Below are 113,607 nucleotides of genomic sequence, written 5' to 3'. Positions count from 1 at the left end.
GCGAGCAGCAGCAAGACCGCGACGGAGGCGATCACGAGACGGACCGAACCATGCTCCTGTTGCGTGTCCTGCATGTTCGCCGCGCCCTGAGGCTCAGATGGGGTGTGCGATTGGGGCATTGGAAACTCCTTTGGCCCCAAGGCTCAGTTGCTCGCGGGTGAGCAACAGGCGGGGCGTCGTTGCAAGAGGAGGTAGCGCTATCGATTATATGTGTCAATAGCACATACTTGTTGCTGTCATAAAGTTGACATTCACACATGGCTATGCGACCTCCATCTCATGAGCACCGATGACATCTCTTTCAAATCCTCCACCGACCCGCGCGTGACAGCGGGGGTGCCGGATTTTCTGTTGGGCGAAGGCTTCTCGGACGAGGCCATCGAAGCGCTTCTGGCGCTGGACCTCTCGCTATTCCAATGGCGGCGCATGGCGGAGAAGGGGGAGTTCAAAGGCAAGGTGCTTGCGGGCATGACCGAAAAGCTCGACCCGGCGATTCTTCAGGGCCTTCTGTCCATCGCGCAAATCTCCGCGGGTCTCGGGCGCGAGGCTGCTGAGGCCCCGACCGTTGGCATGGTTGCCGAAGTGATGGCGGTCGATCCTTCGCGCGCCTCGCGCATCGTCTCCGAACTTGTATCGCGCGGCTATGTGGAGCGGCGTGCCGTCCAAGAAGATGCTCGCAAATCCGTTTTGGTCATGACGCCGAAGGCCAGAGGCTTCCTTGCAGCATTCACCTTGTCGAAATGGCGGCTCCTCTCGCAGGCGTTCCAAGGATGGAGCGGTGAGGAGATCGAGACCTTTTCGACCCTGTTCGCGCGCTATGTCTCCGGTCTGTTGACATCCGTCAGCACGCCGGGCGATGTCGCGCCGGATCATGAGAACAATTAAAGAACGCGCTTTTCCTCGTCGCGTCAGTTCTGTATCCTGTCCGGCATGAGCAGTTTCGATGAAGACGACGCCTTCGAGGCGGCGATGCAACCTCAACGTCCCTCCCTGTCCCAACTCGCGATGCAAGGCGCACGCGAGGCGGCCTTCGGTGCGCCGGACACGTCCTATCTCGAGACGCTGAACCCGGCGCAGCGGGAAGCGGTGGAAACGCTGGACGGTCCCGTTCTAATGCTGGCGGGCGCGGGGACCGGTAAAACCAAGGCTTTGACCGCCCGGATTGCACATCTGCTGAACACGGGCCGCGCCCAACCGCGCGAAATCCTTGCCGTGACCTTCACCAACAAGGCCGCGCGCGAGATGAAACAGCGCGTTGCTGGTCTGATGGGGATGGAACTTGAGGGCATGCCGTGGCTCGGCACGTTTCACTCTGTCTGCGTCAAACTTCTTCGCCGTCATGCGGAGCTGGTGGGTCTCAAGTCGAATTTCACCATTCTCGACACGGACGACTCGATCCGTCTGCTCAAACAGTTGATCACAGCGGCGGGCATCGACGAGAAACGCTGGCCCGCGCGCCAGCTGGCCGGGATGATCGACAGCTGGAAAAACCGGGCGCTGTCGCCTTCCGCCGTTTCAGGCGGGGAAGGCAATGAGTTCAACGGTTTCGGCGTGAAACTCTACGCGCAATATCAGGAGCGTTTGAAAACGCTCAACGCTGTCGATTTCGGCGATCTGCTGCTGCATATGGTGGTGATTTTCCAGAAACACCCGGATCTGTTGGAGCAGTATCAGCGCTGGTTCAAATACATCCTCGTGGACGAATACCAAGATACCAACGTCGCGCAATACCTTTGGCTGCGCCTTCTCGCCGGTGGGCATAAGAACATCTGTTGCGTCGGCGATGACGATCAGTCGATCTACGGCTGGCGCGGTGCTGAGGTGGGCAATATCCTGCGGTTTGAAAAGGATTTTCCGGGCGCGAAGGTTGTGCGTCTGGAACAGAACTACCGTTCTACTGAACATATCCTTAAATCCGCTGGGGCGGTGATCGCCAACAATAGAGATCGTTTGGGGAAGGAGCTAACAGCTGTTGCCGATCAGCAAGGCTATAAAGTCAAACTGACTGGTTTTTGGGACGGTGAAGAGGAGGCTCGTGAGATTGGTGAGAAGATCGAAAGTCACAACGAAGGTCGATCACATGAGTCGAAAAACAGATACAATCCTCGCTTAACCGATTTTCAACAAGAGCTTGATCGTCGCGCAAAGGCGGGTTTGGGGCCGATTGATGAGCAAAGTTATATCCGTGAAGTTTTTGAAACTGGTAAGGTCTACAACGACCTGAAAACGCGAAACCTTGTTAAGGAGCTACTGAAGGGCGACCCAAGTGCTGCAAATATGTTTGGGGCAGTTAGCGCGTTTGCTGACAATAAATTTTCCCTCGATGAAATCGCCATCCTCGTCCGCGCCTCGCACCAGATGCGGGCGTTTGAGGATCGTTTTCTCTCTATCGGTCTCCCTTACCGCGTGATCGGCGGGCCGCGATTCTATGAGCGCATGGAGATTCGCGACGCCATGGGCTATTTCCGCATCGTCACCCAGCCGGAGGACGATCTTGCCTTCGAGCGGATCATCAACACGCCGAAACGCGGTGTGGGCGACAAGGCGTTGCAAGAGATTCAGATGTGTGCCCGCCGCAATGCTGTGCCGCTTTTGGAGGGCGCGCGGATCGCGGTGGAAGAGGGGCTGCTGAAAGGCAAGGCAAAATCCGGTGTGGCGCAGCTTGTTGCGGATATCGACCGTTGGACCTCTTTGAACGTGCAGCAGATTCGCTATGGCGTCGAAGATGAGGACGCGCTGGTCGAAGACGTGTCCTATGAGCCCGCCGAGATCGGTCATATCGAACTGGCTGAAAAAATCCTCGACGAGAGCGGCTACACGGCGATGTGGCAGAATGACAAAAGCCCTGAGGCGCCGGGGCGGCTCGAGAACCTCAAGGAACTCGTCAAAGCTCTGGAACAATTCGACAATTTGGCAGGGTTCCTCGAACACGTCTCGTTGATTATGGACAATGACAGCGGCGAGGATGGCGAGAAGGTCACGATCATGACGCTGCACGGCGCCAAAGGGCTTGAGTTTCCGGTGGTGTTCTTGCCCGGCTGGGAAGAGGGGCTTTTCCCCTCGCAGCGCTCGATGGATGAGAACGGCACCAAGGGGCTCGAAGAAGAGCGTCGTCTGGCCTATGTCGGCATTACCCGTGCCGAAGAGCTGTGCACAATCTCCTTCGCGGCGAACCGGCGGGTCTACGGGCAATGGCAATCGCAGCTTGCCTCGCGCTTCATCGACGAGTTGCCGCATGAGCATGTGGATGTCGAAACCCCTTCGGGTCTCTACGGCGGGCAGCGCAGCTATGCGGCAGAGCCGACATCCTATGAAAGCCGCGCCGCCACGATGTTCGAACAACGTGCTGCCAAGGCCGATGTCTACAATTCGCCGGGCTGGAAGCGCATGCAAAACCGGGCGCAGCGGGCCGGGACGCCGCGGTCTCCCGTGACCATTGACGCCAAAGCAAGTGCTGCTTTTACGATTGGGGATCGGGTGTTCCACAAGAAATTCGGCTATGGCGAAGTGATGGAGATCGACGGTGACAAGCTCGCCATCGAGTTCGATCATGCCGGAACGAAGAAACTTGTGGCGGGATTCGTGCTTCCTGCGGATCAAGCCGGAGACGTGCCGTTTTAAGCCGCGATACAATCGTGCAACGCGCTGATCGGTGCTTTCTGCATTTCAGATGAATAGAGACCCCGCCATTTTGGTGCTCGCCTTTCGTTCAGTGAGGCGAGTTTTCGACATTTGAGGGGCTGAAAAACAAGACACCCGCGCCCAGGGAGGAGGAGGGGCGCGGGTGTCTCTTGGTATCGGGCCCCAAGGGAGGAGGAGAGGACCCAAATTCTATAAAAGAAATGCGGCGGTGCCAGGGAGGAGGAAGGCACCGCCGCCTTCAGTCACGGCCCCTCAGGGAGGAGGAGAGAGAGACCGATCTCAAGGGCTTTCGCCCGGTATAGGTGCGACGATGCAGGGAGGAGGAAGCATCGTCGCTCTGGTCTTCAGGGCCGAGGGAGGAGGAGTGGCCCCGAATTCCGGTATCTGTTGCGGCAGCTCCAGGGAGGAGGAGAGGAGCTGCCGCAGGTATCAGGGCCCAGGGAGGAGGAGAGGGCCGTGATGTCTATTTCAGTTGCCGTAAGCTGCCTCGTAGGCGACGGCGCGAAGGGTTGCGCGGGACATTCCGAGATCAGCGAGATCGCGATCCTCGAGAGAGGAGAGCTCAAGCATGGTCTCGCGGTAGACCCGATAGCGTGCGAAGCGCTCAGCAACGGCTTTGAACAGGCCGCCGAAGGACGCGGTAGATGCCGTTGCGGCGCTGTTGATATCGTTCGTATAAGCCATGTGACTTTTAAACCTTGATGTGCGTGCGGGCTTGCCCGCTGTCTGCGACCGCAGCTTGTTTCCCGTTGCCTCTGTTTGATGGGCAAACCGCTTTGGGGCGGTCGAGGGTTGCAAGCCTTGGCTGCTTTTGTTGATCTCAATATCGGTGAAATGCTGCGAATGCACAATCCGCCGCTTCGGCATTGCCGCTATGCAGAGAATGCATGACCAATGCTGACCTATTTTTCAGCGCTTCTGCCTTGTCTGGGGCAGTTTGCGATAACGCGCAGTGGAAAAAGGTCAGCAAAGGGCCTATTTCGAAACAAACGCAAGGGGCGGAAAGGAAAAGATATGTCCGCAGATCAAGACAGGATTATGACGGCGCTCAAGGATGTGCGGTTGCCGGATGGGACATTGCTTATTGAACGCGATCTTGTGCGGGCGCTTTCGGTCCGCGATGGGGTCGTGAGCTTTGTGATTGAGGCACCGGACGCAGCGGCGGCTCAAACTATGGGCGGTGTCGAAGCGGTTGTGCGCGCAAAACTCGAAGCGATTCCCGGCGTGACCAAGGTGTCCATCGTGACGACCGCGCATGGTCCTTCCGCAAAGCCCGCGCCTGCGGCCTCCGGTCAGGAGCCGCCGAGTTTTAAAATCGGACGGCATCCGACCCCGCAACAGGGCAAGCAAGGCGTGCCGGGCGTTAAACATATTATTGCCATCGCCTCCGGGAAGGGCGGGGTGGGCAAATCCACAGTGTCCGCCAACCTCGCCGTCGCTTTGGCGCGACAGGGGCGCAAGGTCGGGCTTTTGGATGCTGACATCTACGGGCCCTCTCAACCGCGTATGATGGGCGTCAACAAACGCCCGGCGTCGCCGGATGGCAAAACCATTGAGCCGCTTCACGCGCACGGGGTCACCTTGATGTCGATCGGGTTGATGATTCCCGATGGCGAAGCCGTGGTCTGGCGTGGGCCGATGCTGATGGGCGCCATGCAGCAGATGCTGGGGCAGGTGGCTTGGGGGGAGCTGGATGTTCTCTTGATCGACATGCCGCCGGGAACCGGCGATGTTCAATTGACGCTCGGGCAAAAGACAGAGCTGACCGGGGCGCTTGTGGTGTCCACGCCGCAGGACGTGGCGCTGATCGATGCGCGGCGCGGGATTTCCATGTTCGAAAAGTTGAACGTGCCTGTGCTTGGCCTGATCGAGAACATGTCAACGTATGTCTGTCCGAACTGTGGCCATGAGGCGCATATCTTCGGTCATGGCGGTGTGGCGGACGAGGCGGCGAAACTCGATGTGCCGCTTTTGGCGGAGCTGCCGCTGGCGCTTGAGGCGCGGGTTGCCGGAGATAAAGGCGTGCCGATTGCTGCGACCGACAGCCCGCTGGCCGAACCTTATATGCAACTGGCGGATCGGCTGGTGCAGATTGGTGTCGCCTGAGGCGTCTCTACCGCGCCTGAAAGGACATATCGGATGTTTGGAAACGCGCGCTCTGAAAGGGGCGCGCGTTTTGCGTGAAGCGCCACCTGTTTGCAAAAATGCGCTTATCTCGTTATCGTGAACATGCTGAAAGGCATTTTGCCACTGCGTTTCATTTGGCGCGCATCGCTTTTGCGTTGCGCTTTCTCGAAAGGGTCACGACGGGCCGGCAAGCCTGCACAAAACTCCCTGAAAGGACAGTATGTTTACAAAAATTGTGGTCCCTGTGGACCTCGCGCATGCGGACAAGTTGGCCGCAGCCCTTGAGACGGCGGCAGATTTGGCTCTGCTTTACAAAGCCTCCGTCGTCTATGTTGGCGTCACGGCCTCGCCCCCTGGCTCATTGGGGCACAATCCAACGGAATACGCGGAACGTCTGGTGCAGTTTGCACAAGATCAGGGCGAACATTACGGTTTCGATGTCGAAACGCGCGCTGTCGTCAGTCACGACCCCGCCACGGATCTCGACAAATCTCTCGCCAAGGCGGTGAAAGATACTGGCGGCGATCTGGTTGTCATGGCGACCCATGTTCCCAATGTCGCAGATCATTTCTGGCCGTCCCATGGCGGCAAACTGGCCACCCATACAGACGCATCTGTGTTTCTTGTTCGCGGCTGAGCTGTCTTGACCTGTGTCCTTCGCCCAGTCGGAAAAACTGGGGCGGCGCAGGCGACCCGAGAAGTCATTCAATTCTGAGGAGTACTCCTATGAGCGACGACGGCATTCCCGCCCCGGAGGGCGAAGCCGATTTGATCGAGACCGATTACGAGATCGGTCAGGATAATATCACAACAACCGTTGGTCCTTTCGGGCTCGACATTCACAACCCGGTGTTTCTCGTGTCGGGCCTCTCCATCGTGGTCTTCGTCCTTGTGACGCTGGCCTTTCAGGAGCAGGCCGGGGCTGTGTTCACCGATCTGCGCAACTGGCTGACGGCGACCTTTGATTGGTTCTTCCTGCTGTCTGCCAATATCTTCGTCATCTTCTGCTTGTTTCTGATCGTATCGCCCTACGGCAAGGTCCGATTGGGCGGCATGGATGCGACGCCGGACTATTCATATAGCGGCTGGTTCGCGATGCTCTTCGCGGCAGGCATGGGGATTGGCCTCATGTTCTATGGTGTGTCGGAGCCGATCTCGCATTTCTCCTCGTCCTTTGCGGACAATGCCGGGACGCCGGAAAGCTGGGCACCGCTTGCGGGGGCGCCGGGGGATGCAGAAGCTGCGCGACGTCTTGGTATGGCGGCCACCATCTATCACTGGGCTTTGCACCCTTGGGCGATCTACGCGGTGGTGGCGCTGTCTCTGGCGCTGTTCTCATTTAATAAAGGGCTTCCCTTGACGGTGCGCTCGGTGTTCTATCCGATTTTCGGCGAACGCATTTGGGGATGGCCGGGCCATGTCATCGACATTCTTGCGGTGTTTGCGACGCTCTTCGGTCTCGCGACGTCTCTCGGTTTCGGTGCTGAGCAGGCCAATGCCGGGCTCAACCACCTCTTTGGTATTCCCGTCAATGACGTATCCAAAGTGATCCTGATCGCGATCATCACCTGTTTTGCGCTGCTGTCCGTGGTTGCTGGGCTCGATGCCGGGGTCAAGCGCCTCTCCGAGATCAACATGGGGCTGGCCTTGTTGCTTCTGCTCTTTGTGATCGTGGTCGGTCCGACGCTTGCGATTCTGACGGGGTTCTTTGCCAATCTGAAAGCCTATGTGATGGAGCTGCCCGCACTGGCCAATCCTTTTGGGCGTTCGGATGACAACTTCCGTCAGGGCTGGACCGCTTTCTACTGGGCTTGGTGGATTTCCTGGTCTCCGTTCGTCGGTATGTTCATCGCGCGGGTGTCGCGGGGCCGGACTGTGCGCGAATTCCTGATCGCCGTGCTGATCGTGCCGATGCTGGTGTCTGTCCTTTGGATGACGGCCTTTGGTGGCACCGCGATCAGTCAGATCGTCAACGACAATTACACGGCTGTGAAAGATGCGGCGCTTGAGTTGAAACTCTTCGCGATGCTCGAAGCACTGCCATTGCAGTCCATCACCTCGCTGATCGCGATTGTTCTTGTGATCGTGTTCTTTGTCACCTCGTCGGACTCCGGCTCTCTGGTGATCGACACGATCACGGCGGGCGGAAAGGTCGACGCGCCGGTGCCGCAGCGCGTGTTTTGGGCCAGCTTCGAAGGCCTCGTTGCGATTGCCCTGTTGCTGGGCGGCGGTCTTGGCGCGTTGCAGGCGATGGCGGTGTCTACAGGGTTCCCGTTCACCATCGTGCTGTTGATGGCCTGTTATGCCACATGGCGCGGGCTTCGGTCCGAGCCGCGATAAGGTCGATCTGTGGCCCTTCTGCATCAGCAAAGGGTCTGGTGGACGGATCAAACAAGAGACCCCGCCGTCGCATGACGGCGGGGTCTTTTTTATAGTTTACTGTTTTTCTTTGCTATTTTTCGACGCGCTGATCGTAAGGTGTCAGTTGCTGCGATATTTGAAAAAAATTCTTGAAACACAATGTGGTAAATTCCTGACAAAAATACTTGAGATTCTCTCTGCGATCGCGTAGCTGCACAAAAAATGCACAAAAAATGCACAAAATGTACTGAGAGAGGGATATTTATGAAAATGTCGCGTGTCGTGGCGTTGTGTGGCGTGTCTTACGTCGCCTTCGCATCTGCTGGTGTTGCCCAAGAGGTCCATGTCCTTGATACGATTGTCGTGTCGCTGGTCGAGGAGGGGCAGGAGAACATCGAGGCCACCGGCGGTGCCGTGATTTCTGAAGAGGACATTCAGGCGCTCAGCCCGAAAAACGTCAGCGAATTGTTCGCACGTGAATCCGCGGTCACGGTCGCGGGCGGAGCCGGTCCGGCCCGCCGTATTCACGTCTTTGGCATGGAGCAATCCAACCTCGCCGTCACCATCGACGGTACGCCGCAGGCGGCCACAAGCTGGCACCACACCGGCTCGTCGGTCTTTGATCCGGCCTTCCTGAAATCCGTCGAGGTCGAAGCAGGTGCGGCCGCCGCAGACAGCGGTTTCGCCGCCGCCGCTGGCGCTGTGCGCTATGAGACTGTGTCGGCCTACGATCTTTTGGAGCCGGGTGATGTCATCGGCGGGCGCGCAAGCCTGAGCTATGGCGACAACGGTCAGGGCGTGTCTGGCAGCCTCGCGGGCTTTGGGGCCTATAAAGGCTTCGACTGGCTTTTGATGGTCAGCAAGCAGGACGGCGACGATTACGAGACCGGCGATGGCGAAGAGGTCCTTGGCTCTGCGCCGGGCGCGGGCGGCGTTCTCGCAAAACTCGGTTATGAATTCGCGGAACATCGCATTGAGCTGAACTACGCTCATGACGAAGACAAAGAGGACCGCACCGTCAAGATGAACCTCTATCAGAGCACCGATGCGCTCTACCCGATGGAGGTGACCCGCGACACGATTTCTTTGAAATACACCACGACCGCGCCGACGGATCAGTGGGACCCCGAAGTGTCCCTCTATTTCTCGGAAAACGATTACTGGCGTCCGAACTATGACCATGACGGTCGCTTGACCAATGGCGATATGGCGCTCGAAGAGGATCAATTCGGCGGCAAGGTCCAGAACGTCTTCACTTTGGACAGCGGCACGGTCACGGCAGGTGTCGATTTCAATCAGCACGATTTCTCCGTCGATGCCTATGGCGACAACGGGGCCGGGGTGCGCAATTTCTCGACCACGCAGATCGGGCTTTTCACGCAAGCACGGCTTGAGTTCGGGCGGTTCGATCTCTCGACCGGCGCACGCTATGATTTCCATCGTTTCGATGACTGGAATGGCGAGCGGTTCTCCGACAGCGGCGCAAGCGCCAATGCCACCCTGTCCTATGAGGTGATCGATGGGGTTGAAGTCTTCGCCGGGGCGTCCGAGACCTGGCTCGGCTATGTGATTGGCGATTACGCTTATCTGCATGCGCGTTCGGAGCCCTACACCACCGATCCTGATTTCGCAGCGGGCAAATCGCAAAACGTCAAAGTCGGTTTCAACGCCAACTTCGGGGCGTTTCAGGGTGGTCTGACCTATTTCAAGACCACGGTCGAAGGGCGCCCTTCCTATGGCTCTTCCGTTTTGACCAACGATGCTGACTACGAGAGCGAAGGTTACACGGTCAATGCGGCCTATAGCTGGGGCACGGGGCGTGTTGGTGTGAATTACACCAATGTCGATACGTCCTATGATGGCGAGGAGGCTGCGCCCGATGGCAGCACCTTTATGCCGGTGGGGGATACGGCGGCGCTCTATGTCGATCAAGAGTTTGCCGACTACAATCTTAAGGTCGGCGGGGCCGTCGAATGGGCTGGCTCCATCGATTACGCCGGAACTTTCGATCCGCAGGACTCCTATACGGTCGTGAACGCCTATGCCGAATGGCAACCGCAAGCCCTTCAGGGGACGACCCTGCGTCTCGGTGTCGATAACCTCTTCGATGAGACCTATTTCGAGCGCTCCAGCTATGCCAACGGCACGCGTGCCACGGCGATCTATGCGCCGGGCCGCACGGTCAGCCTGACGGCGACGCTCGACTTCTGAACCAAGTTCCAACTCGTGGACGAAAAGGGGCCTTCGGGCCCCTTTTTGCGTTTTTGGTGGGGTGGTTCTCACGCGTCTGGGATTTCACGGGACGCGCTGAGCTTTGGTCTGTGGGACTTCATGGGAATTCTGGGAATTCATGGTCTTTATGCCAAATCCAGCCCTGTGGGCGAATCACTTTTGCGTACAAGCCTGTGGATAACTCCGTGGATTTCTGTGTGTTTGGGGGTGTGTATAAATTTTTTCTGGGAAAATGCCTCCATCGGAGGGCGGGTTTTTATAACTAAATGTGGTTATTTTTTACGCTTTATAGGCTATATATGTCATCTCTTTCGTGGGTTCGCACTGCAAGGCCTTGAGCGGGCTGTCCTTGTGGAGCGATATGTTGAGACTGTGGAGAATAAAGCCATTGATTACCATGAATTCCCATAGCATAGTGGGTTCATGCGATGAGAGGGGAATGGGCGGCGCATTCAAGACCGCAAACAAAGACCCATAGTCAGGTTCATACAGGCACCCGGCTCATCAAAGAAAGAGATCCGGCGCGCGAGCGAGCAGACATCCCCCCAAGATGGCACGCGCAGCCCGGACACCCGTAATTCGGGACGAGGGCGGCGGATTGAGCAGTGGCAGCAGCTCATCCGCCGTTTCGCTTAAAAGCCCCGCGACGCAACGACGTGGGGCAGGGACAGGTAAAGGAGCGACCCTTTGGTCGGCATGTTCATAGGCGAACACACCTTTAAGGTGGACGGAAAGGGACGCGTGTCGATCCCTGCCGATTTTCGTCGTGAACTCGAACTGGGTGATCCTCTGGCCGCCGAGACCGGCCGTCCCCGTATGGTGATCGTGTACGGTCACGACAAACAGAAACAACTGATCGTCCATACTTACGAAGGCTACCGCACGCTGGCTGCCGATATCGCGCGCCTGCCGCGTGGCTCGGAAAAACGTAAGATCATGGAACGTATGATCCTCAATCGTGCCCGCCCGACCGAAGTCGACAATGACGGTCGTCTGGTTTTGCCGCAGCCCTTGCGCGACAAAATCGGGCTTGATGGCACGGCCTATTTCGCCGGTATGGGTGAGACCTTCGAAATCTGGAAGCCCGAGACCCACGAGGCGGTCGATGCCGCCATTTCCGAGAAATGGCTCGAAGCACAGGGTGAGGATTTCGATCCGCTCAGCCTTCTTGACGATCTGGAGGTCTGAGATGACCTCGGGTGATGATAAAAAGCCCCACATCCCGGTTCTCCTGCGCCCGCTTCTGCGCGAATGCGCGCCGATCCGGGGGCGTTGGTTGGATGGGACCTTCGGTGCCGGTGGCTATACCAAGGGTTTGATCGCGGAAGGGGCGGAACATGTGACCGGCGTGGACCGTGACCCGCTCGCGCATCAGATGGCCGCCGAATGGATCAATGAACCGCCCTATGCCGGGAAAATCGATCTCGTCCTCGGTACGTTTGGCGAAATGGATGACTACGCCTCCGGTCTCGATGGTGTGGTCCTCGATCTCGGCGTGTCGTCTATGCAGCTCGATCAGGCGGAGCGCGGATTTTCCTTCATGAAAGATGGCCCTCTCGATATGCGCATGAGCCAGGATGGGCCGTCGGCGGCGGATTTCGTCAATACGGCGGATGAACGCGAGATTGCTGAGGTGCTGTTCCACTACGGCGAGGAAAAGCAGTCGCGCAAAATCGCCCGTGCCATCGTCAAAGACCGTGTGGAGAAAGAGTCCTTTACCACGACGCTGCAACTCGCGAACCTGATCGAGCGCCTGCTGCCACGTAAAAAGCCGGGGCAGAGCCATCCGGCCACCCGGACGTTCCAAGCGATCCGTATCGCTGTGAATGATGAATTCGGCCAGTTGATCGAAGGTCTTGAGGCCGCCGAGCGCGCACTGGCACCGGGCGGTCAGCTTGCCGTGGTGAGTTTCCATTCGCTGGAAGACCGCGTGGTGAAACGCTTCTTTCAGGAAAGAGCCTCGACAGGTGGCGGCGGCTCGCGCTATGCGCCTGAACAAGAGGTGAAGACACCCGGTTTTGAGCAGCTTTCCAAAGCCATCGGTCCTGATGAGGACGAACTTGAAATGAACCCGCGCGCGCGGTCTGCACGTTTGCGGGTCGGGCGGCGGACCACGGCCCCGGCCAAGCCTGTGGACCGTGCGGCGATGGGATTGCCGAAACCTGTTTTGAAGTCGGTATCGTGAGGCAAGGGTAAAGAGATGCGTGGGGTTTATCTGATCTTGGCGGGGCTGGTGGTCATGGCGCTTGGCGTCTGGGCCTACCGGGAAAACTACGCGACCCAGCATGTGCTGCGCGAGGTGAGTCAGATCCAGCGCGATATCGGACATCAGCGCGAGGAACTTGCTGTTCTCAAGGCAGAATGGGCCTACCTCAACCGCCCCGCACGCCTGCGCGATCTGGCGGCGATCAACTTTGACCGTCTGGGGCTTCTGCCGTTTCAGCCGGAACAATTCGGCCGCGTCGATCAGGTGCCTTACCCGCAAAAAGAAGACCTCATTTCGGAGCTTTCCGAGTCTGTGAATGTGGTTGGCTCTCTGGAGGGTATTGAGCCATGAGTATTCGCACCCCGCTCCGCCCGCTCGCCAAGGTTCTGGAAGCCCGCTCCAGAGGGGAGAACCCCGACGCCATTGAACGTGAGAATCTGCGTCTGCGTCATGAGGAAATGCGCGACCGCTCCCGGCTCCGGGCCGAGGGGCGTCTTTTGGTTTTGGGCCTGTGCTTTGTGTCCGCCTTTGTCGTCGTCGGTGTGCGTATGGGGCAGGTGGCTGCCACCATGCCCGAAGAGCCGCGCGCCGAAGCGTCCGGAACACCGATTCTGGCGCAGCGCGCCGATATCGTGGATCGCAACGGGCGCATCCTTGCGACCAACCGCGTGACCAATTCGCTCTACGCCCAGCCGCAGGAGATGATCGACCCGATCCACGCAGCGGATGAGTTGATGCGTATCTTCCCCGATCTCGACAAGGACCGCTTGCTGCGTGACTTTACCGGCACGCGCAAGTTCCTGTGGATCAAGCAGAAAATCTCTCCGGAGCAGCAGCAGGCCGTGCATGACATCGGCGAGCCGGGACTGTTGTTCGGGCCGCGTGAAGAGCGCCTGTATCCGAATGGCAAGCTGGCCGCGCATGTGCTGGGCGGGACGAAATTTGGCCGCGAAGGCGTGATGAGCGCCGAGATTGTCGGCCAGTCGGGCATCGAGAAAAAGATGGACGACTACCTGCGCGATCCGGCGAACGGCGATAAACCGCTCCAGCTGTCGATTGACATGACCGTGCAGACCACGGTGCGTGAAGTGCTCGATGGCGGCATGCGGATGCTGAACGCCAAAGGCGCGGCAGCGGTGATGATGGACATTCACACCGGCGAGATCATTTCGTTGGTCTCTCTGCCGGATTTCGATCCGAACTCCCGTCCCGAGTTTTTTGATGGTAAGGACCCGAGCGCCAACCCGCGTTTCAACCGGACGGTGCAAGGTGTGTATGAGCTTGGTTCGACCTTCAAAATCTTCGCGGCAGCGCAGGCGATGGAACTTGGGATCGCGACACCGGAGACGGAAATCCCCGCCACCCCGCCGTTCCGTTGGGGCAAATATTCCATTGGTGAATTCGAGGGGCACAATTACGGGCCGTACCTGTCGCTTCGCGGGATGATCGTCAAATCCTCCAACGTCGCCACCGCGCATATCGCTCAGGAGATCGGCGTTGAGCGTCAGCAGTCTTTCCTGAAATCACTCGGTTTCTTTGAGCCGACACCGGTCGAACTCGCCGAGGCCCCCTCTGGCAAACCGCTTCTGCCGAAACATTGGTCCGAACTTTCGACGCTGACCATCGGTTACGGTCACGGGTTGTCGGCTTCGCCGCTCCACCTCGCGACGGCTTATTCCTCGCTTCTCAATGGCGGCACACGCGTGACCCCGACGCTTTTGCGGCGTACGGGCTATGTTCCCAAAGGGAACCGGATCGTGCGCGAGGACGTATCTGCTGCTGCGCGCAGCATGCTGCGGGACGTGGTTGCAGACCCCAAGGGGACCGCTTCCTTCGCCGAAGTGCCGGGCTATCGCATCGGGGGCAAGACCGGGACGGCAGACAAGCCGAAACCCACAGGCGGCTATTATGACCATAAGACGATCAGCACTTTCGCTTCGGTCTATCCGGCGGACGATCCGCAATATGTACTCATCGTGACGCTGGATGAGGCGGTTGAAACCTCGGGCCCGATCGCGCGCCGCACCGCGGGTTGGACCGCTGTGCCGGTGGCGGGCGAGGTGATCCGACGCACCGCGCCGCTCATGGGATTGCGTCCTGAGATTGAAACCCCCTCCCAAGCTGCGGTAACACTGACCGCGACGCACTGAAGAGGAAGGCGCGGGCATGATGAAATCTCTTTCTGAGCTGGGATTGACCGCGCAAGGCGGGCGCGAAGCACAGGTGACGGGCTTGTCCGTGGACAGTCGTCAGGTGCAGGAAGGCCACCTGTTTGCGGCGCTGCCCGGCGCACGGGCGCATGGGGCGGAGTTCCTGCCGATGGCGCTTTCAATGGGCGCGCGGGCGGTTCTGACCGATCGGGAAGGCGCGCGCATGGCCGCTGCGGCTATCAGTGAATATGACCCGGCGCTGGTCGTAGTCGAAGACCCGCGTCAAGCGCTGTCCTATGCCGCTGCACTTTATTTTGGCGCACAGCCGGACGTGATGGTCGCGGTGACCGGCACCAATGGCAAAACCTCCGTGGCGACCTTTACACGGCAAATCTGGCAATTGCTCGGTGTCACTGCCGTCAATATCGGAACCACCGGGGTCGAGGGCGATTGGCAAGCCCCGAGCCCGCACACCACACCAGAGCCGATTACGTTGCACCGGATGCTCTCCGAGGCCGCGAAAGCAGGTGTGACCCATGGCGCGATGGAAGCCAGCTCCCACGGTTTGGCGCAGCGCCGCCTCGACGGCGTGCGTCTCACCGCCGCCGCGTTTACCAATTTTACCCAAGACCATCTCGACTATCACGCCACCTTTGAGGCCTATTTCGCCGCCAAGGCCGGTCTGTTCACCCGTGTTCTGCCCGAGGACGGTGTGGCAATCGTGAATATCGACGATGCAAAGGGGATGGAGGTCGAAAGCCTCTGTGCCGAACGCGGCATTGATGTGATGCGCGTCGGGCGCTCCGATGCTGCCGATCTTCGCATTCTCGGACAGCGTTTTGATGCCACGGGGCAGGATCTGCGGATCGACTTTGTCGGCAATATCTACCAGATTCGTCTGGAGCTGATCGGTGGGTTCCAAGCGGAAAACGTCATGTCTGCGGCCGGGCTGGTGATGGGCTGCGGGGCCGATCCGGAGGAGGTTTTCTCCTGTCTGCCCGAGCTTGTCGGCGTGCGCGGTCGGATGCAGCATGCCGCGACTCGCGACAATGGCGCGGCGGTCTTCGTCGATTACGCCCATACGCCCGATGCCGTGTCCACAGCGATCAAGGCGCTGCGCCCGCATGTCATGGGCCGCATCATTGCCATCGTTGGCGCGGGCGGGGATCGCGACAAGACTAAACGTCCGCTCATGGGGAAAGCCGCCGCCGAGAGCGCTGATCTGGTGATCATCACGGATGACAACCCGCGCTCAGAAGATCCGGCGTCGATCCGGGCGGAAGTGCTCGCCGGCGCACCGGAGGCCATCGAGGTGGGGGATCGCGCCGAAGCGATCCTGCGCGGTGTTGATGCATTGCAGCCGGGCGATGCCCTTTTGATTTGCGGCAAGGGGCATGAGAGCGGTCAGGTGATCGGCGATGATGTGTTCCCCTTCGATGATGTCGAGCAGGCCTCTTTGGCTGTGTCCGCTTTGGACGGAGCGCTGTGATGGCGCTTTGGACCTCGGCGGAGGCAGAGACGGCGACGGGTGGGCGCGCGACACAAGAGTTTGAGATCACGGGTATTTCAATCGATACCCGCACCATTCAACCCGGCGATCTGTTCGTTGCGCTCAAAGATGTGCGCGATGGCCACGATTTCGTTGCGCAGGCGCTGGAAAAAGGCGCTGCGGCGGCTTTGGTGTCTCGCATTCCCGAGGTCGTGTCTGCGGACGCACCTCTGCTGATTGTCGATGATGTGCTTCCCGCGCTTGGCCGTCTAGGTGCAGCGGCCCGCGCGCGGATCAAAGGCAAGGTGATCGGGGTCACGGGCTCCGTTGGAAAGACCTCGACCAAGGAGATGCTGCGCGCGATCCTGAGCCAGCAGGGCAAGACCCACGCGGCGGAGGCCAGCTATAACAACCATTGGGGCGTGCCTCTGACGCTGGCGCGCATGCCCGCCGATACGGATTTCGCCGTGATCGAGATCGGGATGAGCAATCCGGGCGAAATCAGACCTTTGGCGGAGCTTGCCAAACCCGATGTGGCGATGATCACCACGGTCGCGCCTGCGCATATGGCGGCGTTCGAAAGCCTTGAAGGCATTGCGCGTGAGAAGTCCGATATCTTCAAGGGATTGCCCGAGGGCGGCATTGCCGTGTTCAACGGCGATCTCGATGTCAGCGATATTCTGGCCCGCGCTTGGGAGGGGGAGAAAATCCGGTTTGGCGAAGACGAGGCCTGCAGCGCGCGCCTGCGTTCCGTCGAACTCTCTGACGGCGCAACGCAGGGCGAGGCGGTGATCGACACGGATCATGTGAGCTTCCGCCTTTCCACGGCAGGCCGACATTTCGCGGCCAATGCGGTGGGATGCCTTGCCGTGATCTATGCCTTGGGGCTGGATGTTGCGAAAGCGGCTGCCGATCTGACGCTTTGGGCACCGCCCGAGGGGCGCGGGGCCCGCGAACAACTGCAACTCCCTGTTGGTGCGCCCGTCGAATTGATCGATGATGCGTTCAACGCCAATCCGACCTCGATGTCCGCCGCGCTTGAAGTGCTGGCGAAAGCCGAGCCTCAGAACGGTGGTCGCCGTATCGCCATTCTGGGCGATATGCTTGAGCTTGGCGAAAAGGAAGTCGCCATCCACGAAGGGCTGGCCGCTCTGCCTTGGTTCGCTACGGTCGATGCGGTGCATTGCGTCGGGCCTTTGATGCGGGCGCTTTACGATGTTCTGCCCGCCGAGCGGCGCGGAACATGGTTTGAAACCTCGAAAGAGGCGATCCCGGCGGTGCAAAGCCTGATCGGACCCGGCGATGTCGTGCTTGTGAAAGGCTCCAAGGGATCGAAAGTCAGCCTTTTGGTTGACGCGATGCGCAAATTGGGACAAGCGCAGCCAAACGAGACGAAAGGGTGAGTTGAGCAGATGTTGTATTGGATTTCGGGATTGTCGGACGGGGGCGATCTGTTCAACCTGTTTCGCTACATCACCATGCGGTCCGGCGGGGCGTTCTTCACCGCGCTGATCTTCGCGATGGTCTTTGGTCGTCCGCTGATTGACTTGCTGCGCCGCCGTCAGGGCAAAGGGCAACCGATCCGCGATGACGGCCCCGAGACGCATTTCGCCAAGGCGGGGACGCCGACCATGGGCGGCTTGTTGATCCTGACGGCCTTGCTCGTCTCCACGCTCCTCTGGGCGCGGCTCGACAATCCCTACGTTTGGATCGTGATGTTCGTGACCTTTGGCTACGGTTTGATCGGGTTTGCCGACGACTTTGCCAAGGTGTCAAAAGCCAATACCAAAGGTGTATCCGGGCGGGTGCGTCTGGGGCTTGGCTTCCTGATCGCCTTTATTGCGTCTGTCTGGTCCTCCATGGTCCATCCCGACGATCTGGCCTATCGGCTCGCGCTTCCGGTGTTCAAGGATGTGCTGTTCAACATGTCCTTCTTCTTCATTCCTTTCGCGATGATCGTCATCGTTGGCGCGGCCAATGCGGTGAACCTTACCGACGGTCTCGATGGTCTGGCGATCATGCCGGTGATGATCGCGGCTGGCACATTGGGTGCGATTGCCTATGTCGTGGGCCGTGTCGACTTCACCGACTACCTTGGTCTGCATTACGTGCCGGGCACGGGGGAAATCCTTGTCTTCACTGCCGCTTTGATTGGCGGCGGGCTTGGGTTCCTTTGGTACAACGCCCCGCCTGCGGCTGTGTTCATGGGCGACACCGGCTCGCTGGCTTTGGGCGGCGCGCTGGGTGCCATCGCCGTGGCGACCAAACACGAGATCGTTCTCGCCATCGTCGGTGGCCTCTTCGTGGTTGAAGCCCTCTCCGTGATCATTCAGGTGGCCTATTTCAAACGCACCGGCAAACGCGTGTTCCTGATGGCACCGATCCATCACCACTACGAGAAGAAGGGCTGGTCCGAGCCGACCATCGTGATCCGGTTCTGGATCATCTCTCTGGTGCTCGCGCTCATCGGTCTGGCGACGCTGAAACTGCGGTAAGATGAGAGGGGGCCGAGGCCCCCTTTTTTTGAGTATTGAGACAACAAAGGAGCGGGCACGCGATGATCCCTGTTCTCGGATACGAAGGTAAGAAAGTGGCCGTTCTGGGCCTTGGGCGTTCTGGCCTGGCGACGGCAAAAGCGCTTGAGGCCGGTGGGGCCGAGGCGCTTTGCTGGGATGACAGTGTCGAGGCGCGTGAGCGGGCCGAATCGGACGGCTTTGTCATTCACGACCTGCACAAGGGCAATGCCTTTGAGGGTGTGTCCTGTCTCGTCGTCTCCCCCGGTATTCCGCATCTTTACCCGGAACCGAACAAGCTTATCGCCCGCGCTTGGGAGGAGGGCGTGCCGGTCGATAATGACATCGGACTGTTCTTCCGTTCCTTGGGGCAGGGCGAGTGGATGGAGCACGACACGCCGCCGCGTGTGATCGCGGTGACGGGCTCGAATGGCAAGTCTACGACCTCCGCACTGATCCATCACATCTTTGAGGAAAACGGCACGCCCTGCCAGCTTGCTGGCAACATCGGGCGCGGTGTGCTTGATATCGAGCCGCCGCTCGACGGTGAAGTCATCGTGTTGGAGCTGTCTTCCTATCAGACCGATCTGGCGCGGGCTCTGACGCCAGATGTGGCGGTGTTCACCAATCTCTCTCCCGACCATCTCGACCGTCACGGCGGTATGGGCGGCTATTTTGCGGCCAAGCGCCGCTTGTTTGCCGAGGGAGGACCGGATCGCGCGGTGATCGGTGTGGATGAGAAAGAGGGCCGCTATCTGGCGAACCAACTGGTCGAAAGCCCGGAAGATATGCGTTTGATCCGGGTGTCTTCCGGACAAAAGCTTGGTGGCCCCGGCTGGAACATCTTTGCCCGCAAAGGTTTCCTCTCGGAATATCGCAAAGGCAAGCAAACGGCGTCGATCGATCTGCGCGAGATGGACGGGTTGCCGGGGGCGCACAACCATCAGAACGCCTGTGCTGCCTATGCCGCAGCGCGTGCGCTGAACCTTGCCCCGCGCGGGATCGAGGCCGCTTTGCGCAGCTTCAAAGGTCTGCCGCACCGCTCGCAGCTTGTGCGTGAGATCAACGGTGTCCGTTTCGTGAATGACAGCAAGGCCACCAATGTCGATGCCGCCGCCAAGGCGCTTCAGGCCTTCCCGCGTATCCGCTGGATTGCTGGCGGTCTGGGCAAAGAGGGTGGGATTGAAGCGTTGCAGCCCTATCTTGGGGCGGTGTCCAAGGCCTATCTCATCGGCTTCTCGGCACGCGATTTTGCGCTGCAGATTGGCGATACGCCTTATGAGATCTGCGAGACGATGGATGTGGCGGTCGCGAAAGCCGCAGCTGAGGCAGAAGAGGGCGAGACTGTCCTGCTCGCCCCTGCTGCTGCCTCGTTCGACCAGTTCCCGAATTTCGAGAAACGTGGTGATGCTTTCGCCGCCGAGGTCGAAAAGCTCTGAGTTTTCAAGGCTGGATCAGATCCAGCCCAAAGCCACCCACCAGAGATAGTCGAGCGGGATGAAGACCAGAAAGGTCAGGGCCGCCAGAGACAGCGTCATCTTCATCAGGTGACGCGTGCTTTCCCCTGCCAGCCCCATGGCGACGATCAGTGGGCCGACCTGATAGGGGAAGATGACGGTGGAGAACCCGATGACCTGTGTCATCAGAACGGTTTCGAGGGAGAAACCTGTGGCTTGCGACAATTCCTCGGCCAGAGGTGTCAAAACAGCAGGCACGCCCGGCATGGTTGTGAAAATCGAGGTCAACGCTCCCAGTGTGGAAAGCGAGTAGAAGTTAAGGAAATCACGCCCCTCAGAGAGCGGCAACATGCCCACGACCTGATGCGCGACGATTGCGCCGAGCCCCGAGCTGTTCACCACAGCGCCCAAAGCCAGCGCACCCGCGACAAACATCAACATGCCGAAATCGACCGCGCCTTTGAACACCGGCGGCGGGACAAGGCCGAGGCGCGGGATCAGCAGGACCAAAGTGGTGGCCAGCCCGATCCATGCGGCGTTGATATGGTGCAGCTGATCCGTGGCCCAAAAACCGATGGTCGCCAGAAGAATGACCATCAAAACCGCCTGTTTGCGCGATGAGTTTGCGGCACCTTTCGACAGCTCAACGGGTTTCGGTGCGACTTTGGCCGGGAAGAAATAGAGCGTCAGAAGCACCAAGGTGACGGATTTGAGAATGCCCAGCACCGGATAGTGCAGCAGCAGATAATCGGAATAGGAGAACTCCATCCCGAACAGCTTGTCCGCCATGCCGGAGAGCACGATGTTCGGAATGTTGGAGGGAAGGATCGCAAAGCTCGGCATGTTGGTGCCGAAAGCGATGATGACCGCCACGCCAATCCGTCCCTTTGAGCCCTTTTCAAGGCCCAGCATATCCGAGAGCGCCATGCCGACGGGCACCAGAACGGCGGAGCGGCCGAGCGAAGAGGGCATGACGAACCCGAGCAGCATACCGATCACCATCAGCCCGCCGATCAGCATCGGATAGCTTTTCGACAGATGCGGACGGGCCACTTCGCCGATCTTGGCGCCGAGACCGGAATGGGTGATCGCCGCGCCGATGACGAAGCCCGCGATGATCAGCCACATCGCGGTTGAGGTGAAGCCGGAGAAGACCACGTCCGGCGCGGCAAGCCCGGGCAAAAGGAGCGCCGTGAAAAAGAACAGCGAGGCCAGATAGCCCGGCACAAGCCCCGTGGCCCAGAGGCCGAGGGTGACCAGAACGATGGCGAAGATCAGCGCTTGGTTGGCGGCGAATATGCCGGGGACGGTGATGGCGATCGCCAGTGCGATCAGGGTAATGACCGAGATGACGGCCTCTCTGAAATAGGTCATGTGCAGTCCTGAGAAATCTATGCGGGAGTGAGCGCTGGCTCGTCTGGCTGCGCCGTTTGTCAAAGGTGTAGAAAAAATACCGGAAAGACGGTAGAACGACATTATGCCAAATCATGTCGATTATCTGCCAAATCCGGATGCGCCGCCCACAGGGATCGGATCTGATCTGACGCCGGGACGTCCGGTTGTCGCGCGGCGGGAGCAATTCACAGGCGGGTATACCGTCGAGCCGCACCGCCATCCGCGCGCGCAATTGGCCATGTGTTTCAACGGTATCCTACGGATGCAGGCGGGGGAGGACGTCTGGATCATTCCGCACAAACACGCGATCTGGATTCCGTCTGATGTCGAACATCAACTGAGCACACAGGGGCCGGTTCTCACCCATCACCTCTATGTCGCGCCGTCCTATGTGGGCCGCGCAGGTTTGCCAAAGGAGGTGACCGTGATGCGCACGACGCCGCTGTTGCGGGGCGTGGTGGATCGGATGGTAGACGGGGAGCTGACACGTGCGGAAACGCGGCGGCTGGCTTGGGTGGCTTTGGACGAAATCGGACGGTTGAGGCCGGCCGCGATGCACTTGCCCGGGGGGCGTGACCCGCGTCTGGTGGCGGCGATGGGTATTTTCCTGCGCCACCCGGAAGAGCGCCGGGGGCTGGCCGAGATTGCCCATGAGGTCGGCACGTCAGAGCGGACCCTTGCGCGCTTGTTCGTGGCGGAAACCGGCAAAACCTTCCGCGACTGGCGCGCGCGGCGGCGGATTTTATTTGCGCTTGAGAGGCTGGAGCAGGGCGAAAGCAGTACGGAACTGGCAGCACATCTGGGCTACTCCAGCCCGTCCGCGTTTATTGCGGCGTTCAAGCGGGATCTGGGAGCGCCGCCTTCGGCGTTTCGGTGAGGCTGGGGTGTATATTTTAAATTGAGAGCACAGCGCAAAGGATCGAGGGGGATTTTATAGATGGGGGCTGCACTGGATGAGTTTTTTCATGGGGTAATCGAACCATATATTCGAGATTTCGAAAAGAACCGCAAAAGTTTGAAGTGTGCATATGGTGCTGTTTGGGCATTGGATAGTTATGCATCCCATATTTTTTATCACTTTAGGGACAGTAGGAATCTGCCTTTCACTGGTGATATTGACTATAAAAATAAATTTCTAGCTGTGGAGTGTGACGAGTTCAGTATCATTATGGACATTTCTGCGGCGACGAAACACGCTTTGCGCAGCACAAAACGAACTTCAGTGGCTTCCAGTTCAGAATTGCAATCCGTCAATTTAGAAGGATGGGCCGCATATTTTGCGGGAGCGGATGCTGATGATTGGGGGGAGCAGGTTATTATAAATAACGCTCATCACCTTTTTTCACCTTTATTGCCTAAGGTGCTGCGCGTGGAGACCTTCTTGCAAACGATTAAAGAAGGGTTGGAGCAAGGGTAGTACTTTTTTACATTTATCCCCTCAATACTCCAAAGCATCCAGCGTCTTTTTCAAGAGCTTGGCGGAAGCCCCCAGCGCCTCGTGTTCTGCGTCGTCCAGTTCCGGGAACAGGTCCGACACCACGCCCTGCGCGCCGACGATGCGGGGGATCGAGAGCGCGACGTCCTGCACCCCTTCGACCTTTGGCGTCACAATGGACACGGACAATACCGTTTGCTCATCGCGCGCAATCGCCCGCACCAATCGCTCAAGCCCTGCGCCGATGCCGTACCACGTCGCGCCCTTACCGTTGATGATCGTGTAAGCGGCGTTGCGCACGCCATCGTCGATCCGGGCTTTAACCCCTTCGGTCAGGGGAACGCGCATCTGGGCGGCGAAGTCCTTGACGGACAGAGCGCCCGCACGGGCCGAGGACCAGCACAGGATTTCGCTGTCGCCATGCTCGCCCAGCACATAGGCGTGAACGGAGCGGGGGGCGACGCCAAGGTGCTCGCCGATCAGGTGGCGGAAGCGTGCGGTGTCGAGGATCGTGCCGGAGCCGATCACCCGGTGCGGCGGAAGGCCGGAAAGGCGTGTGGCGATCTGGGTCATGATATCGACGGGGTTGGTCGCCACGAGAAGGATCGCATCGGGGGCGGCGTCCAGCACCTTGCTAATGATCTGGCGGAAGACTTCGGCGTTGCGGGACAAAAGCTCCAACCGGCTTTCGCCCGGTTTCTGGCCGACACCTGCGGCGAGGATCACCACGCCTGCGCCTTTGAGATCGCCATAGTCGCCGGCCGTGACCACGGTCGAAGAGGCGAAGGGCACGGCATGCGCAATATCTTGAGCCTGTGCGCGGGCCAGATCGGCATTGTAATCGACGAAGACGATCTTGCTCGCGGTGCCTTTGAGGGCGATGGCATAGCCTGCTGCGGAGCCAACCATACCTGCGCCGACGATCCCGATTTTCATGTTCGATCTCCATTAAATGGGCGTGAATGAAAGGAGTTAGCGCCACCATGCGGGGATTCCCCCTGTCGATCAATGACTGTGATCAATTCGTCTTTTGGCATCTGTGCGAAGGGTTTGGGCAAAACCCCGCTGTCTTGAGGGTGAGAGCTGCGCAAACCGCAATCTATAGTAGCGCAGAGTGGTAAATCCGGCTATTCTGATCGGTATAGACCCGGAAAATCGGGCATGAGGCAGATGTAGGCGGTATCATGACAGAGATGGTGTATGGCTCAGCGCCGATGCGCGTTGGAGAGCCGATCCTTCCGCGTTGGTGGCGGACAATCGACAAATGGACCTTGTCCTGTGTCTTCATCCTGTTCGGGATCGGGCTTTTGCTCGGGCTTGCGGCCTCTCCGCCTCTGGCCGAAAAGAACGGCTTCACCGATATGTTCCACTACGTCAAACGTCAGGCGTTCTTTGGTGGTCTCGGCCTCGTTGTGATGATGGGCATCACCATGATGGACCCGGCCCGTGTGCGCCGGATTGCCGTGATCGGGTTTGGGGCTGCGCTTCTCTCGCTCCTACTTCTGCCGTTTTTCGGCACCGATTTCGGCAAGGGCGCGACCCGTTGGTTTTCGCTCGGCTTTGCCTCGGTGCAGCCTTCTGAATTCCTCAAGCCCGCTTTCGTGATCACCGCCGCCTGGATGATGGCCGCCGCGCATGAAATCGGTGGACCTCCGGGGCGTCTCTATTCCTTCCTGCTGGCGTCCTTCATCGTCATCCTTCTGGCTCTGCAACCAGATTTCGGACAGGCCTCGCTCATCCTTTTCGCTTGGGGCGTGATGTATTTCGTCTCCGGCGCGCCGCTGACGCTCCTGATGGGGATCGCAGGGTTGGTCGTGGCGGGGGGCACTTTTGCCTATCATAACTCCGAACACTTCGCGCGCCGGATCGATGGCTTTCTAAACCCGACAATCGACCCGACCACCCAGATCGGCTATGCCACCAACGCCATCCGCGAGGGCGGGATCTTTGGCGTCGGGGTCGGCGAAGGGACCGTCAAATGGTCGCTTCCGGACGCGCATACCGATTTCATCATCGCGGTCGCGGCTGAGGAATATGGTCTCCTCCTCGTGGGCGTGATTATTGCGCTTTACGCCACGATCACCGTGCGCTCGCTGTGGCGTCTCCTGCGTGAACGCGATCCGTTCATTCGTCTTGCCGGCACCGGTCTGGCCTGCGCTTTCGGTATTCAGGCCTTTATCAACATGGGGGTTGCCGTGCGGCTTTTGCCTGCGAAAGGCATGACGCTCCCCTTCGTGTCCTACGGTGGCTCTTCCGTGATCGCTTCGGGCATTGCGCTCGGCGCGCTTTTGGCCTTTACCCGCACCCGCCCGCAAGGCGAAATCGGCGACATTCTGATCCGACGCGGGCGCTGAGACAGAGCAAAGACAATAAGAGGCAGACATGACCCAGAAAGCCCCCCTTCTCGTGATCGCCGCAGGCGGCACAGGCGGACATATGTTCCCGGCACAGTCTCTGGCCGAGGTGATGCTGGCGCGGGGCTGGCGGGTCAAGCTGTCGACAGACGCGCGTGGCGCGCGCTACACCGGCGCGTTTCCGGCAGAGGTCGAGATCGACACTGTGCCTTCGGCCACCTTCGCGCGCGGCGGGATTGCGGCGAAAGCGCTCGTGCCGTTTCGTATCGCGGGCGGTGTGCTTTCCGCTCTGACCAAATTCGTCTCTGATAAACCCGCCGTCGTGGTGGGCTTTGGTGGCTATCCGGCGATCCCGGCCGTGGCGGCGGCAACGCTTTTGAAACTGCCTCGGATGATCCATGAGCAGAATGGCATCCTAGGCCGGGTCAATCAGGTCTTTGCCAAACGGGTGAACAAGGTCGCTTGCGGCACATGGCCGACGACCTTGCCGCAGGGTGTCGAAGGCATCTATGTTGGCAACCCGGTGCGCGGGACCGTGCTTGAGAAACATGCCGCGCCGTATATTCCGCCCGGAGAATATCCGATGGAGCTTCTGGTCGTCGGTGGCTCGCAGGGCGCGCGCATTCTGTCCGACATCGTGCCGGATGCGGTATCGCGTCTGCCCGAGGCTTTGCTTTCGCATCTTCGGGTCAGCCAACAGGCCCGCCCGGAAGACCTCGGCCGTGTCGTCGAATTTTACCAGTCGCAGGGCATTCAAGCCGATGTGCGGACCTTTTTTGATGACATCCCAACTCGTATGAGCGAGGCGCAACTGGTGATTTCCCGTTCCGGGGCCTCGACCGTGGCGGATATTTCCGTCATCGGGCGGCCCTCGATCCTGATCCCCTTTGCCGCTGCGGCGGGTGATCACCAGAGTGCGAATGCGCGTGGCCTTGTGAATGCGAACGCCGCCGTGATGATCCCGGAAAGCCAGCTGACCGCGGAAACACTGGCAGAACAGATTTACAACGTTTTGGCCCATCCGCAGGGCGCGACTATGATGGCCCACGCGGCGCTGTCGGTGTCCAAACCGCAAGCGGCGGAAGAATTGGCGGCTCTGGTCGAAGAGCTGGCTTTTGCCCAAAAATAACGACAGACCGTCAGCGCTATGGGCGCAGAAGAAAATAGGCGAGTAAGAGAAGATGAACGCGAGCGTAACCAAACTGCCCACTGATATGGGCCCGATCCATTTCGTCGGCATCGGCGGCATCGGCATGTCCGGCATTGCCGAGGTGCTGCTCAATCATGGCTACAAAGTTCAGGGCTCCGATCTCAAAGCCACGAAAATCACCGACCGTTTGAAAGAACTGGGCGCGGTGATCTACGAAGGCCAACGCGCCGAGAACCTTGAGAATGCCGAGGTGGTGGTGATCTCCTCTGCGATCAAGCCGGGCAACCCGGAGCTTGATACCGCGCGCGCCAAGGGCTTGCCGGTGGTGCGCCGGGCCGAAATGCTCGCCGAGCTGATGCGTCTCAAGAACAATGTCGCTGTCGCGGGGACGCACGGCAAGACGACGACCACGACGCTGGTCGCGGAATTGCTTGTCGCGGGCGGCATCGATCCGACCGTCATCAACGGCGGGATCATTCACGCCTACGGGTCCAACGCCCGCATGGGGCAGGGCGACTGGATGGTCGTTGAGGCCGATGAGAGCGACGGCACCTTTAACCGTCTTCCGGCGACGATCGCCATCGTCACCAATATCGACCCGGAGCATATGGAGCATTGGGGCTCCATCGAGAACCTGCGCCAAGGGTTTTACGATTTCGTCTCCGGCATTCCTTTCTATGGGCTCGCCGTCTGTTGCACCGACCACCCGGAGGTGCAGAGCCTTGTTGGCAAAATCACCGACCGCCGTGTCGTCACCTACGGGTTCAACGCGCAGGCCGATGTGCGCGCGGTTGATCTGACCTACAAAAAGGGCGTGGCGCATTTCGATATCGTGCTGGCCGCCGATGACATCGTGATTGAGGGGTGCACCCTCCCGATGCCGGGCGATCACAACGTCTCGAACGCCTTGGCGGCAGTCGCCGTAGCACGCCATCTCGGGATGACCGCTGAAGACATCAAACAGGCGCTCGCCAGTTTCGGCGGGGTGAACCGTCGCTTTACCCGTGTCGGCGAAGTGAACGGCGTGACCATCATCGACGATTACGGCCACCACCCGGTCGAGATCGCCGCCGTGCTGAAAGCTGCCCGTCAGGCCAGCGAGGGGCGCGTCATCGCCGTGCACCAACCGCACCGCTATTCGCGTCTTCATAGCCTGTTCGATGACTTCTGCACCTGTTTCAACGAGGCCGATGTGGTCGGCATTGCCGAGGTCTACGCCGCAGGTGAAGACCCCATTCCGGGGGCATCGCGCGATGATCTCGTCGCCGGCCTCATCCGCCACGGCCACCGCCATGCGCGTGCTGTGACGTCTGAAGATGATCTCGAACGTCTCGTGCGCGAACAGACCCGTCCGGGCGATATGGTTGTGTGCCTTGGGGCCGGGACCATCTCGACCTGGGCGCACGGTCTGCCGGAGCGGCTCTCGAAAGGATAAGCCATGTCGGACGGGGCCACAGTGCTGCTCGGGATTTTCCTGTATATGCCGTGGGCCGGTCCGGTGATTGCCTTGGCGCTCGCCGCGTTTGGCCGTCCAGTGATCGCGCTCTTTACCGCGCTTGGACTGCCCGCCATCGGCTATTCGGGGCTGTTCGTCATGCTGATGCAGCAGATCACCACCGAGCAGGATGTCGGCGCAGCTTTCGTTCTGGGCGTCTCGCAGGCATGGGCTTGGATGGCCTTGGCGATTGGCGTCGCATTGGTCGCGATTGTATCGCTCATCCGTTATATTCTGACGCAGAGACGCGCGGCGCGTTGATTGATATTCTGACGTCAAAAGACAGTCAGTGCAGGAGTCAGTATGAGCGAAAACCTCAAGCGCCGTATCGGTCCCGGCCTTTTGACGGCCTATGGCGTCGGCGTCATGGTCGGCGCCGGGATTTACGTTCTGATCGGCTCCGTTGCCGCGCAAGCCGGGCTCTACGCCCCGGTGGCCTTTCTGCTTGCCGGTTTGATCGCCGCGCCCTCTGCGCTGTCCTATGCGGAGCTTTCCACTCGTATCCCGGAAGCCGCCGGGGAGGCGGCCTATGTCGAGGCGGGCTCCGGTTCGCGCTTTCTCGGGCTGCTGGTCGGGTTAGCAATCGTTCTGGGGGGCAGCGTGTCTGCCGCCGCCGTACTGCGCGGCGGCGCGGGCTATCTTGTTGGCTTCGTCGATATTCCCTTCAATCTTGCCGTGATCGGTCTGGGTCTCGCCCTGATCGCGGTCGCGGTCGTTGGCGTCTTGGAAAGCCTTGCAATGGCGGCGCTTTTCACGGTGGTCGAGGTGGGCGGCTTGGTCTTGGTCGTCATGGCAGGCTGGTCCGCGCCTGTTTCTCCCGATTTCGCCACCCCGGCTGCGCCGTACGTCTCTGGGATCGGCGTCGCGGCGACATTGGCGTTCTTCGCCTTTATCGGTTTTGAAGACATCGTGAATATGGCAGAAGAGGTCAAACGCCCCGAACGCAGCCTTCCCATCGCGATCATTGCCTCTCTGATCATCACCACGTTGCTCTACGCGGTGGTGACCTTCACCGCCGTTCGTGCCGTGCCGCTTGATGATCTTGCCGGATCGGAGCGTCCGCTCGCGCTGGTCTATGAGGCAGGCGGTGGGCCGATTGCGCTCTTGTCCGCAATCGCTGTCATTGCCGCGCTGAACGGTGTTCTGGCGCAGATCGTTATGGCAGCGCGCGTCCTGTTCGGGCTGGGCAAGCGCGGTGGGCTGCTCGGACTGTTCCGTCATGCGCATCCGCGCTTTGGCACGCCGGTTCTCGCGACGCTTTTGATCGGGGCCTTTGTCCTTGTGGCCGCCATCCTGCTGCCGGTGTCCGATCTTGCGGGCATGACTTCGACGATCCTGCTCGTTGTCTTCACCTTGGTGAACGGCAGCCTGATCCTGCTCAAGCGCCGCGCGCCCAAAGCGCCCTTCCGCGTCGCGAATTGGGTTCCCGTCGTCGGGATGATCTTTGCCGTTCTGGCGCTCATCGCCTTCGTGCTCGGCGGTGTCTCGTGAGCCTGCTGCAAGAGCCTCTGATCGTGCTCGGAATCTGGGCGCTTGCCACGATGGCGCTTGCTCCGCTACCTATGAAATACCAGATGCTGCCCGGTCTCGCACTTTTGCTCGTGCTGCCCGTCCTGCTCATCTGGATTGGGCAGGTACATGGTTTCCTGCCGGTGTTGATTGGTTTAGCTGCTGCCATGTCTTTGTTTCGCAAACCGCTCGGGGCGTTGTGGAGACGCCTCTCGCGGGGATTTCGATAAGGTCGACAGGAGAGCCGCATGACCCTTTCTCTGACGCTGGCTTGCATTTGGGCCGTTCTGGCCAATGTGATCGCCATGTTCCCATCGCGTCACCAGCATTGGCCCGCCGCCTATGTGCTGATCGCTCTGGGGGTTCCCCTTCTGGGATATGTCACCTATGAAAACGGCCCATGGGTCGGGCTTATCGCCTTCGCGGCTGGCGCTTCGATCCTGCGCTGGCCGATGCTGTATCTCGGTCGGTGGATGAAGCGAGTGATGGCGAAAGGCCCTGCGGAATGATCTATCCTGATGTGCGTGGCAAACTGACCGAGAACCGGTTGCTGTCCGATCTCACCTGGCTGCGTGTGGGCGGACCTGCGGATGCATTGTTTCAGCCCGCCGATCTTGAGGATTTGCAGGCGTTTCTGGCGGCGCTTGATCCCACTGTCGCTGTGTTCCCGATGGGCGTTGGCTCGAACCTGATTGTGCGCGATGGCGGTATTCGCGCCGTGGTGATCCGCATGGGGCGGGGCTTTAATGGCATCGAGATCGCGGGCAATCGGGTGACGGCGGGCGTTGCCGCTTTGGACGCTCATGTCGCACGCAAAGCCGCCGAAGCAGGGCTTGATCTCACGTTCCTAAGGACCATTCCGGGTGCTGTCGGCGGCGCGGTGCGGATGAATGCGGGCTGTTACGGCTCTTACGTGGCCGATCATTTCGTCTCCGCCAAAGCCGTGACGCGGGCGGGGGAGAGTGTCACGCTCACCGCCGATGATCTGCAATTCCAGTATCGCCAGACCGAATTGCCGGAGGGCTGGGTGATCGTCGAGGCCACGTTTGAGGCCGAAAATGCGGACCCGGAAGAACTGGCCGCGCGCATGAAAGAGCAACTGGCCAAGCGCGATGCGACGCAGCCCGTCAAGGAGCGCAGCGCGGGTTCGACCTTCCGCAATCCGGCGGGGTTTTCCTCGACGGGCAAGGCCGATGATGTCCATGATCTCAAGGCTTGGAAGGTCATTGATGACGCCGGGCTGCGCGGGTTTTCCATCGGCGGCGCGCAGATGAGCGAGAAACATTCCAACTTTATGATCAACACCGGTGAGGCTTCTGCGCACGATCTCGAACTTTTGGGTGAGACGGTGCGAAAAAAGGTATTTCAAAACGCGGGCCTCGCGTTACAATGGGAAATCAAACGCATCGGCGAATTCGCGGGCGAACCGATCCTCGACGGGCTTGCAGATGTACAAAAATCCGGCGCATAAGTGCCAAATCAGCGTCCTGAGCAGGGCGTGAAGACAGACCCCGAAATGGGGCGTTTTTAAAAGGGGCGCAAAAAGACGTTCCTGATCATATTGAGGCGAGTGGACATGTCGAGCAGGCAGTCCCCGAAAGTGGCCGTAATTTTGGGCGGACCTTCGTCAGAGCGCGAAGTGTCTTTGTCCTCCGGGCGTGAATGCGCCAAGGCACTTCGGGGTGAAGGATTTGAAGTGATCGAGATCGACGCGGGCGAAGACCTCTGCGCCCAACTGACTGCGTGTCAGCCCGATGTCGTGTTCAATGCGCTCCATGGCCGTTTTGGCGAAGATGGCTGTGTGCAAGGCCTGCTCGAATGGATGCGCATTCCCTACACCCATTCGGGGGTGCTTGCTTCCGCGCTCGCCATGGACAAGGAAAAGACCAAAGAAGTCTACCGGGCTGCTGGTCTTCCGGTGACGCCCTCTCGCCTTGCGACCCGCGAAGAGGTCGAAGCCGGTCACGTGATGGCGCCGCCCTATGTGGTGAAACCCTACAACGAAGGCTCTTCCGTCGGCGTCTATATCGTCCGCGAGGGTTCCAATGCGCCGCGCATGTCGAAAGAGATGCCTGCGGTTGTGATGGTCGAACAATACGCGCCGGGGCGTGAATTGACCTGTTCAGTGATGGGAGACAAAGCGCTTTACGTCACCGATATCGTCACCGATGGCTGGTATGACTATGACGCCAAGTACAAAGCTGGCGGTTCGCACCATGTCTGCCCCGCCGAAATCCCGGATGCGATCACTGCTGCCTGTCAGGACTACGCCCTGCGCGCCCATAAGGCTTTGGGATGTCGCGGCGTGTCGCGCACCGATTTCCGTTGGGACGAAGAGAAGGGTGTGGATGGTCTCATTCTTCTGGAAACCAACACCCAACCGGGGATGACGCCCACCTCGCTTTCGCCGGAACAGGCGCAGAAGCTCGGCATTTCCTTCGGACAGTTTTGCGCCTGGATGGTGGAGGACGCCTCATGCGACCGGTAGACCCGATCGATTTCGCCAAAGGCCCAACTGCGGGCGGCTCCGCCCGTGTGTCGGAGGCCGTCGCACGTGCCATTCGAGCCCGCCGTGGCGGTGGCGACGAAGCACCGCAGCGCCCGCATGATCCGGCGCCCTCGCGTACCGCCTACCGGATGAACCGCCTTTGGCTCACGCCGTCTTTCCGGTTTTTCCTGCGCCGTATCGCACCGGTATTGGCCGTGGCGGCCTGTGTCGGGCTGTGGTTCGCATCGGAAGACAACCGCACCGCGTTTACCGATCAGATCGTGATGTTGAAGCGCGAAGTGCAGAACCGTCCCGAGTTCATGGTGAAGCTGATGGCTGTGGACGGCGCGTCCGAACCCCTCGCTGAAGAAATCCGCCAGATTGTTTCCGTCGATTTTCCGATTTCTTCCTTCGATCTCGATCTCGATGAAAAGCTCGAAGCAATCGAAAGCCTCGATGCCGTCGCCTCTGCCGGGCTGCATGTTCGTGCGGGCGGCATTTTGCAGATCGACATTACCGAGCGCACACCCGCCCTGATCTGGCGCGGGGTCGATGGGCTTGAGATGCTCGATGCGGAAGGCCACCGCGTTGCAGCGCTCGCGCATCGCGGCGATCGCCCCGATCTGCCGCTGATTGCCGGGGAGGGGGCGGATAAATCCGTCACTGAAGCGCTCGCCATTCTAAAAGCCTCCGGGCCGCTCATGCCGCGTTTGCGCGGTCTTGTCCGTGTGGGCGAGCGCCGTTGGGATCTGGTGCTGGATCGTGACCAGGTGATCATGCTGCCCGAAAGCAAACCACTTGGCGCGCTGGCGCAGGTTGTGGCGCTCGATCAGGCCAAGAATTTGTTGGGCCGCGATATCGCTTCTGTCGATATGCGCCGTCCGAACCGACCGACATTGCGGCTGACTGAGGCCGCAGAGGAAGAACTCAAACGCCAAGGCGGCGTCGAACTTGGAGTGTCTTATCAATGACCGATCTCTATGAGGCTCAGCGGGCCATGCGGAATATGCGCAAGGCGGCTCTGCAACGAGGTGTGATTGCCATTCTCGACGTCGGCAGTTCCAAGATCGCGTGTCTCGTGCTGCGTTTTGATGGCGAACGCTTCATGGGGGGCGACGGGGTCGGTGCTCTGGCGGGGCAATCTTCCTTCCGGGTGATCGGTGCGGCGACGACCCGCTCGCGTGGTGTACGCTTCGGCGAAATCGAGGCTATGGCCGAAACCGAACGCGCCATTCGGACCGCTGTGCAGGCGGCACAGAAAATGGCGCAGACCCGCGTGGATCACGTCATTGCCTGCTTTTCTGGCGGCAATCCGCGCTCTTACGGGATCGCGGGGCAGGTTGATGTCGAATTTGATACTGTGTCGGAACAGGACGTAGCGCGGGTTCTTGCTTCGTCCGATGTGCCGGACTATGGCCATCACCGCGAAGTGCTGCACGCCCAGCCGGTGAACTTCCAGCTCGATCATCGTTCCGGTCTCAAAGATCCGCGCGGCCAGATTGGGCAGAGCCTCGCCGTGGATATGCATATGCTGACCGTGGATACCGCTACGATCCAGAACTTGCTTTATTGTATCAAGCGTTGCGATCTCGAAGTCGCGGGGCTTGCATCGGGTGCCTATGTCTCCGGCATCTCTGCGCTCGTCGAGGATGAGCAGGAACTCGGCGCGGCCTGTATCGATCTGGGCGGCGGCGCGACCGATGTGTCGATCTTCATGAAGAAACACATGATCTATGCCGATAGCGTGCGCATGGGCGGCGAACATGTGACCTCCGACATTGCGATGGGGCTGCAAATCCCGCTCGCGACGGCAGAACGGATCAAAACCTTCTACGGCGGCCTTGTCGCCACCGGCATGGATGATCGCGAGATGATCGAAGTGGGCGGCGAAAGCGGTGACTGGGAAAAGGACCGTCGCACCGTCTCCCGCGCCGAGCTGATCGGTATCATTCGTCCCCGTGTCGAAGAAATCCTCGAAGGTGTGCGCGAATGTCTCGACGCGGCGGGCTTTGAGCATATGCCGAGCCAGCAGATCGTGCTGACGGGCGGCGGATCGCAAATCCCCGGCCTCGACTCGCTTGCGCCGAAAATCCTCGGTCAGAATGTTCGGATCGGTCGCCCGCTGCGTGTGCAGGGTCTGCCGCAGGCCGCAACCGGTGCAGCTTTTGCCTCTGCCGTGGGCCTGTGCCTCTTCGCGGCGAACCCGCAGGACGAATGGTGGGACTTCGAAATTCCGGCAGACCGGTATCCGGCGCGCTCTCTCAAACGGGCGGTGCGTTGGTTCAAGGAGAACTGGTAAACAGAGGCGCGAAGCGATTGCCCCCGTCGGGGGCGTCGTGTTACGATGAGGCCACGATCGGACGAAGATCCGGCAGGCGCGTTGCAGGTGCGCGATCAAATGAAGACCAGTGAGCTCGAGCAGAGCCCAGACATGTGATTCAAAATCCGGAGGCGTTTGCTTCTGAGGCAGAGGGCTTTACCGCTCTCTCTTGAGTGTTGCTGTCCCGTTCCCCCTAAATCTACGCATTTGCGCAAGATCCCGCCGAAAATGCCGGGATGTTTCCCCATATTTTGTGGCAATCTCATGTTTTTGGGATGACGACCGGAGCGAAAACCCATAGGATTTATCGTGAATAGGTGAATTTTGCCCCGAGTCAGGGGCGGGGACAGTCAGGACGATTGCGCAAGACGTGCGAAGATCCTGAACAAAAAACACAGGCGGTACTCATGGCTTTGAATCTGACGATGCCCGAGCGGGACGAGTTGAAACCGAAAATTACGGTGTTTGGTGTCGGTGGTGCTGGCGGCAACGCGGTCAACAACATGATCGAGAAGCAGCTGGAAGGTGTCGACTTCGTCGTCGCGAACACCGATGCTCAGGCGCTTCAGCATGCCAAGGCCCAGCATCGCATCCAGATCGGCGCGAAAGTGACCGAGGGGCTGGGCGCCGGTGCACGTCCCTCCGTCGGGGCGGCTGCTGCCGAGGAAAGCATTGAACAGATCGTCGATCATCTGGCGGGTGCACACATGTGCTTCATCACCGCCGGTATGGGCGGCGGCACCGGGACCGGCGCAGCGCCGATCATCGCGCAGGCAGCCCGTGAACTTGGCGTTCTGACCGTTGGTGTCGTGACTAAGCCGTTCCAGTTCGAAGGCGGCAAGCGGATGCGTCAGGCCGATGAAGGCGTCGATCAACTACAGAAAATGGTCGACACGCTGATCGTGATCCCGAACCAGAACCTGTTTCGTCTCGCCAACGAGAAAACCACCTTCACCGATGCGTTCCTGATGGCCGATGACGTGCTCTATCAGGGTGTCAAAGGGATTTCCGACCTGATGGTCCGTCCGGGGCTCATCAACCTCGACTTCGCCGATGTTCGCTCCGTGATGGACGAAATGGGCAAGGCGATGATGGGCACGGGCGATGCGACCGGCGAAGATCGCGCCATTCAGGCCGCTGAGAAAGCCATCGCCAACCCGCTTCTGGACGAGATTTCGCTCAAAGGCGCGAAAGGCGTGCTGATCAACATCACCGGCGGCTACGACCTGACCCTGTTCGAGCTCGACGAAGCGGCCAACCGTATTCGCGAAGAGGTTGATGCGGACGCCAACATCATCGTCGGCTCCACGCTCGACACCGACATGGACGGTGCGATGCGCGTCTCCGTGGTCGCCACGGGCATCGACGCTGCGCAAGTGGTCGAGGAAATGCCGGTGCCGCGCCGTCGTCTGGCCGAGCCGTTGCAATCCGCAGAAGTCGTTGAGGAGAAAATGGAGCAAGCGGCGCCTGCTGCCGTGGCCGCAGCCGCTGCTGTCGAGCACCATGCCGAAGAACCGGCTCAGCCGACCCTCGACGTGTTCGACCCGCAAGTGAACAGCCGTCGCGAAGAGCCGCCGCGCGAAGATTTCCGTGCTCTGGATGACGATCTGCCGCCGCCGGCCTATCAACCGCGTCCGCAGCCCGCACCGCAACCGGCGATGCACGAGCCGGAAGCCGAAAGCTTTGTCGCACCGCGCGCTCCCGCGCCGGGCACGCCGTCTCCGGAAGCTCTGGCCCGTCTGCAAGCCGCTGTCTCCAAACAGCCTCGTGCCGACATGCGTCAGCCGCAGCCGCAGCAAGCCTATCAGCCCGCTGCAGAGCCTGCCAAAGGTGGTCGTTTCGGGATCAACTCCCTGATCGGTCGTATGACCGGCCACGGGGAGCAAGAAACCCGTCCGGCAGCCCCCGCGCCGCAGCAGCCGCAGGGCCGTTTCGCTGCTCAGCCGCAGGCCCGTCCGCAAGTGCATCAGGCCTATGACGAAGATCAGGATCCGAACCCGGAGCAGGAAAAGATCGAGATTCCGGCCTTCCTGCGCCGTCAGGCGAACTGACATAAACCTGTGAGCGGGGCACTTGATATGCCCCGTCATGTGATCACGATCACAGGGTTTGAAAGAATTGAAAGGCTGCCTTTGGGTAGCCTTTTTCTTTTGTTTCAAAAGGGTTGCCGCATTGCGGCGAAGGCGTGCGCGGTATTTTGCCAGCATTTGCTGCGGCATGTTTCAATTGGTTACAAAGATTGAGTTGAGGTAAACGGGGCGGTTTGTTTATTTGGCAGTAATCCAAGCGTTAACGTGGCGCGGGGTGTGATCGAAGCAGGTAAGCGCCTGACGTGATCAGACCCGGAAAAGATTGCGGAACCGTAAAGGCCGCACAAAAATATGAGGCCAATGGTGCAGAGCACAGTTGCAAAACAAATTCGCTTCGAAGGTGTGGGACTCCACTCCGGTGCCCCCGTGCAAATGGTGGTTGCGCCCGCGCATGCGAACACCGGCATCACCTTTCTTCGCTCCGATATCCATGAGGATGTGCAGGACACGCGCGATGCGCTGATCCCGGCGCGCTGGGATGCGGTGATCCCCTCGCAGCTCTGTACCCTCATTCGCAACGAAGACGGTGTCGAGCTTTCGACCATTGAACATATCATGGCGGCTTTGGCGGGCTGCGGTGTGACCAATGCCGTGATCTCCGTGGATGGGCCGGAAGTGCCGATCCTCGATGGGTCCGCGGCACCTTTCGTCGATGGTATCCTTGCCGCAGGTCTGCGCCGTCAGGACGGCCCGACCCGTGCATTGAAAATCCTCAAGCCGGTCGAACTCGTGACCGACACCGCCCGTGCGCGTCTTGAGCCGTCTGACACGATGGAAATCGACTTCCACATCGACTTTTCCGATCCGGCCATCGGTGTGCAGGACAAGCATCTCGTGATGGCCAATGGCGCCTTCGTGCGGGAGCTGTCGAACTGCCGGACCTTCTGCCGCAAGGCGGATGTCGATTACATGCGTGAGAATGGGCTGGCCCTGGGCGGCACGTTCGAGAATGCGGTCGTGGTCGATGGGGCTGATGTTCTCTCCCCGGGTGGGCTGCGCCATGACGACGAACCGGTGCGCCACAAGATGCTCGATGCGCTTGGCGATCTCTACCTTGCCGGTGCGCCGATCCTCGGTCGCTATGTTGGCGAGAAGTCCGGCCATGCGGTGACCAACAAACTGCTGCGCAAACTGTTCGACACGCCCGGTGCATGGGCCTTCGTGACGGTGGACGAGAAGACTGCGGCGCGTCTCCCCGGCGCAGGTGTCAGTCACGCTGATCTTGCAGTTTGTGCCTGATAGCGGATTGATTTCTCATTAAATTTGTTCTTCATGTTCGGCATGAAGCATGGTGAATATACGGTCCTCTCCTTGCCGTGATGACTTTTCCTCGGTTAAGGCGTTTTGCACCGGATTTTTCTGTGCTAGGAGTGTGGACACGTCCCTAGAGAAGGGATGGTGAACGGTGAGGGTAGGGCCTTTCATGACGGCACGTAAAACAGGCAAACTGGTTCTAACGCTCGGGCTTTCCATGGCTTTTTTGACAGCCTGCGGGGACACAGCGCCGCGCGGTGACCTTGAAGGCTACCCGGCAAAAGACATTTACGAACGCGCGGAATACGAGATCACGCAAAAGGATTTCGGTGACGCTGCCTTCTATTTCGGGGAAGTCGAACGCCTGTACCCCTATTCCGACTGGGCCAAACGCGCCCTGATCATGCAGGCCTTCTCCTATCACCGCGACAAGGATTACGAGAACGCCCGCGTCTCCGCGCAGCGTTTCCTCGATTTCTACCCTGCGGACGAAGACGCGGCCTATGCCCAATACCTTCTGGCGCTGTCCTACTATGACCAGATCGACGACATCGGCCGCGATCAGGGCCTGACATTTCAGGCGTTGCAAGCGCTGCGTGTCGTGATCGAGCGCTATCCGAACAGCGAATATGCGCGCTCTGCGATTCTGAAATTCGATCTCGCCTTCGATCACCTCGCGGCGAAGGAAATGGAAATCGGGCGCTATTATCTCAAGCACAAACATTACACGGCGGCCACAAATCGATTCCGTGTTGTGGTGGAGCAGTTCCAAACCACGCAGCACACGCCTGAAGCACTGCACCGTCTGGTGGAAAGCTATCTCGCCCTCGGTCTCACCGAGGAGGCGCAGACCGCCGCTGCGATTCTGGGTCACAACTACCAATCCTCGGAATGGTATCAGGACAGCTATAAGCTGCTGACCGGGCAGGGGCTTGAGCCGAAAGTCTTCGAGAACAACTGGCTTGGTGCGGTCTATCGTCAGATGATTCGCGGCGAATGGCTCTGAGGCTCAGACCCCCATGCTGAGAAGTCTCGACATCCGGGACATGCTGATCATCGACCGGCTGGAGCTTGAATTCCAGCCCGGTCTCAACGTCCTCACCGGGGAAACCGGGGCGGGAAAATCCATTCTTCTCGACAGTCTTGGTTTCGTCCTCGGCTGGCGCGGGCGCGCGGATCTGGTGCGCACGGGCGCGGCGCAGGGCGAGGTCACGGCGGTTTTTGATCTGCCGAAGGGCCATGATGCCGAAGAGGTTCTGGCCGAACTGGGGATCGAGCCGGAAGACGGAGAGTTGATCTTACGCCGTGTGAACAGTTCTGACGGGCGCAAAACCGCATGGGTCAATGACCGGCGAGTCTCCGGCGATGTTCTGCGGCGGCTCTCTGACGTGCTCGTGGAACTCCATGGCCAGCATGATGATCGCGGGCTTCTGAACCCGCGCGGACACCGGCTTTTGCTCGATGCCTTCGGCGGGCTGGAGCCGCTTTTGGAGACGTCCCGCAAAGCATGGAAAGCTTTAAGCGCTGCGCGCAAGGCGCTTGCTGAGGCTGAGACCCGGCAAGCGGCGCTGAAATCTGAGGAGGAATTCCTACGCCATGCCGTCGGCGAGCTGGATGCGCTGAACCCGGAGACGGGCGAAGAGGCAAAGCTCGATGCGGAGCGTCGCCTCATGCAGTCGGCGGAGAAAATCGCAGCCGATGTCGCCAAAGCCCATCAGGCGCTGTCCTATGATGGCGGCGAGGGCATGCTGACCGATGCGCTGAAATGGCTCGAAGGCGCGTCGGATCGCGCCGAAGGGCGGCTTGATGCGGCGATTGATGCTTTGGGGCGGGCGCTCAACGAATTGGCCGAAGCGCAATCCGGTGTCGAAGATTGTATCGAAGCACTGCAATTCAATCCGCATGAGCTGGAAGTGATCGAAGAGCGCCTGTTCGCCATTCGTGGTCTGGCGCGCAAACACAATGTGCTGCCCGATGAGCTTGGTACTTTCGCCGATGATCTGCGCGAAAAACTGGCTGCGCTCGACAGTGGGGCGGGTGACCTCGCGAAACTCGGCAAAGCGGTGCGCGAGGCGGAGAGCGCCTTTGACGCCGCCGCCACAGCACTGACCGAGGCCCGGACCAAGGCTGCGAAAGAGCTTGATACGATGATGGGCCGAGAGCTTGCCCCGCTCAAGATGGAGCGTGCGGTGTTCTCAACAGAGATCACTGAGGGGGACGCAGGCCCCGAAGGCCGCGATGCGGTTGCCTTCACGGTCGCGACCAACCCCGGCGCACCGGCTGGCCCGTTGAACAAGATCGCCTCGGGCGGGGAGCTGTCGCGTTTCCTTCTGGCGCTCAAGGTCTGTCTCACCCGCGACCAGACCGGGGTGACGATGATTTTCGATGAGATCGACCGTGGTGTCGGCGGCGCGACCGCAGATGCGGTGGGGCGGCGTCTCAAGGCTCTATCAGAGGAAGGCCAGGTTCTCGTGGTCACCCATAGCCCGCAGGTCGCGGCACTCGGTGGACATCATTGGCGCGTGGCCAAACGCGTGGCCGATGGCATGACCCTGTCCGAAGTCACGCCGCTCGACGCGGAGAACCGGATCGACGAGCTGGCGCGGATGCTGGCCGGGGATACGATCACCGAAGCGGCGCGCGATGCCGCTCGGGCGCTTCTGGCCGGCTGAACAAATGCCCGTTTCACGCTTCACGTAAGGTTAACGATACTGCGCCATGATGACGGCGTGGCCGAGTGACCTTGTTTCTGAGAAAAAGGCGCGGAGATGGGAGACCATTTCCGCGCCTGCATTTTTTGGGTGGGGGGGGCTGGATTGCCCTACGGCACAATCTTGCCCGGATTGAGAATGTTTTTCGGATCCATCGCCGCTTTCAGCTGCCCCATGACCGCCCAAGCCGCGCCGTGTTCCTCTTGCATCAGGCCTTTTTTGCCCATGCCGATGCCATGTTCGCCGGTGATCGTGCCGCCGAGCGCCAAAGCGCGCTCAGCCATGCGATGCGCGAGGTCTTTGGCCAGTTTGATCTCTTCCGCGTCATTGGGATCGACCAGAAGAATGGCGTGGAAATTGCCGTCTCCGACATGGCCGAGAATGGGGCCGTCGATGGGGGAGGCGGCGATGTCATCGGCGGTTTCCTGAACCGCCTGCGCGAGTTTGGAGATCGGGACGGAGATGTCTGTCACCACGGCTTTCGCCCCTTTGCGCAGCGCAAGGATTGCCCAATAAGCATGGTGGCGCATGGTCCAGAGCGCAGAGCGGTCTTCGGCCTTGGAGGCCCATTGGAAATCGGAGCCGCCGAAATCATGGACGATCTCTCCGAACAGCTCGACCTGTTCGGCGACGGTCTTCTCAGAGCCGTGGAACTCGACGAACAAATGCGGTTTCAGTGGAAACTCCGCGCCGGAGTATTTGTTGACCGCATCGACGCTCTCAGTATCAAGGAACTCGATCCGCGCCATGGGAAGGCCGACTTGAATCGTCGCGATCACGGCTTCGACGGCAGGCGGCATTTCCTCGAAGGAACACACGGCGGCGGAGATGGCTTCCGGCTGGCCGTGAAGGCGCACGGTCATTTCGGTGATCAGGCCCAGAGTGCCCTCAGACCCCACGAAAAGCGAGGTGAGGTCGTAGCCCGAAGCGGATTTGCGAGCGCGCGAGCCGGTATGAATGACGGTGCCGTCGGCCAGCACGACCTCTAGCCCGATGACATTCTCTTTCATCGTACCGTATTTCACAGCGGTGGTGCCGGACGCACGGGTCATTGCCATGCCGCCGAGGGAGGCGTTGGCGCCGGGATCGACCGGGAACATCAACCCCGTGGTGCGCAGCTCGACATTGAGCGCCTCGCGGGTGATCCCCGGCTGCACCACCGCGTCCATATCGGCATCGTTCACGCGGATCACCCGGTTCATGCGGGTGAAGTCCACGACCAGACCGCCGTTGATCGCCAGTGTCTGCCCTTCAAGCGATGTGCCTGCGCCAAAGGCTGTGACCGGGATGTCATGCGCATGGCAGATTTTCATGAGCGCGGAGACCTCTTTCGTGCTCTCCGGATAGGCCACTGCCTCGGGGGGGGTTAGCGGAAACCACGTCTCGGACAATCCATGCTGGTCCAGTTCGGACTTGGAACGGGTGAGCCGACCCTCTAGAACGGAAGAAAGCTCGGCATATACGGTCTCGGAGATCATGATCGACTCGCTGTCTGTTACGGTCCGCAGACCATAAAGGAAGCGATACGGCGGGAAAAGCGCATGTGATCACCTCTTCGGGAATAGAATGTCGATGGGGGAAAAGAGGCGGGAATGTCCGACGAAAAACCGACCTATCCGGCGAAAGCTCTGGGCGAAATACGTGAGGGGCTGAGCGAGGCACTGGAGCTTGTGCGTCGGCAGGGACCGAGCCAAATCCAGTTTTGGTTCATCGCCTTGCTCATCGGGATCGCGTCAGGCTTTGCCGCGCTTTTCTTCCGTCTCGGCATCGAAAAACTTCAAAGCTTTCTCTACGGTACTGAAGATCTGCGGTTCCTTCATACCGTGGCGCGGGATTTGCCCTGGTTCTGGGTGATGGCCCTACCTGTCATCGGCGGGCTTGCCGTCGGGATTATCCTCAACTGGTTCACGCCGGACGGGCGGGTGCGCTCGGTCGCGGATGTGATCGAAGGGGCGGCGCTCAACGAAGGCCGCGTCGAGAAACGCGCGGGTCTGGCATCGGCGGCGGCCTCATTGATTACCCTTTCGACAGGCGGCTCCTCTGGCCGTGAGGGGCCGGTGGTCCACCTTGCCGCCGTGATCGCGACATGGGTGTCGAACCGTTTGCATGCGGGCGGTGTCACCGGGCGTGATCTTTTGGGCTGTGCTGTCGCAGCCGCAGTCTCCGCCTCCTTCAACGCACCGATTGCGGGCGCTTTGTTCGCGCTTGAAGTTGTGCTCCGACACTTCGCCGTCCACGCCTTCGCGCCGATCGCCATCGCCTCCGTCGCCGGGACGGTGATCAACCGGATCGAGTTTGGTGGCGTGACGGAGTTCTCCCTGTCCGATGAGGGGGCATTGTCTTTCTACGTCGAACTGCCAGCCTTTCTGCTGCTCGGTCTTCTCTGCGGGCTTGTGGCCGTTCTGTTGATGCGCACGATCTTCATGGCGGATGATTTCGGCACTTGGGTGCAGGAAAAGCTGCGTCTCCCGCCCGTATTGCGCCCGGCGGCGGCAGGACTTTTGCTTGGCATCATCGCGATTTTCTTTCCGCATATCATCGGCGTCGGCTATGAGACGACCTCTGCCGCGCTCACCGGGCATTTGCTTTTGTGGCAAGCGGTGGTCTATGCCGTGCTGAAAGTGATCGCGGTGTCCATCACCATGGCCGGACGCATGGGTGGTGGTGTGTTTTCCCCGGCTCTGATGGTTGGCGCTCTGACAGGGCTATCCTTCGGTCTGATTTCGACGGGCGTGTTCCCAGATGTGTCCGGTACGGTGACCCTTTACGCGTTGGCCGGGATGGGGGCTGTGGCGGCTGCGGTGCTCGGTGCGCCGATTTCCACGACGCTTATCGTTTTTGAACTGACGGGAGATTGGCAGACCGGATTGGCGGTGATGGTGGCAGTGTCGATCTCCACTGCGCTGGCCTCGCGTCTTGTGGACCGCTCTTTCTTCCTGACCCAGCTTGAACGGCGCGATGTGCATCTCGCGGCTGGACCGCAGGCTTATCTCTTGGCCACCGTGCGGGTGCATCAATGCTACCGCAAACCCGATGCTCCGCGCGCCGCCTCTGAGGAGGCCTGCAAAGAGTTGATCTCGCAGGGCGTCTACATCTCACCCAACGCGACGCTTGAGCGTGCGATGCCTTTGTTTGAAAAGAACAACCTGATCTTCATCCCGGTCGTGACCTTGCATGAAGACACCGGCCCCGAGTTGCACGGCGCGCTGTTCCAAGTCGATGCCCTGCGGGTGTTCTCGCGCAAATTGTCGGAAACGGCGGCGGAAGAGCATTCATAAAAAACGTGGCCTCAGACGGTTGGGTCTGGGCCACGCGACGATTGGTTCAAGCGGTGAGCGTTTAAAGCTGCTCGACAGCCGCTTTTTGCGCATAGAAGGCAACGTAATCTTTGACCTCTGCCGCGCGTTCTTTCGGCTCTTGATAGCTCCAGGCGGCATTGGCGATCACAACGGATTTCGTGTGAATGTCGAAATGCTTCGCCTCGCCTTTGAAGGGGCAGACGGAAATCGTGTCAGTCGATTCAAGGAAGGCCATGGCAAGATCTTCACGCGGGAAATAGATCACCGGCGGGTAATCGCCCTCGCTCAGCTCAAGCGCCCGCGCGGTTTCCCCCAGAACAGCTCCGCCAGCGCGCACGACCCATTTGCCGGGTGCCGGGCGAATTGTGATATGTTCTCCCATGATCTCGTCCTTTTTGTATTCTTATGCGTATTTGCGCACACCCTAAAGCGTCCGACGCCAAAGCTGAACACACCTTTTCAGGAAACGTGCTGTGACGTTTCAAGGGTGCGGCCCGACGTCAATCGCGCTCAGAGCGCGTCTTTCGCGTCAGGCTTTTAACAGGCTTTTTGTCACAGGTATATGTCAGACGGGTGCAACAGCTTGCCGCAGCCAGGCTTTGGCGTTTTCAGACACGCGCGGGCTGATCTTTTCCCAAACCGCCTCGTGATAATCGTTGATCCAATCCCGTTCCCAAGGTGCCAACTCGTCGGCGAGGATGAGATTGCGATCAATTGGCACCCATGTGAGCGTCTCGAAGGCCAGCATGTCGCGCTGCGGATCGGCAGTCTCAATCTCGGAGGCAGGTTCGACGACGATCAGGTTCTCGATCCGGATGCCATAGGCCCCCTCGCGGTAATAGCCCGGCTCATTCGACAGGATCATCCCTTCGCGGAGCGGCAGGGGAGACAGACGCGAGATCCGTTGCGGGCTTTCGTGAACCGATAGGTAGGCTCCGACGCCATGTCCGGTGCCGTGATCATAGTCGCGTCCCATGCGCCACAGCGGAGCGCGGGCCAGAGCATCGAGATGCGCGCCAGCAACGCCGCGCGGAAAGCGCGCGGTCGAAATCGCGATCATACCTTGCAACACGGCGGTGAACGCGGCGCGCTCTTCCGCCCCCGGATCACCCAAGGCGATGGTGCGCGTGATGTCGGTGGTGCCGTCTTGATATTGCGCGCCGCTGTCGATCAGGAGCAATTCGCCTTCTTTCAACGCGCGGTTCGTGTCCTCCGTCACCCGGTAATGGACGATAGCGCCATTGGGGCCGGAGCCGCAGATCGTGTCGAAGGAAATTTCCTTGAGCTGGTTGGTCTCGGCGCGGCTGGCCTCAAGATGTTTCACCACCTCAATCTCGGTCAAATCCTCTGGGGCCTGTTCGGAGAGCCAGCACAGGAACTCGACCAAAGCCGCCCCGTCGCGCAGATGCGCCTCGCGCGAGCCCGCAATCTCTTCCGGCGTTTTGCAAGCTTTCGGCAGGATGCACGGGTCTTCGCCCGCAACGATCTGGGCTTGTTTCAGAAGCGTTCTCACCGCCTGCGGAGCGGAACCGGGATCGACCAGAACCGCGCTGGTCAGCTCTCCCAAAGCCTCGCCAAATTCGCTGCGCGGACGGATCGTGATGCGCGGATCGGGGCCGAGGTGTTCGTATTTCGTCGCGTCATCAAAAAGCTGCAAGCGCCCCGTCGTGGTCAGGATGGCGAAGGCCTGCACCACCGGGTTATGCGCGATATCGGAGCCGCGAATGTTCAGGAGCCAAGAGATGCTGTCGGGTAGGGTGAACACCACTGCTTCTGCGCCCTGTGCCGCCACCGCCGCGCCGATCTCCGCGAATTTCTGTTCGGAGGTTTTGCCGGACAGTTCGAAAGGCTGCGTGCTGACAGGTTCCGCCGGACGTTCCGGACGGTCCGTCCAAATACGGTTCACCAGATTGGGGCTGGCGATCAATTCCTTGCCGGAGCCCTCAAGTATGCGTTTGAGCGTCTCAATCTCGCGGATGGTGTGGAGCCAAGGATCAAAGCCGATCTTCTCGGCGTCGCTCTCCAAAAGCCAATCGCCCAAACTCGTCGCGGGCCAGCTCACATAGTCGAACACCTCGGGATCGCATTGCGCTCGAACCTGCACCGTATAGCGCCCGTCGATAAAGACGGCGGCGCGTCCTTCGAGAATGACGGCAAACCCGGCCGATCCGGTGAAGCCCGTGAGCCAGGCCAGCCGTTCGTCACAGGGGGCGACATATTCGCCTTGGTGAGCATCGGCGCGCGGGACGATGAAAGCGTCCAGCCCGAGGTCGTGCATTTCTCCGCGCAACGCCCGCACACGCGGTGCGGCTTGCCCGGGACGAGAGGTCACGTCAAAGCTTTGGAACATTTTGCAATGGTCCTTTCTGGTCTCAAAATTCGTATGTCATCGGCTCAGGACGCGCGGCGCATGCCCATGACGCGAGCCCGTGCGCGCGGGTCGCTGTCGAACAGGGACGCCAGTTGCTCCGTCATCGCGCCAGCCAGCTGTTCCGCATCGGTGATGGTCACCGCGCGGTCGTAATACCGGGTCACATCATGGCCGATGCCGATGGCGAGAAGTTCCACATGTTTGCGTTTTTCGACCATGGCGATCACGTCGCGCAGGTGTTTTTCCAGATAGTTCGCCGGGTTCACAGACAGGGTGCTGTCATCGACCGGAGCACCGTCGGAAATCACCATCAAAATCTTGCGCGCCTCGGGGCGGGCCATGATCCGGCGGTGCGCCCATTCCAGCGCCTCACCGTCGATGTTTTCCTTCAGAAGCCCTTCTTTCATCATCAGGCCAAGGTTGGCCCGCGTCCGGCGCATCGGGGCGTCGGCGGATTTATAGACGATGTGGCGCAGGTCATTGAGACGGCCCGGCTGCTGCGGACGACCGGCGGCAAGCCATTCCTCGCGCGACAGCCCGCCTTTCCACGCCCGCGTCGTAAAGCCGAGAACCTCGACCTTGACGTTGCAGCGTTCCAGCGTGCGCGCGAGCACGTCAGCACAGATCGCTGCGATGGAGATCGGGCGGCCCCGCATCGAACCGGAGTTATCGAGAAGAAGCGTCACGACCGTGTCGCGGAATTCGGTGTCTTTTTCGATCTTGAAGCTGAGCGGTGTGGTCGGGTTCGCGACCACGCGCGCCAGACGACCGGCGTCGAGAATGCCTTCTTCAAGGTCGAATTCCCAACTGCGGTTTTGCTGCGCCTGAAGGCGGCGCTGCAATTTATTCGCCAGACGCGACACGGCGCCTTTCAGCGGTTCAAGCTGTTGGTCGAGATAGGCGCGCAGACGTTCGAGCTCTGCGGGCTCGGCCAGTTCCTCGGCCATGATCTCTTCGTCATGCGCTGTGGTGAAGACCTGATAATTCGGGTCGGCGTCAGACACCGGTGCGGGCTGCGGCGGCTCAACGTCGCTTTCGTCCTGCGGCAGTTCCACTTCTTCGGAGAACTCTTCGTCGGCCATGTCGTCAGAAGACACGGAGGCCTCCTGCATATCCTGTTCCTGCTCCTGAGTGTCCTCGGCGCTGGCTTCGTTCTCGTCGTCTTGTTCCTGCTCTTCGCCCTGGCTTTCCGGCTCTTCTTCCTGCTCGTCGGTCTCGGCGGATTGATCCTCTTCCGGATCGACCTCGTCGGGATCGTCGCCAAGCTGGTCGCCATAGCCCAGTTCTTCGATCACGCGGCGGGCGAGGCGGGCAAAGCCTTTCTGGTCTTCCAAAAGGCTGTCGAGATCGTCGAACGTGTCCTGCGTCTGGCCGTCGATAAAATCGCGCCACAGATCGAGCACGTTTCCAGCCGCGGCTGGCATTGTGCGCCCGGTGGCTTTCTCGCGCAGATAATAGCTCATCGCCTGTGCAAGCGGCGCGTCTTCGCGGCGGGTGATCCCGTCATAGCCACGGCGCATCGCTTCGTTGCCGATCTTCGCGTCGATGTTCCCGGCGGTGCCGGGCATGTAACGCACACCGGCAGCTTCGCAGCGCGCGGTTTCCAAGGCGTTGTAAATATCAAAAGCCATCTGGCCCGGCGGGGCGTAGCGTTGGAAGGTCGTCTGATCGTGGAACTTGTGACGCAGCGCCAGCGCATCTGCAGTGCCGCGTGCGATCAGAACCTCTTCTTTCGACATCCGGCGCGACACTTGCGGCAGGCGCATGGTATCGCCCGATACGCCGGACGGGTCCATCGTATAGGTGACGGTCAGCTCGCTGTCGTCGGCCAGCACTTTGGTGGCTTCTGCGAGCGCTTTTTTGAACGGATCTGCCGGGTTATCGCTGGGCTTTTTCATGGCTTCGTTAAATCACGCGGCGCGGGGCCGGGCAAGCGAAAGAGGCGTGTGGTTGCTCGCAAGTGGCTCGGCGCGAGGTTGCACAGGTTTTGTGTTCTTATGCGCACATATTGTCGTTGAATTGAGGCTGTGTGCAATTTTATGAATGGCGAAAGGCGCGCTTCTCCCCCGTTTGTTCATCAATCCGGCGTGCCGCGAAAAGGAATTCATTATGTCCAACCCGAAAATCGCCATCGTTATTGGCTCCACCCGTGACGCTCGCTTCGCTGACAAACCGGCCCAGTGGCTGCTTGCGAAAGCCAAAGAGCTGTCCTCTGATCTGGATTTCGAACTGGTCGATCTGAAAGATTTCGATCTTCCGATGTTCAACGAAATGGCCTCCAACCTCTGGATGCCGTCCGCTGACGAAAAAGCCGTTGCTTGGCAGGAAAAAATGGCCGAATTCGACGGCTATGTTTTCGTGACCCCGGAATACAACTCCTCCATTCCGGCTTCGCTGAAAAACGCTCTGGACCAAGCCGGTAAAGAGTGGGTGCGCAAACCCGCCGCCGTCATGGGCTACGGCTCTGTTGGCGCCGCCCGCGCCGTCGAGCACCTGCGCGCCATCGTGATCAACCTGCAAATGGTTCCGGTCCGCTCCGCTGTTTACATCTCTGGCTCCGATTTCTTCAAAGTTTCCCCGCTCGGTGCCGGTGAAGAGATGTCCACGATCGAAGCAGGTATTGTTCCCTCCGTGCAAGCCATGCTCGATGATCTCGCTTGGTGGGCCAAAGCCACCAAAGCAGCTCGCGCATAAGCGGAAACATCCGCTGCGGGCAAACTCAAGTTCCACGCACATATCAGGCAAAAAGGTCCGCGAAAGCGGGCCTTTTTTTTCTGGGCTGATCTCGGTCCTTGAAGGCGGGCTTATCCGCCCAGAAGCATGGCGCGGCATTGCCGGATGTTGAGATCCGCCAGTTCCGCCGCGCGGGTGGCTTCGCTTTTATCAAACGAAAACCGCGACATCGCGAGGAGTTCGGTTTGCGCCACATGCCCCGCGATGCGCAATTCTTCGTAAGACGGTGCGGCTTCTGGGGCGATCACGGCGGCCAAAAGCTCCTGCATCTCTCTTTTCAGCACCATCAATTCCCGGTCCTCGCGATGCGAGGCTTCGGCGGAAAGGCGTCCCGCACAATAGGCGAAGTCGCGGGCGAGAGGGTTGTCGGCGGGGAGAGGCGCGCTCTGCGCGGCAGGTATCCAGAGCGCAGAGGAGAGCAGCGCGAAGAGGGTCTTTTTGATTGAGAACCTGTGGATAACCTGTGGCATGACCTTTCCTTGTCATCTGTTTGTTACATTGAGGCTACCACGTTTTTCTTATCTGGCAAGAGTTTTGTATATACAGGTGATATACCTTTTGTGGCGCGACTAATTTAGGATGAGCGCAAGGCACTGCCGGAGCGCGATCTCAGCCCGATGATGTGCGGCGCGCGCACGCTCATGTGACGGATCGAAAGTGGCCCGCTGCAGGAGGCTGGCATGAGCGACTTTCGCCGACAGGCGTAGTGTCAGAAGCTGAGATGCTTGCTCCGGGCGTGCGACGCTTTCAAGAAGCGACAACATGCGCGTGCGGTGCAGAAGGGTGCTGTCAGAGCGCGGGTCTGACAGCAGCCATTGGTGTTCGACGGTCGCAGAAAGGCGACCGACACAATAGGCAAACTCACGCGCGAGCGGAGGGACGTCCCGAGGTGTCATGGCCGGGGCGGGGAGGGCCGCCATCAGATAGGCAAGCGGCGCAGTGGTTATGAGGGAAAGCCATCGCATGACGGACAGCGTGGCACAGATTGGTTTCCAGTCGTTTAACCACGCCGGGCGTTGCGTTCATGAACAGTAAACAGAAAAAAGCGGACCCGAAGGCCCGCTTTTCCGATCTCGCTTTGAAGCAACTTAGCTTGCAGTGGATGCCGCCGACTCGGGCAGTTCCTCATCGAAGCAACGCTGATAGAACTCGGCCACCGTCTGACGCTCAAGCTCATCGCATTTGTTGAGGAAGGTCAGGCGGAACGCATAGCCGATGTTGCGGAAAATCTCCGCGTTCTGCGCCCATGTGATCACGGTCCGCGGGCTCATGACGGTCGAAAGATCGCCGTTCATGAAAGCGGTCCGGGTCAGGTCCGCGACGGCGACCATCTGGCTGATCTGCTTGCGGCCTTTTTCATTGTTGTAATGCGGCGCTTTCGACAGAACGATGGCGGACTCGGCGTCGTGGCTCAAATAGTTGAGCGTCGCGACAAGCGACCAGCGGTCCATCTGGGCTTGGTTGATCTGCTGCGTGCCGTGGTAGAGGCCGGTGGTGTCCCCGAGGCCCACGGTGTTCGCGGTGGCGAAGAGGCGGAAATAGGGGTTCGGCGTGATCACTTCGTTCTGGTCGAGAAGCGTCAGTTTCCCATCGGTTTCGAGAACGCGCTGGATCACAAACATCACGTCGGCGCGGCCCGCGTCGTATTCGTCAAACACGATGGCGCAGGGGTTGCGCAGCGCCCAAGGCAGGATGCCTTCTTGGAACACGGTGATCTGCTTGCCGTCCACCAGTTTGATCGCGTCTTTCCCGATCAGGTCGATCCGGGAGATGTGGCTGTCGAGGTTGACGCGCACAGAGGGCCAGTTCAGGCGTGCGGCGACCTGTTCGATATGGGTGGATTTCCCGGTGCCGTGGTAGCCTTGGATCATCACACGGCGGTTGTGAGAAAAGCCCGCAAGGATCGCCAGCGTCGTGTCCGGGTCAAACTTATAGGTCGGGTCGAGCGCAGGCACACGGTCCGTCGCTTCGGCGAAGCCTTTGACGGTCATGTCGGTGTCGATGCCGAAAACATCGCGAACGGAAATGGTTTCGGTCGGTTTTGCGGTCGCGTCCATGATCTTGCCCGTTTTCTTGAAGTGAGAACTCACCTGACTTCTTGCCCTGTCGGGACGGCAGGTGCAAGGGGCAGTGCGCCGCATATCCCGCCCAGTCCCTGTGCATAGGCTCACGCCCGCGTGAGGAGATGTGAAGAGGCTGCGTGATCCGATGTCGAAACCGGCCCGTACCCCCTACAACCTCGGCACAGGGTCGAGGGTGAAAAGGGAGAAATTCTATGAAACGCACTATCCTTGCAGCCGGCACCGCAATGCTTCTCGCGACCTCGGCCTTTGCCTCCGAGCAGATGAAAAACCCGATGGTGGGCGGCGCGGAAATGTACGCGGATAAAACCATCGTGGAAAACGCGGTAAACTCCGCCGATCACACCACGCTTGTCGCGGCTGTGAAGGCTGCGGGCCTTGTTGACACCCTGTCTGGCGAAGGGCCGTTCACTGTGTTCGCACCGACGAACGAGGCCTTCGCGATGCTGCCGGACGGCACTGTCGAAACGCTCCTGAAACCCGAGAACAAGGATCAGCTGACCAAGATCCTGACCTGCCACGTTGTGGCCGCGGACGTGATGTCCGCTGCTCTCGTTGGCATGATCGAAGACGATGGCGGCGTGCATGATATCCCGACCGTGGGCGGCTGCACGCTCAAGGGGATGGTTCAGGACGGCAATGTGATGATCCAGGACGAGCAGGGGAACGCGGCGACGGTGACCATCGCCGATGTGGACCAGTCCAACGGTGTCATCCATGTGATCGACAAGGTTCTGCTTCCGGCGATGTAAAACCGGACAGAAGCGAACATAGAGGCGGGGCATCTTCGAGATGCCCCGTTTTTTCTGCGCTTCGCCTTGGCCTTGGGCACCGTCGCGCTTAGATTGACACGGAACCAGAAATTTAAACGGGGACAATAATATGAGTGGCCTTCTGGCACTTCTGGACGATGTCGCGGGAATTGCGAAAGTTGCGGCGGCGCAGGTCGATGATGTCGCCGGACAGGCGGCGAAAGCCTCGGCCAAGGCGGCGGGCGCGGTGATCGACGATGCGGCCGTGACGCCGAAATACCTTCACGGCTTTGCCCCGGCCCGCGAATTGCCCATCGTTGGCAAGATCGCCCTCGGCTCCATCCGCAACAAGCTGTTGATCCTGTTGCCGCTGGCGCTTTTGCTGTCGAGCTTTGCGCCTTGGCTGATCACGCCGCTTCTGATGCTCGGCGGCTCTTATCTCTGTTTCGAAGGCGCGGAAAAGGTCTATCACCTGTTCAAGCCGCACGCCCCTCATGCCGATGGGCAGATGATGAACGGCGATCCGACCCACCTTGAAGAGCAAAAGGTCGCGGGGGCGGTGAAAACAGATTTCATCCTCTCCGCCGAGATCATGACCATCATCCTCGCCGCGCTCGACCCCGATCAGTCGATCTGGCTTGAGGCGGGCGCGCTTGCGCTGGCCGGGATCATCATCACCGCGGTGGTCTACGGTGGGGTTGCGATCATCGTGAAGGCCGACGATTTCGGGCTTTGGCTGACCCGCGTCGGGCGGTTGTCCGCGACCCGTGCGCTGGGGCGTGGCATCGTGAAGTTCATGCCCTTGTTCATGAAACTCCTGATGATCGTCGGGACGGCGGCGATGATCTGGGTCGGCGGCTCTATCGTGATCCACGGGCTGCATGAGCTGGGAATGCATCATCCATACGAGGAAATTCACCATATGGCGGAGCTTGCGAGCCATGCTGTGGAAACCGCCGCAGGGTTTGTAAGCTGGGTCGTGACCGCGTTCTTTGACGGTATTTTCGGCCTGATCTACGGGCTGATCCTCATTCCCATCGTGGCGAAAGGGATCAATCCGGTGATCCGTGCCGTGACCGGGAAAAAAGCGACCGGGCATTGAGCCGATCAGCCCATGCTGAGACATGAAAAAGGCCGCTCTTTCGGGCGGCCTTTTGTCTTATTCTCATGTCTTCAGCGCGGGTCACTTGAACCAGCGGCTGTCCTTGAGCTGATCCCAGGCCCAGACCACTTGCTGCAATTGCTCTTCCTGAGAGCGGTCGCCGCCGTTCACATCCGGGTGCAAAATCTTGATCAGCGACTTGTACTGCTTCTTGATCTCCGCCTTGGTCCAATGGTCCTTGGCTTCAAGAATATCGATGGCCTGACGTTCGACCGGCGGCAGTTTGCGGGTCGGCGCGCCGGGGTCCGTTTTGCCCGGGTTGCGTGTCGCATTGTCGCCCAGAACCTCATGCGCATCATCGATGCCGAGGCGCTCCCAAGCGCGTTGCTCCACCGATTTGCGCCCGAAGGGTTGGGTCGGGCGGTCGCCCGTTTGCGACGACTTGTAGGCCGCGTCCATTTCCTCTTCGGTGGCGTTGGTGAAGAAATTCCACTTCAGGTTATATTCGCGCACGTGTTCTTTGCAGAACCATTTGTATTCATCCAGATGATCGGGTGAACGCGGTGCACGATATTGGCCGGGCTCTTCACAGCCCTCCCACTCGCATTTGCGCTTGGAGGTTTCAAACGCTCCTGACATGCCGCGCCGCCCTCCGCGCTTGTTCTTCTTTGCGGAAGACACCGACATATCAAAACCGAAAGGATCTTTTTTATCCATCTGCCTCAACCTTTTCGACTCGGACGCAAGACTTTAGATGAGAAAGACCAAATGGGAAAGGGGCAGAGGATGAAGATTGCCGATCAGATGAAGGACCGCTTGCAAGAGGCCTTTGCGCCGCGCGAGTTGGTGATCGAGGATGACAGCGCAAGCCATGCCGGGCACGCCGGTGTTGAAGGGGCGTCAGGAGAAACGCATTTCAATGTGAAAATCCGGGCGCAGGCTTTCGCCGGTCAGTCGCGCGTCATGCGCCACCGGATGGTTCATAAGGCGCTTGGCGATCTGGTGCCGCGCATTCATGCGCTGGCACTCGATCTGGACGTCTAGGCGGAGGGGCTCAGGACTCGCGGTCTTCCGCGATTTCATCGGCCACGTCTGGCGAGACCTTGCGCGCCGCAGCGCCTGCGCCTTTCTCGACCTTGGACGGGAAGGGCACGGAAGGCGTCGCGGCGTCCCGGTTGGCGACAGGAGAGCGGCGCGCAGGTTTGGTCTCTTCCGTATCCTCTTCGCTCTCAGGGTAGGCGCTGAAGACTTTACCCGTCTGCGCCCCGTCCATCTCGCGGCGGAACACCAGCACCGTGTGATAGTTCACCGTTTTCGAGGTGATCCCGGCGCGTTCTTCCATCGGGACGAGATCGGCCCGCAGATATTCCCAACCTTCTGCGCCCTTGGCGTTCAAGAGGCTTTGCATGGCCTGCGCGATGCGCGCTTCCGGGGTTTTCGCACCCTTGGCTTTCTCGCCTTTGCGGGGCGCGGGAACGGTGAGGTATTCGTAACGGGGCATCGCGGTCTCCTTGCAATTGCAGGCAAGGTTTAGCGGTCCGGTTCCGGGGGTCAAGCATGCTGAGCGGTGTGGCGCCTATTCGCGGGGTTTCCTCATGCGTGGAAGGTGCCGTATCCCGGTGTGTCACCCGTAAAGACCCCGAAATCGCTTTCGCGGCGAAAGATCAGCACCGCTTGTTTGCCCTCTGCGCCGTTCAGAATGAATTCATCGGAGCGCAGATAGGTCCAACCCTCCGCGGCCATGGCGTTGAGCCGCGTTGTCACGGCCTCCGCCAAGCGCGCTTCGGGCGTTTGAGCGGATGTCGTGGCCTCGCCATCATGTGGGGCGGGGATCGCTTTGTATTCGAAATGGGACATGGCGGTGCTCCTTACTCAGAAGAGCATAGGCGCATGGCCTTAACGGAGGATTGACGGGCTACGCCGCTTTGTTTTTGAGAGAGATCGCACGTCCCGCCTGCGCCGGGCGGGGCAGGGAGCCATGCGCCTCTTTCATCGTGGCGAGGCTTTCGGCGATCTCAGATGGGAAGGGAACAACGCGGGGGCCGGACATGTCGATGTGCAGCAACAGCTCTTCCGCTGTGGCCGCGATCCAGCCGTCCTCATGCCATATCTCATGAAACAGGATCATGCGTTTGGCGTCGAAATCCAGAAGCTGCGTTTTGACGCGCACCTTGTCGCCCAGTTTCAGCTCGCGCTTGTAACAGATATGGACCTCTGCGGTGTAGGTCGTGTGCCGCTCCGCCTTGGCATAGGCCTCCCCCAGCCCCAGAAGCGGATACATCTCATCGCCGCCGCGATCCATGATCACGGCATAATAGGCCATGTTGATGTGGCCATTGTAATCCACCCAGTCCGGGCAGACTTCGATCCGGGAAGAGATATGGGGGCAGGGCAAGCTCATGGTGGCGTCCTGATATGAAAAAGCCGCCCCGAAGGACGGCTTTGGTGGTTCTCAGAGACCCAGCTTGGCCTTGACCAGCTCGTCCACCGCTTTCGGGTTGGCCTTGCCGCCGGTGGCTTTCATCACCTGACCGACGAACCAACCCGCGAGTTTCGGGTTGGCCTTGGCCTTCTCGACCTGCGCCGGGTTGGCAGCAATGATCTCGTCTACGGCGGCTTCGATGGCGCCGGTGTCGGTCACCTGTTTCATGCCGCGCGCTTCGACGATCTCTGCCGGATCACCGCCTTCGGTGTAGACGATCTCGAACAGGTCTTTCGCGATCTTGCCGGAAATGGTGTCGGCTTTGATCAGCTTGACGATGCCGCCGAGTTGGTCCGGGGAGACGGGGCTTTCGGTGATGTCTGTGTCGTCTTTCTTCAGACGACCGAACAGCTCGTTGATCACCCAGTTGGCGGAGAGCTTGCCATCTTCGCCGGTGGCGACGACTTTCTCGAAGAAGTCCGCGTTCACCGTATCGGCGGTCAGAACGCCTGCGTCATACTCGGACAGGCCGAAGTCTTTCACAAAACGCGCTTTCTTCTCGTCCGGCAGTTCCGGCAGAGATTTCGCGATATCGTCCACCCACTCTTGCTCGATCTCAAGCGGCAGAAGGTCCGGGCAGGGGAAGTAGCGATAGTCATGCGCTTCTTCTTTCGAGCGCATGGAACGGGTCTCACCCTTCACCGCGTCATAGAGACGGGTTTCCTGATCAACCGTACCACCGTCTTCGATGATGGCGATCTGGCGACGGGCTTCGTACTCGATCGCTTGCTGGATGAAGCGGGTCGAGTTCATGTTCTTGATTTCGCAGCGGGTGCCGAGATGGGAGAAATCCTGCGTTTCTTGGTATTTCTCATACTGGCCCGGACGGCAGACGGAGACGTTCACGTCGGCGCGCAGGTTGCCGTTTTGCATGTTGCCATCGCAGGTGCCCAGGTAGCGCAGGATTTGGCGCAGCTTGAGAACGTAGGCGGCGGCCTCTTCCGGCCCGCGAATGTCCGGGCGGGAGACGATTTCCATCAGCGCCACACCGGTACGGTTCAGGTCGACGAAGGACATCGTCGGGTCCATGTCGTGGATCGACTTGCCCGCGTCTTGTTCAAGGTGAATGCGTTCAATGCGGACCTTGCGCCCGATGCCCGGTTCCATGTCCACGAGCACTTCGCCTTCGCCCACGATGGGGTGGTAAAGCTGGGAAATCTGGTAGCCTTGCGGCAGGTCGGGGTAAAAATAGTTCTTGCGGTCAAAGGCCGAGAACAGGTTGATGTCGGCCTTGAGGCCAAGACCCGTGCGGACGGCTTGCTCGACGCAATATTCGTTGATCACCGGCAGCATGCCCGGCATGGCGGCGTCCACGAAGGAGACGTGCGAGTTGGGCTCGGCACCAAAGCCGGTGGAGGCGCCGGAAAACAGTTTCGCCTCGGAACTGACCTGCGCGTGAATCTCCATCCCGATCACGAGTTCCCAGTCTTCTTTCGCACCGGAGATGACCTTCGGTTTCGGTGCGGAATATTCGAGATGATCCAGCATGCGCATGTCCTTTAAAGCGAGGGCTTTGGGGCGTTCTAGGCGCTCTCTTGCCGGGGGGCAAGGGGGCGGGTTTGCAAACGGGGCGATCTCGCGCATATTGGCGCGCAGGAATAAGGATGCCGAAGGCTGCGTGGGTGCGGGGAATGCGGACATCGCGGATAACACATTGGGCTGCGGCGCTGGCTCTGTGCCTTCCTTTGCTGGGAGCGCCCGACCGTGGCATGGCCGAAGCTTTGATCGAGAATCTGCCGGATCAGATCGCCTTCGCGCGCGCCCCGATTGAGGCCAGCCCGGTGCCGCTCGCACGTCCCTATGTCATCCGCATGCCGAAACTGCGCTGGAAAAACGAGAACGAAGGCCCGCAATGGACCCGCGCCGCGATGAAGGCGGTGGCCTCGCATGGTCAGCGCCTTGTCAAAACCGTGCCGCAGGACATCAATGATTGGTGTCCGGGCTACGCCTCGCAGGACCAGAACGGTCGCGCGGCATTTTGGGCCGGTCTTCTGTCTTCGCTGTCCTATCACGAAAGCACATGGCGCGAGACCGCAGTGGGCGGGGGCGGCAAGTGGTTTGGCCTCGTGCAAATCTCACCTGCGACCGCGCGGCTCTATAAGTGCCGGGCTGGCAGCGGCGAAGCCTTGAAGGACGGTCCGAGCAACCTGTCCTGTGCGATCCGCATCATGAATAAAACCGTCGCGCGCGATGGCGTCGTGAGCGCAGGCATGCGCGGTGTCGCGGCCGATTGGGGGCCGTTCCATTCGAGCCGCAAGCGCGAAGACATGCAGCGCTGGGTCATGGCGCAGCCGTTTTGCCGTCAGGTGATGAAAAGCTCGCCGATCCCTCTGCCGCGCCCGGTAGAAATTGCCTCCGATGATGGGGTGGAGATTACCCTGCCTTTCTGAGCGCCTGCGCTTCCCATGCTTTCAATTCGTAACGCGAGAGGGTCTTTTGCCGATGTTCCAGTTCCGGGAACAAGGTTAGGATTTCGGCCCGCGCCGTATGGTCTACGGCTTTGAGCGCCTCTTTGCCCGGATGCAGACTTTCGGTCGGGCAAGCTTCGGCAAAGATGATCTCATGCCGGTCGAAGAGCATATGGAAATAGTCCACATGGGCGCCTTCGATGGGGCGGATCGTGTCGTCATTCACCAGATGTTTCGCTGCGACCAAAACATCGCGTTCACCAAAAAGCACCTCTGCCAACGGTCCGCGGATCAGCATGCGATGGTTCGGGCTGACGGTGAGATCGCGCAGGTTGCCCAAAGCGCCTGCCTTGATTCGGATGGGAGTAAGAGCGCCCTGAGCTGCGACCCGGCGCGATCCGATCCAGCGGATTTCCTGTGGGCCATTGTCAAGCGTGTGTACCAGCTCGCCAACCTTGAGCGTTTCGATAAAGCGAGGGCCTTCGGGCGTGTCGATCAAGGTGCCGCGCGTCAAACACACTGCGCCGCTAATTTCCTTCTCGGCGAAGGTGTTGTTCTCGTCGATTTCGAAAATGCCATCGCCTTCTTCCTCAGAATCGATGAGGCCATCGCCATTATAGTCATTGTCGTTTTCATGGCTGAGCCAGATCGGAAATTCATCCTGAATGTTGACGCCGGGCGTGATGAACAAAGCCGTGAGATCTGGAGCGTCCGGGTCGTCGGAGACAAAATTCGAGGCGCTGAAATAGAGATAGTTATCCCCCATGTAGTGGACGGATGTGTTGATGTCCTGGCCATTGTCGTTCGAGCCGCCGCCGCGGCCTCCACCGCGACCACCCCATCCGCCTCCGCTTTGGGCCTCGTACTCATAATCGTAGAGTACCTCGCCATTCACGTAATCGGCGGCATTGGCGTAGACCGTGATCCCCGTTACTTCACTTGAATTGCTGAGTGCGCCGTCGGTCACATTTTCGAATGTGAACACCACAACGGCGTCATTGTCGAAGACGGTTGTGCCCCCCGTTAGATAAGCCCCGTCATTCTCATCACCCTGCGGGTCACTCGAATAGCCAATCGGATTGTTCACGATGGAGGAGCCCATCACGATGAGTTCTTCTGTCGGCATGTCTGCTCAGCCCGTATGTTTTGCGGGGCATGCCCCGGTCTGCCTCGATGCGTCACGACGATCTCCCGCCCGTTCGGACTTCGACCGCTTGTGTTTTGCCGCGCTCGGTGCTCTTGTTTGGCCTGATCCGTGGCGTGACGCTTTTTTGCCATAATTCAGGTGCGTAGATGGCCCTGTCCAGCCATTTTGGGCGGTTTGGGGTGGCTTCGCCCGCCGATTGTGGCGCCACGGCACCGTTTTGCACGAGAAAAGGAGGATCTCATGCCCGCATTACGTTCCGATATCGACCCCGACGGATTGCTCGAATTTTCCGTGGTCTTCACCGATCGTTCGCTCAATCACATGTCGAAGACCTTTCAAAAGGTGATGACCGACATCCACGAGACGCTCTGCGCGGTCTATAACGCGGATACGGCCGTAGTTGTGCCCGGCGGCGGCACCTATGCGATGGAGGCGGTCGCGCGGCAAATCGCGGGTGGGGAGGACGTCATGGTCATCCGCAACGGGTTCTTTTCCTTCCGCTGGTCGCAGATTTTCGAGGCGGGGCAGATCCCGGCGTCTCAGACCGTGCTGAAGGCGCGTCGGACCGGGAATGAACCGACATCCGGGTTCCTCCCGGCGCCTCTGGAAGAGGTTGTCGCGAAAATCCGGGAGCTGAAACCCGCTGCCATTTTCGCGCCGCATGTCGAAACCGCCTCCGGTATGATCCTGCCTGACGCTTATATCCGCACGCTGGCCGACGCCGTGCATGAGCATGGCGGGCTGATGGTGCTCGACTGTATCGCATCCGGTTGCGCTTGGGTGGATATGAAGGAGACCGGTGTCGATATCCTGATCTCCGCGCCGCAAAAGGGCTGGTCGGCCCAGCCGTCTGCCGGTCTCGTCATGTTGAACGAGCGCGCGGTCGAGGTGGTGAAATCTCGGCAAAGCTCTTCCTTTGCGATCGACCTGGCCAAATGGCTGACGATCATGGAGGCCTACACCGGCGGCGGTCACGCCTATCACGCCACGATGCCCACCGACGCATTGCGCGCCTTCCGCGATGCGATGCTTGAAACCAAGGATTACGGTTTCGCCAAACTCTCCGAGGCGCAATGGGAGTTGGGGCGTCGTGTGCGTCACTTGCTGGCCGAACGTGGCGTCAAGTCCGTTGCCGCCGAAGGTGTCGAAGCGCCGGGCGTTGTCGTCTGCTACACGGATGATCCCGCGATCAAGACGGGCGCGGCCTTTGCCGCCCATGGGGTGCAGATCGCGGCGGGTGTGCCACTGCAATGCGATGAGGGTGAGAACTTCTCGACCTTCCGCCTCGGTCTGTTCGGCCTCGACAAACTCTATGACGTGGACGCGACGGTCGCGCGTTTGGAAGCGGCGCTCGACGCGGTTCAGGCCTGAGTTCCATCGCAGGAAAAGTCTTACGGCGCGCGGGGGAAACCCTGCGCGCCGTTTCTATTGAGTATTTGGGGCAGCAAAGGAAACAGCTACCGTTACAGGCCTCAGATCGGGCCGAGCCCGGCTTGCATCACCTTCATGCGCACGGGTTTGACGTCATGCACCGCCTTGAGGCCCCAGAGTCGGACCATCTGAAGAATGTCGCTCTCGGAGCGGGTCACACGGTTGAACAGATCGACGACGCGGGCGCGTTTTGTGATGTCGTTCAACCGGTTGCGGGCATAGGTGTCGAGCATGGTTTGGGTGCCGGGATCGCTGCGATGTGCTTCGGCAAGCGTCAGCAGCTCCGCCAGATCGTTCAGTGAGGTGTTCAGCCCCTGCGCGCCGATCGGGGGCAGGGCGTGGGCGGCTTCGGCGATGATGGCGACGCGCTCTGACGACAACCGCTCCGCCACGCGGGTGATGATCGGGAAGATCGCCCGACCGGAAGCCAGTTCCAGATTGCCGAACAGCCCGGCAGAGCGTTCGGTCATCACCGCGTTGAACTTTTCCGGCGCCATGTTGAGCAGTTCGGTGGCATAAGCGCCCTTGTTCATCCAGACGATGGCGGAGGCGGGTTTGCCGTCGATGTCGGGCAGCGGCACCATCGTGAACGGACCGCCTTCGCGGTAAATCTCGGTGGAGACATTGTTGTGCGGCAGGTCATGCGTCGCGGTGAAGGCGAGAGACTTCTGGCCGTAGCGCGTGGTCTTGACAGGGATGCCAGCCGCATCGCGCACGGGGGACTCGCGCCCGTCGGCGGCGATGACAAGCTTCGCACGTACCATGCTGCCGTCTGTCAGGGTCACCATGGCTTCGCTTGTGCGGGTCAGAAGGCTCTTGAAGCCGACACCGTAGCGCAGCTCGACATTCGAAATGTTCGGCACCGCGCGGGCGAGTTCGCGACGAATGACCCAGTTCAGGAAGTTCCAGCCGAACGGCTCGTCGGCGCTTTCGCGGCCTTCGAACTGGCGCTCCGTCCGGATCGTCGCGGGGCGGCCGACCGTATCAACGATGCGCAGGGCTTCCAGCGGGGTGGCATGGGGAGCAAGATCGGCCCAAATGCCGATTTTCTCGAATAGGTCACGGGCCGGACGCAGGAAGGCGGTCGAGCGCAGATCGGAACTGGCCTCATCTCCGGTGACAACGGGAGGCGTCGGATCCACCATCAGGGTGCGAAATCCTGCCGCGCCAAAGGCTGCCGCTGCGATCAGGCCGGCGATGCCGCCGCCTGAAACGAGAACGTCCACGGTGTCCTGCGAGGAAATACGGTCGGGCATGAGAACTCCTTTGCGCCAGAAGCGTCAGTCGCTCAACAGATAGGCGCAAAGGAGAGGAATGTCCAAGGGACAGGCTGTCTCAGGTTCGAGCATCAGCCCGCGCCTGTTTACTTCCCGACGGTGAGGATGAGGAGCACGATGTAGATCAGCGGAACGGTCGCAACAGCGGTCACGCCGAGCACCCAGGGGCCGATCGCGAACATGCCGTAGATCACGGCGGCGATGACGACGACGACAAGCAGAAGAAACAGGGCCACGCCGCGCGTGGTGGCAAGACCCTCGTCGTGATGGTCGTGTGTGTCGGTGGAAGCGGACGTATTGGTGGTGGCGTCGGTCATGTGCGTACTCCGAATGTCTGAGCGATCTGGTTGATCTTTGTGGATGTGCGATGGCCGCGCGGTTCCCGCGCTTTTTGGTTCCGGACCTGTTACAGGCGCGCGTGCGTTTCGGTCACGGCGGCGATTTGTCGCAGGTCTGAAAGGAGACGATTTTTTCTGTGCCTCAGGCCATCAGCGCCCGGAGGAACCCGGCGAGATCATCGGTGTGATGCTGAATATGGGGCGCCGGAGGATCAAGCGGTGAGGGCGCGACATAGACGGTTTTCATGCCAAGCCCGTGCGGCACTTCGAGATTGCGCGGATCGTCTTCAAACATCGCGGCGGTCTTGGGATCGACCCCGTCGCGCCCGAGCACCGTATCAAAGGCCAGCGCCTGCGGCTTCGGGTGGAAGTCGGCATGTTCGATGCCATAGACCGCGTTGAAAATGCCGGTCAGCCCGCGCGCTTCGAGCACACGTTCGGCATAGGGCGCAGAGCCGTTCGTGTAGACAATCTTGCGTCCCGGCAGGGCTGTGATCGCGGATTTGAGTTCCGCGTCGCGGGTCAGTCCGGAGAAATCGATGTCATGTACATAGCTGAGATAGGGCAGCGGATCGGTGCCGTGTTTTGCCATCATGCCAGAGAGCGTGGTGCCGAATTCGCTCCAATACTCGCGCCGCAGTCGATTGGCTTCATCAGAACTCACCTGCAATTCGCGGGCGACCCAATCTGTCATCTTGACCTCGATCTGCGCGAACAGAGCCGCCTCGGGCGGATAGAGTGTATTGTCGAGGTCGAAGACCCAAGTTTTTACGTGAGAGAAGTGATCGGCTACCATGCGCTCTTGTTAGGCCGGGTCCGTGGCACATGCAAGCAGCCCGCATGTTAGCGCTTGATCGTGGGGTCTACCGCTGTCTATGGTCATGGCCTGTCCCCATAAGAAAAAAGTGACGTCAGATGAAAGACCCGCGCGCCAGCCAGAAAGACGCTTATGAGATGATCCTCGAGGCGATCGATACCGGGATTTACCGCCCCGGCGACCGGCTTGTGGAAAGCGAGCTGGCCGAACGCTTCGGCGTGTCCCGTACCCCTGTGCGGGAGGCTTTGCAGCGTCTTGAAACCCAGTCGATGCTGAGCCGCGACGGACGCTCGCTCATCGTCGCCTCGCTGGATCACAATCAAATGGCGGATCTCTACGTGGTGCGCACCGAGCTTGAGGGCTTGGCGGCCCGTCTCGCGGCCCGTCACGCCACGCCGGAAGAGGTGCGGGTGCTGCGGGACATGGTCGAAGACGACCGCGCCCTGATCGGCCATCCCGAAGACATGTCGCGCGCCAATCGTCGCTTCCATAAGCAAATCCATCTCGCTTCGCACAACAAATATCTGGTGCAACAGCTCGATCTTGTGCACCGCTCAATGGCGCTTTTGGCCAGTACGTCTTTGGCTGCAGAAGGCCGCGGCGAGGAAGCGATCAAGGAACACGACCTGATCGTGTCCGCGATTGAGGCGGGGGATGGGGATGCGGCGCATAAGGCGCTGTCGGATCACATTTCCAAGGCTTTTGTCACGCGTTTGAAAATCGACGCTGAAAAAGAGCGCTGAAGTCTCTGACGACGATTGGACGTGCTGCGGTCTCGTGGGCCGTGTTCTCTGGCGCTAGGGCGTCATGCGCGTCTCGCAAAAAGGGCGGCATGTCTGCGAAAGCGGCGAGATGAACCCACTCCGCTTTGACCTGTGGCTTTGATGCTTTTCTGTTTGACTGACCAATAATGCGTGTCACATCGAGGCCGAACGTCAGATGCCGCTCCGGATGTCCGCCATGCCCGATAGCTGGCTTCGCCTCGTGAATATAGTGCCTTGATGGTTCTGCCATCCCCATGCATGTCTTACGCGGTTTTGCGGAGTATGTCGTGGCCTCTGCCGCAGCTGAGCGCGGCTTGGCGTCCTCCTCATAAAACCCAAGATCATGCAGGCCGTGGGCCGTCTTGTCCCAGTAATACGGTTTGGAGATCATCTCCCACAGCCCTTTGAGCGCGGCGAGTGTCGCGAGCGGATAATAGAGGTGCAGCGTCGGCACCCACGGCCAGAGCCATTTGTGCTTTGGGGTGGAGGTTGCGACAAGGCCTGTCGCGATGGTTATGGCTTCTGACAACAGGAATATCCCGCCGAGGACGACCAAGAGATCATGGGGCAGGATCGCCCGCATCGGATGCGGCAGGCCAAGAGGGAACATCCAAAACGACCAGAGAAAAGGCGCGAGGATGAATTGGCTCAATGTGCCGAGAAACAGCGCCTGCACGCCGAAAAAACGCCAAGGCCCAAGGTCGCGCCAAAGCTGGCGCGGGTTGCGCATATGCACCCCGTAAGTCATGGCATAGCCCTTGAGCCAGCGGGAACGCTGCTTGATCCACGGCCAGAGGCGGCAGTTGGCTTCCTCCTCGGTCACCGTGTGGATCAATTCCGTGCGATAGCCGTGGCGCGCCAGACGTATGCCGAGATCGGCGTCTTCGGTGACGTTATGCGCGTCCCAACCGCCCAGTTCTTCTAACGCCTCGCGCCGGAAAAACAGCGTCGTGCCGCCAAGCGGAACGGTCAGGCCAAGTTTCTCATAGCCGGGCAGGATGACCCGAAACCAACTCGCGTATTCCACGGTGAAGCAACGGGACAGCCAATTTGTCCGCGCATTGTAGAAGTCGAGAATACCCTGCACGCAGGCGACTTCGGGGCCGGCATGAGCGAAATGGGCCGCGACCTTGTGGATTTGATCCGGCTCTGGGGCGTCCTCTGCGTCGTAAATGCCGACAATGGAGCCACGGCAGAAATCGAGCGCGAAATTGAGAGCGCGGGGTTTGGTTTTGAGCCCGCCGCGCGGCACGATGATCTGGCGGATCCAGCGGGGCAGGGCGGCTTGGCGGATCGCCTCCTGTGTGACCAAGTCGTCCTCTTCGACCACAAGACAGATGTCGAGCAGTTCTCGCGGGTAGGACAGGCGGGACAGGCGTTTGATCAAGCGATTTGCGATCTCGCGCTCTTTGAGCAGCGGAACCATGATCGAGACGATCGGCAAGCGAGGGGGGGCGCGGTGCGAGGCAAAGGTCGATTTGCGGTCTCTTGCCGCTCCGGCCTGCGCAAAGGCCGCGGCGAGCCGCAGGCCCGTGACAATCAGCAGGGTGAGAATGGCCCATGTGGTGAATAGGATGGCGGCCAGCAAGGGCATGAAAATGGACAGGATGAGCGCAGAGGCACCAAGGGTGGAAAACAGACCGGCGAGTTTGCGTACATCCATTTCCCGGCAGCTTTCATGCGCGGCGACACGGGTTTCGGCGCAGCTGGCCAAGCGGCGTTGGCGCGAGTGCAGGATGGCGTCATGCAATGCGGTTTCCGAGGTGACGGTCATGCGCACAGGCCCGAACAAGGCGGTCAACTGCGGCCGCAGAGCCTCGAATGTTTCCGGGCGACATGCGGCAATGATCACGGTGCCTCCGGCCTGTCTCCACGGCAAGATGCCACTCTGCAAACATTTGTCCGCGCCCAACTGGTCGATCAGCCTCACATCCGGCGGGGTTTGAGCTAGGTCGGCCACTTCCGCCTGATATTGCCGCCCGATTGCCGCGTATAGGCTGTGCTCGTCCACCATGTCATGGGCGAGAAGAATGTCTCCGATGCGGGTGTCCTCGCGTTGGCGCAAGACGGTGGCGCGGAGCAAGTCTTCGGGCGTCAGGGCCCCCATCTCGACAAGAATTTGGCCGATGGGTTTCCGGGCGCGGGATGTGCGTGGCGGGCGCGTGTCCGGGCGTGCCGCGACGCGCTGGGCGTCCTGCAATTGTAAAGTCTGCAAAGGGAGATGCAGGTCGAAGGACATCGCTTGAAACCCCGGTCACACAAACGCTTGGCCGGTGCACGCCAGCCTTTGAGAAAGTTTGACGTGGGGAGGGTTAATACTGAGTTAACCAAAGTTCTGAAAAGGTTATGAAATCGTGGGTTAGGCTGTCCGAACATGAAAAAAGGCGGGGAAACCCCGCCTTTCTTGTCTCTTGTCGAAGGAGCGTCGGTGCGCTTACACGCTTTCGCCCGCACGTTCGGCCATTGCGGCTGCGAAGCGTTCGAAGAGGTAGTAGCTGTCCATCGGACCCGGAGACGCTTCCGGGTGGTATTGCACGGAGAAGATCGGCTTGCCCTCGACCGCGATGCCGCAGTTCGAACCGTCGAAGAGAGACACATGGGTCTCTTTGACGCCCGCCGGAAGGGTCTGCGTGTCCACGGTGAAGCCGTGGTTCATCGAGGTGATCTCCACCTTGCCGGTGTCGAGATCTTTCACCGGGTGGTTCGCGCCGTGGTGACCGTGGTTCATCTTGATGGTCTTGGCGCCAAGCGCCAGCGCCAGCATCTGGTGCCCCAAGCAAATGCCGAAGACCGGCAGGTCTTTCTCAAGCACGCCTTTGATCATCGGCACGGCATATTCGCCGGTCGCTGCCGGGTCGCCCGGACCGTTTGACAGGAACACGCCATCAGGCGCATGCGCCAGAACTTCTTCTGCGGTGGCGGTGGCCGGAAGCACGGTCACGTCGCAGCCCGCAGACGCGAGGCAGCGCAGGATATTGCGTTTCGCGCCGAAATCGACGGCCACGACCTTGAAGCCTTTGCCTTCGCGCTTCGGGAACCCATCGGGCCAGGACCAACGCATTTCGTCCCATTTGTAAGACTGGGCGCAGGTCACGTCTTTCGCGAGGTCGAGGCCAACGAGACCGGAGAAGTCGCGGGCTTGTTTGACCAGAGCTTCAATGTCGAAGTTGCCTTCGGGATCGTGCGCGATGGCGACATGCGGTGCACCTTGCTGGCGGATCGCGCGGGTGAGGCGACGGGTGTCTACACCGCCCATGCCGATGCGGCCACGTTTCTCAAGCCACGGGCCGAGCTCTTCCTGAGCGCGCCAGTTCGACGAGTCGGTCGGATCCCATTTGACGATCATGCCTGCCGCGACGGGCTCTGCGGTCTCATCGTCTTCCGCGTTCACGCCGACGTTGCCGATGTGCGGGAAGGTGAAGGTCACGACCTGTCCGGCGTAGGACGGATCGGTCATGATTTCCTGATATCCCGTCATGGCCGTGTTGAAACACAGTTCTGCGGTGGTGACGCCTGTCGCGCCGAAGCCCATTCCGTAAAAGAGGGTTCCATCGGCCAGCGCCAGACAAGCAGTTGGTTTTCCGGTAGTTTGACCAGATGCCATGACACGACTCTCCTATATGGGCAAAATTGGCCGGAACCTAAGGAAAGCGGCTTCCGGCGTCAAGCGCGCCTCGGGGGATTTTTCCTCCATTTCTGCGACGCAACGATTTCAATATGTTATCGCTCCCATCAACGGTTGAGAATGGATCGGGATTTCGTTATGTTGGCCTCTTGCGACATCACCAGGGGATGAGGCCCATATGGATATGCGAAGCCGGCTCAATGCCGCACTGAAAACGGCGATGAAGGAAAAGGACAGCGAACGTCTGACGACGCTGCGCCTGATCAACGCCGCCATCAAGGACCGCGAGATTGCCAATCGTGGCGAGGGCGAAGACGTTGTTGTCTCCGACAGCGACATTCTCGCGATCCTCGGCAAAATGGTGAAACAGCGTCAGGAAAGCGCGAAAGCCTTTGAAGAGGGCGCGCGTCTGGAACTGGCGGAAAAGGAACGCTCCGAGATCGCCGTGATCGAGGAATTCCTGCCGCGTCAGCTGTCCGAGGATGAGGTGGCCAAGGCCATCACCACGGTCATCGCTGAGACGGGCGCGCAGAGCATTCGTGACATGGGGAAAGTCATGGGCGCTTTGAAGTCCAAATACACCGGACAAATGGACTTCGGGTCCGCTGGTCCGCTGGTCAAGGCGCGTCTGGGCTGATTTATCGCCCCGCGTTGTACCCTTAAAACCGCTCCTCATTGGGGGCGGTTTTCTTATTTCTGCTGCTGCGTGCGTCAGGCGTTCATCCGCGCCAAGACAGCGGTGAGTTCCGCGTGGAGGCGTCGCCGTTCTTTCGGGCCCAGAAAGGCTCCGAGTTCGACCTCCCGGTTTTCGCCCGCACCTTTCAGGGTGAGATAGTTTTCCACCTTGTCGTGTTCGGGGTGCAAGGTGACGCGGAGCCAGTACGGGTTCGCCTCCCAGTCGAGGCGCGCACCTTTTTCGGGCCAATGGCTAAGCGTGACCCGGTCCTGCCAGATCACCATCTCTTCGCGCAGCCCCTCCCGGTCGGAGCGGCGCAGCGCCGCCCAGAGCGCGGTAAGGGCGATCATCATGAACCCGAGCAGCACCCAAAAAGCCGTGGTGCCGATGAAAGGCACCACGGGGATCAAACCGCCCGCAAACATGAGCCAGATGGCGGCGGAGAAGCCTTTGCTTCCGAGGCTGCGATGGGGCCACAGCTCCAATCGCCACAAAGGAACGTCGGTCTCGGGCGCGCCGAGCGGAACGGTGTCATGAGGCGGGGTCCAGAGATAGGGCATGTGCGTGTCGTTTTACCCAATAGCCTAAAGCGTTTCGACTTTAACTTGATCTATCACATAAAGTCGAAACGCCCGCTCCGCTTGGACGTTGCACCGCGTTTCTGCTCAAATCCTGATTCAGGTTTAAGTAGAAACGCTTTAAGCGCAAATCCATGTTCCGCATAGCCCTCTCGGCCTCGCCCGCGGAGCGTCCCTATAGGGTTAGGCATTGATCTGCGGAGGTGTCATGGAAAGCTCGTCCGCGCGGGACCAGATGGCCGATGCGTCTGCCGTCGAATTCGTAATAGGCCTTCACGCGCTGCTCGGGCGCGGCATAGGCGCCGATGGCCGTATGTTCGAGCACGGCGACAAAGCTTGTTGTTGCGTCCGTGCCGAAGAAGTGTGTCACCCGTTCGGCCTCCCGGCTCGCCCATTTCGAGCGCACGATGCGGTCGATCTCCTGCGCCAGAGCGTCGATGCGGGCGGGGTGCGGATTGTGATCTTCGAACAGGGGCTCGGGACAGGCGATCAGCATCGCCACGCGGGTTTGGCGCACGCGTGTGTCGTAAATCTTCGAGAATTGCGGCTTGTGCCAGCGGTCGGAAATCACCGTCGCGGGAGGGATTTCGCCGGTGTCTCTGGGTTTGAAGAAATAGGCTAACATGGCGGCTCCTGATCATCCCTGCCTCGAAGCTACTGTGGGAATGGGCACAAACCGTGGCTTGGACGGGGCGGAGCCTGTCTTATGTCTTAACTGGTTAATGAGGCGGGCTGCCGACATGCAAAAGGCCCCGTGAGGGGCCTTTTGGTGTCATCTCGGAGCCGAGGCTCAATGCGCGTGTTGGTGATCCCAGTCTTCGCGCTTGGGCAGCTGCTCGAACGTATGCTCCGGCGGCGGAGAGGGCAGGGTCCACTCCAGCGTGTCGGCATATTCGTTCCAATAGTTATTCTCGGTCACGCGGCGGCCTGCGAACAGGGTATAGGCCACAATGCCGATGAACAGCAGGAAGGACGCAAAGGACAGGAGCGCGCCATAGGACGAGATCTTGTTCCAGTAGGCGAAGGCTTCCGGGTAGTCGATGTATCGGCGCGGCATGCCTTGGCGACCGAGGAAGTGCTGCGGGAAGAAGGTCAGGTTCACGCCGATGAAGAACATCCAGAAGTGAATCTTGCCCGCAAGTTCCGGGTATTGCCGCCCCGACATCTTGCCGATGTAGAAGTATATCCCGGCAAAGATACAGAAGGCCGCGCCCATCGACATGGTGTAGTGGAAATGCGCCACCACGTAATAAGTGTCATGATACGCACGATCGACGCCCGCCTGCGACAGCACAACACCCGTCACGCCGCCGATGGTGAAGAGGATCAGGAAGCCGAAGGCAAAGAGCATCGGCGTCTTGAACTCGATGGAGCCGCCCCACATGGTCGCGATCCAGCTGAAAATCTTCACCCCCGTCGGCACGGCGATGACCATGGTGGCGAGCATGAAATAGGTCTGCTGGCTGAGCGTCAGGCCGACCGTATACATGTGGTGCGCCCAGACGACGAAGCCGAGAACCCCGATTGCGATCAGCGCCCAGACCATCGGCAGGTAGCCAAAGACCGGTTTCTTCGAGAAGGTCGCGATGATGTGGGAGATCAGACCGAAGCCCGGCAGCACGACAATATAGACCTCCGGGTGTCCGAAGAACCAAAGGATGTGCTGATACAGGATCGGGTCGCCGCCGCCTCCGGGTTGGAAGAAGGACGTGCCGAAATTGCGGTCGGTCAGAAGCATGGTGATCGCGCCCGCCAGAACCGGCAGGGACAAGAGGATCAGCCAGGCTGTGACGAAGATCGACCACGAGAACAGCGGCACTTTGAACATGGTCATGCCCGGCGCGCGCATGTTGAGCATGGTGGTGATCATGTTGATCGCGCCAAGGATCGATGACGCGCCGGAGACGTGAACGGCGAAGATCGCCAAATCCATCGAATAGCCCGCCTCGGATGTGGAAAGCGGTGGGTAAAGCACCCAGCCGACACCTGAACCCGCCTGACTGTTGCCGCCCGGAGCCAGCAGTGAGGCAATGCCGAGCGCGACGCCCGCCACATAGAGCCAGTAGGACAGGTTGTTCAGACGCGGGAAGGCCATGTCCGGCGCGCCGATCTGTAGCGGCATGAAATAGTTGCCGAAGCCCCCGAACAGGGCGGGGATGACCACGAAGAACATCATCAGCACGCCGTGATAGGTGATCATCACGTTCCACAGATGCCCGTTCGGCGTACAATCCTCAGCGCCGATGCCCGAGAGGAGCCGCGCGGCGGATTCTCCGGCTTCGTTGAGGCACATGTACTGTACCCCCGGCTCCATCAACTCCAGCCGCATATAAACGGTGAAGGCGACGGAAATGAACCCGACCACGGCGGCCGTGAACAGGTAGAGTATTCCGATGTCTTTGTGGTTCGTCGATAAAAACCAACGGGTGAAAAAGCCCCGTTTGTCCACGTGTTCGTGGCCGTGAATGGCGGCATCTGCCATGTGATCCTCCCAAATCCTCCCCCGGACCAAGTCCGGGCCGTATGCCAGTCAGGCGTCCTCCAAACGCCTGTCATGCCGGTGCGTGCGCCTCCTTTTCGGAGATCATTGCGACATAGTGACACATTAAGTCTTAGGGTCTCTCTGGCAAGAGCGCAATTTTTTTGCGTCTTTCGATTGTGAAATGTTCAAATTGGGAGGTGAAAGGGGAGCCGAGGCGTGCCAAACCCGTGGGTGTAGGACAGGAAATGAGCAAAGAAAAACGCCGCCCCAAGAGGACGGCGTTTTCAATGGGGCGAAAGATCGACGACCTTATTCGGACGCTGGTGCTTCTTCTGCCGGAGCCTCTTCCACCGGGGCTTCCGGGGCCGGGGCGAGAGATGCGAGATAAGCCGCCACGTTCGAGGCGTCTTTCAGCTTGAAGGTCATCTTGGAGCGACCGGAGCCGCCATGCGTGTCGATGAACTTGGTCGGGTCGGCGGCGTATTCAATGAGCAGCTCTTCGGTCCAAATCATGCCGGTATCGTGTACGGCAAGGATGCCGTCGCCGTATTTGAAGCCGTCGTAGCTGGCGACCGGGCGACCGATCACACCATAGAGGTTCGGGCCGGTCTTGCCGCCTTTCACGATGGTTTCGCCCGCATCATCCACGATCATGTGGCAGGCTTTGCATTTGTTGAATTCCTTGGCACCCTTTTCCGGGTCTCCCGCAACGGCAGCGGCGGAGGTTGCCAACAGGGCGGCGGCTGTGAAGGCAAAAAGCTTGCTCATAAGGTATTCATCTCCCGAGTGATTCATGTGTCCAATCTCACCATAGTGAGTTCGGTTCGTGATACCAGTCCGGGCTTGTCGCACTTTGATCCTGCTCAAATTGCTTGAGGGACTTAAAGCGTTTCTACTTAAACCTGAATCAGGGTTTGAGCAGAAACGCGGAGCAACGTCCAAGCGGAGCGGGCGTTTCGACTTTATGTGATAGATCAAGTTAAAGTCGAAACGCTTTAGGTTTGACATGGCAAGGGCCACAGGCCTATTGCGCCATTCCGGCTTTATGCCAGTTAAATCCGGCACGGATCAGATCGCCATAGTCCCGTGACGCAAGCGCGGCCTCGGCAAGCCGGTGCAACGCCAGTCGTTCGATGTCCGGATCGTTCAGCCGGGTGCCGAGCCGCGCCAGCGTGCTATAGATGAGGGCCGCGCGCTCTCCGTCAAACTTCTTCATTGTCAGGAGGTCGTTTGCGGTTGCCCGCGCCCAGTTTCGTGTACGTTCGGTGTCCGAGCTGAACAAAAGCGTCTGCGCCAGTTGCGCCCGCACATAGGCGTGTCCGTCGCGGGGCAAAATACCTTCCGAGGCGGCCAGAAGGTCCGCCAGACCATCGACAGGAATATCCGCGCTCAGCATCGCGTTCCACGAAAACACGGGCTGGTCGATGCCTTCCATGATTTGCACTGCCTTGGAGAACTCGCCCAGCCGCGCGTGCAGGCGGGCAATGTCGCGTCGGGCCTCCGCGTTGAGGCCGGAGTTGCTCCAACGATAGGCACCGCCGATGACGCCCACGCCGACGACCTTGTACGGATTGCCGGGGATGGCTGCTTCGGCCCGTGCAAGGCTGGCGCGGACTTCCGTCTCGGGAGCTCTGGCGTTCAGAAGGGCGCGCGCGGCACGGAGATGGGGGAACACAGGCAATGCGGAAGGAGCCGTTTGTGCCTGTTCGTCTAATCTGCGTGCCAGCCGGAGTGACAGTTCGTCGAGCCCGAGTGCCGCCGCACGGTTGGCGGTCTTTTCCATGCCAGAGAAATCGGGAAAAATCTTTTGGGTCTGAAATTCGGAAAATGCCTGTTCCAGATATTGCCCCGCGCGGGTCTGGTCGGTGTCCGCTTCGGCAAGGTCCAGCAGGAAGGATGTACGTTGTCCGCCGGCGTTGCGGTAAATCTCCAAGGCCTCGGGGGCGCCGATGATCCGGATCAGATCTTCGCTCATGATTAAAAGAGGATTTTCCATATTTTGGGGCAGGGCGGCGAGCACCGCCATGACGCGATCACGATGGCCGAGCGCGGCGTGCAGTTCGGCGGCATAGATCAGCGCGGTGGTTTTCGGCCGTTCCAACTCTTGTTGCGCCATGGTCGCGATGGTGTCGGCCATCTCTGCGACAAGGCCAAGCGTGTGGGCGTCAGGCGTGCCTTCCGGTTCGATGTGCGTCTCATAGGGATGACGCCCCAGCAGATCGAGGGCGCTGATCCTCAAGACGCCGGGATCGATGCCGGGCGTGTCCGCGATGGCCGCTTGCAGGCTTTCTCCACGGCGCAGAGCGGCGGTCAGAAGATGCGGGGCGAGTCTGCGATTTACCCGTGTCTCTACTCTATCAGCCCCGATGTTCTGAGTGTCCGGCTGCTCGCTCCAAACGCGTATTTCCAAGGCCCGCGCGTCATCTATTCGGCCCATCTGGGCCAGCATACCAACTTCGCGTGAATATCCCGGCAATGATCGTTCACCCATTGCCGCAGCAACGCCCAGATCTGTCAGGCATTTTGCGGATATGTCATGGCGGCAGGCTGTGAAGGCGCTCTCATCTGGTCGGTTAGGATCAGTGCCGGATGCGTCTGGCGCGGGGGATGAGATCAGAATGAGCAGGGCAATGAAGGCCGCCAAAAGTCCTGCAGTTAGATATCTGGAAATCAGCCTGAACAACGTGGGGCAATCCTAAAACCTTTTAAAAATTACACGTTAATACCACATATATGCGCTCTATAGCAAATAAGTCATGGCGCAAAAGCCCTGTTGCGCTCACCCCCCGAACACGTCGCCGAAGGTGCGTTGCAACGCGCTGTCCACGTCTTCCATCGTGACCGGAAGGCCGAGATCGACCAGAGAGGTCACGCCGTGTTCGCGGATGCCGCAGGGGACGATGCCGTCGAAATGGCTCAGCTCAGGATCGACGTTGATCGAGAGGCCGTGAAACGACACCCATTTGCGCACGCGCAGACCAATGGCGGCGATTTTGTCTTCGGCTTTTGCGCCGGTGATGGTCAGCGGTTTGTCATCGCGTACCACCCAGACGCCGACGCGCCCTTCGCGGATTTCTCCGGTGACATTGAACTCGGCCAAGGTGGCAATCACCCAGGCTTCCATGTCGGCGACGAATTTGCGCACGTCCTTGCCGCGCTTGTTCAGGTCGAGCATGGCATAGGCCACCCGCTGCCCCGGCCCGTGATAGGTGTATTGCCCGCCGCGTTTGCTTGCATAGACGGGGAAGCGATCCGGATCGACGAGGTCTTCGCGCTTGGCAGAGGTGCCTGCGGTGTAGAGCGGCGGATGCTCCACCAGCCAGATCAGCTCCTCGGCCTCGCCCTTGGCAACCGCCTCCGCGCGGGCTTCCATTTCGGCGACGGCAAAGTCGTAATCCGTCAACCCTTCAGAAATGCGCCACTCTACCATCGCTCGTCTCCGCTTGTCGGTCTCCCGGATCATGTACCGCGAGAAGCTTTCGGGGAAAAGGGCTAGGGGGATGGTGAGGCCAGATCGGTGCTGCGCTGAAGCTATGCGGGACTGTCACCGAATGAGGTTCCTGATTGTTCTCAAGCCCTGCGATTTGAGGCGGTATGGAGCGTCGACTATGGGTCTTCGATCCTTTGATGAGCAAGAAAATCCTCTTGAGTATTGGTTCTATAGAGCATGACAGCCCTTGCAAAATACCTGCGCTTTTTCGGTGAAAAGCGAGGGGCAGAACCGCCGCGAAAAAAAATCGCAATTTCTGACAATTTCCTCTTCACTTCCCCGAACCGCTTCGCTACATAGCCCCTCACCAAGTCAAGACAGTGCGGTCGTGGCGGAATTGGTAGACGCGCAGCGTTGAGGTCGCTGTGGGGTAACTCCCGTGGAAGTTCGAGTCTTCTCGACCGCACCACTCTTCTCCGGAAGAGACAAGAAAAAAGCCCTGCCACACCGGCGGGGTTTTTTCTTGTCTGCGTTTCAGTCTGCATATCTCTGTCATGCGCTCAGGTGAAACCGGCTTTGCGTGTCAGATCAAGGGGTTGAGGACAGGATCGCGACATGCGATCTGGAGGGCGGGGAGAGAAGTAGAAGAAACGGAACTCCAAAATGTCAGAAGCACATACCCCCGAAGGCATGGAGCTGACCCTCCGCACGCTCGCCATGCCCGCAGACACCAACGCCGCCGGTGATATTTTCGGTGGCTGGGTGATGAGCCAGATGGACCTTGCCGCCGCAATCCGCGCCAACGAGCGCTGCAACGGGCGCACGGTCACCATCGCGGCCAATGAAATCGTCTTTAAAAAGCCCGTGAAAATCGGTGATACGCTCTGTGTTTACACGGCTGTCGATCATGTCGGGCGCACCTCGATGGTGATCCGGATCGAAGTTTGGGCCCGTCGCGCCTACTCCGCGAAGCGCGAACACGTCACCGAGGCGCGTTTCACGATGGTTGCCGTTGATGATAATGGCAAATCACGTCCTGTGGACGAGGTGGCTGCCGAGTAAATCTCGCCACTCCATCCCTTAAACGCGATGCGCCCCGTCTTTGGTGGAAAAAGACGGGGCGCTTGCTTTAAAGCGTTTCTACTTAAACCTGAATCAGGATTTGAGCAGAAACGCGGAGCAACGTCCAAGCGGAGCGGGCGTTTCGACTTTATGTGATAGATCAAGTTAAAGTCGAAACGCTTTAGGCGAGGGCAAGTGCGGACTTGAGCGTATCGAGCCCATCCACCGCCTCTCGGAACAGCGCAGCCTCGGGGCCGGGGCGTTGGCTTAGAAGCGCGAGCGCATCGCGGGCTTCTTGCGGATCGGGGCCCATTGTCGCCAATTCCTTCAAGACCTGCCGTGCCGCACTGCTGTCTTCGGCGCTTTGGTTCGGATCTGTGATGATCCGGTGGCACCACATCGCGGCATGGCCGAGGTTCAAGACCGCGAGCCCGGCATCCAATGCCGCCAGACGCGCGCGTTTGGACCGCTCGGACAGGCGCACAAGACGCAATGTGCGGTGATAGAGCCGCGCTTGCCAATGGGGGCGGGCAGGGACCGCCTTCGGGTCGGCGGCCAGATCGCGCAGGTCGTGGATCATCGCCTGCATGACGGTATCGATCCGGCGTTTCAGGTTGGCGGGATAGACCGTGAGATAGGCGCCCATCGCGGCAATCGGCGCGGCGATGACGGCGAGACCGGCGGCAAAAGACGCGCCGAAGGTGCCGATCAAAGGCCAGTGAGGTTGCGACATCAGCATCAGGACCATGTTGTAGTCGAAACTCATCGCCACGGTGCGTCGGTGGCCGACAAAGAACGGTCCGATCAGGATGAGAGGCAGGGTGAGCAGGATCATCTCAAGCTCTGTGTTTGCGAGCGGCCAGACCAGCCAGCGCAGGACCAGCGCCCCCGTGACGCCGAGGATTTGGCCGTAGAATACGAATTTCATCATCTGCGCCGGGTTCTCGAAGGTCGAAAACAGGGAAATCATCACGGAGAGGCCCAAGAGCATGAAGGGACCGACGCTCCATCCGGTGATCAGCCAAAGCCCCCCGAACAGCAGCAGTGCGCCCAGAGCCCGAAGCGCCGCTTCACGAGCGCCAACCCAGTCGCGGTGCAGAACCACGGGCGGGGCAATCTCGCTCAGGCTGCGGCGCAGGTGAGATTGCGCGTGCCACTCGCCAAGCGCGGCTTCCACGGCTTGCAACGTCTCGGACAGGCGCGGAGAGAGGCCTTCGGTGCCGGCGGCATGGGAGAGGGCGGCGCGGGCGGCGGGAATATCTTCGTCGGAGAGCGCTTTGGACGCCCCGGCAAGACCTGCGCGGAAGTCAGGCGCCTGCGCCGGGCCATGTTTCCAGAGCAGCAGGGGCGTCGCGGCGATCAAAAGCGCGCGGGTGGCGCGAATGGTTTGTCGCGAGCGGATCGACCCGGCGGCGTGGGGATCAAGGCCTTCTTCCACGGCGGCAAGCTCGTTCAACAGCGCGCGCTTCTCCGGGTCCGAGGGGCTGGCGCTCGCGGCTTTGGCCAGCATGTCGGCGAGAAGACGGCGCACGCGTTCGCGTAACTCGCCGCTGGCGGCAGCCGGGGCGAAGAGGGAGCCAATGAGGGTGGCGACAGCAACGCCGGTGAGCACGGTCGCAAGCCTATCGACGCCAAGGCCAAGCACATTTTCCGGATGGGCTGCGTCCAGCAGAGACACCATCGCGGCGGTATACCCCGCGAGCACCGTGCCATAGGCCACGAACCCGCGCTGCAGATTGCCGATATAGGTACAGGCGCTGACCCAGAGGGCGAGGCCGATGACGAGCAGGGCTGGGTGAATTTGCATTGCGAGAACGAGCAGCACGCCAATGATCGTCCCGCTGACCGAACCAAGCAGACGGAACAGGCTTTTTTCCCAAAGCTGCCCCCGCGTCGGTTGGGAGGCGGCCCAAACGGTCATGGCGGACCATTGCGGGTGTTCCAACCCGATCAGCCAAGCAAGGACAAAGGCGATACAAGCGGCAAATGCAGTGCGGAAGGCAAAGCCCATTCGGACCGTGTCGAACCCGCGCGCTGTGAATTGTGCGGCAATCCATGCGTTCATGAGTTTTTGTGCTCCAGTGTGGCCTCAAGACGGGCCGAAATCTTTGTGAATGCAGACAAAACCGTATTGACCTCGTCGTCTGTCAGATCGGCGAGAAGGTCGGTTTCAAGAGCGGTGAGGTGGCGTTTGATGCGCTGCACCTCGGTGATCCCTTCTGGGGTCAGGACGATCAGCCGGGCGCGGCGATCTTCGGGGTTCACCTGCCGCTCGATCAAGCCGCGCTCGGACAGGATATCGAGCAGGCGGACCAGTGTGGACGTATCAAGCGCAACGCGTTCGGCGAGTTCCGTTTGGCTGATGCCATCGCCTCCCGCGTCTAGGTGGACGAGGGGCGCCCATGTGGCGTCGGTCAGTCCGGCGCGGGCGATCTCGCTATGGATTTCCTTGCGCCACCGCCGTGAGAGCATGACGAACTGAAATCCGAACAGGGCTTTGGGGGATGTTTCATTCTGCGACATGAATTGCATGTGCATCAAAATGATTGGATATTCAAACTAATTACACACAAAGCGGAGTTGCGCGGCATGCACAGCTCACGCTTTGATGCGTTTTATCGCGAGCTCAGGCGACCAAAATCTCGGTTTCATGCGCCTTCAGGCACTTGCGCGCGGTGTCGCCGTGCTGGTTGGGCAGGGCACGTAGCTCCGGGAACAACCCGAACAGTTCATCGCGCGCGGCATCGGCCACACCCGTCAGGGACAGGTTGGAGACATGGAAGCTTTCTGTCGGGGTTTCCTCGGCGAAGATCACCTCGTGACGGTCGAACATCAGGTGATAATAGGTCACGACCCCGCCGGCGCGTTCGCGGATGGTCGTCCCGTTGACCAGGTGTTTGGCCGCAGAGAACACTTCGGAGGTGCCGAACAGCATCTCAGAGCGCCAGTCGCGGATCAGCAACCGGTGTTGCGGCGAAACGATCAGGTCAGAAGCGTTGCCGAGCGCACCTTTGGTGATTTCGATTGGGGCGAAACGTCCCATAGCGGGCACCGTCCGGGCACCGACCCAACGCAGGGGCTGGATGCCATTGTCCATGGTGATGATCAGATCACCGGGGTGCAGGTCTTCAACGGGACGCGGGCCATAGGGCGTTGCGATCCGTGTACCTTGCGCGAAACAAATGACGGTTTCGATGTTCGAGAAGGTGATCACCGTCCCGTCGCTGAGCGTTACAGTGCCGCTTTCAGGATCGTCTTCGTCATAGCTGATGGTGTAGTCGTCTTCATCAAGCTGCGAGAGATCGAGCACGTCTTCGTCGCTGTCGTCACTGTCTTCAGAGCCGACAATCGTAATAGGATCACCATCAAGCTGATCGGCGTCGATGATGAACGTGTCGCTGCCGTCGCCCCCGGTGACAGTGTCGCCGCTGCCAAGGTAAATCGTATCGTCGCCATCGCCGCCATCGATCGTGTCGGCCCCGTCACCACCATCGATGATGTCATCGCCGTCACCACCGTAAATGGTGTCGTCACCTTCCTCGCCATAGATGGTGTCGGTTCCGGTGCCGCCTTCGATATAGTCGTCGCCTTCACCACCGTAGATCGTGTCGTCGCCGGAATCGCCATAGAGGTAGTCAGCGCCAGCTTTGCCGTCGATATAGTCGTCGCCGCCACCGCCGTGGATGATGTTGGTGTATTGGTCGTCGCCGCTGGTGGATTCGCCGTCGAATCCAATCAGAGTATCATCGTAGTCCGACCCGGTGATGCCATCGACGCCCGATGCGCTGTCGCCTTCCGCGTCTCCACCCGAAAAGGTGTTGGTCGAGAGGTCAACATAGACGGCCTCATCAGAGTCCGAATAATCGACGGTATCTTGCCCGGAGCCACCGACAAGCGTGTCTGCACCATCGCCGCCGATGAGAGTGTCGTCGCCGGCGCCGCCATCAATATAATCGTCGCCGTCACCACCGTAGATGGTGTCGTCACCTGCGTAGCCATAGATCGTATCGTCATCGGACGAGATACTGTCGCCGTCAGAATCTGTGTAAGAGCTGTTGATCGTATCGTCAGATGATGTGCCCTCGACATCGCCGTTGCCCGTCGAAGAACCCGGTGGCTGGTTGTTGTTATTGTCACGATCACCGCGGTTGCGAGGCATAATCTAACTCCATACGCAGACTGTTATCTGCTGCTTTTAATCCCCGTCCATGAAGCGAGATTGGGGAGACATTATGTCGAGGTTAGGGATTTCGTATGAAAGCGGTGGCGATCGTGAAAATTGCAACGATTTCAGGGGGACGGCTTCGCCCCGAATTGCAAATCGCATGCAACCCTCCACCTTGCTGCCGCATTAACTCCGTCACTTCGGTTTCAATTGTGGCAAAACTTGGACCAAAGGGTGTCAGATGTGTGATGTGGGCGGGTGGGGCTAACACGTCTGTGTTCTTGAGGGCGACTTGCCTGAAATTCGACATGTGCGGCCATAACAGAGGCTCTCTTGTATCGGGGCCGTGTCGGTTTTTCATGAATAAAAGGCAAAGAACTCTGGATTCATGATTTAGAAGGGAAGCTAAGCCTATGGTTTCAGGCATGTAACGGCGGCTTTGGTCGCGAAAATTTGCGTGGACCCATGACAATTCATCTTCTCAGAAGCTATATCCCCGGGGCATTCGGGACATCGAACGGCACGAATACGGTCTATGTCGGGGATCGATTGTGGCTGGACGCAACTTTCGATGCGTCGACGGATTACCGTGAGCTTTCCATCTTCGATGTGGGAGGCGGCTTTGGTGGGGATCATGTCCTTGATGAGCTCGGGGATGATCTGACCCAGACCGCGACAGTTTCGGAATCTGATGGAACGCAGGTTGCGACCGGTCCCATCTATCTTGAGCAAGCGATCACGCTAACGGATGGCAACGGAAACGATTTCACCCTCTATACGGTGGAAATGGACGGAACTGTCGTGGGGCTTTTGTCCACGCCGGAATTGGTGCCCGGCGTGACCTATGAGGTGTCCGCCATTGCCGAAGCGGATGGCAATCCCTCCTATTCCATCTTCTCTTGGCCTTCCTATGACCCGGATCTCGGTCAGACCTACGAAGGGGGCGCCTACAGTGACGAGATTATTGCCGGAGCGGGGGATGACACGATTTCCTCCGGCGGGGGCAGCGATTGGATCGAGGGCGGAGATGGCAACGATACGATCTATTATGGGAGCGGCGGGGCGACCCAGTCAGAGGGGGATACCGTCTATGGCGGCGCGGGAGATGACCTCATCGATGATGTGTCCGGCAGTGAATTTTTCTACGATGACACGCTTTACGGCGAAGCAGGCAATGACACGCTTTGGGGCGGCGGCGGTGACGACGCGCTCTACGGCGGCGCGGACAATGATACGCTGTTCGGGGAGGAGGGGGATGACACGCTCTCTGGCGGCGATGGTGTCGATATTCTCGACGGGGGCAGCGGCAATGACATTATCGATGGTGGCGCAGGTGACGACGCACTGACGGGGGGCTCCGGCGAGGATACCTTTGTCTTTCAGGATGGTTCCGGCCATGACGCGATCCTCGATTTCGACATGGGCGATGACGACAGTGATGGGGCCACCAACGATCAGATCGACGTCTCGGCGCTCACCGATGCGGAGGGCAATCCGATCAAGGTCTGGGACGTGTCCGTGTCGGACGACGGCTCGGGCAATGCGCTTTTGAGTTTTCCCAATGGCGAGAGCATCGTTCTGACCGGCATCGCACCTGCGCAGGTGGACACAGGGGAGGAGCTATATGCCATGGGCATCCCCTGTTTCTGTTCCGGCACCCGGATCATGACCCCGTCAGGAGAGCGCCCTGTCGAGGCGTTGCAACGGGGTGATCTGGTTTCGACCTTCGAGGCCGGACCGCAACCCATTCTCTGGCACGGTCAACGGCGTTTGGACCGTGCGATCCTCAAGGCACGACCGGAGCTTTTACCGATTGTCATCCGAGACGGCACTCTGGGCAATCGCGGCGATCTTTGGGTGTCGCCGCAGCATGGTCTGGTCCTGTCTGACCCGCGCGGCTTCGGGGGAGCGGTTTTCGCGCGGGCTCTGCATCTCGAACGGTCCGGCGATGGGCGCATTCGGCGTGCATCCGGCAAGGCGAGAGGGGCGGGACAGGTGATCTATCACCATTTGCTTTTGCCACGCCACGTAACGCTGATCGCCAACGGGATGCGATCAGAGAGCCTCTATCCGGGGCGCTTTGCCCTGTCTGGGTTTGACCGGGCTGCAAAGGCCGAACTCTTCGGTCTCTTCCCCGCACTTGAGGCCATTCTTCATACGTCGGGGCAAGGTGATCTTGTCGCGCGACTCTATGGTCCGAGTTGCCTGCCTTACCTCAAGGGGCGGGAGGTGAAACGTGTGGTGAAACCCGACCTGCCCGCGCAGCGTCAGGGCAGGATCGCAAGCCAGCACCAGATCGAGAGGATCGACAGCCCCGTGCCGATCAGGACGGAAGAGGCCGCGACCCGTTTTGCGACCCCGTACATGTTGGCAAAGAGATAGGCATTCACCCCCGGCGCCATCGCCGCTGTCAGTGTGGCGGAGCGCAGCGAGGCGATTTCGAGGCCGAACACGTAGTGACCCAGCCCGTAAGCGATCATCGGGTGCAGCACGAGCGACGCGAACACGGCCCAGACAATGATCCGCATGTCCCCCTCGGGCTTATAGCGCAGCAGAACCCCGCCAAGACCAAACAAAGCCGCCGGAATGGCCGCGCGGGTCATGAGCGTGATCGCGTCCCACAAGGGTGTCGGCAGCGGCATATGCGCGAGGTTCACGATCCAGCCCGCCGTGATGCCAAGGATCAAAGGGTTGCGCAAAACGGAGCGCGCGATCTGCCGCATAAGACCAAAAGCCGAGAGGCCGAGACCACGCGTGCGGGCGATCTCCATCGCGGCGATACCGATGCCGTAGAGCATCGGAGAGTGGATCGAGATAATCGCGAAGTTCCCGGACAAAGCCGCCTCTCCATAGGCGCGTTCGGTGATCGGGATGCCCAGGAGAAGAGAGTTGGAGAACAGGCCGATAAAGCCGATGGCCACGGAATCCGTCAGATCGCGATCAAACAGATAGCGCGCGCCGAGAAAGCAAAACAAACCGCCAGACAATGCGCCGGCGTAGAAGGAAATCAGGATCGGAGGGTGGAAATTCGCCCCCAAATCCATTTTGGCGATACCGGAAAAGAGCAGCAGTGGTACAGCGAAATTCTGGGCGAATTTCATCACGCTATCGACGAGATCATCGCTGACCCAGCCTTGCCTGCGCGCGATATAGCCGTAACCGATAACCAGAAAGACCGGGAGAATAACCTCGATCAGTGCCTGCATCTCAGAGGTCTCCTGTGATCTCGATCACCATCCCATCATAGGCGGGGGTGACGTGATCCGGGGTCTCCTCATCCACGGTCGCGTAATCAATGTCGATATGCATATTGGTCAGAACGGCCTGTCTCGGCGCGGCGCGCTTGATCCAGTCGAGCGCCAGTTCCAAATGTGCATGGCTCGGGTGTGGCTTGTAGCGCAGAGCGTCGATCACGAATGTATCGATCCCCTCCATCTGCGCCCAAGCGTCTTCGTGGATGTGCAGCACATCCGGGATATAGGCGAGATCGCCGATGCGGAACCCTTTCGCCTCGATCTGCCCGTGGTTGACGGGCAGGGGGGTGAGGGTCACCGGGCCGCCGGGGCCATCGATCGTGATCGGGCCGCGAATGGCGTGCAGGTCCAGAATGGGCGGATAGTTCGAGCCCTCGGGTTGCACAAAGGCATAGCCGAAGCGGGCGATCAGATCATTCTCGGTCTCGCTGTCGGCATAGACTTTGACCCGCTCGCGCATGTTGAACACGATTTGACGCAGGTCATCGAGCCCGTGCATGTGATCGGCATGGGAATGGGTGAAGACAACACCGTCGAGGCGCGAGACGCCCGCGTTCAAAAGCTGTTGGCGCATGTCGGGGCCGGTATCGATGAGCACGGTGGTCGTGCCATCGGGGCCATCACGCTCGATCAGGGCCGAACAGCGAAGACGGCGGTTCTTCGGGTTCTCAGGATCGCAATCGCCCCAAATATTCCCGATCCGCGGCACCCCGCCGGAGGAGCCGCAGCCCAATATGGTAAAGCGTGCGCTCATAGCTTGGCTTTCGTGAAAAGACGCTCGAAATTCGCCTCGGTGAGCGCTGCGAACTCGGGATAGCCCATCTCAAACGTCTCAGCCGCGCGCTGGGCGGTTTTGGCGGTATAGGCGGGTTCATTGCGCTTGCCGCGATGCGGCGGCGGGGCGAGATAGGGGCTATCGGTTTCGACAAGAATGCGGTCGCGCGGCACGGCACGGAAAATCTCGCGCAGATCCTCGGAACGCGGGAAGGCCGTGATGCCGGACATCGAGATGTAAAAGCCCCAGTCCATCGCCGCCAAAGCAAACTCTTTCGACGCCGTGAAGCAATGGAGCACACAGGGATATGCGCCTTTGCGGTATTCACTGCCCAGAATGTCCATCGCATCCGTATCGGCGTCGCGGGCGTGAATGATCAGCGGCAGCTGGGTCTCTCGCGCGGCTTCGATGTGAATGCGCAGGCTGTCTTTCTGAACTTCGGCGCTTTCCGCCGTGTAGTGGTAATCAAGCCCGGTCTCGCCGATGCCGACGAATTTCGGGTGCGCGGCCAGTGCGACCAGCTCGTCCACCGTGGCCATAGGTTCCTCATGCGCCGACATCGGGTGCGTGCCTGCCGCCCAGAACACCGGATCGAACCGTTCGGAGATCGCTTTCACCTGCTCGACCTGACGCAGGCGGGTGCAGATCGTCACCATGCGATGCACCCCGGCCTCTTGGGCGCGGGCGACAACCTCAGGAAGTTCCTCGGCGAAGTCGGGGAAATCGAGGTGGCAATGACTGTCGGTGATGCTTGGGAGGGCGCTCATGGGATATTCGGTCTGCTCTGTCTTGGACCGGCCCCCATCGGTTAACGCGCGATGCGGCTGGCCGTGTCGTTGATCTTGAATACCATATCAAGGATCAGCGCCGCAGGGTCAAGGTTGACCGCTCGCGCATGCTGTGCGCGGGCCGACAATTCTTGTTGCAGAACCGCCCAGTCGCGTGCGGCATAGGCATCTGGCGAGAGGCGCATCATGAGTTGGGCCTCGCCGGGTGCGGCCTCGACAATCGGCGGGCGACCGGCACCGGTGCGGGCCAGCCGTGTCAGAAAGCGGTCGATCAGGCCAAGCGTGAGCTCATAACGATCCACATTGGCCGCGCCGACGCAGGCCTCGGCCAGCTTCAAGGCCCGGCCACGGTCGAGCTTTGGCAGGCTGGAGAACAGCTCCACGATCTCATGATAAGCTTCCAAACCGCCCAAATTGGTCAAGCGCAACGCCTCCCCGACAGAGCCCGCAGACAATTCCGCCAGCGCGTCCGAGCGATCTGCCGCATCCGAACCCGCCGCGTCAAGGGCGCGGCCCAAATCTTCGGGGGAAAGCGGGCCGAGACGCAATTCGCGACACCGCGAGCGGATGGTCGGCAAAAGCCGGGAGGGCTGGTGCGAGACCAGAAGCAGAAACGCGTTCTTCGGCGGCTCCTCCAAGGTCTTCAAAAGCGCGTTGGCGGCAGAGACGTTCATCTCATCGGCGCTGTCCACGATGACAACGCGGCGGCCGCCATCGGTCGCGGACATATGAAAGAAGCTGTTGAGCTTGCGCACTTCATCGACGGAGATCACCGTGCCGAAGCGCGATTTCTTCTCGTCCCATTCGCGGCGAATGAGGCAAAGGCGCGGCTCGGCCAGTTGCGCGGAACGGCGATAGACCGGGTGTTCATGCCCAAGCTCCAGACTGTCGGAGGCGGGGGGCGCGTCGCCAAAGAGACCCCCGCCGTCTTCCTCGACCGGTTGCGCCAGAAGGAAACGCGCAATGCGCCACGCGAGGGTCGCCTTGCCAACACCGCGCGGGCCGGTGATCAGCCAGGCGTGGTGCATCCGGTGAGAGTTGAAGGCTTCGAGGAAGTTGTCCTCGGCATGGCTTTGGCCGAACAATCTGTCGGTCTGGCGCGGGTGCGGCGCGCCGGGGGCGCAATCGGCCTCCGGTGCCATGTCCATGTCACCCAATGTCTGATTGGCGCGCGGGCTCATGAGGCCTGCCGGGCCTGGGCCAGCCGGCTTTTGACGAAGTCGGCGACCTCATCGGCCACCACGTCAATCTCGCGGGCAGCGTCGATCACGGTGAAGCGGGGGAATTGATTGGCGAGATCGAGAAAGGCGGCGCGGCATTTCTCTTGAAACTCGATCCCGAAATCCTCGAACCTCTCCTCCGCGGTTTGGCGTCCCTTGGCACGGCTGAGGCCGATCTGCGGGTCCATATCGAAAAGCAACGTCAGGTCGGGTTCGACGCCGATCATCTCATTGTGCAGACGGTTCACCTTGTCCTGCAAATCGCCACGGGTCACGCCTTGGAACACCCGCGTGCTGTCGGCGAAGCGATCACAGATCACCACTTTGCCAGCGGCAAGGGCAGGGCGGATGGTCTTTTCAAGATGGTCCCGGCGGGCGGCGGTAAAGAGCAAAATCTCGGTTTCCGCCGACCAGCGATCCGGGTCGCCTTCCAAGACGAGGGAACGGATCTCCTCCGCGCCGGGAGAGCCGCCCGGTTCGCGTGTGTGGATCACGTCAATGCCAGCCGTGCGCAGGGCTTCGGCCAGAAGCCGGGCTTGGGTGGACTTTCCGGACCCGTCGATGCCCTCGAAACTGATGAACATGGCGCTCCCGTCAGGGGTTGGTTACTCGGACACGGCCAGACCCGTTTGTCCCTCCAACTTGTCCTTAAGCACCAGAAAGGCCGTGCGCAACCGTGGAGCGATGCCGCCGCGTGCGATAGAGCGATCTGCGACCAGCGGAATATGCGCATCCGGGAGGTCTTCGCGGGGGATCACCAGCTCGGCCAGTGTGTCGCCTTGCGTGACCGGAGCCTCGAACGGGCCGGTGTAAACGACCTCGCCTTTCAGCTCCTCAAGCTGCGAGCCCGGCAGCAGGACGGAGACGTCTTCGGGGGCGACGAGACCGACCTCGGTCTGCTCGCCCATCCAGACTTTCGCGCGGGCGAATTCATGGCCCTTTTCGGCTACGGTTTTCTCGGCGAACTGGCGAAAGGCCCAGTTGACGATGCGCTCTCCCTCTTGGGCGCGCTCGGCGGAGGTGTTCATGCCGGAGAACACGAAGACGATGCGGCGGGGGCCTTGGCTGGCGGAGCCGACCATGCCATAGCCGGCTTCTTCGGTGTGACCGGTTTTCAGACCGTCCGCGCCGATCCCGAGTTTCAGGAGCGGGTTGCGGTTGTGCCGGTTCTGCGGCGCGCGGTTGTCGAACGGGAATTCCTGCTCGCCGAAATAGCCGTAATATTCCGGGAATTCGGTGATCAGACGCACGGCCAGTTTGCCGAGATCCTCAACCGACATGCGCTGACCGGGGTTGGGCCAACCGGAGGCGTTGGCGAAGGTCGAGTTCTCAAGCCCGAGTGTTTTCGCGCGTTCGTTCATCAGCCGTGCGAAATTGTCTTCGGTGCCGCCAAGCCCTTCCGCCACGGTCACACAGGCGTCATTGCCGGAGAGCACGACAATGCCCTGAATGAGCTCTTCGACCGTCGGGCGGTCGGTCTCGTTGAGGAACATTGTCGAGCCGCCCATGTTCTTGGCGCGGGTCGAAACGGAAAACCGCGTGTCCAACGTCACCCGGCCATCGCGCAGCGCTTCGAACAGCATGTTGACCGTCATCAGCTTGGACATGGACGCAGGCGGCAGCGGCGTTTGCGCGTTTTGTTCCATCAGGACCGTGTCCGTGGTGAGGTCATAGACCCAAACTGCCCGCGCCGCGCTTTCAAACGCGCTGGCAGGCAGGGCAAAGCCCAGAAGGGTCAAAAGAAAAGCGAGGCGGAGTGCGAGAAGGCGCAGCATGGAAACGAGAATGTCCTTTTTCAGGCGTTCATCAGGAAGTGAGAGGGCGGTGTCGCCACTCTCTTAATGCGTGACGGGATAGGCGTCCGTGAACCCCGCCTTTTTCACTTTTTCGAGAAGCGCTTTGCGTTCGGCGGAAGACGATGCCGGGCCGACGACAACGCGCCAGAAGGCTTTGCCATTCGAATTGCCCGGCTTGGTCATGGCGACGATGCCCTGAGACCCGAGCATATCCACGGTGCGTTTGGCGTTCGCTTCGACCGAGAAAATACCGATCTGCAGGAAGGGTTTGCTCAGATCAGACGTGGCGGCCTTCGCTGCGGTCGGAGCGGCAGCTGCCGTCGGTTTGGCCTTCGGCGCCGCAGCGGGCGTTTGCAGCGCATCAAGCGTAGCGGCGGCGTCCGCAATCGGATCGTCGAGCGGTGCCGCATCGATAGTTTCGGCCTGGGCGATGGCGGCGACGGTTTCGGGCTCTTGCGGCACCTCTTCGCGGCGCAGCGCGGTGACATTCAGTTTGGTCGGCGATCCAGCCAGCATGCCAAGTGCTTCGGCGGCGTCGGAAGACACCTGTACCCCTTGGCCGGGGGCGGTAACTTCGCGTTTGAACAGCGCGCCGATGACGAATTTACCATTGCTTTCATTGCGGATGATCACGCGCTCGGGCTCGGTCACATCGGAATGCGCCACCCAAACACCGCCCAGAGACGGGCGTCCGTCCCAGAGGCCGTTATCTGTGACTTGGAAAACATCCGGCGCTTCGACGTCGCGTTCTATCAATTTAGTCGAGGTGGAGGTTGCCGCAGCTGTGCTGTCGTCCGTTTTCTTGAAACTGTCGAGAAAGGATGTCCCGTCCTGACAGGCGCTCAGCGCGAGTGTCGTGGTCAGGAAAAGCGCAAGGCGTCGCCCGGTCCCTGTCTGTCGCATGATCTTGCCCCTCTGGCGCGCGTCTTCGTGTGGCACGCATTTTATGTCTGTTCTGTGGTTTGTCTGGTCTGCTCGTCTGTGCGCACGTGTCGGAGGATGCCCCTTTACGGGCATCTCCCCCGGCGCCTTGCCCGCAGTCTAGCCATTCAGCGGGACACAGGAAAGCCCCGCGTGATCACAGTGGCGAAATCCGGCAAAATTCGGCACGTCGATGGCGTTTAGAGTGCAATTCGCGGGTTTCAGAATCGTAACAACGGGGTTAAGGCTCTGCGGATCGCATCATCAGCGCTCTTGGAGGAGTGGCAGAGTGGTCGAATGCACCGGTCTTGAAAACCGGCGATGTGCAAGCATCCGTGGGTTCGAATCCCACCTCCTCCGCCAATTACCCAAAATCACCACAATAAAAACAATAGATTAGCGCGTCAGCGTGCTGCGAATTGTGAACCGTTTGCGGGTTGTAATTCCGGCTCTGAAACTGAAGCCGCTCGGGCTCTATCAGAAGAACTTTGCTTGAGACCGGCAGGGCGGTCACGTAGCCTCAAGCCATCATCAAACGCTTGCCTTTCAAGTATTTCAAAGCGAGCGCTGAGATCATTTGTTTGGCGGTGATGCTCTACGTTCGGTTCCCTCTGTCATTGCGCCGCGTCGAGGATCTGCTGCACGAACGCGGCGTGGATGTCAGCCATGAAGCCATTCGCTACTGGTGGCAACGGTTTGGCCCGATGTTTGTGGCAGAGATCAGAAAGCGCAATGTCGAGGGGAGGGGCGGTCGAACCGCTGGCGGTGGCATCTTGATGAGATGTTTGTGAAGATCAATGGCGAGCGGCACTACTTGCGGCGGGCCGTCGATCATGAAGGTGAAGTGTTGGAAAGCTTTGTGACAAAGACACGTGACAAACGAGCGGCATTGAAATTCTTAAGAAAAGCAATGCGCAAGCACGGACGGCCAGAAGTGATCGTAACTGATAAACTCCGATCATACGGTGCCGCATTGCGCGAGATCGGCGCTGCGGATCGTCAGGAAACAGGGCGCTGGTTGAACAACCGCGCCGAAAACTCCCATCTGCCATTCCGAAGGCGCGAGCGGGCGATGCTTCGTTTCCGGCGCATGCGAAGTTTGCAGAAATTTTCCTCCGTCCACGCCTCTATCTACAACCTGTTCAACTCGGAGCGTAGCCTCACCTCTAGATCAAATTTCAGACTAAACCGCGACGCCGCTCTCGCAGAGTGGCGCGCTCTCTGCGCGGAATAAGGGACAGTCTTTCTGTCCAAGCTGAGACGGGTTCGAATTGGTCTGACACCACCTCCACACATCCATTTCACGAAAAAACAAATTCAGATTTCGAAATGTTTTGCGTCATTTGATTGTCCCTGTTGTAAAGTCATCCTTTAACTCCGGCTGATTAAAAATGGCCGAATAGGAGCATGAAGCGATTCCCATCTCAGGATGCGAGTCTCTGGAAAGAGTGCATCAATTAGTATTTAATTCAACATTAAAAAGTATTTATAAAGCATATATATCGGTGAATGGAGGAGGGTTGTTACATTTCTGTGCAATATGATCGCCTGTGTGACGGGAGGGAAGTTCATATCATCAATTAAGTATTGTCAGAGGAGCAGAGAGACTAGAAAATAAAGGCATACTTATGTTTGTATAAATGTGCCCGCGATACGATGCACGCAAGCATGGATTCAGCCCTTTCCTTTCGGCAACCTACATCTATAACGGAGAGGGTTATCTCCCTAGATTTTGCATGTCCTGCAGCAGTTTCGTTACCTCACGATTCAGATCGTGCCGTGTGCTCTTTGTCGATCGACATTGTTATCGCCTGAAGGGGCTTCATCTAAGGTATGGAGGGGTATACAAAATGCTGGATTACTTTCAACGGAAGTCGTATATGTATTGCGGGCATGTAGGGCGCCGAGTATAGTAGCTGTCTGTTGTTCTGAAATTTCATGGTCGGAGAACGTCAGGAAATGACGAAAAATGGTCGAGATAAATCGGTTGAGCGCCCCGCGGATACGTCCGCACTCCCATTTTCTGTGACTACCGCGCAACAGGAGCGTTTCAATCAGAAAACCAGTCTCAACGGCGCGGCGGCCAGTGCCATTGGAATGGGTTTGGCCTTGCAAGCTGGATTGGCAGATGGGCTCAGCGCCGCTGCTGGCGAGCCTGAAGAGGGTGTTTCCGAAGGTCACGGTTCGGAACACTTCGTCCAGCCTGCTCAAGGCGACGCAAAGGTATCGAAGAACGGCGAGTTCGAAGAAGCATCGCCTGATGCTAGCGTGGATGAGGATTCCGAGCAGAGTGTCGATGATTTCGGTGTCGTGACGTCTGGTCTTGTTGCCGCAGCGGGTCGGACGGGACAAACATCTGATGCTGGTGCGGCGAATGCTGCAGCTGTTGAGATTTTGGCAGAGGCAAGGGGTGCTGAGGACGCGCGCATAGGCGTTGATTCCGGTGTGTCCCCCAGTGTCGATTTGTTCGAAGACGACGATGGCGACGGCCTCCTTGGGGATGTGCTTGATCCCATCATTGGTGACGATGGCCTTGTCGCCTCCCTTCTTGATGCCCTTTTAGGAGAAGGGGGAATTCTCGACACGTTGCTTGGGGATGAGAGCCTTGTCGGCACGCTACTCGACACTCTGATCGGCGAAGGCGGCTTACTTGACCTGGACGCCCTGGAGACGCTTCTTGGCCCAGATGGGCTTTTGGGGAGTGCGCTGACGGAGTTGCTAGGCGATGAGTCTCTTTTGGCGGAACTGCTCGGCGAAGACGGTGTGATCGACGACCTCATGGATGCACTGGTCGGTGAAGATGGCGTTCTAAGCAGTATCCTTGATCCGATTTTGGGCGACGGGGTGCTCGACGGCGTGCTGGGCGAAGGCGGGATTATATCGGACGTCGTTGACGACCTGTTTGGAGAGGACGGCCTTCTGAACGATCTCGTCGGAGATTTGCCGATCGTGGGAGGCCTTGTGGGGGATGGCGGTCTGCTCAGTGGATTGCTTGGCCTTGGCGGGGGGGGGGATGAGACCGCTGACGTCGACGGTGAGGAAGAAGGTGATTTCCTCGATACTCTGATCGGGCTTGACGCGTCCGCCGGGGATGTTGGGGCCGTTCTCGGCGATGTGACGGATGCTGTATTTGATGGTGTCGATGACGTACTAACCGGCCTGTTGGGCGATGAAGATGTCTTTGATATCGACGTCCCGGAGACGGCTCTGGGTGGCTTCGATGATCTTTTCGCGGGGCTTGTTGGCGAGGATAGCCTGACGGGGGCTTTGGCTGATCAGGGTCTCTTGGCGGACGATGGAGGCCTGCCGCTCGATGGTGAAATAGATAACCTGTTGAGCGAAATCCTCGGCCCGTCGAGCCCGGATGTTATTGCGGGCGGCGATGCTCTGGACGCGATTCTAGGGGAAGTGGCAGGGGATAGCGGCGATGCCGTTGGTGGCCTGCTTGCGGAGACTGGCGAATTGGCTGGTGCTCTTGTTGATACGGTTGGCCTTGAGGATACGCTCCTTGGCGGATTGTTCCCGGATGATGATGCAGCACAGTAATGTGTAAACTTGGGTTGATATTTTCACCCCAATCATTGATGTATCTTATATAGCCGTTTGATGGGCTGCGCCTTGATGGGGCTTCTTTTGGATGCGCCGAAGGAAAAGTTTTCCCGCTTTTGTGGGTGTGTCCAATACGAATGTTATTTTAGGCGCTTTGACAGCGCTTTCGCAGGGTGGGTGATAGTAAGATATGATGTTGAAAACTTTTGTCTCTATGTGGAGTTTGACCCAAAGCGCGGGGGGCCGTCAGGTCGCCATGGCTGCGAGTAACCTCAGATGAGGTGGCGAAACAGGAGCCAGTTGTTAACCACATTTACTCTCGGACGGTCCCTCGGAAATCGCTTTCGGCAGGGACTCGTCGTATCCGCTTGTATTCTGACAGTTATCTCGGTGCCGGCATGGGCACAGATGTCTTTGCAGGAAGCTGTCCTGATAGCCTCGGTGAACGATCCTGGCGTCGAAGCCCTGCGACAAGAAGTTGCCATGAAAACCGTCGACATTCAGGCGGCGCGAGATGCTTATTTTCCATCCATCAGCCTCTCCGGTGACACAAGTACAACCGATAGCGATGGTCCCGGGCTAACCTTAAGCGTCACGCAGGTGCTCTTTGATTGGGGCGAGACAAAAGCTGATATCGAGGAAGCGTCCCAGGCCCGTGTTCAAGCTGTTTCCGATCTGAAAATCTCGATCGAAGATTTGACATTCGAGATTGCGGGCTTCTTCCTTGATGTCGAAGTGTTGAATCGCAAAATCGCTTATACGAAAGAGTATATGGAATTTGCGCGCCGTCTGGCTGGTCAGGCGCAAGATCGCACCCGGGCAGGGGTCAGCGATAACAGTGAAGTGGCGCGTGCGCGACTTGAGATTGCGCGCGCCGACGAGCAGATGGCGCAACTGTTGGCCAATCGGCAAATCGCCATGGCCCAACTCGAGTTCCTTATCGGCAAACCGGTTTCGAGTGTCAGTAGGCCTCCCGCAATTGGGTTCTCTCAGCATTTCGGTAATTCCGACAAAATCCGCGCCGCGATACGTATCGCGCCAGAATATGTCGCCGCGAGAGCCGCTGTGGCTGAAGCTGAGGCGGGGATACAAACAGCAAAAGCGCAACGTTTCCCCACTATCAATCTTCAGGCTCAGGGGCGTGTGGATTTGAACGGCGGCTCGACGCAGACTGCCTTGGGGCTCTCTGCAGGTGTTGACCTGAATTCACGTGGCTTTGGTCAGCGCCAGATCCAAATGGCGCAGCTTCAGGTCGAGGGGGCAAAGGCCTCGCTCTATGGGGTCGAGCGTCAACTTATGAACACGGCGAGTAGCGCGTTGGAACGCTTGAGCTTGTTGCGTCGCAGCGAAAGCTCCAAAGCGGTGCAGCTCCGTGAGTCCGAGAAAGTGCTCAGCACTTATGAAGAGCAGTTTGTCGCGGGCCGTCGTGAAATTCTCGATCTGCTGACGACGGGGCGTGATCTCTATGACGCGCAGATCGACGAAATCGACACATATGATGAGCGCAAGCGAACGGAATATGAATCCGCGAAAGAGTTGGGAGTGCTAGGAACGATGCTCTCCGTAAATCCTTTGGTGCAGTAGGTTGGAAACGGACGTTGGTATGAAAGATACGGCATCGCACGATCCTCTTGTTTTGGGCCTATTAGAACTTTGCCGGTTACAAGGTGTGTCCTCCTCAGTCACCCAGTTGACGGAAGGTTTGCCACTGGAGACGGGAAGTCAATTGACCCCGGACATGGCACCTTTGGCGCTACGCCGTGCCAATATGAGCTGTCGGGTCAGCCGAGAGGCACTGGCCTCGCTGCCCGAACATAGTTTGCCCGTTCTGCTCTTTCTGAAAGACGGCCGCACACTGATCCTAGAAGAGATGTCAGGCAACCGGGCTAAAGTCGTCCTGCCGGAGTCTGGCGGCGGCAAGGCCGTTTGGACGCTCGAAGAGCTTGAGCGCCTTCATGATGGCAAACTGTTGATCTCAAAGCCGCTCGACATTGTGTCCGACCGCCTTGATGGCCAAAAAGCGGGGCGTGGGCATTGGCTGCTTGGGCCACTGTGGGAAAACTGGTGGATCTATAGCGACGTGATGATCGCGTCCTTTGCGGCCAACCTTCTCGCCGTCGCGACTGCGCTCTTTTCAATGCAGGTCTATGACCGCGTGGTGCCCAATAATGCAATGGATACCTTGTGGATTCTGGCCAGTGGCGTTGGCATTGCCATCGTTCTTGAACTTGTCTTGCGATTGATGCGCTCGTCTTTGGTCGATGTGTCGGGGCGCGATCTGGATTTGCGGCTCTCGGCGCAGCTTTTTGACAAGGTGGCGAACATGCGCCTTGTCAACCAACCCGCATCTCCGGGAGTATTCGCCAATCAGGTCCGGGACTTCGGCGTTGTGCGTGAGTTTTTCACGTCGACCACGGTGACGGCCATTTGCGATCTGCCTTTTGTGCTGATCTTCCTTGGCGTCATTTGGTTCATCGGGGGCTCTGTCGCACTGGTGGTGTTGGCCGGGGTCATCCTGACGGTCTTGCCCGGTATTCTGATGCAAAAGAAACTGGCACGGGCCTCCAAAGAAAACACCCGTGAGGCGGCTGCGCTCAACGGGCTTTTGCTCGAAACCATCACGAACATCGAGACGGTCAAAGCGGCACGCGCGGAAGGTCGTCTTCAGAGGGCGCATGCTCAGTTGACGGCCACGATGGCGACGACGGCGGTGAAAACGCGCAACCTGACGACACTGATGACGCAGTTGGTCAGTGCGGTTCAACGCCTTGCTTATGCCGGCGTCGTGATTGCCGGCGTCTATCTGATCGGTGCCGGTGAATTGACCGTCGGTAGCCTCATCGCCTGCACCTTGTTGTCGACCCGCGCGATGTCTCCGATGGGGCAAGTGGCCGGGCTTCTCGCCAAGTGGCAATATGTGCGTGCCGCGATGGAAGGTCTCGACGCGATCATGAAAATGCCGGTCGAGCGACCTACTGATCGGCATTTCGTGCGCGCAGAAATGATGCAGGGCGATTACCAGCTTCAGGATGTGGTGTTTCGCCATAATCCGGAAGCGCCTCCGGTCTTGGCCATCCCCGAATTGAAAATCGAAGCCGGGGAGCGGATTTCGCTTCTCGGCGGCAATGGTGCCGGGAAGTCGACGCTATTGCGTCTGCTGGCGGGGTTGACCGATCCGCAGTCCGGAAGTGTCCTTTTGGACGATCTGGCGTTGAGCCAAATCGATCCGATCGACCGTCGTCGCCAGATCGGCTATCTGCCGCAAAGCGTTGCTTTGTTTCAGGGCACATTGCGCGAGAACCTTTTACTCGATCATGGGCTCCATTCCGACGAAGAGCTGCTAACCGCGCTGGATGCGGTGGGGCTGGGCAAGTTCGTGCGCCAACATGTGCGTGGGCTCGACCTCCAGATTCAAAGCAATGCCAATGTGTCCGGCGGTCAACGTCAGTCCATCGGCTTGGCGCGGGTTTTGTTGCAAGACCCGAAAGTGGTGCTGCTCGATGAGCCTACGTCTGCCTTTGACCATGTGACCGAAGCCAAGGTGATCGCCTACCTCAAAGTCTGGCTCAAAGGCCGCACGACGATCATTTCGACCCACAAACGCGAGTTGCTCGGTCTCACCGAGCGGGCGATTGTGTTGAAGGACGGGCGTGTGGCGCGGGATGGTGATCTGCTTCAGATCCTCAACACGGCGCGGGCAAATTCGGCACAGTCCAAACCGGTACAGGCCGTGAAATGAGTAACGCCGATCTGATCACAACGAGCCATATCGACGGCAGCTATCGCAGGCAGACCGTGAAACGTGCACGGGTGGTGATCCAGACGGTCGTTCTGTCGTTGGCAATCGCAATCGGCTGGGCCGCTTTGGCCGAGATTAACGAGATCACCCGCGGCGACGGTCGGGTCGTGCCGTTGCGCCGTTTGCAGTCCATCCAAAGTTTGGAGGGCGGCATTCTTGCGGAGCTACATGTCAGCGAGGGCGACATTGTTCAGGAAGGGCAGTTGATCGCACGTCTCGACCCCACCCGCTCTCAAACGGCCTTCAACGCTACGCAGGCAGAGATCACCGCACTGACGGCAGAGGTTAAACGCCTTGAAGCAGAGGTTCTTGAACAGCCTCATCTGGAGTTTGGGTCGAATCCGAATGAGGCGGAGGCGACGGAATTGCGCCTGTTTGAAGCGCGCCGGACCAAGCTAGAAGCCTCACTTGCCTCGCTCGAAGAGGAACGCGGCACCGTGGAGAGCCAGATCGAAATCACCAGCCCGCTTGCCGCAAACGGTGCCGTCAGTCAGATCGATCTTCTCCAATTGCGCCAGCAGAAGGCGGAGCTTGATGGCAAGATCAACGAGGTGCGCAACGCCTATGTGCAAGACGCCTACAAGGATCTCGCGGCACGGCGTGCCAAACTGACCACCTTGCAACAGGATCTGATCCAGAAACAGGCCGAATTCCATCGTACTGAAATCCGTTCGCCTGTGGCCGGCCGCGTCAACAACATCGAGATCACCACATTGGGCGGCGTGGTGCAGCCCGGTGAGCCGATTATGGAGATCACGCCGACGGACGATCAGCTTTTGATTGAAACCAAAGTCAAGCCGCAAGACGTTGCCTTTGTCGCGCCGGGAATGCCCGCCAGCGTCAAGATCACGGCCTATGATTTTGCGACTTATGGCGATCTCGCCGGGGTGGTCACGCAGATTTCCGAAGACACGGTCGAAGAGGACACGCCGCAAGGTCCGCAAGATTTCTACCGCGTGATGGTGCGCACGGAGACCAGCTATCTCGAACGCTTTGGGGAGCAGTTCGCGATCCGGCCCGGCATGGTCGCGCAGGTCGATATCGAAAGCGGAAAGCGGTCGGTCTTAAGCTATCTGACCCGTCCGCTGATGCGGGCAAGATTGCGTTGAGCGTTTTGGATGTGGGGGCATCTGAAACGCAGACGCAGAGCTGAAACAATTGATGAGATGTAAGAGAAAGACACCTATGCTGCCGCCACTCTTTGCTCCTGCCGCGCGCCGCGCGGCGGTTCTTTTTCCTGCTTTGGCACTGATTGCGACGGCGGGCGCTGCGCAATCGGTTGGGACTCAATCGGTGCAAAGCTTTGCCCGCGTCGAAGTGCGTGGGGCGCAGTTCATCCCGGAACAGGACATTCAGATGACCTGCGGGGCGGTGCCGAATGTGCCCTATCTTTCGCTGGAACTGCGCGCCATCGAGGATTGTCTCATGTCCACCGGCGTGTTCGAGAGCGTTGTGCTGTATCCCGAGGGGGAGACGCTTGTCATCGAAGTGGAAGAGTTGAACAACCAACCGGGGCGGATCGAGGGGAGCCTCAGTTACGCGTCACAAGATGGGTTGATTGGGGGGCTGTTCTTCGAGCGCTACAACCTCTTGCCCGACACCTACGGGTCTGTGCGGTTGGAATATAATTCAGAGGTCAAACGGGGCGTCGCGCGCCTATATCATGTCGATTTCATCGGCGAGCACATCGATTTGGGTTTTCGCTCGGGGTGGGAAGAGCTGTCCTACGATGACCGCTCTTTTTCGAGCGAGACCGCTCAAATCGAAGCCTATCTAGCCTGGACAATCACCGATACGACGCGTCTGGAAGCAGGTCTGGGATACCGTGACTATAGTCTTTTCGACGTGGCACACGACGCTAGTGCGCTTTTGTTGGAGGAAGAGACCGATAACATCGCAGCGCCCTATGTGCGGCTGGGCCTCAATCACAGTTCCTTCGAGGATGGGGAACGTGGCTGGGGAAGCTGGGAATACAATCTCAGTATGGATCAGTATTTCTGGAACCTTGGAACAGATGACCGGTTGTCCGATTTCCGCTTTGAAAGCCGTTCTTATGTGCCGTTGGGAGCGCAGTCACGTATGTTGATCACTCTCGAGGCTGGCACTGTATCGGGTCAACCGGGCAACGCCACACGGGTTCTGGACCGGTTTGCGCCCGGTGCGGACGTTTTTCGCGGCTTTGCGCCGCGCGGTGTTGGGCCGCGGGACAATGGTGATGGACTGGGCGGCAATAAGTTCGCGGTGTCTTCCGTCGAATTTCAGCACAATTTCGAAGCTCTCTTAGAGGCGCCGTTGGTCGCCGGTATTTTCTGGCAGACTGGAGCGGCCTGGGGGCTGGACGATACGCAGAATGGTTCGATTGACGACGATTACCATCAGCGAAGTTCCGTCGGGCTGTCGTTGTCATTTGAGGTGGGGAATACACCTATTGCTCTCTACATGGCAAAGCCGGTCGAGAAAGAGGACGGAGACGAAGAGCAGGTCTTTGGTCTGAGCTTAAGTAAACGATTTTAAAGTTTTCGGCGAGTTTATTTCGTCGGAGGCAAGTGCACGCGTTAGAAAAATATGGAAGCGTTGGTGTGAATAAGCACCAACGCCTTTTTTGTGCGCGTAGCCAAAAATTCTAGCTCAAAAACAGATACTAAAGTATTGTTTTGAAAATAATGTATATTTCTATACATACATTAGTGCTATATATTGTCTCGAGGCGACGCAAAGCTTTCCGGATTTAGCGGGCGGAGCGATTCGAGAACTTGGGAATTTGTCCCACAAAAAGTGTTTGGTGATTTCATGCTTTTCAAGCAGCAACGGGTAAGTGGCGATAAGCGTAGCAGTCTGGAAGATCGGCTTTTTGCAAAAATGGACCTAAAATCGACACAGCAAAAAGGGGTGATTGGAGATTTGGTGCAAGTGCTGCGGTTGAACCGACATCTGGAGGTTTGGCCTGATCTCGCAGAGAGCGTTGCGCCACCAAGAAAGTACGCAGATCGTCGACCGGTCTGGTTGGCGTATTTAGGGTAAACGTCTGCGCGAAAAAACGCGATTTTGGGATGACGGGGACTTTCGAATGCTACAGCAAATTTTAAAATCGGAAAATGCCGCCGCAGTTTCAGCCGGGTCTGCGCAGTTGGTGATCAATGTGATTGCCCTCACTGATTGGGATATGATCCCCGTGAACAAGAGCCAAATCAGCCAAGGGTTTCAGATGTCTTTGCTGAATAGTGACAATGCACATAATGCACTCTGCCATATGCATGGAAGCCCTTGGATACCGGACGTGCTCGTCGTGGATGAAGACTTTTTTGGCTCTCCAGAGGCTGCGGCAGATGCCTGCTTGCAAATCCGCCGAAGCTACCCCGAAATCCGCATTGTCGCACTCGAAAGCGAGCTCTGGGAGGGGGAGTCAGTTCTCAACTCGCTTGGCCTTTGCGACGCTATCTTGTCCTCAAAAGCCTGCGAGCAAACCCTTCTGCAAACATTGCGCCAAGTACACTAACTCCCACACAAACTCTCAGATATAGTTCCTGTCTTGAGCGACGATGACCGCTTGTGTCCGGTTGTTCGCGCCTAGTTTGGTGCAGATCGATTTGACATGCATTTTGACGGTTGCCTCTGCGAGGTTGAGGCCTTGCGCGATTTCGCGGTTCGATTGTCCCTCAGCCAAATGCCCAAGAACCTGCATTTCCCTTTCCGAAAGCGGAGATTTTTTTGTGCCGCGTGATTTGAGGCGTTGCTGATCAAGCAGTTCGACTGGTACGTAACGTCCGCCTGCCGCCATAAAGCGGATTTCATTGGCCAAATCTTTCAAAGACGCAGTTTTGAGAATGACTCCAGAGCTCCCCATCGCGAGAATTTCGGTCACAACCTGCGCAGTCGGGTCGCTGGTCAAAAGGCCTGTAGGCTTGCCCTGGTTTTTTTCAAGCGCCTTTCCAAGGCCCTCTACTCCGTTCATGCCTGGCATATTTAAGTCGACCAGAACCAAATCGTAAGGACCATCGCTGTCAAGAATTTGAAGGGCTGCATTGAGATCAGGGGCCGTTGCCACCTCAAATTCTGGTAGGTTGGAAAGGAAGTGCTCGAACATTTCCAAAACCATCGCATGGTCGTCAGCAATCAGAATTCTTATTTTTGAGGCGGTCGCCGTCATTTGTTTTCCTTCTTCTCAAGGCCGTTGACGGCCCTGCATGTATTTGTGGTGGCCTCTTTAGGCAATGACGCTCTATAGAGCGCGCAAAATTAATTTCTCCACAATTTAACTAAGCAATCACTCATAATGTTCCGAAATTCTGCACGAAATCCATATTTTGCGACCTATGATTGTATATACTTCATTAAATTTCTTCTTAAGGTAGCTCCGTAATCGCTTTTTGGGTCCGTGTTAGATCTGTTTCTAGCTGCTTTTCACACATATCTAGGGGCATACCGGCGTCAACAGCCTTTTCCATGGACCGTAAACACGCCTCCAATGCTCCAAGACCCGTGAGGCTACATACGCCCGTCGCCGCGTGAAGCATGCGGGCAGTGTCGGGGCTAACTCCATCTTTTTGGAGTTTCGACAAAACTTGGCTGGCTTCGGCATGTGCCCGGGTCATGAACGATACTGCGCCCTCATGACCGAGTTGTGTCAGCAATTCATGCACGATTTCTTTTTTGAACGGCGAAACTTCTACGGTTTCCTGACCATCCGCACTTCCCTCGTCCTGTGAGGAAAGAGCTGGGGGCGTTTGTGGCGTCTCCGAGGTGTCATCCAAAGCGGCGCGGAGAGCCGCGCGCAATTGTGCCGGACGAATGGGTTTTTCAAGCACTTTCGCAACCCCGGCCGCGTCACAAGCCGAGAGCACGGCGTCTGCCACATGTGCGGTCAGAGCCATAATTGGCCCGTTCCAGGTGATCCCCTCATCTTCACGCACGCGTTGTGCGAATTCGACGCCGGACATGTAAGGGAGGGTCATGTCGGTCAGGATCAGATCGAGTTTGTCCGCAATGTCCGGCTTCGTGAGCAGGGAGAGCGCCTCCAGACCCGTTCCTGCCGGCCAGACATGGGCGCCTGCGGCGCGCAGGACATGGCAAAGCCAGTCCCGGCTTGCGGGGCTGTCCTCGACCAGAATAATGGAGATCCCTTGCAATGAGTACTCTTCGGATAGCGACCTATTCGGCGTTTCGGGAAACAGCCCCGTCTGTTCCCCCCGTTCCAAAACCAGTGTCACCTCAATCACCGTCCCAATGACTGCGGCGTCCGTGTCGGTTGCTGTCTCACAGTCGCCCACATAGCGATCGGAGAATTCAAGCGTGCCCCCCAGTTGTCGCAAGGCATGGGCGAGGACATTCAATCCCGCCGACGGGCGCTCGGATTGGGCGGCGCTGCCGTCTTGCGATGCCTCGATCTGCTTCGCGTCGGCCTGACCGAGAGCCTTCAAAAGGCGAGCTTTTTGTTCCGGGGGCAGGCCGCCCCCCATGTCTTTGACAGTCAGAACAAGTTTGAGCGAAGGCTCATCGGTTTCCGTCGTGGTGATAGGGCGACAGGAGAGACCGATTTCGACGTCATGCCCGCCGTATTTGGCAGAGTTGTCGATAATATTTTGAAAGAGAGCCCGCACAAAACGCACCGGCCCATACACCCACACATCTTCATGTGGATCGAGCCAAAGTTTGAGATTCACATCACGGGCGCGCGCGATCGGAGAGATCATCATCATGAGGCTGCGCAGTTCCTCGGTGATGTTAAATGTCTCGTCCGGGCGCAGGCCGCTGACGCTTTGCTCACCGCGAATGACACCAAGTACGTTGCTAATATGCTCCAGCGCCAACTCGGAGGTTTTCTTGAGCTGATTGCGGGCCTGCTCGTTTGAGGCCTTGTCGTTTGTGGCGGCGGTGTCCAGAATATTCTCCGCCGTTACCAGGAGGGACTGGATCGGCGTTCGCAGGTCGTGCGCGACGCGCATGAGCGTGGCGGCGCGTGAGCGGTTGCGCAGCCAAGCGGCCTCGTGATCATTTTCCGATAGTCGCAAAAGATAGCCGTCTCCTGCCCCGAGAGAGAGATGGACGACCTCGCCCTCCAACTCTGTCGCGCCAAGCGTGAGAGAGGTTGCGACACTAGTGGCGCGACTTGCCTGTTTGCAAAGGGATCTCCAGTCGAGCTTGTCTTGAAGATGTCCCTGATCAAGCTGCAAACGTTGTGCGGGAGCGTTGGCAAGAAGGATGCTTCCAGTCTCGTTGGCAAGCACGGAGGGGCGCCGATCCGTCGCAATGAGGCGCGCGATGGTTTGAACAATCGGTCGCATTACTGCGCTTTGATGGGGGGGGGACGCGTGAGAGCCTGAGGTCATATCTAACCATACCTATTATTTGAGCCCTCGACAGAAATACTGTGCGGTACGCGGCAGTTCTTTTCGTGGCTATGTGCAATCTTTCACGAGCGAAGTGTCGCCGAGTGATTGGCGCAAAGGAAGGGGGTAAGCAGCTTTTCGTCAAGCATTTCACCCGCAGGCCTCTGCAAAAACACCCGATATAATGTCTTAAATATTATTATTGATGTGGTGACATACTTTTGATAGTCGAAAGGTGGGGTTGTTGCTTGCTTGACGATTCTGGCCGCAGGGGCCGTTTGAAAGGACTAGGGATATGGCGATGAGTGGATTTGTTGTTGGTGACGCAGTGGATGTTCAGATTCATCTAAATAGGGACAGCGTGAGCCAATTTGTGAAATCTGGAAACGATCTCGTGATCGAACAGGTCAATGGTGACACGCTTACCATCAGCAATTTTTATACCGAAGCGGCAAATGGCGAGGCGCATCGCCTGCTCTATGCAGATGGCACGTTCAGCGGTGTCGAAGGCGTCTGGGACGATGAAGACGCGGTCGCAGGGCTTGGTCAGGGGTTCTCCCTGGATGAAGCCGGCGCTGGTCTGGCCGCCTTGGCGGGGCTTGGTGCCGCAGTGCTTTTGGATGACGACGACGACAATTCAGACGACAATTCAGACGATGATGACGACGATACGGTCGACCCGGATCCCGAGCCCGAGCCGGAGCCCGAGCCGGACCAATCGACGGGCATTCTCGACTCTGTTGTGGATGACGACGGTCTTCTGGGGTCTTTGACCGGCAACGAAGGTGGCCTTGGCGCGATCACAGGATCCGAAGGCCTGCTGGGCAGCCTGATCGGCAATGACGGCCTTTTGGGGGCCGTGACCGGCGAAGAAGGTCTCTTGGGTGGTCTGCTGGGCGCAGGTCTGCTTGGTGACGGCCCGAGCTCCGATGATCCTCTGTCCAGCGTGACCGATGCGCTGTTGGGCGAGGGCTCGCTTGTCGGTGGTTTGCTCGGCAGCACCGGCCTCACCGCCGGTTTGCTGGACGCTGACGGTCTTGTCGGAAGCCTTCTGACCGAAGACGGTCTCGTGGGCGGATTGCTGAGCGATGAGGGGCTCGTCGGTGGGCTTTTGGCGGAGGACGGTCTCGTGGGCGGTCTTCTCGGCGGCGATAGCCTTGTCGGTGGCCTGCTTGGCAACGAAGGTCTGGTGGCCGGTCTGACGGATGGTCTTCTCGGCGGCGAAGGCGGCTTGCTCGACGGTCTTCCGCTGGTCGGTGGTTTGACCGATGGGTTGCTGGGCGGCGAAGGCGGCCTGTTGGACGGCCTTCCGATTGTGGGCGGTCTCACGGATGGTCTTCTTGGCGGCGAAGATGGGCTGCTTGGCGGCCTGACCGGCGACGACGGACTTCTGGGCGGCTTGCTCGGCGGGGAAGGGGGACTTCTGGATGGTCTCCCGCTCGTGGGTGATCTGACCGACGGACTTCTCGGCGGCGAAGATGGGCTCCTCGGCGGTTTGACCGGCGACGACGGTCTGCTTGGCGGCCTGCTCGGCGGCGAGGGCGGTCTTCTCGACGGGCTTCCGCTGGTTGGTGATCTGACCGATGGTCTCTTGGGCGGCGAAGATGGCCTGCTGGGCGGCTTGACGGATGGTGTCCTGGGCGGTGAGGGTGCCGGGCTTCTGGATCCTGTGCTGGCTGATGGGGGGCTGCTGGGCGATGTGACCGGCAATAGCGGGCTGCTCGGTGATGTGACTGGCAACGATGGCCTGCTTGGCGGCGTCGTTGGGGATGAGGGTCTCGTGACGGAACTGACGGGTCTGACCTTGCTGACCGATGGGGGCGAAGCCTCTGATGGTCTGCTCGGTGGCCTGACCGATGGCTTGCTGGACGGCATCATCGGCGAAGACGGTCTTCTGGGCGGTCTGACCGGTGGTCTTCTTGGTGGTGAGGATGGCCTGCTTGATGGGGTGATCGGCGACGAAGGTCTGGTCGGCGGTCTGCTCAGCGACGGTGGTCTCGTTGGCGGGCTTACGGACGGATTGCTCGGTGGAGAGGATGGTCTTCTGGGCGATTTGACCGGTGGTCTGCTCGGTGGTGACGATTCTCTGATCTGATCGATCTCTGAAACGCGATGAAGCGCCCTGCCTTTGGCGGGGCGTTTTTCTGTTCTGATGTCCCTTTGTGAGTACAAGGCCGGGGGGAAATGCGCCTGAGTTGTGCGTGTCGTCGGATTTTCTCTGAATATGACGCGAGAAACCTTGACTATGCATACTAAAATATCTCAGATATATACTTAAGTCTTTCGCATAAACCTACGTATATGTTTATTGCTGTGCGAAGGGTGTAGTTGGGTATTGGAGTGAAACATGACTATGAAAACCATTCAGGCGTCCCCAAATGAGGTGCGCGTTCCGCTGAACATCGACCAGACCGGGCTTGAGACATATAGCCGCTCGGGCAATGATCTGATCATTGATCTTGGCAATGGGGATATGATCACCGTTGCTGGCTATTACGTCCCGGCTGCAGACGGGTCGCTTCATAGCATTGTTTACAGCAACGATATGGTGATTGAAGGCGATCCTGCGGCGGCTGGTCTTGGTGAAAGCATGCCCGAGGAAGCCGTGGCGGCTCTCGGTCTTGGCGCCCTCGGTCTCGCAGCACTCGCCGGTGGCGGTGGAGGCGGCGGTGATGACAGCGATGCGGACGCTGATGCAGATGCAGATGCCGATGCGGACGCCGACGCCGACGCCGATGCTGACGCCGATGCGGATGCTGACGCCGATGCGGACGCTGACGCCGATGCGGATGCTGACGCCGATGCGGACGCTGATGCAGATGCAGATGCCGATGCGGACGCCGATGCTGACGCCGATGCTGACGCCGATGCGGATGCTGACGCTGATGCGGATGCTGACGCTGATGCGGATGCCGACGCTGATGCGGATGCCGACGCTGATGCGGATGCCGACGCTGATGCCGACGCCGACGCCGACGCGGATGTTCAGGGCTTCCTCGATCCGCTGATCGGTGCTGGCGGTCTGCTGGCTGGTCTCACGGACAACGGTGCGCTGTTGGGCGATATCACGGGGTCTGAGGGCCTTCTGGGTGATTTCGTCGGGGAAGACGGTGTGCTCGATGCGCTTGGAAACGACCTTCTGGGGCAACCGCTTCTGGGCGACGGGGTCCAGGGTGACGATGTTGGCCTGCTTGACGGTCTCGTCTCCGATACCGGCTTGCTCGGCGATCTGACCGGAAACTCCGGTGTGCTGGGCGATGTCACGGGTTCCGGTGGCCTTCTGGGCGATCTGTTGACGAACGATGGCGTGCTTGGTGACATCACGGGCTCTGAAGGGCTTGTCGGCGATCTGATCGGCACCGGCCTGCTTGGCGAAGGCGCAACTGACGGGAGTTCGGATGGCGGCCTCCTTGGCGGTGACCTTCTCGGCGGTTTGACCGACGGTCTGCTCGGCGGCGAAGGCGATCTGCTTGGTGGCGTGACGGACGGCCTTTTGGGCGGTGACCTTCTCGGCGGTTTGACCGACGGTCTGCTCGGTGGCGAAGGCGATCTGCTTGGTGGCGTGACGGACGGCCTTTTGGGCGGTGACCTTCTCGGAGGTTTGACCGACGGTCTGCTCGGTGGCGAAGGCGACTTGCTTGGTGGCGTGACGGACGGCCTCTTGGGTGATGATCTCCTCGGCGGGCTGACCGATGGTCTCCTTGGCGGCGAAGATGGGCTTTTGTCTGGGCTGACGGGCAGTGACGCTGGCTTGCTCGACGATGTGCTCGCAGATGGCGGCCTGCTGGGCGATGTGACCGGCAACAGTGGCCTTTTGGGCGACATCACCGGCAATGACGGTGTGCTTGGCGACGTGATCGGTGACGCAGGGCTTGTTGCCGATGCGACAGGGCTTGTCCTGGTGACGGATGGTGACCCGGATGCGTCTGGCGGCCTCTTGGGTGGTCTGACGGATGGTTTGCTTGGTGGTGATTTGTTGGGCGACGACCTGCTGGGCGGTGTTACCGACATCCTGCCGATTTAAACATGAAAGGCCCAGGCGGCAGTGTCCGCCCGGGCGTCATCTGGGAATAGTGTGGCCAAGCCGTAAGATATATCGAGATCGCCATTCAACGGCCATTGGATGGCGTAGGAGAAGACCCTGCAAATAACTTCTCCGCACGTAGGGCCGGTCTCTCAGCGGACCAACCCGACACTTGAGAGGCGGATTGTGTCACCCCCAATATCACTCACCCAGCATGATCTGCCTCTCTCCTTTAGGAGTTCGACATGAACCAAAGCTTTGATGATGATCGAAATAGTGATGCATCGACACAGGGTCTGTCCAGAAATTTGATTGCAGAAGCGCTTCACGCAAGTGCAATTGCCGAATCTTTGGGCTTTTCAGGGACCTCTTGCGCTTTCGCGGCTCTGGCTGCAGACCATCAGGCGCTTTTCAAATCGGGGCAGGGCCAAGGCACCTGCGCCAGGCTTTGTCTAAATGTGGTTTTCTGAGGTGTCAGTGTTGACGTGGCGCTTGGTGGTATATTCCCATCCTTTCGACGGATATAGTCCGTAAAAAAGGTGAGGCGATTTGGGCCATTCGGTGTGAACCTGCTCAGGATATAATTCATGACGAAGACCACTTGCGATCTGCTCTCCCGCCTAACCGCTTATCCTTTGGTGCCCCTAAGCCAGCTTTTGACGCAGGCACGTGCGGCGCTGACCTATGCAATTGCGTCAGCTGAGAAAAATGCGCCGCTTCGGGTCTTTTTTTCGATCAGCGACGGCACAGAACGTGCGACAGTCGTTCATTTTTCCGCACCGGATGTGAAAGCCATTTGGACGCAGTTGGAGAAGTGGTGCGCAGAGAAGGACGCCTCCGATACTCCGGTCAGATGGTTGCGTGTAGATTGGGTCAACCAAAGTTGGGCTTTGTCTTGGGAGCAGGCGCAACAAGCATTTCAGGGCAGCAAACGCAACTATTTTCGCTATGGAGTGGCGCTGAAACCCGCATTTTCGCAGGCGTTTCTCGAACAAGAGCTTAATGCCAATGCGATGCTTTATCGTGGCAATGTGGTCGAACATGCGGGATTGAACGTCAAAAACTTCATGACTTACGGCAAGCGACGTTTCGGCGAGACGTTCACATTGCCCATTGAGGCACAGGCCCCAGTGCAGCTTTTTGCAACCGATGGCTTTTTGCTTCAAGCGGATACTCCCCCCGTACCGCTTCATGGATATGAGAGCGGGGTCGAAGGGCGCGATACCGGTCGGCGTAAGCTGGCGGATCTGGATGAGCCTTGCGTGACGCGGTTAATTGAGGACGCCAGTCGGTTTTTGGCGGAGCAGATCGATGAAAAAGGCCAATTCATCTATGGGCTGCATCCCTGTTTTGATAGAGAGATCAAATCTTACAACACCTTGCGCCATGCGAGCACTCTCTACGCGATGTTGGAGGCCTGGGAGGTCACGCAGCATGGGGCGCTCAAAGAAGCGATTGATCGGGGGCTCGCATTTCTGACCGAGACGCTGATCCAGTACTACGATGCTCCGGATGGGGGCCGGGTCGCCTATCTGCGCGACATGAACAACGAGATTAAGCTGGGCGGAAGTGCTGTCTGCCTTCTGGCGCTTGTGAAATACACCGAACTGACCGGCGATGAACGCCATTTTCCGCTTCTGGAAGCGCTCGCAAAAGGCATTATAAGGCTTCAGGACCTAGAGACGGGGCAATTCGCGCATGTGCTCAATGCCGAGGATCTTTCGGTCAAAGAGATGTTCCGCATCATTTATTATGACGGAGAAGCGGCCTTTGGCTTGATGCGTCTTTATGGGTTGACCAAAGACCCACGTTGGATTGCGGCTGTCGAGAAAGCGTTCGACTATTTCATCGCGCAGGAGCATTGGAAGATCCATGATCACTGGCTGAGTTATTGTGTCAATGAGCTGACACTCTATCGACCAGAGGAACGCTATTTTCGCTTTGGACTTCAAAATGTTGTTGAGCATCTCGACTTCGTGCTCGACCGGCTCACCACCTTCCCGACCCTTTTGGAACTGATGATGGCGGCGCATAAGATGATCGGGCGCCTCGAACGAAATGCGGAGCATTACCATCTTCTGAAGCAGTTGGATCGAGACAAGTTTTACCGGGCGCTGGAAACCCGAGCGCATCATCTGCTGAACGGCTTCTTCTGGCCCGAGATCGCGATGTATTTTAAAAACCCTGCGCGTATCATGGGTAGTTTCTTTATTCGGCATCACGCATTCCGTGTGCGCATCGACGATGTGGAGCATTACCTCTCGGGCTACGTTGCCTATCTGCGGTATTACCTCGGGCACCAAGCCCATGAGGCCGCCCCAGTCGAGACCCCGCCGCCGCCCACAGTCCCCGGTTTGCCGCGTCCTTCGCAGGCTGTGGTGGTGCTTGGCGGAAGCATCAATCTCGGTGGGCGCGTGCACGATCGCGCCAAGCAGCTCGGAATGGGCCAGCTGATTGATATTCCCGCGTTGAAAGACGCAGATTTGTCCATTGCGACCCTAGACTGTGTGGTGAGCACATTGGGCCAGCAAGGTGTCGATAAGGGCGAACAAGGGCCGTTCTATCGACGTGCACGGCCAGAGATGGTCGAGGTGCTCGCCAAAGCCGGAATCGATGCAGTGACGGTCGCCAATTCGCACAGCGGCGATTACGGCCCGACGGCGCTTATGCAGCAAAAAGACATTCTTGAGGCCGTTGGTATCGCACATGCAGGCAGCGGATCAAATCGTACAGAGGCGCTTCAACCTGCCTATTGTCAGGCTGGGGAGCTGCGTGTCGCGCTGTTTAGCCTCGATGCTTCCCAAGGTCGCTTTGTGGCGGATAAGAATGCGGCAGGAACGGCCTATATCTCTCCCCGCCACCCAACCGCGTGGCGCATGACTAGGGAATTTAAAGCTGCGGCAGAGAAGGCTGATGTCGTTCTCGTCTCCGTGCATTGGGGGACACAAACCGGAGAGAAGACACAAAGAGAGCTGTCTCACGCCCTGATCGACGCCGGTGCCGATATGGTTTTCTGCGCGCGCGACAGTCGAATTGAAGGCGTCGAAATTTACAAATCCAAACTGATCCTGCCTGGTCCGGGTTTGATGTTGTCCGAAGCGTTGCGAAGCGAAATCAAACCGGGCGGCGTGTTTCGCCTTGGCCTTGAACGCGACGGCGTGACATGGGTCGAGTTTTTTCCCATCGGAGTCGGATATGGCTTTAGCGAGACTTTGACACACGAAGCTGCAGCGCCCGTCATCAACGATTTCGCCGCGCGTTGTCAGGCGCTCGGAGCCTCTGTGCAGACCACGGAGCAGAGCGTGTTGATCCATGTCGATGCGCCTGCGGATCGTTCTGCCAAGTCTACAGAAGCTACGAAAGAACCTATCAGAACCGATGTGGGGCGGTCGAAAACCTGTCGGCTAGATCGCCTGTCGGAATTTGCACCTGCCGCGCGCCTCGGACAGGCGACCCATGTGCCGCGCAACGCCCGGATCGCTCCGCAGATCATGAACGGGCTTGAACTCTTAGGCGTTCGCCTCAATCCAAGGCAGATCACGCGTCGTGAGATGCTCTGGGTTGAGACATGGTGGCGTGCCGCAACGGTGCCACAGGACGATCTGAAGCTCGATTACCGTGCTGTTCCGCCTGGCGGTGAGCATCGAGCAATCTGGGGTCTCGGATCGGCACATGATCCCTGTGACTGGATGCAGCCAACCTCACGATGGCAAGCGGGAGAAATCTACTATGACCGTTTCGGCCTGCGTCCTCCTGCGCTTGGTTACCTGCGCGCACCGTTTCTGCAGCTTGAGATCCGTGTTGTTGGAATGCTCTCCAATACGAAATACTGTCTCTTTACAAAACCGTTGCCGGTACTCTTCGGAGACTAATTGTAACCGGGATCTGATGACGGAGAGTGTTCGAAGTCGTAGCTCTAGGCATGGTTTCGATGCTCAGGCCGAAGCCAAACACAAGATCCTTCATTCAGTCCGAGCCGTCCCCGAAACTGCCAACATGGCGGTGTCAGAGGAACTTGACTTGAGTGTGGTGGGGCGGTTTCGTAGTCTCGTGCCATGACCAAACGCTCTCCGTTCGGCGGTGTCAGAAGAACTTTGCTTGAGAGGGGTAGTGCGGCCACGTAGCCTCGTGCCATGATCAAACGCTCCCCTTTCAAGTATTTCAAAACCAGCCCTGAGATCATCCGCTTGGCCGTGATGCTCTACGTTCGATTCCCTCTGTCACTTCGGAATGTCGAAGATTTGCTGCACGAACGCGGCATTGAGGTTAGTCACGAGACAGTTCGATATTGGTGGCATCGTTTCGGACCGATGTTCGCCACCGAGATCCGAAAACGCCGCATTGAGGGCCTGCGATCGAGCCGCTGGCGGTGGCACCTGGACGAGATGTTTGTGAAGATTAACGGTGAGCGCCACTATTTGTGGCGGGCGGTCGATCATGAAGGTGAAGTTCTGGAAAGCTTTGTCACAAAGACACGGGACAAGAAGGCGGTGCTGAAATTCTTAAGAAAAGCAATGCGCAAGCACGGCCAACCCGAAGTAATCGTAACCGATAAGCTTCGCTCTTACGGTGCCGCGTTGCGTGAAATCGGTGCCGCGCATCGTCAGGAAACAGGGCGCTGGTTGAACAATCGCGCCGAAAACTCGGATCTGCCATTTCGAAGGCGGGAGCGCGCGATGCTTCGTTTTCGACGCATGCGAAGTTTGCAGAAATTCGCCGCCGTACACGCCTCTATCTACAACCTGTTTAACTTGGAGCGCAGCCTATCCTCGAGACCAAATTTCAAGCTGAACCGTGCCGCTGCTCTTGCCGAGTGGCGCGGTCTCTGCGCTGAATAAGGGGCAGCTATACTGTCCATGTAGAGACGAGTTCGAATTAGTCTGGCAGCACCGCCAATTACTAAGTATACATTTTAAGCTATTGATTTAATATGTAAAATTTTTGCGTCCCCCCTTTTTACCATACATGTTTTCCCTACATGTCTCGCATGTCTAAAAGGCGATAGCGTCTAGAAATTAGGTCTTTGCGAGGATTACGATTCCACAACTCACGCCCTCAGAGTCCAAAGAGCAAATCAGGCTGCTCATGCGTCCTTTGATCTGACTTTCTACAACGGTCAAAAGTATTGGTGGCCCCAAGCTAGGGACCACCCAGTTTATCATTTTCTGTATTTCGGGCCTAGGTATGTGATGACTTCAGGGGCGCTAAAGACGCCCGCTGGAGCACTGCTAGGAATGCAGCCGTTGTACATATCGATGATAAAGTTCGTTCTGGGCTTAGAATTGGACATCAGCGTGGGGTTTCCATAAGCATTGTAGCCCATAGTTGTTGTCCGCTTCATTCCGCTTGCTGCATCGACTACGGCGAAGTAGTCAAATCCCCTCTCTTGGGTCGTTTCAGCTGCTTTCAAAAGCGCATATTCCCAAGTGGTCACAGCATCTGTAAAGGCGTTTGACTTAGCTGAGATTCTAGCTGTGTTCCCATCCAGCATTGTTGCCGTAACTCCACCTTCGAGTCCACTTTCTTGATAGGGTGTCGAGCATGCCGAGATCAGCAGAAATGCTCCGAAAGCAATTGGTGAATATTTGGATATAGTTGGTTTCCATTTTTGATGTCAGATTGTGTGGTTGAAATGAATGAGAGTCAGTGGGGGCAATTTGAAGGCGGGACACTTTGTGTGTCCTTTGATACACGATAGACCGACCTCTCAGAGATGCCTAGCGCCTTCGCTATGTCCCGCTTAGTGATCCCCTCAGAGAGCATCCTATGGACCTCTGGAGCCATGCGCTGGGCGGTAGGTGCCCGCCCTTTGTACTTCCCTTCCCTCTGGGCCTTTGCGATCCCTTCCTTCTGACGCTCATGCATCATCACTCGTTCAAACTGGGCCACAGAGCCCAGCACGTTGAGCATGAGCTTTCCTGTTGCGTTGGAGGTATCAAGCCCAAGATCAAGAATGCGAAGGCCAACATTCCTAGCCTCCAGTGCCTCTACGATTTCCCCAAGATGCCTGACTGACCTAGCCAAGCGATCCAGTTTGGTGACGATGAGAGTGTCTCCTTCTCGAATGTACCCCAGAGCCTCAGAGAGGCCCGTACGTTGCCTTACGGAGCTTGTCTGCCCCTCCCCCATACTCTCTCTCGCGCCCAATGGCCTTCAGTGACTCTCTCTGAGCCTCTAAGCCTGCGATTTGTTCCAGTGTCGATGTGCGTGCATAGCCGATGAGCATAGCTGCGCTCCTAGTCTGCCAATGATGTCTATGAGATTGCGGCAGTGTGTCTGCCAAAAGGCGTAGACCACTCCATAGTCCGGCTATTCCACCATGCGCTGGGCACGACACAGGACCAAGGTCTATCGGCAGAGAGGTAAGGCTATGATAACAGGAAATTTTTCAACAGATCAAAAGGGGGGGGCTGAAAGTGACTTCAAAAAGAGGGGGTTAATTATTGCTTATTATTGTCCTGTGAAATCGATGGTTTCTGATGTGAGGGCAGGAAGTGGACATTCGCTGCAATTACAAAAGATTACTAGTCCCCAGCCAAATCAGCCATAGAGCAAGGCTTGGCGGCATAGAGAATTTAACTCTAGGGGCTTGAGCTCTCGCGTCAGACGGACCGTAGTCTCATATTGGGGCTGGAAAGGGGGGAGCTTCCTATTTAGGCGTTAAAGCATCAGCAGGTCAGGGGGAGAGGTGTGTGCCCACAGCCTCTTGGAATTTCTTTCGGGAATATCCATCTGACTAGAATGCGCTTTGCCCTATCAGACACTCAACGTATCGAAGCAACGCCCAAAGCAGTTGGGACTTGTCCCTGTTGTGGGGCAGAGATGCAGGCCCGCTGTGGTACTAAGAAAGTATGGCATTGGGCGCATAAAGGGCGACGCCACTGTGACACGTGGTGGGAAAACGAGACCGAATGGCACCGTTCTTGGAAGAATCAATTCTCACCTGACTGGCAAGAGGTTCCGGCCCGAGACGCACAAGGCGAGCTACATATTGCTGACATCAAAACCCCGTATGGCCTCACAATCGAGTTTCAGCACTCCGCAATAAAGCTCGATGAAGTTATTAAGCGTACGGCTTTCTATAATCAGGTAATTTGGATTATAGATGCGACACGTCGCCCAACTGACCTAGAGCAGTATGCCAAGATGTTGGACTATATTTCCCCGGAGCGTTTCGATGGGGTGGACATTTACACGGTTCATCAAAACGCAACTCGGCTTCTTAAGGAATGGGGATCGTTAAGGAGAACCGTAGGCTTCGACTATGGCGGTGACAACCTGTGCTTACTAACGGCAGATCAAGGTCAACAACGATACCTATTTGATTTTCCCAAGGCAGAATTTACTAGGTCAATAATCGAGGGCAGGCCCTTGCCTGTTTTCCAATTCAAAATGCCGACACAACGACGTTATCGTCGTCGCAGAGTTTTCTAAGCTCGGCATAATGCAATGATTGAGGCCTCAATCTTGCGATTGCATTTACTGCCTTCGTTGAGATACCGAACTCTGCCCGTAAGCCTGCATAGTTGTAAGGCACAAGTTGCAAGATGCTGAAAACAGCATGAACGGAGGTGTTCTGGCAGTTTATCTTTCCTCGAATGACGGCAATGCGTCGAGTTTTGTATTGGCTTTTTGCAGGTAGTATTCTCCTTACGCCTAATAGTATCGTGTTAAGTTGTTTAGGGGTGTTTAGAGTGCCTTTGAGTTGCCCCCAAACATCAGGGACATGCCCCCCTATAGTAGGTAGTACCGAGGGT

97 protein-coding genes, 2 tRNA genes and 1 pseudogene (1 of these 100 only partly in view) are annotated in these 113,607 nt (G+C 59.0%); 57 read left to right on the top strand and 43 right to left on the bottom strand.

The features are described from left to right. Nucleotides 1-119: the 5' portion of an MDR family MFS transporter gene (locus ACYBHZ_RS13785; RefSeq protein WP_460274864.1), read on the bottom strand. 1,423 nt of this gene lie to the left of the window's left edge; 119 of the gene's 1,542 nt are visible here — the first part of the coding sequence; its start codon is at nt 117-119; its stop codon lies off the left edge, out of view. Between the two features lie 160 nt (nt 120-279). Between ACYBHZ_RS13785 and ACYBHZ_RS13780 the strand changes: the two genes are divergently transcribed. After that, entirely contained in the window at nt 280-885 is a 606-nt protein-coding gene (locus ACYBHZ_RS13780; RefSeq protein WP_460274863.1) for a MarR family winged helix-turn-helix transcriptional regulator, read from the top strand. Between the two features lie 45 nt (nt 886-930). Next, on the top strand, nt 931-3,621 hold the full coding sequence (locus tag ACYBHZ_RS13775; protein WP_460274862.1) for an ATP-dependent helicase: 2,691 nt from the start codon (nt 931-933) through the stop codon (nt 3,619-3,621). Between the two features lie 489 nt (nt 3,622-4,110). Here ACYBHZ_RS13775 and ACYBHZ_RS13770 read toward each other — a convergent pair whose 3' ends face one another. After that, a complete protein-coding gene (locus ACYBHZ_RS13770; protein WP_460274861.1) occupies nt 4,111-4,326 on the bottom strand; it encodes a DUF1127 domain-containing protein in 216 nt (71 codons plus the stop codon). A gap of 330 nt (nt 4,327-4,656) precedes the next feature. Here ACYBHZ_RS13770 and ACYBHZ_RS13765 point away from each other — a divergent pair, with 330 nt between their 5' ends. From ACYBHZ_RS13765 to murD, 12 genes are all read left to right on the top strand, one after another. Next, nucleotides 4,657-5,748, top strand: coding sequence for an Mrp/NBP35 family ATP-binding protein (locus ACYBHZ_RS13765; RefSeq protein ID WP_460274860.1), 1,092 nt, complete (start codon nt 4,657-4,659; stop codon nt 5,746-5,748). Nucleotides 5,749-5,989: 241 nt separating this feature from the next. Next, nucleotides 5,990-6,406 carry a universal stress protein gene (locus ACYBHZ_RS13760; RefSeq protein WP_460274859.1) on the top strand — a complete coding sequence of 139 codons (417 nt, stop codon included), beginning with the start codon at nt 5,990-5,992 and terminating at the stop codon, nt 6,404-6,406. Between the two features lie 89 nt (nt 6,407-6,495). Beyond that, entirely contained in the window at nt 6,496-8,109 is a 1,614-nt protein-coding gene (locus ACYBHZ_RS13755) for a BCCT family transporter (protein ID WP_460274858.1), read from the top strand. A gap of 285 nt (nt 8,110-8,394) precedes the next feature. Then, nucleotides 8,395-10,341, top strand: a complete 1,947-nt coding sequence (locus ACYBHZ_RS13750; RefSeq protein WP_460274857.1) for a TonB-dependent receptor plug domain-containing protein — start codon at nt 8,395-8,397, stop codon at nt 10,339-10,341. A gap of 717 nt (nt 10,342-11,058) precedes the next feature. Then, the gene (gene mraZ / locus ACYBHZ_RS13745; RefSeq protein WP_460274995.1) at nt 11,059-11,550 is read left to right on the top strand and encodes a division/cell wall cluster transcriptional repressor MraZ; all 492 of its coding nucleotides are present in this window, start codon (nt 11,059-11,061) and stop codon (nt 11,548-11,550) included. A 1-nt stretch (nt 11,551) separates the two neighbouring features. After that, nucleotides 11,552-12,547: a 16S rRNA (cytosine(1402)-N(4))-methyltransferase RsmH gene (gene rsmH, locus ACYBHZ_RS13740; protein WP_460274855.1), complete on the top strand. Its 996-nt coding sequence runs from the start codon at nt 11,552-11,554 to the stop codon at nt 12,545-12,547. 15 nt (nt 12,548-12,562) lie between these two features. Next, complete coding sequence (gene ftsL, locus ACYBHZ_RS13735) at nt 12,563-12,919, top strand: cell division protein FtsL (RefSeq protein WP_460274854.1); 357 nt, start codon at nt 12,563-12,565, stop codon at nt 12,917-12,919. After that, nucleotides 12,916-14,718 (top strand): peptidoglycan D,D-transpeptidase FtsI family protein, encoded by a 1,803-nt coding sequence (locus tag ACYBHZ_RS13730; RefSeq protein WP_460274853.1) that lies wholly within the window; start codon nt 12,916-12,918, stop codon nt 14,716-14,718. The genes ftsL and ACYBHZ_RS13730 overlap by 4 nt, the downstream gene beginning before the upstream one ends. Before the next feature lie 16 nt (nt 14,719-14,734). Beyond that, nucleotides 14,735-16,207: a UDP-N-acetylmuramoyl-L-alanyl-D-glutamate--2,6-diaminopimelate ligase gene (locus tag ACYBHZ_RS13725; RefSeq protein WP_460274852.1), complete on the top strand. Its 1,473-nt coding sequence runs from the start codon at nt 14,735-14,737 to the stop codon at nt 16,205-16,207. Further along, entirely contained in the window at nt 16,207-17,610 is a 1,404-nt protein-coding gene (locus ACYBHZ_RS13720) for a UDP-N-acetylmuramoyl-tripeptide--D-alanyl-D-alanine ligase (protein WP_460274851.1), read from the top strand. The genes ACYBHZ_RS13725 and ACYBHZ_RS13720 overlap by 1 nt, the downstream gene beginning before the upstream one ends. A gap of 9 nt (nt 17,611-17,619) precedes the next feature. After that, complete coding sequence (mraY, locus tag ACYBHZ_RS13715; protein WP_460274850.1) at nt 17,620-18,702, top strand: phospho-N-acetylmuramoyl-pentapeptide-transferase; 1,083 nt, start codon at nt 17,620-17,622, stop codon at nt 18,700-18,702. Between the two features lie 62 nt (nt 18,703-18,764). Then, the gene (gene murD, locus ACYBHZ_RS13710; protein ID WP_460274849.1) at nt 18,765-20,159 is read left to right on the top strand and encodes a UDP-N-acetylmuramoyl-L-alanine--D-glutamate ligase; all 1,395 of its coding nucleotides are present in this window, start codon (nt 18,765-18,767) and stop codon (nt 20,157-20,159) included. 15 nt (nt 20,160-20,174) lie between these two features. Here the strand turns inward: murD and ACYBHZ_RS13705 are convergent, their stop codons facing one another. Then, entirely contained in the window at nt 20,175-21,551 is a 1,377-nt protein-coding gene (locus ACYBHZ_RS13705; RefSeq protein ID WP_460274848.1) for an SLC13 family permease, read from the bottom strand. A gap of 103 nt (nt 21,552-21,654) precedes the next feature. On the opposite strand from ACYBHZ_RS13705, the gene ACYBHZ_RS13700 reads away from it, so the two are divergent. Beyond that, a complete protein-coding gene (locus ACYBHZ_RS13700; protein ID WP_460274847.1) occupies nt 21,655-22,449 on the top strand; it encodes an AraC family transcriptional regulator in 795 nt (264 codons plus the stop codon). Between the two features lie 60 nt (nt 22,450-22,509). After that, entirely contained in the window at nt 22,510-22,989 is a 480-nt protein-coding gene (locus ACYBHZ_RS13695; protein ID WP_460274846.1) for a hypothetical protein, read from the top strand. A 21-nt stretch (nt 22,990-23,010) separates the two neighbouring features. Here ACYBHZ_RS13695 and ACYBHZ_RS13690 read toward each other — a convergent pair whose 3' ends face one another. After that, complete coding sequence (locus ACYBHZ_RS13690; RefSeq protein ID WP_460274845.1) at nt 23,011-23,943, bottom strand: L-lactate dehydrogenase; 933 nt, start codon at nt 23,941-23,943, stop codon at nt 23,011-23,013. A gap of 248 nt (nt 23,944-24,191) precedes the next feature. On the opposite strand from ACYBHZ_RS13690, the gene ftsW reads away from it, so the two are divergent. The 15 genes from ftsW (at nt 24,192) to recN (ending at nt 40,339) form a co-directional block, all read left to right on the top strand. After that, a complete protein-coding gene (ftsW, locus tag ACYBHZ_RS13685) occupies nt 24,192-25,361 on the top strand; it encodes a putative lipid II flippase FtsW (RefSeq protein ID WP_460274844.1) in 1,170 nt (389 codons plus the stop codon). Between the two features lie 28 nt (nt 25,362-25,389). Next, a complete protein-coding gene (murG, locus tag ACYBHZ_RS13680; RefSeq protein WP_460274843.1) occupies nt 25,390-26,490 on the top strand; it encodes an undecaprenyldiphospho-muramoylpentapeptide beta-N-acetylglucosaminyltransferase in 1,101 nt (366 codons plus the stop codon). 52 nt (nt 26,491-26,542) lie between these two features. Further along, nucleotides 26,543-27,946: a UDP-N-acetylmuramate--L-alanine ligase gene (gene murC, locus ACYBHZ_RS13675; RefSeq protein ID WP_460274842.1), complete on the top strand. Its 1,404-nt coding sequence runs from the start codon at nt 26,543-26,545 to the stop codon at nt 27,944-27,946. A 3-nt stretch (nt 27,947-27,949) separates the two neighbouring features. Further along, the gene (locus ACYBHZ_RS13670) at nt 27,950-28,267 is read left to right on the top strand and encodes a hypothetical protein (protein WP_460274841.1); all 318 of its coding nucleotides are present in this window, start codon (nt 27,950-27,952) and stop codon (nt 28,265-28,267) included. A gap of 42 nt (nt 28,268-28,309) precedes the next feature. Further along, nucleotides 28,310-29,497, top strand: coding sequence for an APC family permease (locus ACYBHZ_RS13665; RefSeq protein ID WP_460274840.1), 1,188 nt, complete (start codon nt 28,310-28,312; stop codon nt 29,495-29,497). Further along, the gene (locus ACYBHZ_RS13660; RefSeq protein WP_460274839.1) at nt 29,494-29,745 is read left to right on the top strand and encodes a DUF2484 family protein; all 252 of its coding nucleotides are present in this window, start codon (nt 29,494-29,496) and stop codon (nt 29,743-29,745) included. The genes ACYBHZ_RS13665 and ACYBHZ_RS13660 overlap by 4 nt, the downstream gene beginning before the upstream one ends. 18 nt (nt 29,746-29,763) lie before the next feature. Beyond that, the gene (locus tag ACYBHZ_RS13655; protein WP_460274838.1) at nt 29,764-30,024 is read left to right on the top strand and encodes a DUF2484 family protein; all 261 of its coding nucleotides are present in this window, start codon (nt 29,764-29,766) and stop codon (nt 30,022-30,024) included. Beyond that, the gene (gene murB, locus ACYBHZ_RS13650; protein ID WP_460274837.1) at nt 30,021-30,986 is read left to right on the top strand and encodes a UDP-N-acetylmuramate dehydrogenase; all 966 of its coding nucleotides are present in this window, start codon (nt 30,021-30,023) and stop codon (nt 30,984-30,986) included. The genes ACYBHZ_RS13655 and murB overlap by 4 nt, the downstream gene beginning before the upstream one ends. A gap of 105 nt (nt 30,987-31,091) precedes the next feature. Beyond that, the gene (locus ACYBHZ_RS13645) at nt 31,092-32,003 is read left to right on the top strand and encodes a D-alanine--D-alanine ligase (protein ID WP_460274836.1); all 912 of its coding nucleotides are present in this window, start codon (nt 31,092-31,094) and stop codon (nt 32,001-32,003) included. Continuing rightward, a complete protein-coding gene (locus tag ACYBHZ_RS13640; protein WP_460274835.1) occupies nt 31,991-32,974 on the top strand; it encodes a cell division protein FtsQ/DivIB in 984 nt (327 codons plus the stop codon). The genes ACYBHZ_RS13645 and ACYBHZ_RS13640 overlap by 13 nt, the downstream gene beginning before the upstream one ends. Continuing rightward, nucleotides 32,971-34,302, top strand: coding sequence for a cell division protein FtsA (gene ftsA, locus ACYBHZ_RS13635; protein ID WP_460274834.1), 1,332 nt, complete (start codon nt 32,971-32,973; stop codon nt 34,300-34,302). Before ACYBHZ_RS13640 ends, ftsA begins: the two co-directional genes overlap by 4 nt. A gap of 428 nt (nt 34,303-34,730) precedes the next feature. After that, nucleotides 34,731-36,374, top strand: coding sequence for a cell division protein FtsZ (ftsZ, locus tag ACYBHZ_RS13630; RefSeq protein WP_460274833.1), 1,644 nt, complete (start codon nt 34,731-34,733; stop codon nt 36,372-36,374). A gap of 342 nt (nt 36,375-36,716) precedes the next feature. Next, nucleotides 36,717-37,652 carry a UDP-3-O-acyl-N-acetylglucosamine deacetylase gene (lpxC, locus tag ACYBHZ_RS13625; protein ID WP_460274994.1) on the top strand — a complete coding sequence of 312 codons (936 nt, stop codon included), beginning with the start codon at nt 36,717-36,719 and terminating at the stop codon, nt 37,650-37,652. Between the two features lie 184 nt (nt 37,653-37,836). After that, nucleotides 37,837-38,673: an outer membrane protein assembly factor BamD gene (locus ACYBHZ_RS13620; RefSeq protein WP_460274832.1), complete on the top strand. Its 837-nt coding sequence runs from the start codon at nt 37,837-37,839 to the stop codon at nt 38,671-38,673. A 13-nt stretch (nt 38,674-38,686) separates the two neighbouring features. Next, nucleotides 38,687-40,339 (top strand): DNA repair protein RecN, encoded by a 1,653-nt coding sequence (recN, locus tag ACYBHZ_RS13615; RefSeq protein ID WP_460274831.1) that lies wholly within the window; start codon nt 38,687-38,689, stop codon nt 40,337-40,339. A 149-nt stretch (nt 40,340-40,488) separates the two neighbouring features. On the opposite strand, the gene ACYBHZ_RS13610 is transcribed toward recN, so the two are convergent. Continuing rightward, complete coding sequence (locus ACYBHZ_RS13610; RefSeq protein WP_460274830.1) at nt 40,489-41,856, bottom strand: FAD-binding oxidoreductase; 1,368 nt, start codon at nt 41,854-41,856, stop codon at nt 40,489-40,491. Between the two features lie 114 nt (nt 41,857-41,970). On the opposite strand from ACYBHZ_RS13610, the gene ACYBHZ_RS13605 reads away from it, so the two are divergent. Continuing rightward, entirely contained in the window at nt 41,971-43,656 is a 1,686-nt protein-coding gene (locus tag ACYBHZ_RS13605) for a chloride channel protein (RefSeq protein WP_460274829.1), read from the top strand. 61 nt (nt 43,657-43,717) lie between these two features. Here ACYBHZ_RS13605 and ACYBHZ_RS13600 read toward each other — a convergent pair whose 3' ends face one another. The 3 genes from ACYBHZ_RS13600 to cobT form a co-directional block, all read right to left on the bottom strand. Next, on the bottom strand, nt 43,718-44,059 hold the full coding sequence (locus ACYBHZ_RS13600; protein WP_460274828.1) for a DUF427 domain-containing protein: 342 nt from the start codon (nt 44,057-44,059) through the stop codon (nt 43,718-43,720). Nucleotides 44,060-44,242: 183 nt separating this feature from the next. Next, complete coding sequence (locus ACYBHZ_RS13595; RefSeq protein ID WP_460274827.1) at nt 44,243-46,027, bottom strand: aminopeptidase P family protein; 1,785 nt, start codon at nt 46,025-46,027, stop codon at nt 44,243-44,245. 44 nt (nt 46,028-46,071) lie between these two features. After that, nucleotides 46,072-47,946, bottom strand: a complete 1,875-nt coding sequence (gene cobT, locus ACYBHZ_RS13590; protein WP_460274826.1) for a cobaltochelatase subunit CobT — start codon at nt 47,944-47,946, stop codon at nt 46,072-46,074. A 211-nt stretch (nt 47,947-48,157) separates the two neighbouring features. On the opposite strand from cobT, the gene ACYBHZ_RS13585 reads away from it, so the two are divergent. Beyond that, a complete protein-coding gene (locus tag ACYBHZ_RS13585) occupies nt 48,158-48,742 on the top strand; it encodes an NADPH-dependent FMN reductase (RefSeq protein WP_460274825.1) in 585 nt (194 codons plus the stop codon). A 110-nt stretch (nt 48,743-48,852) separates the two neighbouring features. On the opposite strand, the gene ACYBHZ_RS13580 is transcribed toward ACYBHZ_RS13585, so the two are convergent. The 3 genes from ACYBHZ_RS13580 to cobS form a co-directional block, all read right to left on the bottom strand. Then, nucleotides 48,853-49,251 (bottom strand): hypothetical protein, encoded by a 399-nt coding sequence (locus ACYBHZ_RS13580; RefSeq protein WP_460274824.1) that lies wholly within the window; start codon nt 49,249-49,251, stop codon nt 48,853-48,855. Between the two features lie 99 nt (nt 49,252-49,350). Then, entirely contained in the window at nt 49,351-49,746 is a 396-nt protein-coding gene (locus ACYBHZ_RS13575) for a hypothetical protein (protein ID WP_460274823.1), read from the bottom strand. Nucleotides 49,747-49,869: 123 nt separating this feature from the next. After that, entirely contained in the window at nt 49,870-50,838 is a 969-nt protein-coding gene (gene cobS, locus ACYBHZ_RS13570; RefSeq protein ID WP_460274822.1) for a cobaltochelatase subunit CobS, read from the bottom strand. A gap of 218 nt (nt 50,839-51,056) precedes the next feature. Here cobS and ACYBHZ_RS13565 point away from each other — a divergent pair, with 218 nt between their 5' ends. Both ACYBHZ_RS13565 and ACYBHZ_RS13560 read left to right on the top strand, forming a co-directional pair. Then, complete coding sequence (locus ACYBHZ_RS13565; RefSeq protein ID WP_460274821.1) at nt 51,057-51,614, top strand: fasciclin domain-containing protein; 558 nt, start codon at nt 51,057-51,059, stop codon at nt 51,612-51,614. A 130-nt stretch (nt 51,615-51,744) separates the two neighbouring features. Beyond that, nucleotides 51,745-52,716, top strand: a complete 972-nt coding sequence (locus ACYBHZ_RS13560; RefSeq protein ID WP_460274820.1) for a DUF808 domain-containing protein — start codon at nt 51,745-51,747, stop codon at nt 52,714-52,716. An 81-nt stretch (nt 52,717-52,797) separates the two neighbouring features. Here the strand turns inward: ACYBHZ_RS13560 and ACYBHZ_RS13555 are convergent, their stop codons facing one another. After that, nucleotides 52,798-53,433, bottom strand: a complete 636-nt coding sequence (locus ACYBHZ_RS13555) for a DnaJ domain-containing protein (RefSeq protein WP_460274819.1) — start codon at nt 53,431-53,433, stop codon at nt 52,798-52,800. Between the two features lie 69 nt (nt 53,434-53,502). On the opposite strand from ACYBHZ_RS13555, the gene ACYBHZ_RS13550 reads away from it, so the two are divergent. Beyond that, a complete protein-coding gene (locus tag ACYBHZ_RS13550) occupies nt 53,503-53,760 on the top strand; it encodes a BolA family protein (RefSeq protein WP_460274818.1) in 258 nt (85 codons plus the stop codon). A gap of 10 nt (nt 53,761-53,770) precedes the next feature. On the opposite strand, the gene ACYBHZ_RS13545 is transcribed toward ACYBHZ_RS13550, so the two are convergent. The 4 genes from ACYBHZ_RS13545 to gatB form a co-directional block, all read right to left on the bottom strand. After that, complete coding sequence (locus tag ACYBHZ_RS13545; protein WP_460274817.1) at nt 53,771-54,217, bottom strand: DUF4177 domain-containing protein; 447 nt, start codon at nt 54,215-54,217, stop codon at nt 53,771-53,773. Between the two features lie 92 nt (nt 54,218-54,309). Further along, nucleotides 54,310-54,573, bottom strand: a complete 264-nt coding sequence (locus ACYBHZ_RS13540; RefSeq protein WP_460274816.1) for a hypothetical protein — start codon at nt 54,571-54,573, stop codon at nt 54,310-54,312. 58 nt (nt 54,574-54,631) lie between these two features. Then, nucleotides 54,632-55,117, bottom strand: a complete 486-nt coding sequence (locus ACYBHZ_RS13535; protein ID WP_460274815.1) for a thioesterase family protein — start codon at nt 55,115-55,117, stop codon at nt 54,632-54,634. A 51-nt stretch (nt 55,118-55,168) separates the two neighbouring features. Continuing rightward, nucleotides 55,169-56,686: an Asp-tRNA(Asn)/Glu-tRNA(Gln) amidotransferase subunit GatB gene (gene gatB, locus ACYBHZ_RS13530; protein WP_460274814.1), complete on the bottom strand. Its 1,518-nt coding sequence runs from the start codon at nt 56,684-56,686 to the stop codon at nt 55,169-55,171. Nucleotides 56,687-56,907: 221 nt separating this feature from the next. Between gatB and ACYBHZ_RS13525 the strand changes: the two genes are divergently transcribed. Further along, nucleotides 56,908-57,588, top strand: a complete 681-nt coding sequence (locus ACYBHZ_RS13525) for a transglycosylase SLT domain-containing protein (RefSeq protein ID WP_460274813.1) — start codon at nt 56,908-56,910, stop codon at nt 57,586-57,588. On the opposite strand, the gene ACYBHZ_RS13520 is transcribed toward ACYBHZ_RS13525, so the two are convergent. Then, complete coding sequence (locus ACYBHZ_RS13520) at nt 57,572-58,732, bottom strand: Hint domain-containing protein (RefSeq protein WP_460274812.1); 1,161 nt, start codon at nt 58,730-58,732, stop codon at nt 57,572-57,574. The genes ACYBHZ_RS13525 and ACYBHZ_RS13520 overlap by 17 nt on opposite strands. A 261-nt stretch (nt 58,733-58,993) precedes the next feature. On the opposite strand from ACYBHZ_RS13520, the gene ACYBHZ_RS13515 reads away from it, so the two are divergent. Then, complete coding sequence (locus ACYBHZ_RS13515; protein WP_460274811.1) at nt 58,994-60,124, top strand: aminotransferase class V-fold PLP-dependent enzyme; 1,131 nt, start codon at nt 58,994-58,996, stop codon at nt 60,122-60,124. 101 nt (nt 60,125-60,225) lie between these two features. Here the strand turns inward: ACYBHZ_RS13515 and ACYBHZ_RS13510 are convergent, their stop codons facing one another. The 3 genes from ACYBHZ_RS13510 to ACYBHZ_RS13500 form a co-directional block, all read right to left on the bottom strand. Beyond that, nucleotides 60,226-61,440 carry an FAD-dependent monooxygenase gene (locus ACYBHZ_RS13510; protein WP_460274810.1) on the bottom strand — a complete coding sequence of 405 codons (1,215 nt, stop codon included), beginning with the start codon at nt 61,438-61,440 and terminating at the stop codon, nt 60,226-60,228. 107 nt (nt 61,441-61,547) lie between these two features. After that, nucleotides 61,548-61,778, bottom strand: a complete 231-nt coding sequence (locus ACYBHZ_RS13505) for a hypothetical protein (protein ID WP_460274809.1) — start codon at nt 61,776-61,778, stop codon at nt 61,548-61,550. 163 nt (nt 61,779-61,941) lie between these two features. Continuing rightward, nucleotides 61,942-62,595, bottom strand: a complete 654-nt coding sequence (locus ACYBHZ_RS13500; RefSeq protein WP_460274808.1) for a pyrimidine 5'-nucleotidase — start codon at nt 62,593-62,595, stop codon at nt 61,942-61,944. 119 nt (nt 62,596-62,714) lie between these two features. On the opposite strand from ACYBHZ_RS13500, the gene ACYBHZ_RS13495 reads away from it, so the two are divergent. Then, the gene (locus ACYBHZ_RS13495) at nt 62,715-63,359 is read left to right on the top strand and encodes a GntR family transcriptional regulator (protein ID WP_460274807.1); all 645 of its coding nucleotides are present in this window, start codon (nt 62,715-62,717) and stop codon (nt 63,357-63,359) included. Here ACYBHZ_RS13495 and ACYBHZ_RS13490 read toward each other — a convergent pair. Together ACYBHZ_RS13490 and carA are read right to left on the bottom strand one after the other, a co-directional pair. Beyond that, nucleotides 63,322-65,619: a glycosyltransferase family 2 protein gene (locus tag ACYBHZ_RS13490; protein WP_460274806.1), complete on the bottom strand. Its 2,298-nt coding sequence runs from the start codon at nt 65,617-65,619 to the stop codon at nt 63,322-63,324. The two genes, ACYBHZ_RS13495 and ACYBHZ_RS13490, sit on opposite strands and share 38 nt — an antisense overlap. Nucleotides 65,620-65,814: 195 nt before the next feature. Then, complete coding sequence (gene carA / locus ACYBHZ_RS13485; protein ID WP_460274805.1) at nt 65,815-66,984, bottom strand: glutamine-hydrolyzing carbamoyl-phosphate synthase small subunit; 1,170 nt, start codon at nt 66,982-66,984, stop codon at nt 65,815-65,817. Between the two features lie 199 nt (nt 66,985-67,183). Between carA and ACYBHZ_RS13480 the strand changes: the two genes are divergently transcribed. Then, on the top strand, nt 67,184-67,642 hold the full coding sequence (locus ACYBHZ_RS13480; protein WP_460274804.1) for a GatB/YqeY domain-containing protein: 459 nt from the start codon (nt 67,184-67,186) through the stop codon (nt 67,640-67,642). A gap of 74 nt (nt 67,643-67,716) precedes the next feature. Here the strand turns inward: ACYBHZ_RS13480 and ACYBHZ_RS13475 are convergent, their stop codons facing one another. The 6 genes from ACYBHZ_RS13475 to lipB all read right to left on the bottom strand — a co-directional run bounded on the left by ACYBHZ_RS13475 (nt 67,717) and on the right by lipB (nt 74,204). Next, a complete protein-coding gene (locus ACYBHZ_RS13475; RefSeq protein WP_460274803.1) occupies nt 67,717-68,241 on the bottom strand; it encodes a DUF2244 domain-containing protein in 525 nt (174 codons plus the stop codon). Between the two features lie 193 nt (nt 68,242-68,434). After that, the gene (locus ACYBHZ_RS13470; protein ID WP_460274802.1) at nt 68,435-68,884 is read right to left on the bottom strand and encodes a hypothetical protein; all 450 of its coding nucleotides are present in this window, start codon (nt 68,882-68,884) and stop codon (nt 68,435-68,437) included. Between the two features lie 165 nt (nt 68,885-69,049). Then, a complete protein-coding gene (locus ACYBHZ_RS13465) occupies nt 69,050-70,741 on the bottom strand; it encodes a cytochrome c oxidase subunit I (protein ID WP_460274801.1) in 1,692 nt (563 codons plus the stop codon). 309 nt (nt 70,742-71,050) lie between these two features. Then, nucleotides 71,051-71,509 (bottom strand): c-type cytochrome, encoded by a 459-nt coding sequence (locus tag ACYBHZ_RS13460; protein WP_460274800.1) that lies wholly within the window; start codon nt 71,507-71,509, stop codon nt 71,051-71,053. Nucleotides 71,510-71,765: 256 nt separating this feature from the next. Further along, entirely contained in the window at nt 71,766-73,151 is a 1,386-nt protein-coding gene (locus tag ACYBHZ_RS13455; RefSeq protein WP_460274799.1) for a hypothetical protein, read from the bottom strand. A gap of 369 nt (nt 73,152-73,520) precedes the next feature. Beyond that, complete coding sequence (lipB, locus tag ACYBHZ_RS13450; RefSeq protein WP_460274798.1) at nt 73,521-74,204, bottom strand: lipoyl(octanoyl) transferase LipB; 684 nt, start codon at nt 74,202-74,204, stop codon at nt 73,521-73,523. 349 nt (nt 74,205-74,553) lie between these two features. On the opposite strand from lipB, the gene ACYBHZ_RS13445 reads away from it, so the two are divergent. Together ACYBHZ_RS13445 and ACYBHZ_RS13440 are read left to right on the top strand one after the other, a co-directional pair. Then, nucleotides 74,554-74,640, top strand: a tRNA-Leu gene (locus ACYBHZ_RS13445). 194 nt (nt 74,641-74,834) lie between these two features. Next, complete coding sequence (locus tag ACYBHZ_RS13440; protein ID WP_460274797.1) at nt 74,835-75,233, top strand: acyl-CoA thioesterase; 399 nt, start codon at nt 74,835-74,837, stop codon at nt 75,231-75,233. A 181-nt stretch (nt 75,234-75,414) separates the two neighbouring features. Here the strand turns inward: ACYBHZ_RS13440 and ACYBHZ_RS13435 are convergent, their stop codons facing one another. From ACYBHZ_RS13435 to ACYBHZ_RS13425, 3 genes are all read right to left on the bottom strand, one after another. Beyond that, on the bottom strand, nt 75,415-77,298 hold the full coding sequence (locus ACYBHZ_RS13435) for an FUSC family protein (protein ID WP_460274796.1): 1,884 nt from the start codon (nt 77,296-77,298) through the stop codon (nt 75,415-75,417). Then, the gene (locus ACYBHZ_RS13430) at nt 77,295-77,756 is read right to left on the bottom strand and encodes a MarR family winged helix-turn-helix transcriptional regulator (RefSeq protein ID WP_460274795.1); all 462 of its coding nucleotides are present in this window, start codon (nt 77,754-77,756) and stop codon (nt 77,295-77,297) included. Before ACYBHZ_RS13430 ends, ACYBHZ_RS13435 begins: the two co-directional genes overlap by 4 nt. Before the next feature lie 103 nt (nt 77,757-77,859). Next, nucleotides 77,860-79,392, bottom strand: a complete 1,533-nt coding sequence (locus ACYBHZ_RS13425) for a Hint domain-containing protein (protein ID WP_460274794.1) — start codon at nt 79,390-79,392, stop codon at nt 77,860-77,862. Between the two features lie 471 nt (nt 79,393-79,863). On the opposite strand from ACYBHZ_RS13425, the gene ACYBHZ_RS13420 reads away from it, so the two are divergent. After that, on the top strand, nt 79,864-81,780 hold the full coding sequence (locus ACYBHZ_RS13420; RefSeq protein WP_460274793.1) for a Hint domain-containing protein: 1,917 nt from the start codon (nt 79,864-79,866) through the stop codon (nt 81,778-81,780). On the opposite strand, the gene ACYBHZ_RS13415 is transcribed toward ACYBHZ_RS13420, so the two are convergent. The 7 genes from ACYBHZ_RS13415 to ACYBHZ_RS13385 form a co-directional block, all read right to left on the bottom strand. Next, nucleotides 81,666-82,604, bottom strand: a complete 939-nt coding sequence (locus tag ACYBHZ_RS13415; protein ID WP_460274792.1) for an AEC family transporter — start codon at nt 82,602-82,604, stop codon at nt 81,666-81,668. The genes ACYBHZ_RS13420 and ACYBHZ_RS13415 overlap by 115 nt on opposite strands. 1 nt (nt 82,605) lies before the next feature. Continuing rightward, a complete protein-coding gene (locus tag ACYBHZ_RS13410; RefSeq protein ID WP_460274791.1) occupies nt 82,606-83,406 on the bottom strand; it encodes an MBL fold metallo-hydrolase in 801 nt (266 codons plus the stop codon). Then, a complete protein-coding gene (locus ACYBHZ_RS13405) occupies nt 83,403-84,194 on the bottom strand; it encodes a TatD family hydrolase (RefSeq protein ID WP_460274790.1) in 792 nt (263 codons plus the stop codon). Before ACYBHZ_RS13405 ends, ACYBHZ_RS13410 begins: the two co-directional genes overlap by 4 nt. A 41-nt stretch (nt 84,195-84,235) precedes the next feature. After that, nucleotides 84,236-85,396: a DNA polymerase III subunit delta' gene (locus tag ACYBHZ_RS13400; RefSeq protein ID WP_460274789.1), complete on the bottom strand. Its 1,161-nt coding sequence runs from the start codon at nt 85,394-85,396 to the stop codon at nt 84,236-84,238. Further along, the gene (gene tmk / locus ACYBHZ_RS13395; RefSeq protein ID WP_460274788.1) at nt 85,393-86,019 is read right to left on the bottom strand and encodes a dTMP kinase; all 627 of its coding nucleotides are present in this window, start codon (nt 86,017-86,019) and stop codon (nt 85,393-85,395) included. The genes ACYBHZ_RS13400 and tmk overlap by 4 nt, the downstream gene beginning before the upstream one ends. Before the next feature lie 21 nt (nt 86,020-86,040). Beyond that, nucleotides 86,041-87,210 carry a D-alanyl-D-alanine carboxypeptidase family protein gene (locus tag ACYBHZ_RS13390; RefSeq protein ID WP_460274787.1) on the bottom strand — a complete coding sequence of 390 codons (1,170 nt, stop codon included), beginning with the start codon at nt 87,208-87,210 and terminating at the stop codon, nt 86,041-86,043. 63 nt (nt 87,211-87,273) lie between these two features. Beyond that, complete coding sequence (locus ACYBHZ_RS13385) at nt 87,274-88,134, bottom strand: SPOR domain-containing protein (RefSeq protein ID WP_460274786.1); 861 nt, start codon at nt 88,132-88,134, stop codon at nt 87,274-87,276. A gap of 293 nt (nt 88,135-88,427) precedes the next feature. On the opposite strand from ACYBHZ_RS13385, the gene ACYBHZ_RS13380 reads away from it, so the two are divergent. From ACYBHZ_RS13380 to ACYBHZ_RS13345, 8 genes and pseudogenes are all read left to right on the top strand, one after another. Next, nucleotides 88,428-88,515 (top strand) — tRNA-Ser (locus ACYBHZ_RS13380). Nucleotides 88,516-88,682: 167 nt separating this feature from the next. Beyond that, nucleotides 88,683-89,386 (top strand): annotated as a pseudogene (locus tag ACYBHZ_RS13375) (IS6 family transposase). An 869-nt stretch (nt 89,387-90,255) separates the two neighbouring features. Beyond that, nucleotides 90,256-91,698, top strand: coding sequence for a hypothetical protein (locus ACYBHZ_RS13370; RefSeq protein WP_460274785.1), 1,443 nt, complete (start codon nt 90,256-90,258; stop codon nt 91,696-91,698). A 303-nt stretch (nt 91,699-92,001) separates the two neighbouring features. Beyond that, the gene (locus ACYBHZ_RS13365) at nt 92,002-93,285 is read left to right on the top strand and encodes a TolC family protein (protein WP_460274784.1); all 1,284 of its coding nucleotides are present in this window, start codon (nt 92,002-92,004) and stop codon (nt 93,283-93,285) included. A 19-nt stretch (nt 93,286-93,304) separates the two neighbouring features. Next, nucleotides 93,305-95,440 (top strand): type I secretion system permease/ATPase, encoded by a 2,136-nt coding sequence (locus tag ACYBHZ_RS13360; protein WP_460274783.1) that lies wholly within the window; start codon nt 93,305-93,307, stop codon nt 95,438-95,440. Then, the gene (locus ACYBHZ_RS13355) at nt 95,437-96,609 is read left to right on the top strand and encodes an HlyD family efflux transporter periplasmic adaptor subunit (protein WP_460274782.1); all 1,173 of its coding nucleotides are present in this window, start codon (nt 95,437-95,439) and stop codon (nt 96,607-96,609) included. Before ACYBHZ_RS13360 ends, ACYBHZ_RS13355 begins: the two co-directional genes overlap by 4 nt. 76 nt (nt 96,610-96,685) lie before the next feature. Beyond that, nucleotides 96,686-98,014 (top strand): BamA/TamA family outer membrane protein, encoded by a 1,329-nt coding sequence (locus ACYBHZ_RS13350; RefSeq protein ID WP_460274781.1) that lies wholly within the window; start codon nt 96,686-96,688, stop codon nt 98,012-98,014. 553 nt (nt 98,015-98,567) lie between these two features. Then, nucleotides 98,568-98,996: a hypothetical protein gene (locus tag ACYBHZ_RS13345; protein ID WP_460274780.1), complete on the top strand. Its 429-nt coding sequence runs from the start codon at nt 98,568-98,570 to the stop codon at nt 98,994-98,996. Nucleotides 98,997-99,011: 15 nt separating this feature from the next. On the opposite strand, the gene ACYBHZ_RS13340 is transcribed toward ACYBHZ_RS13345, so the two are convergent. Both ACYBHZ_RS13340 and ACYBHZ_RS13335 read right to left on the bottom strand, forming a co-directional pair. Further along, the gene (locus tag ACYBHZ_RS13340) at nt 99,012-99,647 is read right to left on the bottom strand and encodes a LuxR C-terminal-related transcriptional regulator (RefSeq protein WP_460274779.1); all 636 of its coding nucleotides are present in this window, start codon (nt 99,645-99,647) and stop codon (nt 99,012-99,014) included. A gap of 196 nt (nt 99,648-99,843) precedes the next feature. Then, nucleotides 99,844-101,781, bottom strand: coding sequence for a hybrid sensor histidine kinase/response regulator (locus tag ACYBHZ_RS13335; RefSeq protein WP_460274778.1), 1,938 nt, complete (start codon nt 101,779-101,781; stop codon nt 99,844-99,846). A gap of 340 nt (nt 101,782-102,121) precedes the next feature. Here ACYBHZ_RS13335 and ACYBHZ_RS13330 point away from each other — a divergent pair, with 340 nt between their 5' ends. From ACYBHZ_RS13330 to ACYBHZ_RS13310, 5 genes are all read left to right on the top strand, one after another. Continuing rightward, nucleotides 102,122-103,921, top strand: a complete 1,800-nt coding sequence (locus ACYBHZ_RS13330; RefSeq protein ID WP_460274777.1) for a BapA prefix-like domain-containing protein — start codon at nt 102,122-102,124, stop codon at nt 103,919-103,921. 252 nt (nt 103,922-104,173) lie between these two features. After that, on the top strand, nt 104,174-105,850 hold the full coding sequence (locus ACYBHZ_RS13325) for a BapA/Bap/LapF family prefix-like domain-containing protein (protein ID WP_460274776.1): 1,677 nt from the start codon (nt 104,174-104,176) through the stop codon (nt 105,848-105,850). A 245-nt stretch (nt 105,851-106,095) separates the two neighbouring features. Next, nucleotides 106,096-106,320 (top strand): hypothetical protein, encoded by a 225-nt coding sequence (locus ACYBHZ_RS13320; protein ID WP_460274775.1) that lies wholly within the window; start codon nt 106,096-106,098, stop codon nt 106,318-106,320. Nucleotides 106,321-106,437: 117 nt separating this feature from the next. Next, nucleotides 106,438-109,722, top strand: a complete 3,285-nt coding sequence (locus tag ACYBHZ_RS13315; protein WP_460274774.1) for a CapA family protein — start codon at nt 106,438-106,440, stop codon at nt 109,720-109,722. A gap of 261 nt (nt 109,723-109,983) precedes the next feature. Continuing rightward, entirely contained in the window at nt 109,984-110,688 is a 705-nt protein-coding gene (locus ACYBHZ_RS13310) for an IS6 family transposase (protein WP_460274773.1), read from the top strand. 320 nt (nt 110,689-111,008) lie between these two features. Here the strand turns inward: ACYBHZ_RS13310 and ACYBHZ_RS13305 are convergent, their stop codons facing one another. Then, nucleotides 111,009-111,407 (bottom strand): CC0125/CC1285 family lipoprotein, encoded by a 399-nt coding sequence (locus ACYBHZ_RS13305; RefSeq protein WP_460274993.1) that lies wholly within the window; start codon nt 111,405-111,407, stop codon nt 111,009-111,011. 86 nt (nt 111,408-111,493) lie between these two features. Beyond that, nucleotides 111,494-111,979 carry a recombinase family protein gene (locus ACYBHZ_RS13300; RefSeq protein WP_460274772.1) on the bottom strand — a complete coding sequence of 162 codons (486 nt, stop codon included), beginning with the start codon at nt 111,977-111,979 and terminating at the stop codon, nt 111,494-111,496. A gap of 612 nt (nt 111,980-112,591) precedes the next feature. On the opposite strand from ACYBHZ_RS13300, the gene ACYBHZ_RS13295 reads away from it, so the two are divergent. Further along, a complete protein-coding gene (locus ACYBHZ_RS13295; RefSeq protein WP_460274771.1) occupies nt 112,592-113,284 on the top strand; it encodes a competence protein CoiA in 693 nt (230 codons plus the stop codon). Here ACYBHZ_RS13295 and ACYBHZ_RS13290 read toward each other — a convergent pair. Then, on the bottom strand, nt 113,238-113,607 hold a 370-nt coding region (locus ACYBHZ_RS13290), incomplete at its 5' end, for a hypothetical protein (RefSeq protein WP_460275000.1). The genes ACYBHZ_RS13295 and ACYBHZ_RS13290 overlap by 47 nt on opposite strands.

This window comes from Celeribacter sp. ULVN23_4 (assembly GCF_054788345.1).
This window is presented reverse-complemented; position numbering and strand designations above follow the sequence as displayed.

What these genes read in the sequence shown, in the direction of transcription:
- ACYBHZ_RS13780 (WP_460274863.1), top strand. Translation starts at nt 280, where the DNA reads ATGAGCACCGATGACATCTCTTTCAAATCCTCCACCGACCCGCGCGTG.
- ACYBHZ_RS13775 (WP_460274862.1), top strand. Translation starts at nt 931, where the DNA reads ATGAGCAGTTTCGATGAAGACGACGCCTTCGAGGCGGCGATGCAACCT.
- ACYBHZ_RS13770 (WP_460274861.1), bottom strand. Translation starts at nt 4,326, where the DNA reads ATGGCTTATACGAACGATATCAACAGCGCCGCAACGGCATCTACCGCG.
- ACYBHZ_RS13765 (WP_460274860.1), top strand. Translation starts at nt 4,657, where the DNA reads ATGTCCGCAGATCAAGACAGGATTATGACGGCGCTCAAGGATGTGCGG.
- ACYBHZ_RS13760 (WP_460274859.1), top strand. Translation starts at nt 5,990, where the DNA reads ATGTTTACAAAAATTGTGGTCCCTGTGGACCTCGCGCATGCGGACAAG.
- ACYBHZ_RS13755 (WP_460274858.1), top strand. Translation starts at nt 6,496, where the DNA reads ATGAGCGACGACGGCATTCCCGCCCCGGAGGGCGAAGCCGATTTGATC.
- ACYBHZ_RS13750 (WP_460274857.1), top strand. Translation starts at nt 8,395, where the DNA reads ATGAAAATGTCGCGTGTCGTGGCGTTGTGTGGCGTGTCTTACGTCGCC.
- mraZ (WP_460274995.1), top strand. Translation starts at nt 11,059, where the DNA reads ATGTTCATAGGCGAACACACCTTTAAGGTGGACGGAAAGGGACGCGTG.
- rsmH (WP_460274855.1), top strand. Translation starts at nt 11,552, where the DNA reads ATGACCTCGGGTGATGATAAAAAGCCCCACATCCCGGTTCTCCTGCGC.
- ftsL (WP_460274854.1), top strand. Translation starts at nt 12,563, where the DNA reads ATGCGTGGGGTTTATCTGATCTTGGCGGGGCTGGTGGTCATGGCGCTT.
- ACYBHZ_RS13730 (WP_460274853.1), top strand. Translation starts at nt 12,916, where the DNA reads ATGAGTATTCGCACCCCGCTCCGCCCGCTCGCCAAGGTTCTGGAAGCC.
- ACYBHZ_RS13725 (WP_460274852.1), top strand. Translation starts at nt 14,735, where the DNA reads ATGATGAAATCTCTTTCTGAGCTGGGATTGACCGCGCAAGGCGGGCGC.
- ACYBHZ_RS13720 (WP_460274851.1), top strand. Translation starts at nt 16,207, where the DNA reads ATGGCGCTTTGGACCTCGGCGGAGGCAGAGACGGCGACGGGTGGGCGC.
- mraY (WP_460274850.1), top strand. Translation starts at nt 17,620, where the DNA reads ATGTTGTATTGGATTTCGGGATTGTCGGACGGGGGCGATCTGTTCAAC.
- murD (WP_460274849.1), top strand. Translation starts at nt 18,765, where the DNA reads ATGATCCCTGTTCTCGGATACGAAGGTAAGAAAGTGGCCGTTCTGGGC.
- ACYBHZ_RS13705 (WP_460274848.1), bottom strand. Translation starts at nt 21,551, where the DNA reads ATGACCTATTTCAGAGAGGCCGTCATCTCGGTCATTACCCTGATCGCA.
- ACYBHZ_RS13700 (WP_460274847.1), top strand. Translation starts at nt 21,655, where the DNA reads ATGCCAAATCATGTCGATTATCTGCCAAATCCGGATGCGCCGCCCACA.
- ACYBHZ_RS13695 (WP_460274846.1), top strand. Translation starts at nt 22,510, where the DNA reads ATGGGGGCTGCACTGGATGAGTTTTTTCATGGGGTAATCGAACCATAT.
- ACYBHZ_RS13690 (WP_460274845.1), bottom strand. Translation starts at nt 23,943, where the DNA reads ATGAAAATCGGGATCGTCGGCGCAGGTATGGTTGGCTCCGCAGCAGGC.
- ftsW (WP_460274844.1), top strand. Translation starts at nt 24,192, where the DNA reads ATGACAGAGATGGTGTATGGCTCAGCGCCGATGCGCGTTGGAGAGCCG.
- murG (WP_460274843.1), top strand. Translation starts at nt 25,390, where the DNA reads ATGACCCAGAAAGCCCCCCTTCTCGTGATCGCCGCAGGCGGCACAGGC.
- murC (WP_460274842.1), top strand. Translation starts at nt 26,543, where the DNA reads ATGAACGCGAGCGTAACCAAACTGCCCACTGATATGGGCCCGATCCAT.
- ACYBHZ_RS13670 (WP_460274841.1), top strand. Translation starts at nt 27,950, where the DNA reads ATGTCGGACGGGGCCACAGTGCTGCTCGGGATTTTCCTGTATATGCCG.
- ACYBHZ_RS13665 (WP_460274840.1), top strand. Translation starts at nt 28,310, where the DNA reads ATGAGCGAAAACCTCAAGCGCCGTATCGGTCCCGGCCTTTTGACGGCC.
- ACYBHZ_RS13655 (WP_460274838.1), top strand. Translation starts at nt 29,764, where the DNA reads ATGACCCTTTCTCTGACGCTGGCTTGCATTTGGGCCGTTCTGGCCAAT.
- murB (WP_460274837.1), top strand. Translation starts at nt 30,021, where the DNA reads ATGATCTATCCTGATGTGCGTGGCAAACTGACCGAGAACCGGTTGCTG.
- ACYBHZ_RS13645 (WP_460274836.1), top strand. Translation starts at nt 31,092, where the DNA reads ATGTCGAGCAGGCAGTCCCCGAAAGTGGCCGTAATTTTGGGCGGACCT.
- ACYBHZ_RS13640 (WP_460274835.1), top strand. Translation starts at nt 31,991, where the DNA reads ATGCGACCGGTAGACCCGATCGATTTCGCCAAAGGCCCAACTGCGGGC.
- ftsA (WP_460274834.1), top strand. Translation starts at nt 32,971, where the DNA reads ATGACCGATCTCTATGAGGCTCAGCGGGCCATGCGGAATATGCGCAAG.
- ftsZ (WP_460274833.1), top strand. Translation starts at nt 34,731, where the DNA reads ATGGCTTTGAATCTGACGATGCCCGAGCGGGACGAGTTGAAACCGAAA.
- ACYBHZ_RS13620 (WP_460274832.1), top strand. Translation starts at nt 37,837, where the DNA reads ATGACGGCACGTAAAACAGGCAAACTGGTTCTAACGCTCGGGCTTTCC.
- recN (WP_460274831.1), top strand. Translation starts at nt 38,687, where the DNA reads ATGCTGAGAAGTCTCGACATCCGGGACATGCTGATCATCGACCGGCTG.
- ACYBHZ_RS13610 (WP_460274830.1), bottom strand. Translation starts at nt 41,856, where the DNA reads ATGATCTCCGAGACCGTATATGCCGAGCTTTCTTCCGTTCTAGAGGGT.
- ACYBHZ_RS13605 (WP_460274829.1), top strand. Translation starts at nt 41,971, where the DNA reads ATGTCCGACGAAAAACCGACCTATCCGGCGAAAGCTCTGGGCGAAATA.
- ACYBHZ_RS13600 (WP_460274828.1), bottom strand. Translation starts at nt 44,059, where the DNA reads ATGGGAGAACATATCACAATTCGCCCGGCACCCGGCAAATGGGTCGTG.
- ACYBHZ_RS13595 (WP_460274827.1), bottom strand. Translation starts at nt 46,027, where the DNA reads ATGTTCCAAAGCTTTGACGTGACCTCTCGTCCCGGGCAAGCCGCACCG.
- cobT (WP_460274826.1), bottom strand. Translation starts at nt 47,946, where the DNA reads ATGAAAAAGCCCAGCGATAACCCGGCAGATCCGTTCAAAAAAGCGCTC.
- ACYBHZ_RS13585 (WP_460274825.1), top strand. Translation starts at nt 48,158, where the DNA reads ATGTCCAACCCGAAAATCGCCATCGTTATTGGCTCCACCCGTGACGCT.
- ACYBHZ_RS13580 (WP_460274824.1), bottom strand. Translation starts at nt 49,251, where the DNA reads ATGCCACAGGTTATCCACAGGTTCTCAATCAAAAAGACCCTCTTCGCG.
- ACYBHZ_RS13575 (WP_460274823.1), bottom strand. Translation starts at nt 49,746, where the DNA reads ATGCGATGGCTTTCCCTCATAACCACTGCGCCGCTTGCCTATCTGATG.
- cobS (WP_460274822.1), bottom strand. Translation starts at nt 50,838, where the DNA reads ATGGACGCGACCGCAAAACCGACCGAAACCATTTCCGTTCGCGATGTT.
- ACYBHZ_RS13565 (WP_460274821.1), top strand. Translation starts at nt 51,057, where the DNA reads ATGAAACGCACTATCCTTGCAGCCGGCACCGCAATGCTTCTCGCGACC.
- ACYBHZ_RS13560 (WP_460274820.1), top strand. Translation starts at nt 51,745, where the DNA reads ATGAGTGGCCTTCTGGCACTTCTGGACGATGTCGCGGGAATTGCGAAA.
- ACYBHZ_RS13555 (WP_460274819.1), bottom strand. Translation starts at nt 53,433, where the DNA reads ATGGATAAAAAAGATCCTTTCGGTTTTGATATGTCGGTGTCTTCCGCA.
- ACYBHZ_RS13550 (WP_460274818.1), top strand. Translation starts at nt 53,503, where the DNA reads ATGAAGATTGCCGATCAGATGAAGGACCGCTTGCAAGAGGCCTTTGCG.
- ACYBHZ_RS13545 (WP_460274817.1), bottom strand. Translation starts at nt 54,217, where the DNA reads ATGCCCCGTTACGAATACCTCACCGTTCCCGCGCCCCGCAAAGGCGAG.
- ACYBHZ_RS13540 (WP_460274816.1), bottom strand. Translation starts at nt 54,573, where the DNA reads ATGTCCCATTTCGAATACAAAGCGATCCCCGCCCCACATGATGGCGAG.
- ACYBHZ_RS13535 (WP_460274815.1), bottom strand. Translation starts at nt 55,117, where the DNA reads ATGAGCTTGCCCTGCCCCCATATCTCTTCCCGGATCGAAGTCTGCCCG.
- gatB (WP_460274814.1), bottom strand. Translation starts at nt 56,686, where the DNA reads ATGCTGGATCATCTCGAATATTCCGCACCGAAACCGAAGGTCATCTCC.
- ACYBHZ_RS13525 (WP_460274813.1), top strand. Translation starts at nt 56,908, where the DNA reads ATGGCCGAAGCTTTGATCGAGAATCTGCCGGATCAGATCGCCTTCGCG.
- ACYBHZ_RS13520 (WP_460274812.1), bottom strand. Translation starts at nt 58,732, where the DNA reads ATGCCGACAGAAGAACTCATCGTGATGGGCTCCTCCATCGTGAACAAT.
- ACYBHZ_RS13515 (WP_460274811.1), top strand. Translation starts at nt 58,994, where the DNA reads ATGCCCGCATTACGTTCCGATATCGACCCCGACGGATTGCTCGAATTT.
- ACYBHZ_RS13510 (WP_460274810.1), bottom strand. Translation starts at nt 61,440, where the DNA reads ATGCCCGACCGTATTTCCTCGCAGGACACCGTGGACGTTCTCGTTTCA.
- ACYBHZ_RS13505 (WP_460274809.1), bottom strand. Translation starts at nt 61,778, where the DNA reads ATGACCGACGCCACCACCAATACGTCCGCTTCCACCGACACACACGAC.
- ACYBHZ_RS13500 (WP_460274808.1), bottom strand. Translation starts at nt 62,595, where the DNA reads ATGGTAGCCGATCACTTCTCTCACGTAAAAACTTGGGTCTTCGACCTC.
- ACYBHZ_RS13495 (WP_460274807.1), top strand. Translation starts at nt 62,715, where the DNA reads ATGAAAGACCCGCGCGCCAGCCAGAAAGACGCTTATGAGATGATCCTC.
- ACYBHZ_RS13490 (WP_460274806.1), bottom strand. Translation starts at nt 65,619, where the DNA reads ATGTCCTTCGACCTGCATCTCCCTTTGCAGACTTTACAATTGCAGGAC.
- carA (WP_460274805.1), bottom strand. Translation starts at nt 66,984, where the DNA reads ATGGCATCTGGTCAAACTACCGGAAAACCAACTGCTTGTCTGGCGCTG.
- ACYBHZ_RS13480 (WP_460274804.1), top strand. Translation starts at nt 67,184, where the DNA reads ATGGATATGCGAAGCCGGCTCAATGCCGCACTGAAAACGGCGATGAAG.
- ACYBHZ_RS13475 (WP_460274803.1), bottom strand. Translation starts at nt 68,241, where the DNA reads ATGCCCTATCTCTGGACCCCGCCTCATGACACCGTTCCGCTCGGCGCG.
- ACYBHZ_RS13470 (WP_460274802.1), bottom strand. Translation starts at nt 68,884, where the DNA reads ATGTTAGCCTATTTCTTCAAACCCAGAGACACCGGCGAAATCCCTCCC.
- ACYBHZ_RS13465 (WP_460274801.1), bottom strand. Translation starts at nt 70,741, where the DNA reads ATGGCAGATGCCGCCATTCACGGCCACGAACACGTGGACAAACGGGGC.
- ACYBHZ_RS13460 (WP_460274800.1), bottom strand. Translation starts at nt 71,509, where the DNA reads ATGAGCAAGCTTTTTGCCTTCACAGCCGCCGCCCTGTTGGCAACCTCC.
- lipB (WP_460274798.1), bottom strand. Translation starts at nt 74,204, where the DNA reads ATGATCCGGGAGACCGACAAGCGGAGACGAGCGATGGTAGAGTGGCGC.
- ACYBHZ_RS13440 (WP_460274797.1), top strand. Translation starts at nt 74,835, where the DNA reads ATGTCAGAAGCACATACCCCCGAAGGCATGGAGCTGACCCTCCGCACG.
- ACYBHZ_RS13435 (WP_460274796.1), bottom strand. Translation starts at nt 77,298, where the DNA reads ATGAACGCATGGATTGCCGCACAATTCACAGCGCGCGGGTTCGACACG.
- ACYBHZ_RS13430 (WP_460274795.1), bottom strand. Translation starts at nt 77,756, where the DNA reads ATGTCGCAGAATGAAACATCCCCCAAAGCCCTGTTCGGATTTCAGTTC.
- ACYBHZ_RS13425 (WP_460274794.1), bottom strand. Translation starts at nt 79,392, where the DNA reads ATGCCTCGCAACCGCGGTGATCGTGACAATAACAACAACCAGCCACCG.
- ACYBHZ_RS13420 (WP_460274793.1), top strand. Translation starts at nt 79,864, where the DNA reads ATGACAATTCATCTTCTCAGAAGCTATATCCCCGGGGCATTCGGGACA.
- ACYBHZ_RS13415 (WP_460274792.1), bottom strand. Translation starts at nt 82,604, where the DNA reads ATGCAGGCACTGATCGAGGTTATTCTCCCGGTCTTTCTGGTTATCGGT.
- ACYBHZ_RS13410 (WP_460274791.1), bottom strand. Translation starts at nt 83,406, where the DNA reads ATGAGCGCACGCTTTACCATATTGGGCTGCGGCTCCTCCGGCGGGGTG.
- ACYBHZ_RS13405 (WP_460274790.1), bottom strand. Translation starts at nt 84,194, where the DNA reads ATGAGCGCCCTCCCAAGCATCACCGACAGTCATTGCCACCTCGATTTC.
- ACYBHZ_RS13400 (WP_460274789.1), bottom strand. Translation starts at nt 85,396, where the DNA reads ATGAGCCCGCGCGCCAATCAGACATTGGGTGACATGGACATGGCACCG.
- tmk (WP_460274788.1), bottom strand. Translation starts at nt 86,019, where the DNA reads ATGTTCATCAGTTTCGAGGGCATCGACGGGTCCGGAAAGTCCACCCAA.
- ACYBHZ_RS13390 (WP_460274787.1), bottom strand. Translation starts at nt 87,210, where the DNA reads ATGCTGCGCCTTCTCGCACTCCGCCTCGCTTTTCTTTTGACCCTTCTG.
- ACYBHZ_RS13385 (WP_460274786.1), bottom strand. Translation starts at nt 88,134, where the DNA reads ATGCGACAGACAGGGACCGGGCGACGCCTTGCGCTTTTCCTGACCACG.
- ACYBHZ_RS13360 (WP_460274783.1), top strand. Translation starts at nt 93,305, where the DNA reads ATGAAAGATACGGCATCGCACGATCCTCTTGTTTTGGGCCTATTAGAA.
- ACYBHZ_RS13355 (WP_460274782.1), top strand. Translation starts at nt 95,437, where the DNA reads ATGAGTAACGCCGATCTGATCACAACGAGCCATATCGACGGCAGCTAT.
- ACYBHZ_RS13350 (WP_460274781.1), top strand. Translation starts at nt 96,686, where the DNA reads ATGCTGCCGCCACTCTTTGCTCCTGCCGCGCGCCGCGCGGCGGTTCTT.
- ACYBHZ_RS13345 (WP_460274780.1), top strand. Translation starts at nt 98,568, where the DNA reads ATGCTACAGCAAATTTTAAAATCGGAAAATGCCGCCGCAGTTTCAGCC.
- ACYBHZ_RS13340 (WP_460274779.1), bottom strand. Translation starts at nt 99,647, where the DNA reads ATGACGGCGACCGCCTCAAAAATAAGAATTCTGATTGCTGACGACCAT.
- ACYBHZ_RS13335 (WP_460274778.1), bottom strand. Translation starts at nt 101,781, where the DNA reads ATGCGACCGATTGTTCAAACCATCGCGCGCCTCATTGCGACGGATCGG.
- ACYBHZ_RS13330 (WP_460274777.1), top strand. Translation starts at nt 102,122, where the DNA reads ATGGCGATGAGTGGATTTGTTGTTGGTGACGCAGTGGATGTTCAGATT.
- ACYBHZ_RS13325 (WP_460274776.1), top strand. Translation starts at nt 104,174, where the DNA reads ATGACTATGAAAACCATTCAGGCGTCCCCAAATGAGGTGCGCGTTCCG.
- ACYBHZ_RS13320 (WP_460274775.1), top strand. Translation starts at nt 106,096, where the DNA reads ATGAACCAAAGCTTTGATGATGATCGAAATAGTGATGCATCGACACAG.
- ACYBHZ_RS13315 (WP_460274774.1), top strand. Translation starts at nt 106,438, where the DNA reads ATGACGAAGACCACTTGCGATCTGCTCTCCCGCCTAACCGCTTATCCT.
- ACYBHZ_RS13310 (WP_460274773.1), top strand. Translation starts at nt 109,984, where the DNA reads ATGATCAAACGCTCCCCTTTCAAGTATTTCAAAACCAGCCCTGAGATC.
- ACYBHZ_RS13300 (WP_460274772.1), bottom strand. Translation starts at nt 111,979, where the DNA reads ATGGGGGAGGGGCAGACAAGCTCCGTAAGGCAACGTACGGGCCTCTCT.
- ACYBHZ_RS13295 (WP_460274771.1), top strand. Translation starts at nt 112,592, where the DNA reads ATGCGCTTTGCCCTATCAGACACTCAACGTATCGAAGCAACGCCCAAA.